Annotated in this window: 110 protein-coding genes and 3 pseudogenes (2 of these 113 cut by a window edge); 80 read left to right on the top strand and 33 right to left on the bottom strand. The window is 33.9% G+C overall.

The window, feature by feature from the left end:
- Nucleotides 1-16 carry the start of a SunI/YnzG family protein gene (locus tag MHH42_RS17395; RefSeq protein ID WP_002093492.1) on the bottom strand. The gene continues 239 nt to the left of window position 1, outside the view, so the window shows 16 of its 255 coding nt (coding positions 1-16); it begins with the start codon at nucleotides 14-16; the stop codon falls past the left edge of the window.
- Between the two features lie 257 nt (nucleotides 17-273).
- Here MHH42_RS17395 and MHH42_RS17390 point away from each other — a divergent pair, with 257 nt between their 5' ends.
- A complete protein-coding gene (locus MHH42_RS17390; RefSeq protein WP_001220647.1) occupies nucleotides 274-1,017 on the top strand; it encodes a M15 family metallopeptidase in 744 nt (247 codons plus the stop codon).
- Nucleotides 1,018-1,320: 303 nt separating this feature from the next.
- Here the strand turns inward: MHH42_RS17390 and MHH42_RS17385 are convergent, their stop codons facing one another.
- Nucleotides 1,321-1,665 (bottom strand): ATP-binding cassette domain-containing protein, encoded by a 345-nt coding sequence (locus MHH42_RS17385; protein WP_016108872.1) that lies wholly within the window; start codon nucleotides 1,663-1,665, stop codon nucleotides 1,321-1,323.
- Nucleotides 1,666-2,686: 1,021 nt separating this feature from the next.
- On the opposite strand from MHH42_RS17385, the gene MHH42_RS17380 reads away from it, so the two are divergent.
- Nucleotides 2,687-5,416, top strand: a complete 2,730-nt coding sequence (locus MHH42_RS17380) for a sensor domain-containing protein (RefSeq protein WP_340893672.1) — start codon at nucleotides 2,687-2,689, stop codon at nucleotides 5,414-5,416.
- 152 nt (nucleotides 5,417-5,568) lie between these two features.
- On the opposite strand, the gene MHH42_RS17375 is transcribed toward MHH42_RS17380, so the two are convergent.
- Nucleotides 5,569-6,213 (bottom strand): TetR/AcrR family transcriptional regulator, encoded by a 645-nt coding sequence (locus tag MHH42_RS17375; RefSeq protein WP_000255295.1) that lies wholly within the window; start codon nucleotides 6,211-6,213, stop codon nucleotides 5,569-5,571.
- A gap of 731 nt (nucleotides 6,214-6,944) precedes the next feature.
- Here MHH42_RS17375 and MHH42_RS17370 point away from each other — a divergent pair.
- Complete coding sequence (locus tag MHH42_RS17370) at nucleotides 6,945-7,982, top strand: glycosyl hydrolase family 18 protein (RefSeq protein ID WP_000769448.1); 1,038 nt, start codon at nucleotides 6,945-6,947, stop codon at nucleotides 7,980-7,982.
- Between the two features lie 372 nt (nucleotides 7,983-8,354).
- On the opposite strand, the gene MHH42_RS17365 is transcribed toward MHH42_RS17370, so the two are convergent.
- The gene (locus tag MHH42_RS17365) at nucleotides 8,355-8,858 is read right to left on the bottom strand and encodes a GNAT family N-acetyltransferase (RefSeq protein ID WP_000636222.1); all 504 of its coding nucleotides are present in this window, start codon (nucleotides 8,856-8,858) and stop codon (nucleotides 8,355-8,357) included.
- A 255-nt stretch (nucleotides 8,859-9,113) separates the two neighbouring features.
- Between MHH42_RS17365 and MHH42_RS17360 the strand changes: the two genes are divergently transcribed.
- The 5 genes from MHH42_RS17360 to MHH42_RS17340 all read left to right on the top strand — a co-directional run bounded on the left by MHH42_RS17360 (nucleotide 9,114) and on the right by MHH42_RS17340 (nucleotide 12,679).
- Nucleotides 9,114-9,512 carry a DUF2871 family protein gene (locus MHH42_RS17360; protein WP_000737892.1) on the top strand — a complete coding sequence of 133 codons (399 nt, stop codon included), beginning with the start codon at nucleotides 9,114-9,116 and terminating at the stop codon, nucleotides 9,510-9,512.
- Between the two features lie 129 nt (nucleotides 9,513-9,641).
- A complete protein-coding gene (locus MHH42_RS17355) occupies nucleotides 9,642-11,033 on the top strand; it encodes an FAD-binding oxidoreductase (RefSeq protein ID WP_340893670.1) in 1,392 nt (463 codons plus the stop codon).
- Between the two features lie 6 nt (nucleotides 11,034-11,039).
- Entirely contained in the window at nucleotides 11,040-11,387 is a 348-nt protein-coding gene (locus MHH42_RS17350; RefSeq protein ID WP_340893669.1) for a DUF4260 domain-containing protein, read from the top strand.
- Between the two features lie 23 nt (nucleotides 11,388-11,410).
- Nucleotides 11,411-11,938: a GrpB family protein gene (locus tag MHH42_RS17345; RefSeq protein ID WP_340893668.1), complete on the top strand. Its 528-nt coding sequence runs from the start codon at nucleotides 11,411-11,413 to the stop codon at nucleotides 11,936-11,938.
- Between the two features lie 141 nt (nucleotides 11,939-12,079).
- Complete coding sequence (locus MHH42_RS17340; protein WP_340893667.1) at nucleotides 12,080-12,679, top strand: FMN-binding negative transcriptional regulator; 600 nt, start codon at nucleotides 12,080-12,082, stop codon at nucleotides 12,677-12,679.
- Nucleotides 12,680-12,752: 73 nt separating this feature from the next.
- Here the strand turns inward: MHH42_RS17340 and MHH42_RS17335 are convergent, their stop codons facing one another.
- The 5 genes from MHH42_RS17335 to MHH42_RS17315 form a co-directional block, all read right to left on the bottom strand.
- Nucleotides 12,753-12,941: a Phr family secreted Rap phosphatase inhibitor gene (locus tag MHH42_RS17335; RefSeq protein ID WP_000592018.1), complete on the bottom strand. Its 189-nt coding sequence runs from the start codon at nucleotides 12,939-12,941 to the stop codon at nucleotides 12,753-12,755.
- Nucleotides 12,938-14,032 carry a response regulator aspartate phosphatase gene (locus MHH42_RS17330; RefSeq protein WP_340893666.1) on the bottom strand — a complete coding sequence of 365 codons (1,095 nt, stop codon included), beginning with the start codon at nucleotides 14,030-14,032 and terminating at the stop codon, nucleotides 12,938-12,940. The genes MHH42_RS17335 and MHH42_RS17330 overlap by 4 nt, the downstream gene beginning before the upstream one ends.
- Before the next feature lie 255 nt (nucleotides 14,033-14,287).
- The gene (locus MHH42_RS17325) at nucleotides 14,288-15,754 is read right to left on the bottom strand and encodes a protein adenylyltransferase SelO (protein WP_340893664.1); all 1,467 of its coding nucleotides are present in this window, start codon (nucleotides 15,752-15,754) and stop codon (nucleotides 14,288-14,290) included.
- 178 nt (nucleotides 15,755-15,932) lie between these two features.
- Nucleotides 15,933-16,931 carry an NADP-dependent oxidoreductase gene (locus MHH42_RS17320; protein WP_098822092.1) on the bottom strand — a complete coding sequence of 333 codons (999 nt, stop codon included), beginning with the start codon at nucleotides 16,929-16,931 and terminating at the stop codon, nucleotides 15,933-15,935.
- Nucleotides 16,932-16,962: 31 nt separating this feature from the next.
- A complete protein-coding gene (locus MHH42_RS17315; RefSeq protein WP_000571879.1) occupies nucleotides 16,963-17,307 on the bottom strand; it encodes an ArsR/SmtB family transcription factor in 345 nt (114 codons plus the stop codon).
- Nucleotides 17,308-17,817: 510 nt separating this feature from the next.
- On the opposite strand from MHH42_RS17315, the pseudogene MHH42_RS17310 reads away from it, so the two are divergent.
- Both MHH42_RS17310 and MHH42_RS17305 read left to right on the top strand, forming a co-directional pair.
- Nucleotides 17,818-19,431 (top strand): annotated as a pseudogene (locus MHH42_RS17310) (FAD-dependent oxidoreductase).
- Nucleotides 19,432-20,005: 574 nt separating this feature from the next.
- Nucleotides 20,006-20,950 (top strand): glycerophosphodiester phosphodiesterase, encoded by a 945-nt coding sequence (locus MHH42_RS17305; RefSeq protein WP_001226355.1) that lies wholly within the window; start codon nucleotides 20,006-20,008, stop codon nucleotides 20,948-20,950.
- Nucleotides 20,951-21,056: 106 nt separating this feature from the next.
- Here the strand turns inward: MHH42_RS17305 and MHH42_RS17300 are convergent, their stop codons facing one another.
- The gene (locus MHH42_RS17300; RefSeq protein WP_340893663.1) at nucleotides 21,057-21,566 is read right to left on the bottom strand and encodes a DUF3916 domain-containing protein; all 510 of its coding nucleotides are present in this window, start codon (nucleotides 21,564-21,566) and stop codon (nucleotides 21,057-21,059) included.
- Nucleotides 21,559-22,410 carry a LysR family transcriptional regulator gene (locus tag MHH42_RS17295; protein WP_097953774.1) on the bottom strand — a complete coding sequence of 284 codons (852 nt, stop codon included), beginning with the start codon at nucleotides 22,408-22,410 and terminating at the stop codon, nucleotides 21,559-21,561. The genes MHH42_RS17300 and MHH42_RS17295 overlap by 8 nt, the downstream gene beginning before the upstream one ends.
- Nucleotides 22,411-22,496: 86 nt before the next feature.
- Here MHH42_RS17295 and MHH42_RS17290 point away from each other — a divergent pair, with 86 nt between their 5' ends.
- The gene (locus MHH42_RS17290; protein ID WP_140154009.1) at nucleotides 22,497-23,729 is read left to right on the top strand and encodes an MFS transporter; all 1,233 of its coding nucleotides are present in this window, start codon (nucleotides 22,497-22,499) and stop codon (nucleotides 23,727-23,729) included.
- 111 nt (nucleotides 23,730-23,840) lie between these two features.
- Here the strand turns inward: MHH42_RS17290 and MHH42_RS17285 are convergent, their stop codons facing one another.
- A complete protein-coding gene (locus tag MHH42_RS17285) occupies nucleotides 23,841-24,071 on the bottom strand; it encodes a hypothetical protein (RefSeq protein ID WP_000798812.1) in 231 nt (76 codons plus the stop codon).
- Nucleotides 24,072-24,328: 257 nt separating this feature from the next.
- Between MHH42_RS17285 and MHH42_RS17280 the strand changes: the two genes are divergently transcribed.
- The 8 genes and pseudogenes from MHH42_RS17280 to MHH42_RS17245 all read left to right on the top strand — a co-directional run bounded on the left by MHH42_RS17280 (nucleotide 24,329) and on the right by MHH42_RS17245 (nucleotide 34,004).
- A complete protein-coding gene (locus tag MHH42_RS17280) occupies nucleotides 24,329-25,456 on the top strand; it encodes a serine hydrolase domain-containing protein (protein ID WP_098638037.1) in 1,128 nt (375 codons plus the stop codon).
- A gap of 301 nt (nucleotides 25,457-25,757) precedes the next feature.
- Nucleotides 25,758-26,915, top strand: a complete 1,158-nt coding sequence (locus tag MHH42_RS17275) for an agmatine deiminase family protein (protein ID WP_340893659.1) — start codon at nucleotides 25,758-25,760, stop codon at nucleotides 26,913-26,915.
- Nucleotides 26,916-27,237: 322 nt separating this feature from the next.
- On the top strand, nucleotides 27,238-27,654 hold the full coding sequence (gene psiE / locus MHH42_RS17270) for a phosphate-starvation-inducible protein PsiE (protein ID WP_340893657.1): 417 nt from the start codon (nucleotides 27,238-27,240) through the stop codon (nucleotides 27,652-27,654).
- Between the two features lie 182 nt (nucleotides 27,655-27,836).
- Nucleotides 27,837-28,769 (top strand): bestrophin family protein, encoded by a 933-nt coding sequence (locus MHH42_RS17265; RefSeq protein WP_340893655.1) that lies wholly within the window; start codon nucleotides 27,837-27,839, stop codon nucleotides 28,767-28,769.
- 254 nt (nucleotides 28,770-29,023) lie between these two features.
- A pseudogene (locus MHH42_RS17260) lies at nucleotides 29,024-30,000 on the top strand (agmatine deiminase family protein).
- 102 nt (nucleotides 30,001-30,102) lie between these two features.
- Nucleotides 30,103-30,924: a MerR family transcriptional regulator gene (locus MHH42_RS17255; protein ID WP_098000543.1), complete on the top strand. Its 822-nt coding sequence runs from the start codon at nucleotides 30,103-30,105 to the stop codon at nucleotides 30,922-30,924.
- A 183-nt stretch (nucleotides 30,925-31,107) separates the two neighbouring features.
- A complete protein-coding gene (locus tag MHH42_RS17250) occupies nucleotides 31,108-32,850 on the top strand; it encodes an amidohydrolase (RefSeq protein ID WP_000823348.1) in 1,743 nt (580 codons plus the stop codon).
- A 107-nt stretch (nucleotides 32,851-32,957) separates the two neighbouring features.
- Complete coding sequence (locus tag MHH42_RS17245; RefSeq protein ID WP_340893651.1) at nucleotides 32,958-34,004, top strand: agmatine deiminase family protein; 1,047 nt, start codon at nucleotides 32,958-32,960, stop codon at nucleotides 34,002-34,004.
- Nucleotides 34,005-34,054: 50 nt separating this feature from the next.
- On the opposite strand, the gene pepF is transcribed toward MHH42_RS17245, so the two are convergent.
- Together pepF and MHH42_RS17235 are read right to left on the bottom strand one after the other, a co-directional pair.
- On the bottom strand, nucleotides 34,055-35,842 hold the full coding sequence (gene pepF, locus MHH42_RS17240; protein ID WP_098637518.1) for an oligoendopeptidase F: 1,788 nt from the start codon (nucleotides 35,840-35,842) through the stop codon (nucleotides 34,055-34,057).
- A 118-nt stretch (nucleotides 35,843-35,960) separates the two neighbouring features.
- Nucleotides 35,961-36,752 (bottom strand): arylamine N-acetyltransferase family protein, encoded by a 792-nt coding sequence (locus MHH42_RS17235; protein ID WP_098637517.1) that lies wholly within the window; start codon nucleotides 36,750-36,752, stop codon nucleotides 35,961-35,963.
- A gap of 217 nt (nucleotides 36,753-36,969) precedes the next feature.
- Between MHH42_RS17235 and amyS the strand changes: the two genes are divergently transcribed.
- The 6 genes from amyS (at nucleotide 36,970) to MHH42_RS17205 (ending at nucleotide 43,715) form a co-directional block, all read left to right on the top strand.
- On the top strand, nucleotides 36,970-38,511 hold the full coding sequence (gene amyS, locus MHH42_RS17230; protein WP_087948774.1) for an alpha-amylase: 1,542 nt from the start codon (nucleotides 36,970-36,972) through the stop codon (nucleotides 38,509-38,511).
- 530 nt (nucleotides 38,512-39,041) lie between these two features.
- A complete protein-coding gene (locus MHH42_RS17225; protein ID WP_001095216.1) occupies nucleotides 39,042-40,943 on the top strand; it encodes an endonuclease MutS2 in 1,902 nt (633 codons plus the stop codon).
- A 6-nt stretch (nucleotides 40,944-40,949) separates the two neighbouring features.
- Nucleotides 40,950-41,474, top strand: coding sequence for a GNAT family N-acetyltransferase (locus tag MHH42_RS17220; protein ID WP_000256477.1), 525 nt, complete (start codon nucleotides 40,950-40,952; stop codon nucleotides 41,472-41,474).
- A gap of 160 nt (nucleotides 41,475-41,634) precedes the next feature.
- On the top strand, nucleotides 41,635-42,345 hold the full coding sequence (locus tag MHH42_RS17215; protein ID WP_070173576.1) for a histidine phosphatase family protein: 711 nt from the start codon (nucleotides 41,635-41,637) through the stop codon (nucleotides 42,343-42,345).
- A 256-nt stretch (nucleotides 42,346-42,601) separates the two neighbouring features.
- Nucleotides 42,602-43,294 carry a hypothetical protein gene (locus MHH42_RS17210; RefSeq protein WP_340893650.1) on the top strand — a complete coding sequence of 231 codons (693 nt, stop codon included), beginning with the start codon at nucleotides 42,602-42,604 and terminating at the stop codon, nucleotides 43,292-43,294.
- 163 nt (nucleotides 43,295-43,457) lie between these two features.
- Nucleotides 43,458-43,715, top strand: coding sequence for a hypothetical protein (locus MHH42_RS17205; protein ID WP_340893649.1), 258 nt, complete (start codon nucleotides 43,458-43,460; stop codon nucleotides 43,713-43,715).
- 112 nt (nucleotides 43,716-43,827) lie between these two features.
- Here MHH42_RS17205 and MHH42_RS17200 read toward each other — a convergent pair whose 3' ends face one another.
- Nucleotides 43,828-44,793, bottom strand: a complete 966-nt coding sequence (locus MHH42_RS17200) for a quinone oxidoreductase family protein (RefSeq protein WP_000645249.1) — start codon at nucleotides 44,791-44,793, stop codon at nucleotides 43,828-43,830.
- Nucleotides 44,794-44,916: 123 nt separating this feature from the next.
- On the opposite strand from MHH42_RS17200, the gene MHH42_RS17195 reads away from it, so the two are divergent.
- The 3 genes from MHH42_RS17195 (at nucleotide 44,917) to MHH42_RS17185 (ending at nucleotide 47,116) form a co-directional block, all read left to right on the top strand.
- Nucleotides 44,917-45,810: a LysR family transcriptional regulator gene (locus MHH42_RS17195; RefSeq protein WP_000403867.1), complete on the top strand. Its 894-nt coding sequence runs from the start codon at nucleotides 44,917-44,919 to the stop codon at nucleotides 45,808-45,810.
- Nucleotides 45,811-46,109: 299 nt separating this feature from the next.
- A complete protein-coding gene (locus MHH42_RS17190) occupies nucleotides 46,110-46,622 on the top strand; it encodes a DUF2690 domain-containing protein (RefSeq protein ID WP_000473739.1) in 513 nt (170 codons plus the stop codon).
- 17 nt (nucleotides 46,623-46,639) lie between these two features.
- Entirely contained in the window at nucleotides 46,640-47,116 is a 477-nt protein-coding gene (locus MHH42_RS17185; protein WP_016108851.1) for a DUF2690 domain-containing protein, read from the top strand.
- Between the two features lie 113 nt (nucleotides 47,117-47,229).
- On the opposite strand, the gene MHH42_RS17180 is transcribed toward MHH42_RS17185, so the two are convergent.
- Nucleotides 47,230-47,718 (bottom strand): DinB family protein, encoded by a 489-nt coding sequence (locus tag MHH42_RS17180; protein ID WP_000902390.1) that lies wholly within the window; start codon nucleotides 47,716-47,718, stop codon nucleotides 47,230-47,232.
- A 192-nt stretch (nucleotides 47,719-47,910) separates the two neighbouring features.
- On the opposite strand from MHH42_RS17180, the gene MHH42_RS17175 reads away from it, so the two are divergent.
- Together MHH42_RS17175 and MHH42_RS17170 are read left to right on the top strand one after the other, a co-directional pair.
- Nucleotides 47,911-48,366, top strand: a complete 456-nt coding sequence (locus MHH42_RS17175; RefSeq protein WP_001081127.1) for a DinB family protein — start codon at nucleotides 47,911-47,913, stop codon at nucleotides 48,364-48,366.
- A gap of 213 nt (nucleotides 48,367-48,579) precedes the next feature.
- Nucleotides 48,580-49,617, top strand: coding sequence for a DUF4003 domain-containing protein (locus MHH42_RS17170; RefSeq protein WP_340893648.1), 1,038 nt, complete (start codon nucleotides 48,580-48,582; stop codon nucleotides 49,615-49,617).
- 134 nt (nucleotides 49,618-49,751) lie between these two features.
- Here MHH42_RS17170 and MHH42_RS17165 read toward each other — a convergent pair whose 3' ends face one another.
- Nucleotides 49,752-50,516 (bottom strand): DUF817 domain-containing protein, encoded by a 765-nt coding sequence (locus tag MHH42_RS17165; protein ID WP_000499379.1) that lies wholly within the window; start codon nucleotides 50,514-50,516, stop codon nucleotides 49,752-49,754.
- Nucleotides 50,517-50,791: 275 nt separating this feature from the next.
- Here MHH42_RS17165 and MHH42_RS17160 point away from each other — a divergent pair, with 275 nt between their 5' ends.
- The 5 genes from MHH42_RS17160 to MHH42_RS17140 all read left to right on the top strand — a co-directional run bounded on the left by MHH42_RS17160 (nucleotide 50,792) and on the right by MHH42_RS17140 (nucleotide 55,029).
- Nucleotides 50,792-51,826 carry a FecCD family ABC transporter permease gene (locus MHH42_RS17160; protein WP_098637514.1) on the top strand — a complete coding sequence of 345 codons (1,035 nt, stop codon included), beginning with the start codon at nucleotides 50,792-50,794 and terminating at the stop codon, nucleotides 51,824-51,826.
- The gene (locus MHH42_RS17155) at nucleotides 51,827-52,843 is read left to right on the top strand and encodes a FecCD family ABC transporter permease (RefSeq protein ID WP_340893646.1); all 1,017 of its coding nucleotides are present in this window, start codon (nucleotides 51,827-51,829) and stop codon (nucleotides 52,841-52,843) included.
- Between the two features lie 21 nt (nucleotides 52,844-52,864).
- Nucleotides 52,865-53,773, top strand: a complete 909-nt coding sequence (locus tag MHH42_RS17150) for an iron-hydroxamate ABC transporter substrate-binding protein (protein ID WP_016108847.1) — start codon at nucleotides 52,865-52,867, stop codon at nucleotides 53,771-53,773.
- 224 nt (nucleotides 53,774-53,997) lie between these two features.
- Nucleotides 53,998-54,549, top strand: coding sequence for a GNAT family N-acetyltransferase (locus MHH42_RS17145; protein WP_000178484.1), 552 nt, complete (start codon nucleotides 53,998-54,000; stop codon nucleotides 54,547-54,549).
- A gap of 252 nt (nucleotides 54,550-54,801) precedes the next feature.
- Nucleotides 54,802-55,029, top strand: a complete 228-nt coding sequence (locus MHH42_RS17140; RefSeq protein ID WP_001047299.1) for a hypothetical protein — start codon at nucleotides 54,802-54,804, stop codon at nucleotides 55,027-55,029.
- A 72-nt stretch (nucleotides 55,030-55,101) separates the two neighbouring features.
- Here MHH42_RS17140 and MHH42_RS17135 read toward each other — a convergent pair whose 3' ends face one another.
- Entirely contained in the window at nucleotides 55,102-56,427 is a 1,326-nt protein-coding gene (locus tag MHH42_RS17135) for an ArsB/NhaD family transporter (RefSeq protein WP_000438005.1), read from the bottom strand.
- Nucleotides 56,428-56,687: 260 nt separating this feature from the next.
- Here MHH42_RS17135 and MHH42_RS17130 point away from each other — a divergent pair, with 260 nt between their 5' ends.
- Nucleotides 56,688-57,038, top strand: a complete 351-nt coding sequence (locus MHH42_RS17130) for a YojF family protein (RefSeq protein WP_000407039.1) — start codon at nucleotides 56,688-56,690, stop codon at nucleotides 57,036-57,038.
- A 15-nt stretch (nucleotides 57,039-57,053) separates the two neighbouring features.
- On the top strand, nucleotides 57,054-57,716 hold the full coding sequence (bshB2, locus tag MHH42_RS17125; protein WP_000439466.1) for a bacillithiol biosynthesis deacetylase BshB2: 663 nt from the start codon (nucleotides 57,054-57,056) through the stop codon (nucleotides 57,714-57,716).
- Nucleotides 57,717-57,829: 113 nt separating this feature from the next.
- On the opposite strand, the gene MHH42_RS17120 is transcribed toward bshB2, so the two are convergent.
- A complete protein-coding gene (locus tag MHH42_RS17120) occupies nucleotides 57,830-58,573 on the bottom strand; it encodes an SDR family NAD(P)-dependent oxidoreductase (protein WP_000768011.1) in 744 nt (247 codons plus the stop codon).
- Nucleotides 58,574-59,152: 579 nt separating this feature from the next.
- Here MHH42_RS17120 and MHH42_RS17115 point away from each other — a divergent pair.
- The 10 genes from MHH42_RS17115 (at nucleotide 59,153) to MHH42_RS17070 (ending at nucleotide 70,396) form a co-directional block, all read left to right on the top strand.
- Nucleotides 59,153-59,542 (top strand): hypothetical protein, encoded by a 390-nt coding sequence (locus MHH42_RS17115; RefSeq protein WP_070173569.1) that lies wholly within the window; start codon nucleotides 59,153-59,155, stop codon nucleotides 59,540-59,542.
- 669 nt (nucleotides 59,543-60,211) lie between these two features.
- On the top strand, nucleotides 60,212-60,490 hold the full coding sequence (locus tag MHH42_RS17110; RefSeq protein ID WP_000693590.1) for a hypothetical protein: 279 nt from the start codon (nucleotides 60,212-60,214) through the stop codon (nucleotides 60,488-60,490).
- 408 nt (nucleotides 60,491-60,898) lie between these two features.
- On the top strand, nucleotides 60,899-61,123 hold the full coding sequence (locus tag MHH42_RS17105) for a hemolysin XhlA family protein (RefSeq protein ID WP_000390466.1): 225 nt from the start codon (nucleotides 60,899-60,901) through the stop codon (nucleotides 61,121-61,123).
- A 581-nt stretch (nucleotides 61,124-61,704) separates the two neighbouring features.
- Complete coding sequence (locus MHH42_RS17100; RefSeq protein ID WP_001172124.1) at nucleotides 61,705-62,241, top strand: DinB family protein; 537 nt, start codon at nucleotides 61,705-61,707, stop codon at nucleotides 62,239-62,241.
- A 1,055-nt stretch (nucleotides 62,242-63,296) separates the two neighbouring features.
- A complete protein-coding gene (locus tag MHH42_RS17095; RefSeq protein ID WP_000486799.1) occupies nucleotides 63,297-63,521 on the top strand; it encodes a hypothetical protein in 225 nt (74 codons plus the stop codon).
- Nucleotides 63,522-63,708: 187 nt separating this feature from the next.
- A complete protein-coding gene (locus MHH42_RS17090) occupies nucleotides 63,709-63,894 on the top strand; it encodes a hypothetical protein (RefSeq protein ID WP_001253135.1) in 186 nt (61 codons plus the stop codon).
- A 434-nt stretch (nucleotides 63,895-64,328) separates the two neighbouring features.
- Entirely contained in the window at nucleotides 64,329-65,636 is a 1,308-nt protein-coding gene (locus MHH42_RS17085; RefSeq protein ID WP_340893645.1) for a condensation domain-containing protein, read from the top strand.
- Between the two features lie 605 nt (nucleotides 65,637-66,241).
- Entirely contained in the window at nucleotides 66,242-67,441 is a 1,200-nt protein-coding gene (locus tag MHH42_RS17080) for a multidrug effflux MFS transporter (protein WP_340893644.1), read from the top strand.
- 113 nt (nucleotides 67,442-67,554) lie between these two features.
- Nucleotides 67,555-68,487 (top strand): GNAT family N-acetyltransferase, encoded by a 933-nt coding sequence (locus MHH42_RS17075; RefSeq protein WP_098638152.1) that lies wholly within the window; start codon nucleotides 67,555-67,557, stop codon nucleotides 68,485-68,487.
- A 517-nt stretch (nucleotides 68,488-69,004) separates the two neighbouring features.
- Nucleotides 69,005-70,396 carry an amino acid permease gene (locus tag MHH42_RS17070; RefSeq protein ID WP_001284434.1) on the top strand — a complete coding sequence of 464 codons (1,392 nt, stop codon included), beginning with the start codon at nucleotides 69,005-69,007 and terminating at the stop codon, nucleotides 70,394-70,396.
- 155 nt (nucleotides 70,397-70,551) lie between these two features.
- Here MHH42_RS17070 and MHH42_RS17065 read toward each other — a convergent pair whose 3' ends face one another.
- On the bottom strand, nucleotides 70,552-71,571 hold the full coding sequence (locus MHH42_RS17065; RefSeq protein ID WP_016108842.1) for a zinc-binding alcohol dehydrogenase family protein: 1,020 nt from the start codon (nucleotides 71,569-71,571) through the stop codon (nucleotides 70,552-70,554).
- 182 nt (nucleotides 71,572-71,753) lie between these two features.
- Between MHH42_RS17065 and aiiA the strand changes: the two genes are divergently transcribed.
- The gene (gene aiiA / locus MHH42_RS17060) at nucleotides 71,754-72,506 is read left to right on the top strand and encodes a quorum-quenching N-acyl homoserine lactonase AiiA (protein ID WP_070173565.1); all 753 of its coding nucleotides are present in this window, start codon (nucleotides 71,754-71,756) and stop codon (nucleotides 72,504-72,506) included.
- A gap of 40 nt (nucleotides 72,507-72,546) precedes the next feature.
- On the opposite strand, the gene MHH42_RS17055 is transcribed toward aiiA, so the two are convergent.
- The 3 genes from MHH42_RS17055 to MHH42_RS17045 all read right to left on the bottom strand — a co-directional run bounded on the left by MHH42_RS17055 (nucleotide 72,547) and on the right by MHH42_RS17045 (nucleotide 74,055).
- Nucleotides 72,547-73,041 carry a hypothetical protein gene (locus MHH42_RS17055; protein WP_139138337.1) on the bottom strand — a complete coding sequence of 165 codons (495 nt, stop codon included), beginning with the start codon at nucleotides 73,039-73,041 and terminating at the stop codon, nucleotides 72,547-72,549.
- Nucleotides 73,042-73,130: 89 nt separating this feature from the next.
- Complete coding sequence (locus tag MHH42_RS17050) at nucleotides 73,131-73,595, bottom strand: DMT family transporter (RefSeq protein WP_070173563.1); 465 nt, start codon at nucleotides 73,593-73,595, stop codon at nucleotides 73,131-73,133.
- Between the two features lie 13 nt (nucleotides 73,596-73,608).
- On the bottom strand, nucleotides 73,609-74,055 hold the full coding sequence (locus tag MHH42_RS17045; protein WP_044793277.1) for a DMT family transporter: 447 nt from the start codon (nucleotides 74,053-74,055) through the stop codon (nucleotides 73,609-73,611).
- Between the two features lie 109 nt (nucleotides 74,056-74,164).
- On the opposite strand from MHH42_RS17045, the gene MHH42_RS17040 reads away from it, so the two are divergent.
- From MHH42_RS17040 to MHH42_RS17025, 4 genes are all read left to right on the top strand, one after another.
- Nucleotides 74,165-74,857, top strand: coding sequence for a cyclic nucleotide-binding domain-containing protein (locus tag MHH42_RS17040; RefSeq protein WP_340893643.1), 693 nt, complete (start codon nucleotides 74,165-74,167; stop codon nucleotides 74,855-74,857).
- Between the two features lie 13 nt (nucleotides 74,858-74,870).
- The gene (locus MHH42_RS17035; RefSeq protein WP_000632419.1) at nucleotides 74,871-75,224 is read left to right on the top strand and encodes a glyoxalase superfamily protein; all 354 of its coding nucleotides are present in this window, start codon (nucleotides 74,871-74,873) and stop codon (nucleotides 75,222-75,224) included.
- 205 nt (nucleotides 75,225-75,429) lie between these two features.
- Entirely contained in the window at nucleotides 75,430-76,473 is a 1,044-nt protein-coding gene (locus tag MHH42_RS17030) for a flavin-containing monooxygenase (protein WP_070173562.1), read from the top strand.
- A gap of 278 nt (nucleotides 76,474-76,751) precedes the next feature.
- On the top strand, nucleotides 76,752-77,000 hold the full coding sequence (locus MHH42_RS17025) for a hypothetical protein (RefSeq protein ID WP_000666948.1): 249 nt from the start codon (nucleotides 76,752-76,754) through the stop codon (nucleotides 76,998-77,000).
- Nucleotides 77,001-77,036: 36 nt separating this feature from the next.
- Here the strand turns inward: MHH42_RS17025 and MHH42_RS17020 are convergent, their stop codons facing one another.
- Entirely contained in the window at nucleotides 77,037-78,074 is a 1,038-nt protein-coding gene (locus tag MHH42_RS17020) for a serine hydrolase domain-containing protein (protein WP_070173561.1), read from the bottom strand.
- A 100-nt stretch (nucleotides 78,075-78,174) separates the two neighbouring features.
- Entirely contained in the window at nucleotides 78,175-78,369 is a 195-nt protein-coding gene (locus MHH42_RS17015; RefSeq protein ID WP_000819660.1) for a hypothetical protein, read from the bottom strand.
- Between the two features lie 133 nt (nucleotides 78,370-78,502).
- On the opposite strand from MHH42_RS17015, the gene MHH42_RS17010 reads away from it, so the two are divergent.
- Nucleotides 78,503-78,784 (top strand): hypothetical protein, encoded by a 282-nt coding sequence (locus tag MHH42_RS17010; protein ID WP_000397728.1) that lies wholly within the window; start codon nucleotides 78,503-78,505, stop codon nucleotides 78,782-78,784.
- 29 nt (nucleotides 78,785-78,813) lie between these two features.
- Here MHH42_RS17010 and MHH42_RS17005 read toward each other — a convergent pair whose 3' ends face one another.
- Nucleotides 78,814-79,104 carry a DUF3784 domain-containing protein gene (locus tag MHH42_RS17005; protein WP_000171769.1) on the bottom strand — a complete coding sequence of 97 codons (291 nt, stop codon included), beginning with the start codon at nucleotides 79,102-79,104 and terminating at the stop codon, nucleotides 78,814-78,816.
- A gap of 124 nt (nucleotides 79,105-79,228) precedes the next feature.
- Between MHH42_RS17005 and MHH42_RS17000 the strand changes: the two genes are divergently transcribed.
- The 5 genes from MHH42_RS17000 (at nucleotide 79,229) to MHH42_RS16980 (ending at nucleotide 84,324) form a co-directional block, all read left to right on the top strand.
- On the top strand, nucleotides 79,229-79,510 hold the full coding sequence (locus tag MHH42_RS17000) for a MazG nucleotide pyrophosphohydrolase domain-containing protein (RefSeq protein WP_001028133.1): 282 nt from the start codon (nucleotides 79,229-79,231) through the stop codon (nucleotides 79,508-79,510).
- A 34-nt stretch (nucleotides 79,511-79,544) separates the two neighbouring features.
- Nucleotides 79,545-80,282 carry a glycoside hydrolase family 25 protein gene (locus MHH42_RS16995; RefSeq protein WP_000727669.1) on the top strand — a complete coding sequence of 246 codons (738 nt, stop codon included), beginning with the start codon at nucleotides 79,545-79,547 and terminating at the stop codon, nucleotides 80,280-80,282.
- A 136-nt stretch (nucleotides 80,283-80,418) separates the two neighbouring features.
- Nucleotides 80,419-81,195 (top strand): BcII family subclass B1 metallo-beta-lactamase, encoded by a 777-nt coding sequence (gene bla2, locus MHH42_RS16990; protein ID WP_098638149.1) that lies wholly within the window; start codon nucleotides 80,419-80,421, stop codon nucleotides 81,193-81,195.
- Between the two features lie 745 nt (nucleotides 81,196-81,940).
- On the top strand, nucleotides 81,941-83,227 hold the full coding sequence (gene hcp, locus MHH42_RS16985; protein WP_087948756.1) for a hydroxylamine reductase: 1,287 nt from the start codon (nucleotides 81,941-81,943) through the stop codon (nucleotides 83,225-83,227).
- 389 nt (nucleotides 83,228-83,616) lie between these two features.
- Complete coding sequence (locus tag MHH42_RS16980; protein WP_098638148.1) at nucleotides 83,617-84,324, top strand: IS6 family transposase; 708 nt, start codon at nucleotides 83,617-83,619, stop codon at nucleotides 84,322-84,324.
- Between the two features lie 243 nt (nucleotides 84,325-84,567).
- Here the strand turns inward: MHH42_RS16980 and MHH42_RS16975 are convergent, their stop codons facing one another.
- The gene (locus MHH42_RS16975) at nucleotides 84,568-84,870 is read right to left on the bottom strand and encodes a hypothetical protein (RefSeq protein ID WP_070173558.1); all 303 of its coding nucleotides are present in this window, start codon (nucleotides 84,868-84,870) and stop codon (nucleotides 84,568-84,570) included.
- 413 nt (nucleotides 84,871-85,283) lie between these two features.
- On the opposite strand from MHH42_RS16975, the pseudogene MHH42_RS16970 reads away from it, so the two are divergent.
- From MHH42_RS16970 to MHH42_RS16940, 7 genes and pseudogenes are all read left to right on the top strand, one after another.
- A pseudogene (locus MHH42_RS16970) lies at nucleotides 85,284-86,496 on the top strand (IS110 family transposase).
- A 405-nt stretch (nucleotides 86,497-86,901) separates the two neighbouring features.
- A complete protein-coding gene (locus MHH42_RS16965; RefSeq protein ID WP_199692109.1) occupies nucleotides 86,902-88,332 on the top strand; it encodes an IS4 family transposase in 1,431 nt (476 codons plus the stop codon).
- Nucleotides 88,333-89,209: 877 nt separating this feature from the next.
- Nucleotides 89,210-90,526, top strand: coding sequence for a condensation domain-containing protein (locus tag MHH42_RS16960; RefSeq protein WP_340893640.1), 1,317 nt, complete (start codon nucleotides 89,210-89,212; stop codon nucleotides 90,524-90,526).
- Between the two features lie 534 nt (nucleotides 90,527-91,060).
- Complete coding sequence (locus tag MHH42_RS16955; RefSeq protein WP_000429487.1) at nucleotides 91,061-91,381, top strand: PadR family transcriptional regulator; 321 nt, start codon at nucleotides 91,061-91,063, stop codon at nucleotides 91,379-91,381.
- 75 nt (nucleotides 91,382-91,456) lie between these two features.
- Nucleotides 91,457-91,798, top strand: a complete 342-nt coding sequence (locus tag MHH42_RS16950) for a DUF1048 domain-containing protein (protein WP_000891986.1) — start codon at nucleotides 91,457-91,459, stop codon at nucleotides 91,796-91,798.
- Nucleotides 91,799-92,120: 322 nt separating this feature from the next.
- Nucleotides 92,121-92,882: an ABC transporter ATP-binding protein gene (locus tag MHH42_RS16945; protein WP_213744265.1), complete on the top strand. Its 762-nt coding sequence runs from the start codon at nucleotides 92,121-92,123 to the stop codon at nucleotides 92,880-92,882.
- Nucleotides 92,883-93,632, top strand: a complete 750-nt coding sequence (locus MHH42_RS16940; protein ID WP_000837814.1) for an ABC transporter permease — start codon at nucleotides 92,883-92,885, stop codon at nucleotides 93,630-93,632.
- Nucleotides 93,633-93,797: 165 nt separating this feature from the next.
- Here the strand turns inward: MHH42_RS16940 and MHH42_RS16935 are convergent, their stop codons facing one another.
- Complete coding sequence (locus tag MHH42_RS16935) at nucleotides 93,798-94,760, bottom strand: helix-turn-helix transcriptional regulator (RefSeq protein WP_000755054.1); 963 nt, start codon at nucleotides 94,758-94,760, stop codon at nucleotides 93,798-93,800.
- Nucleotides 94,761-94,868: 108 nt separating this feature from the next.
- On the opposite strand from MHH42_RS16935, the gene MHH42_RS16930 reads away from it, so the two are divergent.
- Both MHH42_RS16930 and MHH42_RS16925 read left to right on the top strand, forming a co-directional pair.
- The gene (locus tag MHH42_RS16930) at nucleotides 94,869-95,348 is read left to right on the top strand and encodes a GyrI-like domain-containing protein (protein ID WP_000801034.1); all 480 of its coding nucleotides are present in this window, start codon (nucleotides 94,869-94,871) and stop codon (nucleotides 95,346-95,348) included.
- Nucleotides 95,349-96,465: 1,117 nt separating this feature from the next.
- Nucleotides 96,466-97,158 (top strand): hypothetical protein, encoded by a 693-nt coding sequence (locus MHH42_RS16925; RefSeq protein ID WP_000033278.1) that lies wholly within the window; start codon nucleotides 96,466-96,468, stop codon nucleotides 97,156-97,158.
- Between the two features lie 435 nt (nucleotides 97,159-97,593).
- On the opposite strand, the gene MHH42_RS16920 is transcribed toward MHH42_RS16925, so the two are convergent.
- Together MHH42_RS16920 and MHH42_RS16915 are read right to left on the bottom strand one after the other, a co-directional pair.
- On the bottom strand, nucleotides 97,594-97,815 hold the full coding sequence (locus tag MHH42_RS16920; RefSeq protein WP_000265911.1) for a hypothetical protein: 222 nt from the start codon (nucleotides 97,813-97,815) through the stop codon (nucleotides 97,594-97,596).
- Between the two features lie 18 nt (nucleotides 97,816-97,833).
- Nucleotides 97,834-98,031 carry a hypothetical protein gene (locus MHH42_RS16915; RefSeq protein ID WP_002104975.1) on the bottom strand — a complete coding sequence of 66 codons (198 nt, stop codon included), beginning with the start codon at nucleotides 98,029-98,031 and terminating at the stop codon, nucleotides 97,834-97,836.
- A 418-nt stretch (nucleotides 98,032-98,449) separates the two neighbouring features.
- On the opposite strand from MHH42_RS16915, the gene MHH42_RS16910 reads away from it, so the two are divergent.
- From MHH42_RS16910 to MHH42_RS16885, 6 genes are all read left to right on the top strand, one after another.
- Nucleotides 98,450-99,082: a LysE family translocator gene (locus MHH42_RS16910; RefSeq protein WP_000254117.1), complete on the top strand. Its 633-nt coding sequence runs from the start codon at nucleotides 98,450-98,452 to the stop codon at nucleotides 99,080-99,082.
- 98 nt (nucleotides 99,083-99,180) lie between these two features.
- Nucleotides 99,181-99,942, top strand: a complete 762-nt coding sequence (locus MHH42_RS16905) for a glycosyltransferase (RefSeq protein ID WP_000140994.1) — start codon at nucleotides 99,181-99,183, stop codon at nucleotides 99,940-99,942.
- 583 nt (nucleotides 99,943-100,525) lie between these two features.
- Nucleotides 100,526-101,248 (top strand): RNA polymerase sigma factor SigI, encoded by a 723-nt coding sequence (gene sigI / locus MHH42_RS16900; protein ID WP_002093524.1) that lies wholly within the window; start codon nucleotides 100,526-100,528, stop codon nucleotides 101,246-101,248.
- On the top strand, nucleotides 101,238-102,575 hold the full coding sequence (locus tag MHH42_RS16895; protein WP_070173555.1) for an anti-sigma factor domain-containing protein: 1,338 nt from the start codon (nucleotides 101,238-101,240) through the stop codon (nucleotides 102,573-102,575). Before sigI ends, MHH42_RS16895 begins: the two co-directional genes overlap by 11 nt.
- 204 nt (nucleotides 102,576-102,779) lie before the next feature.
- Entirely contained in the window at nucleotides 102,780-106,130 is a 3,351-nt protein-coding gene (locus MHH42_RS16890; RefSeq protein WP_340894758.1) for a glycosyltransferase, read from the top strand.
- Nucleotides 106,131-106,381: 251 nt separating this feature from the next.
- A complete protein-coding gene (locus MHH42_RS16885; RefSeq protein ID WP_000660069.1) occupies nucleotides 106,382-106,657 on the top strand; it encodes an ArsR/SmtB family transcription factor in 276 nt (91 codons plus the stop codon).
- A 284-nt stretch (nucleotides 106,658-106,941) separates the two neighbouring features.
- On the opposite strand, the gene MHH42_RS16880 is transcribed toward MHH42_RS16885, so the two are convergent.
- Nucleotides 106,942-108,144 (bottom strand): ankyrin repeat domain-containing protein, encoded by a 1,203-nt coding sequence (locus MHH42_RS16880; RefSeq protein WP_070173551.1) that lies wholly within the window; start codon nucleotides 108,142-108,144, stop codon nucleotides 106,942-106,944.
- Between the two features lie 357 nt (nucleotides 108,145-108,501).
- On the opposite strand from MHH42_RS16880, the gene MHH42_RS16875 reads away from it, so the two are divergent.
- Nucleotides 108,502-109,302 carry an ABC transporter ATP-binding protein gene (locus MHH42_RS16875; protein WP_106080644.1) on the top strand — a complete coding sequence of 267 codons (801 nt, stop codon included), beginning with the start codon at nucleotides 108,502-108,504 and terminating at the stop codon, nucleotides 109,300-109,302.
- Nucleotides 109,303-109,563: 261 nt separating this feature from the next.
- Here MHH42_RS16875 and MHH42_RS16870 read toward each other — a convergent pair whose 3' ends face one another.
- Nucleotides 109,564-109,887: a winged helix-turn-helix transcriptional regulator gene (locus MHH42_RS16870; RefSeq protein WP_001072968.1), complete on the bottom strand. Its 324-nt coding sequence runs from the start codon at nucleotides 109,885-109,887 to the stop codon at nucleotides 109,564-109,566.
- Nucleotides 109,888-110,011: 124 nt separating this feature from the next.
- On the opposite strand from MHH42_RS16870, the gene MHH42_RS16865 reads away from it, so the two are divergent.
- From MHH42_RS16865 to MHH42_RS16840, 6 genes are all read left to right on the top strand, one after another.
- Entirely contained in the window at nucleotides 110,012-110,545 is a 534-nt protein-coding gene (locus tag MHH42_RS16865) for an NAD(P)H-dependent oxidoreductase (RefSeq protein WP_087948721.1), read from the top strand.
- 256 nt (nucleotides 110,546-110,801) lie between these two features.
- Nucleotides 110,802-112,304, top strand: coding sequence for a class I adenylate-forming enzyme family protein (locus MHH42_RS16860; protein ID WP_340893638.1), 1,503 nt, complete (start codon nucleotides 110,802-110,804; stop codon nucleotides 112,302-112,304).
- A gap of 166 nt (nucleotides 112,305-112,470) precedes the next feature.
- Nucleotides 112,471-113,019, top strand: coding sequence for a GNAT family N-acetyltransferase (locus tag MHH42_RS16855; protein WP_070173548.1), 549 nt, complete (start codon nucleotides 112,471-112,473; stop codon nucleotides 113,017-113,019).
- A 182-nt stretch (nucleotides 113,020-113,201) separates the two neighbouring features.
- The gene (locus tag MHH42_RS16850; protein WP_070173547.1) at nucleotides 113,202-113,765 is read left to right on the top strand and encodes a GNAT family N-acetyltransferase; all 564 of its coding nucleotides are present in this window, start codon (nucleotides 113,202-113,204) and stop codon (nucleotides 113,763-113,765) included.
- Nucleotides 113,762-114,466, top strand: a complete 705-nt coding sequence (locus MHH42_RS16845; RefSeq protein ID WP_070173546.1) for an SDR family NAD(P)-dependent oxidoreductase — start codon at nucleotides 113,762-113,764, stop codon at nucleotides 114,464-114,466. The genes MHH42_RS16850 and MHH42_RS16845 overlap by 4 nt, the downstream gene beginning before the upstream one ends.
- On the top strand, nucleotides 114,460-115,236 hold the full coding sequence (locus MHH42_RS16840) for a GNAT family N-acetyltransferase (RefSeq protein WP_070173545.1): 777 nt from the start codon (nucleotides 114,460-114,462) through the stop codon (nucleotides 115,234-115,236). The genes MHH42_RS16845 and MHH42_RS16840 overlap by 7 nt, the downstream gene beginning before the upstream one ends.
- Before the next feature lie 31 nt (nucleotides 115,237-115,267).
- On the opposite strand, the gene MHH42_RS16835 is transcribed toward MHH42_RS16840, so the two are convergent.
- On the bottom strand, nucleotides 115,268-115,343 hold the 3' end of the coding sequence (locus MHH42_RS16835) for a hypothetical protein (RefSeq protein ID WP_000801649.1). The gene runs 134 nt beyond the window's last position; 76 of the gene's 210 nt are visible here — the last part of the coding sequence; its start codon lies beyond the right edge, outside the window; it ends in the stop codon at nucleotides 115,268-115,270.

Here is a 115,343-nt window from a genome sequence, read left to right as displayed (position 1 = left end):
CATGAATACCTAGCATCATACCAAGACCTTTCTATAATAGAATGCTACACTTTTCATCTTATTATACAAATTTTCAGATTGTTTTTCTATATGTAGGAATAGAATGGATTTTATATATTGGAATCTTAAGAGTGGCAAAGAAATAGGAAGATATACTGTCATTTTAGTAAGGAATACTGTATGAAGAAAAGTTCACGTCAAATTAATATGGATTTGATATGGTTCAAGTATGATGAACGAGAAACAGTAAGCGTGTTAGGAAGGAAATGAATAATGAGAATTAAATTAGTAGGGATTTTCACTTGTATGATTGTGATACTAGGTGTCTTTATCGTTTACACCAATCAATCTATTGGTAAAGAACCAGAAAAGACAAATTATGAAACTCGTGAAAACTCCATAAATAATGAGAATAATAGTAAGCAAAATGGGACTTCAAATAAGATAGCAAGTTCTTTTGCTAGTATACAGGCTGTAGTAAATAAGGAATATGGATTGCCCGAAGACTATAAGCCAAAGGATTTAGTAGTACCGAATGTACCATTCTCATTTAGTGGAACGGTAGAAAAGAGTTATCTGCGTAAAGAAGCAGCTGAAGCGCTAGAAAAGTTATTCCTTCTAGCTAAGCAAGAGGGGATCCAGTTGAATGCTGTTTCAGGGTTTCGTTCCTATGAATATCAAAAAACTCTGTATGCCAACAATGTTAAAAAGAAAGGACAAGAGCATACGGATCGTTTCTCGGCAAAGCCTGGACATAGTGAACATCAAACAGGATTAACGATGGACGTTTCATCTAAAAGTGCAAATAATGAACTAGAGCTAGCGTTTGCGAACACGAAGGAAGGCAAATGGTTGAAAGAAAATGCGCATCGTGCAGGATTTATCATTCGTTATTCTAAGGGGAAGGAAAGTATTACAGGTTATGCATATGAACCTTGGCATATTCGCTATGTAGGACATATTGCTGAAAATATATATAAGAAAAACCTGACTTTAGAAGAATATATGAATCTGTGAAAATAGAATTGAAAAGTTAAACTGTATTTAATGTTTAAGAATCCTACTTTTCTTATTAAAAGGCCTAGTTTCTCAATGTATTATAGAGAAACTAGGCCTTTTTCATCATTTTATCAAAGTATTTTTCAGTTAATGATTCGATGTACTGATTATATTTTCAAGTGTTCGCTTTGAGCTACATAGATATAGTTTTTGTTGCAACTGTTTGTTGAAATACCTTATCATGCTCAACAATAACCATTGTGGGATTAAATTGTTGAATAAGCTCTTCAATCTGCATACGCGAATAGATATCTATAAAATTTAGTGGTTCGTCCCATATATATAAATGAGCTTTTTATAGAATATTTCACGTAGAAATTCCCAATCTTCTGCTTGGGGACAAATTTCTTCAAGGATTTCATGAGTAAGTTTGTTCTTATCTGCAACAGGATAGGGGAAGTAATTGAATTCTACCGAAGCAAGGATTTTCCCACTATACTCATAATTCCCTAACAATAAATTAAAGAATGTCGTTTTACCTCGTCCGTTTCTACCGATAAATCTCAGTTTCCAATCCGTATCTATTTGGAAGTTTACACCTTCAAAAATAGTATCAAAGCTACGTGGGTATGAAAAAGTTAAGTCTTGGACTTTTATCATTGACATAATAATTCCTCCTTTATATATCGAAACGTTTCATATAAAGGAGGAACATCCATCCGTTTTTTAATTCCTCTATATAAGTTTGATGGATATTAACGACTTATATAGAGCATTACATGTGTAATAATAGTGTCTGAAGTACTCATTTTTTTCGCTCCTTTATTTGTTAGGTGTATGTAACAATTAATAAGTTTCAACTAACATAAAACGGGAATAAAAAAATCCCCCAATTTGTAATCGGAAGGATTAGTCTTTCGTCTATAATTAATAAGTACTTATTAATTATTTGAATCATGACAAATAAAGTATGAACTGAATTTTAAAAATGGATAGACTAACCCTATATTTTGTAGTTTGAAGTTATAAAATTCAACTTAAAATATAAATTAGTTAATCATTATTCATCCATCATTCCTTTCATAATTCTATTTTTAGAGTAACATTCTTTTTTGAGATGCAATATCAGAATCAGCTTCACCTAATCCTAAATCATTTATAATTCTTTGAGTAAGGAAATAAAACATTACCTTCTTTTTATAAATATCGTATTATTGTTCAATATTTCATGCCTTTTGTCCATTAAAAGGGGAGAGATTTGAAATTGACATCAATCTTGGTTGTAACTATAATAGTTACAGTTAGTTTCGTAAATTAATTCGAATTTCCATGTTAATGATAGTATATTTTCATTTCTTTTAAGTGTGATAGTTAGCAACTAAATATAATCCAATAGAGGATTATATTCTATCTCATATTTAAAGAGTAGTTAAGTTGTACCATCCAAATTTACTATGCACAAACACTTGAAAAACTACATTTTTCAACTTATCCTTTTTGGAATCCTCGGTATTAAAAATTGTAAACATATACAAAAAATTAACAAGACTGTTGTATGTAGAAAGAAATCTTTTAAAAAGGTCATAATATGGATAATAGGTGGCACACATTTTAATTAGTAGGAGTTGTGCCACTATCAAGACATTTTTTAATAAAAGTATAGAAAAAACTCAAGAAGGTGAGTCCATTGCGTAAACATGCATATGTGCAATTTTATGTATTGATATTGGCTTTAATAGCTTATATAAGCTTTTGCTTTATATTTTTATTTGTTTTTCCGAATCATTATTTCGTATCAGATTTTAATATCCGACTATCATCTTTATTCATTGAAACTACTGTGTTTATCTCATTACTGTATTCTATATTAGCTAGAAAAATTAAGTTAGAAGTATTCTGGGTTTGCATTATTATTGCAATAGGGTGTTTCTTGATAGGGAATTTCATATCCGCTTTTCAAGTACTTAATGTGGAATTGCCAATACAAAATTTTAATATCTCTGATGTATTTTTGTTGTTTTTCTTATTCTTCTTTCTCTTTGCGTTCTTTTATAAAATCATGATGGAATGTAACAAGTGGGAGAAAGCGTATTTACTTTGTGATTTATGTATTGTTGTTACTGCTATTTTTACATTAGAGTGGTACCTATTTAATAAACCTTCTGCAAATATCTTATTTTTATCAATTGGAGATGTTTTTCTCTCATTTATTTTTCCGATTTTAGATTTATTGCTTCTATTACTTGGAGTTACCCTAATCTTTCGACCAGCTATTTTCAATACAAAAAGTAAATTGTTTATTTTTATCCTAGTATTAACCGGATTGGCTATTACGGACTACTTGTATTTTTATTTACAAGACGATTTATCAGATCGTTCAGTTATATTATTAAGGTGTTTGTATAGAGTTTTCCTATTATTTATCGCTATTGCTGCTACAATTCCAAAGAATGCATCTTCTAAAAGAAATTATTTTATTATTAATCCGACATTTGGAAAGAAAATTCTTGTCATTTTCCCTTATCTTGCAGTTACAGTTTTAATTGGCTTTACTTTGAAAGAGCAAACTTCTTCATCTACACTGATTATGGGAAATTGTATTGCTTTTGTATTTGTACTGATTCGTCATACAATCGTACGAATGCAAAACAAAGATTTAACTGAAACATTAAAAGTGTTTAATAATCAATTAGAACAAACAGTATCTCAAAGAACAATGGATTTAATAAACAAATCTAATGATTTGGTAAAAAATCAAGAGAGATTTAAGTCACTATATGAGTATCATCCGGATCCTATATTAACGATTGATTCAAATGGTACCGTATTAAATATAAACCAGGCTGGAAGTGTGTTATTAGGAAAAGACAGTGCTGTATTAATAGGGAAAGAGTGCTTCTCTATTTTTTTAGATGAGGATAAATCTGAATTGGAATCGGCTATAAAGAAAGGAAAACGATGTAGTTCATCTTCGTTACAGTTACGTGTGAAAAATAACAATGAGAAGGATATACTCTTTTGGTATGTCACTATAGTTCCTATTATGATAGAAGGACAAACCTTTGGGAGTTATGTAATGGTAAAAGACATAACGAGGATGAAACAACAGCAGGATGAGATAAATTATCTTGCATTCCATGATACGGTGACGGAGATTGGAAATCGTATATTCTTCCAGCAAGAATTAGAAAAATCTATTAAGCGTGCACAAAAAACACAGGATAAGCTTGGGCTCTTGTATATTGATTTGAATCGCTTTAAGACTATTAATGATACACTGGGTCATTCGATCGGTGACAGGGTTTTAAAAGAAGTTGCCAACCGTTTTAGGACATGTCTGTCACCGACTATTCCTCTAGCAAGAATAGGGGGAGATGAGTTTGCGATCATTATCCATAACCAAACAGAGCAACAGCTATTGGATTTGTGTGAAACTTTATTTCGTATAACTGAAGAACCATTTGTAGTAAATCAGCATAGTTTTTACTTATCTCTTAGTATAGGAATAGCAGTGTATCCGTTTGGAGGAATAAATACTACTACACTTTTACAACATGCTGATATTGCTATGTATAGTGCAAAGGAAAAAGGTAACAATGCTGTTTGTATGTATGACGAGACATTATCTCGAAAAATAACCCGTCGATTACGATTAGAACAGGATTTACCAAATGCAATTGAAAATAATGAGTTGTTTTTATTGTATCAACCACAGATTGATAGTAAGGCAGGTAAGGTTATTGGTTCAGAGGCTTTACTACGTTGGCAACATCCAGAGCTCGGGCTGATTTCTCCTTTTGAGTTTATACCTATCGCAGAAGAAACGTCGCAGATTATTTCAATTGGGAAATGGACATTACAGAAAGCGTGTCGACAGCTGAAAGAATGGCATTCTGCGGGCTATTCAAATCTAAAGATGGGGATAAATTTATCAGCTATAGAGTTTGAACAGAAAGACTTTGTCCAAATAATTATATCGACCATAGAAGAAATAGGAGTACCTGCTAGTTCTATTGATTTGGAATTAACAGAGCGAATAGCAATGGTAGATGAAAAAGAAACTTTATCGAAGTTAAAAGCATTAAAATCATATGGTGTACATTTATCAATTGACGATTTTGGTACAGGTTATTCTTCATTAGCGTATCTGCCACTGTATCCAATTGATACTTTGAAAATTCCGAGAGAATTTGTTAATAGGATCGAAACTTCTACTGATGGAGATGAAATTATACAAACCATTATTTCACTAGCGCATACTTTAAATATGAAAGTGATAGCAGAAGGGGTGGAAACGAAGGGACAGTTAACAGTGTTACAACAAAATGCATGCTATCTAATTCAGGGCTATTATTACAGTAAACCTGTAAATGAAGATGAGTTTCTCATGTTTTTAAACACGATGTGGAATGAATAAGTGAGAACTCCGTATATGTGAAGTAAAGTGAAAAGAAGTTCTATCTATATTGAGTAGAACTTCTTTTTTATACTTATTTATCAATAGATAATTAGTTAGACCTTCAACCTAAAATATAAATAGCTTTTCTAAATGTGAAGAAGCCTAGATAGTTATCTGTGAGAAACAGAAGTAATTAAAAAGTTAATTAAAGTTTGTAACAGTTCATCAGAGCAGTCAATACTTTCTTTTTCATACACATCACTTCTCGTAGCCATTCGATATAAGGTACCCAATAAGATATGGGTAATGGTTAAGGCAAGTAATCGAGGATCTATATCTTTACGGAATGAACCATCTTGTATTCCTTCTTCGATTAATTCTTGTAATGTGAATAAAGCTTGCCCTGTAATAGATGTATATTTTTCTTCTAACTCTGGTGTAGGATACGATTTAGAATACAATTGATCAAACAAGCCTATGAAGCGGAATTGGGAGGAGTTTGTTTGATATTGATGACTAATAAATTTAAACATAGATTCCATCTTTTCGAAAGCGTTAGTTCCGTTTTGTACTTCTTCTTTTTCAGCTTCTAGTAACTCTGTTAAGATTCGGATTTGAATATTAAATAAAATTTCATGAATGGATTTATAGTATTTGTAAAGGGTAACTCTACTAATTTTTGCTTTATTAACGATATCCACAATAGTGATATCCATTAATCCCTTTTCTAAGGCCAACTCCAATGCAACATCTAAAATTTGTATTCTTCTAGCATTACGCATCTGTTCTAATTCTTGTTTCCGTGTTGAGACCATTAATTTGCACTCCATATTGTAAATAGTTTTTATTTATTAATATTACTCACCATTTTAATATGAAATAAATTACAAATCAATATTAGTCATATGGTAATCAGGTTATATAAAAACATATAGTATCAGTTTATATTATTACCTTACTAAACAAATTGCTTATTTAGTAACGAGTTTGTGATTTTGGTTTTTGTGCGTATGTTCGTTTTAGTGTTCAAATTCTCAGCTGCGTCTGTATTTACTAATGTAAAAACTATACCTTCTTTTAAACTGAAAGTACTTGCTAAGTAATGTTTGTTATTTCCTGAATTTTTTCATTCAACAAGTTCCTTAGAGCTTTTGTATAGTGTACAAACTATCATTTTTAGAGAGGATAAAGGTATTAACATCGTGTAAATACCCTAGCGATTTGAATTATATATGTGTGTTAACACGTTGTAACTATCTTTTTGTGAAATTCTTAATTTTAAGCAAGATTATATATCTGGTCTAGAATTTTTAGTATTGTCTATTGCACACAATAAAAATGAGTGTTGACATTAAAAATACTTAGGGTTACTATTTGTTTGTGGTGTTTACACGGTGTAAACACTTGGAGTGATGAAGGGAGAGAATTTTTCAGTTGAGGTAATTTACTATAGAGTAATTTATATTGTATCTATATAATCTTTTTATAAAGATAATCAGATTTATATTCGTGAATATATATTACTCAAAAAAGGAGAGATAGAAAAATGAAGTTAAAACCGTACATAATCGCTTTCAGCCTATCTGCAATTCTAGCATACAATACTATGTTAGTTTCTGCCGATAGCACAGAACAACCTATTGTTCTCGGGTATACCTTATATGGTACATCCACTGATTCTCTAAAGGTAACACAACCAGCAATGAATCAAGTATCAACAGATAACTTTTTCTTTTATGCAGATGGTACTGTGCAAGGGGAAGCACCTAAAGAAGTATTGTCCTATTCGCAAAAAAATAAAATAAAAATTTATGCAGCTTTATCTAACTTTAATAATGATATTAATTACTTTGACGAGAATTTAGCTCATAACGTTCTTTCTAATTCAGGGAAAAGAACAAAATTAATAAATCAAATATATAATATAGTTGTTAAATATAAGTATGATGGCGTAAATATTGATTTAGAAAATATTAAGCCAGAAGATCGGGACTTACTTACTACTTTTGTAAAAGAGACATCAAAAAAATTCCATGGTTCAGGTCATTCTGTTATGGTATCGGTTCCTGCCAAGAATGAGGATGATCGTGAGAATACATGGACATGGCCATTTGATTATGCTCAATTAGGTGAAAATGTAGATTTTCTTCAAGTAATGACTTACGATGAACATGGTACATGGAGTCAACCAGGATCTACTATTAGTAAGCCATGGTTAGAAGAAAATCTAAATTACACTACTAGAGTGGTAGATAATAAAAAAATTATTATGGGTATCCCTGCATACGGAAATGATTGGGATTTGAGTGATAAAAGTAATAGCAAAATGCTTGCTTGGAAGGACACAAATGAACTTATTCAAAAAACAAATGCAAAACCGCGTCGTGATGGAGCGTCTGGTTCGATGGTGTTTACGTATACGGATAAAAATAATCATAAGCATGAAGTTTGGTATGAGGATGAAACAAGTATTAAACAAAAAACTCACTATACAATCACAAAGAATCTTGCAGGGGTTTCCGTTTATGCAATAGGACAGGAGAATAAACAATTCTGGACAGCAGTATCTAGTGGCTTAAAATAATTCCTGGACATAATAATAAATCATATTTATTTTATATAAATTATAGGTTATACTAAAGTTAGGTGCAAAAATGCACTGTTTGAAAAAGAGTGAAAAACAAAAAGGAATCCGTAAAGGGTTCCTTTTTGTTTTTTTCAATGAAGTAATATTCTAATTATCCCTGTCTTTTTTATATGCAAATGAACTCACTCATTATAAATTTAAAATGAATTTTGGGGAGATTTAGGAATTCTTGCAATAAAATATAGGACACCATTTTGGTTGTCTGCTCGTGGAACAAATGCCAGAAATACTTTTTAAGTAATTGGCTGTTCTTTTCCTTGCCAAAACCTTCAGTTATAGGAAGAGGTTCAATGAATTGCGTCTTAAGTATTATACGTTATACCCGAATAATTTTAAATCTTCTCCTGAGTCTGAAATTATCTTTTCGAACTGCAATCCTACTTTTTCTAAAAGCTTTCCTGAGGCGGTGTTATCTATTGAAGTAATTGCTACAATTCGTTTCAGTCCAAATTTTTGTACACCGTATTCGATTACCGCAGAAGCAGACTCGTGGCCATATCCTTTTGAACGGAATTTTTCTAAAAAGGCAAAGCCGATATCAACATCTTCTAATGAATCTCTTTTAATAAGACCGCACATGCCAAGTGGCGTGAGGTCTTCTTTTCTTTCTACTAAGTAAAGGCCAAATCCGAGTTTGTTATACATATCGACTGGTCCGTTTACGATATAATTTTTTGCGTCTTCTAAGTTTCTAACCCCTTTATCGCCAATAAACTGAATCCATGCAGGATCGTTTACTAATTCAAGAATAAACGGAGCATCTTTTATATCGAGCCAACGAAGAGTGAGTCGTTCAGTTTCAAGAACTATCAATCTATTGCACCACCTTTAAATGTTATAACAATTAGTATGGATTGCGTAATACAAAAGTGCAACATATTTTAATTACGCTCTACTTGTTCACATAAAGTTCGTTTGTTTTGTATAAAAGGATATTTTATAATTAGATTTGATTGTAAAGAGTGAGATGCTTATACAATAACTCCTAGGTGACTAGGAGTTTTTACTATATAACTATCATTATTACTAAATATGACACACTACACATTCTACTCAAGGAGGTATATAATGAAAAAATTATATAATGCATCGTTTACGTATTTAATTATCGGTTTATTGTCAGGAATATTTGCTAGGGAGTATGGGAAGTATAAAGGGATTTTAGGCTCTACTTTATTAAATCTTTTACATACACATACACTTGTACTTGGTTTTTTCTTCTTTTTAATTGCTTTAGGATTAGCAAAAGTATTCGCGTTTCATGAAGTGAAAGGATTTAATAAATGGTTTGTTTTACATAACATTGCATTAACTTTAATGTTAGGTTCGCTGGCAGCGAGAGGGCTTCTTCAATTAAATGGAGCGGATTTTAAAGGGTTAACGTATATTGTAGGTTTCTCTCATTCATTGATGGCAGTTACTTTAATTTGGTTTATGTTGTTAATAAAGAAGTCATATAAAATGTAGTTTAAAAAGAACTTGTAGCGAGTGCTGCAAGTTCTTTTTTGTATGCTTAAAGTTAAAAAATCTCATTTTTCTAATTATTTTGTATAAAAATGGTATACTTATTTTAAAATTAAAAAAGGAGAGTTAGTTATGGAAATAACAATTGAGCATTTAGTAAATGAATTAAAGGATATACTTCCTGAAGAGCGAGTAGTAATAAATGAGACAGTAAGAGAGTTACATAGTAAAGATGAATCTTACCATACTAGTAGTTTACCTGATGTAGTTGTTTTTCCAAAAACGACCGAAGAGGTTAGCGGGATAATGAAAGTAGCGAGTGAGCATAAAAGATCTGTCGTTCCATTTGGGGTAGGCTCTAGTTTAGAAGGACATGTAATTCCGTATGAAAAGGGAATCACAATGGATTTTTCTCTTATGAATAAAATACTTGAAATAAGGGAGAAAGATTTTCTTGTGAGAGTACAGCCAGGAGTGACCCGCTCTCAGCTCAATAAAGAACTGAAGAAATACGGTTTGTTTTTTAGTGTAGACCCAGGAGCCGATGCAACGTTAGGTGGAATGGCTGCTACAAATGCAAGCGGAACGACAGCGGTTAAGTATGGCGTAATGCGTGATCAAGTTCGTGATTTAGAAGTGGTTCTAGCTGATGGAGGCATAATACATACGGGGAATTTAGCAGCGAAGTCATCATCAGGTTATCATTTAAATGGTATTTTCGTAGGTTCAGAAGGGACGCTTGGATGTTTTACGGAATTAACTTTAAAAGTATATGGTATACCAGAGCATGTTATGGCTGCCAGGGCATCGTTTCCAACTATAAATGATGCAGTAGAAGCTGTAATTAACATATTACAAGCAGGTATTCCAATCGCGAGAATTGAACTCGTTGATGAATTATCTATGAAACAAGTAAATCATTACAATGAAACAAGTTACAGAGAAGAACCGACGCTGTTTTTAGAGTTTCACGGCAATGAAGCAGGGTTAAAGCAAGATATTGAATTTACGAAAGAAATCGTTCTTGATCATAAATGTATAGAAATTGCGTTTGAGACGGAAACAGCAGCGAGAAATAAACTGTGGGATGCAAGACATAACTTAGCGTACTCTTACGTGCATAGTTATCCTGGTAAAAAGCTAATGAGTACAGACGTATGTGTGCCAATTTCGGAATTAGCTGGCGCAATTCAACATGCGAAAGAGGTATTAGATAAAGTAGGCCTTATTGGCGGTATTCTCGGTCATGTTGGGGATGGGAATTTCCATGTACTCTTAATGATTGATACAAAGGATAAAGAAGAAGTGAAGAAGGCAGACGAAATAAACGAAAGTATCGTTCTATATGCTCTTAAACGAGGTGGAACGTGCACGGGAGAACATGGCGTTGGAGTCGGAAAACGAAAGTATCAAGAAGAAGAACATGGGGCGGCATTATTCGTAATGGAGAAAATAAAGAAAGCTCTTGATCCGCAAAATATTTTGAATCCGAATAAGGTGTTTCAGTTAAAGGATAAGGGATGATGCAATTTGGAGAAACGAATTATACATCTTGAAGGATTTGTCGTTTTATTAGCTGCGATATATATATACGCAGTATGTGGATTTAGTTGGTTAATATTTATCGCATTACTTTTTACGCCGGATTTAGCGATGGTAGCATACACGATAAACAATCGTATAGGTGCAAGAATTTATAATTTATTTCACACGTATATCATATCGATATTACTTATTTTAATTGGTGTTTTTTTTAAGCTAGATCCAATTTTAATGGTTGGTTTAATATGGACAGCACATATTGGAATGGATCGAATGTTTGGTTATGGATTGAAATATGAGACGGATTTTAAGGATACTCATATTCAAAGGCTATAATTGTTTTTGAGGGGAAGGATACATTGAAACAGAGAATTACTATCGAAGAATATAACATGAAATGGGAAAGTGAATTTTACAAATTACACACTCTAATTAACAATGTAATGGAAGGTAGCATTTTATCCATTGAACATGTTGGGAGTACATCTGTTAAAGGGCTTGCATCAAAACCAATATTAGATATTAATGTTGTAATAGAAGAGTACGAAATTTTTCATGAGGTAGTAAAAAAACTGGAGAAGATAGGGTACTATCATCAGTTAGAATGGAGCTTTAAAGGAAGAGAAGCGTTTGGAAGAAAGGATGCGTTCGTTCCATGGAACGAGGGAAATACAGTTTGGATGGAACATCATTTATATGTGTGTGATAAAAATAGTGAAGAGTTGAGAAGGCATATAGCGTTTCGAGATTACCTGCGTGAACATACTGAAGTAGCTAATGAGTATGGAAACTTGAAGGAAGAGTTAGCAAGAGAGTCGAAAAATCGATCGAGCTATGGCGAAGGTAAAACAGCATTTATTACAAATATATTTGGAAAAATAAACTAAGGTCGCATTAAGTACATGCGACCTATTCTTATTAAATTGAATGCTGCCACTATAAAATAATGACAAACTGGCCCTGTTGATTGATGCGATTACTAAATATAATAGGAAAGAAAATAGAAAAGAGCGGAAAAGAGGGAGCTAATGTACATACCAAAATATTTTGCAATACAAGATGAAGAGATGAAGTACGAAACAATTGAACAAAATAGCTTTGCGACATTATTTTCTCAACATAACGGGGAACCATATGCAACGCATTTACCGTTGTTGCTAAATAGGGAAACGCTCACGTTATATGGTCACTTCGCACGTCCGAATGCACAGTGGAAAGATAGTGAGAATCAGCAAGTATTAGCTATATTTCAAGGGCCGCATAGTTACATCTCTCCGTCATGGTATGAAACAAACAAAGCTGTACCAACATGGAACTATGTTGCAGTACATGTATATGGAGAGTTAGAAGTTGTTGAAGATAAACAGGAATTATTAAATTCTCTTCAAGACTTAGTACATAAATATGAAGATCCACAGAGCACCTACTCACTTGATGATGTAGACCCGGATTATATGGCAGGGTTAAGTAAGGGGATAGTTGGGTTTAAAATAAAGATAAATAAAATAGAAGGAAAAGCGAAGTTAAGTCAAAATCATTCTATAGAGAGACGGAATTTAGTTGTGGAGGAACTTGAGAAAGTTGGTAGTGAGGGGAGTAAGAGGATTGCGGAGTTGATGAGAAAATAAAACCTGCATGAAAGGGAAATATTCTAAATAAGCGTATTTAAAAAGACCTTCTTAATTGAAGGTCTTTCATTTTTTAAAGTGCTTTTTCAGTTGTTGTTGAGTTGTAGTCTGTACTTACGCCAACGGATTGAACAAGGTCAGGTCTTTGTGGTGCAGGAAGATCAGCATGACCCGCTTGGTATGTAAATGAACTATGAATACCAGTAGCCAAAATACCGAAAACAGATAGTCCTAAAAAAACAGAGCTAATTTTTTTTATCATTTCAATGCCCCTTTCTCAAACGTTTTTTCTTTTGCTTGTAACGCTTTATGAAAATATTCACTTGCCTTAATGTGGTTATTTTCACTATAAAATTTAACAGCTAATTTTTCTGAGTATTCTTGAGTGTAGTTATATAATAATTCTTTGTCGAAAAACGTAATTCCTTTAAGAATAATTGTTTCTAATTCTTCAGAACTAACATTATTATTTAGTTCGTTTAGAATTTTAAAATGATATATATATTCTTCATTATTTAATTCCGTACAAATTTTTAACCCTTTTTGGATTAATCCTTCAGCGATAATTGTTTCATCTAGTTTAGAGTGTTCTCTTGCTTGCAAGAAGAGAGCTTTGAAATGTGTAGGCTTCTTTTCAGTTACTTCTGATAGGTGACGGATTGCGAGTGTGGAGAGGTTTTGACTCGCATATAACCAACCAAAATTATTGCGCACACTTAAAATTAATTCTTTTTCATTAGATTTTTGTAAAAGGTGTATTGCTGAATTATATTGTTCTTCCGCTTGTTCATATTGTTTTAAATATACAAATGAGGCACCTAATGTATTTTTACATAATCCAACTTTAACTTCGTAGCCAGTTTGTTTATCGAAAATCTCTTTAGCTTTAGTTGCATATTCAATGGATTCAATTGGTTGGTAAAAGTGATAATGGAAAATCGCCATTCGATAATAAAATTCAGCATGCTCTAGATTATCAGTGTTATTTACTAATAATAACTTAGCCTGTTCATAATGTTCGCTAGCTATGTTATAGTCTGTGGTTAAAGTTGCATAAATGCCTTTAAAGAAGTGATAGTAGTAAGACAGTGGATGATTGGATGAGATTACGTAAGAATCTATTTTATCAAAGCTATCTTTTGAAATACTTAAACTATCTGTCAAAACTTTATGTCGAAACTCTAGTAAGGAATGATATAATGCTAAATTTTCATCTTCCTCGAAGTTTAGTTCCTTTTCCTCAATTTCATGCTTTAAGTTTGTCGCTTGGGATACATCTTGTTTTAGCATAGCCAAATACCAGTCATTAAATAATTTTGTAGTTTGTTCATTACCTTGTAGTTGAACGTTCATGAAATCCCCTCACTTTTTGAATATTCTTATAAAATATAGTATCAAAAATAAAAATATTTAGAAATGATGTTTTATATTTCTCAATATTTGTTTAACAAGCTTACGAGTAAGTCTATTGGAATAGTGTAGAATTTGTTTTGGATTAAAGAAATGGCATCGGGGGATGTGCATTTTAAAGTTTTAGTTGAGTGGGGGGATATAAAAAGGGTGCGTTCACACAATTGGTATGAACACACCTTGTTACATATTAAACAATCAAGTCCCACAAAAAGTACGATAAGGACGATTCGTAGGCACGGGTGGAACACAGTATTCTTCTTGCTCTGCAGAATAAGCATAAGGATTTGATAAAGCTTCAAGAAGTTTCTCCATTACGCTATAATCTCCATCTGTAACAGCTGCTTCTAATGCTTCTTCTACACGGTGGTTCCTTGGGATGATCGACGGGTTATTATTTTTCATCATCTCATAGGCGTTCTCTTTTGATTCTTCTTGTTTTTCTAATCGAGATTGCCATAGTCCGTACCATTCTTTAAATTCTGGACTTTCGAATAGAGGGGTATTTTCTAACGTATCGAGAGTTAAAGAACGGAAGGTATTTGTATAATCCGCTTTATATTTCTCCATCATTTTTAAAAGTTGCTCAATAAGTGATTGATCTTGTTCCTCGTTGCTAAATAGTCCTAATTTCTTTTTCATTCCAAGGAACCAATTGTTTTCATACTGTACACTAAATTTTGAAATTTCGTCTTGTGCAATCTTTAATGCTGCTTCTTCATCTTCATGTAGGATAGGTATTAAAGATTCAGCTAAACGAGCGAGATCCCAAGCAGCCATATATGGTTGGTTTCCATATCCATAACGGCCTTGTGTGTCAATAGAGCTAAATACGGTTCCTTGGTCGTAATTGTCCATAAATGCACAAGGACCGTAATCAATCGTTTCCCCACTAATCGTTATATTGTCAGTGTTCATTACACCATGGATAAATCCAACAAGTTGCCATTTAGCGATAAGACTTGCTTGTCTTTTAATGACTTCTTGTAGTAATGCAGTATATGGATTTTCATGAGATTCAATTTCTGGATAATGCCTTTTGATCGTATAGTCAGCTAGTGATTGAAGATCCTCGATAGAACCACGAGCGGCAGCATATTGAAATGTGCCAACACGTATATGGCTACTAGCAACCCTAGTTAAAATTGCTCCGGGTAACTTTGTTTCACGATATGTTGGTTCGCCAGTTGAGACAACTGCTAAACTGCGAGTAGTCGGAATATCAAGTGCATACATTGCTTCGCTAATAATATACTCACGTAGCATCGGACCGAGTGCAGCACGACCATCACCGCGGCGTGAATACGGAGTAGGGCCAGAACCTTTCAGTTGAATGTCAAAACGTTTACCGGAAGGAGTAATTTGTTCGCCAATTAAAAGGGCACGGCCGTCGCCTAACATATTAAAATGTCCGAATTGATGACCGGCATACGCTTGAGCTAATGGATGAGCTCCTTCAGGGAATGCATTACCAGCGAAAATAGCAATTTCAACTTCTTTTTTCAATTCTTCAGGATTAAAGCCGAGAGATATTGCTAGTGAATGATTTAGTTTAACTAGCTCCGGTGAACTTACGGGAGTAGGGGGGATTTCTGTATAGAATGATTGTGGTAAAGTCGTATAACTATTATCTAAATTCCAACCAGCTTCATTATTTTTAGTCATTTTATCTTCTCCTCTTTTGTAATTAGGATATGTATTTGTACGTATGTATTCTTTGTAAAGTTAACTAAAAGTATAATATAATATTTCCCCTTGCAATCTATTGTAAGGACTTCATTGCACAATGTCTATTTAACAGCAAATTTAAAACCTCCATTTTAAGAAAATGGAGGTTTTATTATTATTTCATTTTTACAATTATTTTTCCTTTTGCTCTTCCAGACTCTGAATATTCCATTGCTTTTTGAGCATCTTCAAAAGGGAAAACTCGATCGATTACAGGTTTGATTTGTCCAGCTTTAATATAGTTTGCAATAGTACGTAATTGATCCCCGCTTGGCTTCATAAATAAAAATGAATATTGAGCATTATGCTTTTTTTCAAGTGCGGTAAGTTTTTTGCTGGCTAATGAAAATAAGAGAGTTTTAAAGAATCCTGAACCAAATTCTTTACCGAAGCGAGCATTCGGCATGCCTGAAACGGAAACAATGTTTCCTCCGCTTTTTATAATATTGAATGATTTTTCAAGTGTTGCACCGCCTATTGTATCAAATACCGCATCATAATTTTTTAGTATATCTTCAAATTTCTCTGTTTTATAATTAATAATTTCATCTGCGCCAAGAGATGTTACTAAATTCGCACCAGCTTCACTAGCAGTCGTTGTAACAGTGGCACCCATTATTTTTGCTAACTGAATAGCAAAAGTACCAACACCACCGGATCCAGCGTGAATTAAAATCTTTTGTCCTTTTTGTAATTGCATGATGTCATGTAATGCTTGATATGATGTTAAGCCAACGAGTGGAATCGAAGCAGCTTCCTCAAAACTTAAATTATTAGGTTTTAAAGCTATATCATCTTCATGAATGGCTATATACTCCGCGAAAGTACCAATCTTATTTTTTCTTGGGCGTGCATATATTTCATCACCGACTTTAAAGTTAGTCACTTTTGCCCCAATCTTTACGATGACACCGGAAAAGTCATTACCAAGTATTAGGGGCATTTCATATTTCAGTAACATTTTTACTTTTCCGTCGCGTATTTTAAAATCAATTGGATTAATGCTAGCTGCATGAATTTCTGCGAGCACTTCATACTCATTTATTTCAGGAGTAGGTACCTCTGTCATACGCATTGGGACTTTTCCATATCTATCAATTATCATTGCTTTCATTTCTTATACCTCCAAATACCGTATCTTTATTTCAATAAAAGTTGTGCAACAGCTTTTCAATATCTAACACAAGATTTTTTAATAAACCTAATTTTGTACGTATATCAATATAATAAAAGTTTTTTGTGCCTTCTTTTCGCATTAAAATAATACCAGCTTCTCGTAAAATCTTAAGGTGATGTGATACTGCTGGGCGGGAAAGGTGTGTTTGCTTCGTAATTTCTCCTACACGTAATCCGGTTTGACATTCCGTTTCCATGAGAACTAACAAAATAGCTTGCCTTGTTTCATCGCCAATTGCCAATAATACTTTTTGAGAATCAATAAAATCTTTTTTTATAACATTTAATTGTTCTTGTTTATTCATTTCAATCACTTTGCCTCCAATAAATTAGTCGAAAGGTTTAAGATGATGAACCATTGCATCGATACGATAATGCTACATGATTGTTGTATGAGCTGCAATATTGGGAAAGAAAATCGAGACGAATGAATTTTTTATTGTTGAAAATTATAGAGGGATAGAAAAGGGATTGGAAGGATTACATAACTCAATAGATGAAGTTTTAAAAATGAAAAATGATTTAACAATAAAATAAGCGATCGCAACCTTATATAATCCATAAGGTTATGATCGCTTATAATTTTTGTATTATTTCTGATTTCTATAATAAAACATGGTTCAACGTAAAGTAAGTTCTTTTGTTTTACTCTTTCATACACACACAATTCAGGTGGATTATAGATGTATGAAAAGGTAAAAGGGATTTTGGGGCGTAATCTATCTATATAATAATTCAAAATGAAATATAAGTCTATATTTTAATGTTTTTTTTAATTATATTTATGATACTGAGCTCAGAACAATGATGTGGAGGATAAATATATGAAAGCAAATTATGTACCAGTTTTAATTGTTGGAGGGGGATTATCAGGATTAGCGTCTGCGTTATTTCTTGCAAAACATAATATTAGGTACTTACTTATCGAAAGACATCCGTCTACTGCAATTCATCCGAAAGCAGGCGGGCTTACTTTACGTACAATGGAGTTATTTCGAGAATTAGGTTTAGAAAATAGAATTAAATTGGCGGGGAAAGCACTAGAAAATTGCCGAGGAAGAATAGCGGTTCGTACAATAGCTGAGGCGAATAAGGAAGAATTGGAAAAAATGAGAGCCACTCAGTATGGAAACGATGAAAAGTTACTTCAAAAAATAGAAGAGATTAGCGCATCAAAACAAACTGCTTGTTATCAAATTATTTTAGAAGAAATGATGTTACAAGAAGCGAAGACATTAGGCGGAGAACTATCTTTTTATCATGAATTAATTTTATTTGAACAAAATGAGAACGGGGTAAAAGCAACGATTCGAGATCGTGAAACAGAAAAAGAGAGTGTCATACATTGTGATTATGTAATTGCAGCAGATGGGGCGAAAAGTAAAATACGTGAGCAGTTAGGGATTAAAACTGAGGGTCGTGGAACCATTGGTGGCTATTATATGAATATTTATTTTGAAGCTGATTTAAGTGAGTTTATACAAGGAGACGCATTCGGTTTTTCTATGGTACTTCATCCGGAGGTTCTTGGTGCACTCATCCCGGTTGATAACGTAAAAAAATGGATTTATCATGTAGCCTACGATCCATTAAAAGGAGAGGGGCCAGAGGATTTCAATATAGAACGTTGTAAACAAATTATTCAAACAGCAATTGGAAGTACAAATGTTGAATCAGAAATATTAAGTGTTCTACCGTGGGAAGCGAGTGAAAGTACAGCGATAAAATTTCAAGATAATCGCATTTTTTTAGTTGGTGATTCTGCACATATTATGCCGCCAACAGGAGGATTTGGTTCAAATACGTGAATACAAGATGCGCATAATTTAGCCTGGAAGTTAGCTGCTGTTATAAAAGGGAAAGCAAAACCGAAATTGTTAGAAACATACCATGATGAGAGATACCCTGTTGCAAAATTAACGACGGATTATGCGAGTAGTTTATTATTTCGTGCTGCGAATAGAGAGGAAGGCAGTTTGAATAATATGGATGGTTTAGCTGTAACTGTTGGGTATCAGTATTGTTCAGAGGCGATTATAGATGACTCCAACACTCCGCATAGAATGGATGTAGTAGAGTTGAACGGAAGACCTGGCACGCGAGCACCACATTTTTTTGGGGTGTATGAAGGGAAAGAAGCTTCTATACTAGACTTATTCGGTAACAATTTTGTATTACTTACAGGAATAGAAAATTGTTCTTGGGATGAAGCTGCACATGATGCTTCATCTAAATTAGGAATAAATATAAAAGTGTATCGAGTTGGTCTAAGTGGAGACTTTATTGCTCAAGAAGATGTTTTTAGCAAATTATATGGGATAGAGAATGGAGGTGCTGTATTGATTAGACCTGATGGCTTTATAGGGTGGCGTTCAAGGAAAGAGGTTATATCTCCAATAAACACAGTACTTGAAGAGGTTATGAACAATTTATTATGAAATTTTCAAATAAATAAGGAAGTGTGGTTGTATATAAATTATCCACTTTTTAACTAAGAATTGTAAAAAATGAAAGTTGTTATAAAAGATAATAATATTATGTAAATAAAATAGTTGATAAAAACAAAAAGACATTATAGCTAATCATTGTCCATAAAAGTCTGATCAGTGTGGACTAATACTCAATGGAGGATGCATAAAACTTGGTTGATTGAAGTTTTACTTTATTAAAAAATCATATTCACAAAATTTAATAGGTTTGGTATGATTAATTTCGACAAGTTAATAGAGGCCGGAGATATTTGAGAAAAGCCATAAATTTATTTAGGGATACAGGAGTGTCCTCTAAATAAATTATGGCTTTTTTTATTGAATGAACCGTACACAATAGGGAGTTACATGTGAAAAGGAGGCTATAGGAATGAAATAGTTTTCTTTATTAATAACATAGAGAAAATATATTTGTAAGATTGGAATTTTAATATAGGCTTATAAAAATAATGAAAGTATGTCTTCTATTTCGTGTAAATCTCATTAGCTTGTTGAAATTTGCAACGTAGGAAGGGTTAGAAGGATGAGAAAAATTATTAGCGTTTTAGTTATTTTCTTTATGACGGGAAGTATCTTTGCTGGGGGAGCTGTTCATGCGAAATCAGAAGGGAAGCATGAATGGAATACGAATAAGTTTTTAAATATTGCACATCGCGGAGCAAGTGGACATGCACCTGAGCATACTTTTACTTCTTATGATCTTGTGAAAAAAATGAAAGCGGATTATTTGGAGTTAGATATTCAATTAACAAAGGATGGCCAATTAATTGCAATGCATGATACAGCAGTTGATCGAACTACAAATGGTACAGGTGAAGTACGAGATAAAACGTTAAGTGAAATAAAGAGTTTAGATGCAGGGTCATGGTTCAATAAAGCTTATCCAGAAAAGGCTAAGCAAGAGTATATTGGTCAAAAAGTTCCGACTCTTGAAGAAATCTTTCAGAAGTACGGAAGAAGTATGAAGTATTATATTGAAACAAAATCGCCAGATGTGTATCCAGGAATGGAAGAGAAATTATTAGCGTTATTAAAAAAATATAATTTAATAGGTCAGAACATGTCTTCTAGTCGTGTTATGATTCAATCATTTAGTAAAGATAGCTTAAAAAAGATTCATAGTATGAATGAAAATATTCCGTTAGTCCAACTACTTTGGTATTATCCAAATGATAACAACGAGATTGTTGAATGGTCTGGCATTACACATGAGCCGAAAAGTGTAACGCATGATGATTTTCAAGAAATTAAAAAGTATGCAGTCGGTATTGGGCCAAACTTACGTAATGATAATGGAGAGTTAATTATTGATGAGTCATATATGAAAAAGGCTAGGGAAAATCACCTGCTTATTCATCCGTATACAATTAATGAGAAACCAGATATGAGATTGTTAATTAAATGGGGTGCTACAGGAATGTTTACAAATTATCCGGATCGGTTACATAGTGTTTTAAAAGGAAAATAAATAGGGAAAAAGGTATACCAATATTTTAGGTATACCTTTTTCTATGATGTAAAATGAGTGGTTACTGTTTCAGGGTAGATTCAAATAATAGAGTTCAGTGCATTCTTCACGCTAATTCTCCAATAAACCAAATCTCTTTTTTAGAGCATTCATCTTCGTCATGAATGATTTCTTGAAAGTGCAATGTTTTGACGGTATGCCAAATTTTAATTCCCCATTTTTCCCAAAAAACAGATTCATTTGAAAGCGGAATCCATTTTTGAAATTCACTATTTCTATGGAAAAAAGTATGAAAGTAGTCATCGTTTTTAAATATGATAATTTGAGAGCGCCATAAATCTGCAATGGAAATCATAACTACAACTCGATATGTATTTGTGTCGTTCGGTTTCATTTTCAATAATTGATTTGCTTGATTTAATAAAGTTTGAATACACAATCTCTTTACTTTCCTAGGGGTTTTTTGAGAGTTAATAAAAGCTTGTGAAACAGGTAAAGGCATATACCAATATTGATTATGATAGAAAGTAGAAGGGAATGTATTCGTATATTCTTCAATTCGTTTAATCATAGTATTTGTTTTTCGTTTCATACCACGTATTTTCTTTTCACGCATTGTGAGTCATCTCCATAAATTTTTGTAATGCAGCTGAGTGAAAAATATCTTTTCTCGTAATAAAAGTAGTAGGAACTTTTTTGAAGCTATTTGGTAAAGGGTTGAATGATACGTCATGTTTATGACCATTTAAGATAGATTTCATCATAATTGCTATGCCCATACCTGATTTTACACATGCGAGTATCGCTTCAATCGTTCCAAACTCTAAAACTCGTTTAGGTGAAATTCCTTCTTCTTGAAGCCAGTCTTCTAATAACCTTCTATAATAGCAACCGTGACTAAAGGTAAGTAAATTCATGTCTCCTATGTCTTGGAAAGAGGATAAAGGATTTTTGCTAATGAGAACTAATTCTTCTTCACGAAATACATTTGCACGAAGTTCAGCGTGCTGAGTAGTTCCAGCGATAAATGCTCCGTCTAGTTTTCGGTCTAATACGAGATGGGTTAGCTGTTCCGTCGTATTTGTTTCTAAAACTAATTCGACTTGTGGGTAATTCTCATAGTAGTTCGCTAATATGGAAGGAATCCGAACAGCTGTTGTGGATTCTGTACATCCGATTTTTAAAGTGCCTTTTGGTTCGGTTCCATTACTTTGGACCGCTTTAACAGATTGCTCCATTAAGTGGATGATTTGTTTTGCGTATGTTAATAAAATCTCGCCGTTAGAAGTTAAAGTAACACCTTTTCCATTTCGATAAAATAAAGGCACACCTAATTCGTTTTCTAGTTGTTTCATACGCATCGTTACGCCAGATTGTACATAGTTTAAATTTTTTGCAGCATGAGATATATTTCTTTCTTTTGCAACTTCGTAAAAAACAGTTAAATCTTTTATGTCCACGTATCATCCCTCCGAAAAAAGTATCAATTTTTTTGATGGATTATATGATTAATATTTATTTTATATGATATCAAAAATTTCATACAATGGAAGGGGATGGAGGGATCTTAATGCTAATGAAAGAGAATGTGAACAGTACTTATAAGTGGATGATGTTAATTTTTGCGACGATTGCTCAAACGACAGCGACACTTATAACGTATGGTGTCGGAGCTTTCGCTTTATTTTGGAAGGAAGAATACGCACTTACGAATATGGAGAGTGGGTTATTAGTAAGCGTTGTAAATATTGGACCGCTATTTTGCATGCTTTTTGTTGGGAAGCTACTGGATCAATATAATGAAAAATGGTTAATTACTATCAGTTCATTTTTACTCGGAGGTTCGCTCTTACTGACTAATATAGTAAATGGATTTAAAGGGTTACTCTTTGTCCTTTTGTTAGTAGGAATGTTTTATAGTGTTTCCCAGCCGGGAGGAAGTAAAGTGATACTAAAATGGTTCTCAAAAGAAAATCGTGGGTTAGCAATGGGGATCAGGCAAGCCGGTATACCTATTGGTGGTGTACTAGCGGGAGTATTAATTCCGTTACTTGTAATAAAATATAATTTGTCTTATGCGATACATGTAATAGGAAGCATTTGTATAATAGGTGGTCTTTTATTTTCTATATTTTATCGAGATTCATGTGTTCGGAAGGAAGGGAAAGAAGAACGTATAAAAACCTCTTTTTGGGTGCAGTTAAAATCAGTGATGCATAAAAAAGCGTTGTATCCAATTTATATAACTGGTATTTGCATGATTTCATTACAAATGGTGTTAGTTGGACATTTTATAAATTTTTTAGTAATGGAACAATCAATTACACCTATTTTAGCCGGAAAAGTATTTTCAGTTATGTTCTTTTCTGGAATGATTGGCCGTATTACATTGGCAGCTGTTAGTGATTTGTGTTATAAGGGAAACCGGCGCATCCCTTTATTTATATCGGTCTGCACTTCTATCTGTTTTATTCTTATGTTAGTAATGAATATACATACAATAAGGAGTGAGTTCTTGTATGTTGTAAGTGCATTGTTAGGGTTCTTTTCGATTGGCTGGTTCAGTCTTTTTATTATTGAAGTTGCAGAAACGGCAAGTGAAGAATCTGTAGGGATGACAGTGAGTTTTGCTCTTACATTAAATCAAATTGCTATTATTGTTGCACCTGTCTTATTTGGGTATATTGTAGATCAGAAAGGGTATACGTATGCGTGGTTGTGTATAGTTGTATTACTAAGTATTTCAGTACTCAGCTTATATAGGGAGAATAAAAAATAAAGGAAAGTTAGCAATGTGAATTTTTGGTGAAGAAAATATAAAGAAATGCCATATGAGCGACATTTCTTATTGAATATGCTGTATAATCAAAAAAGAAAATGAGATTCGTTTTCAATTACGTTCATTTCCTCTTTTGAAATTACCTGTAATTTTAGCCATAATCAGTTGTTTTTCTTTATCGTTATTTGCATGATTTATTTTGTTTAAAAATTTTTCAGCGTCATTTCCTTTTAAAATCATAATTTGTTTTCCGTAATATTCAATTAAAACTATGTTGTTCTTTGTTATCCGATAATGAAACATTCTATCATCTAAACGATTGCGTCTATCGGTATTTTTCATATTACATCTCCATTCTGTATGATGTGTAACAAATGTTACATAAGAAATTGAAATTATAGTCAGGTGCATCCGATTGTATGCTGGATATTTTTTAAGAAAGAAATACAATAGAGAGTAGTTGAAAGTTGAATGTGATAAAAAGGAATCTAATTTAAATAAAGAGAATAGCAAGTAATATTATAAAATATCTGAAAATTAAAAGGTATAGAATAGAATGGATGCACGTTAAGTGAAACTAGAAAAAGAGGGTTCCTATTATGTTAAAGAAATGGTTAATCGTTTTCTTTATTTTTGCTGTTTTTTGTGGGAGTGTCGTTGCACTAATACATGCAAAGAAAGATAAAAAATATGATATAAAGGCATTTTCGAATATAATTGATAAGCAAAAGGACGAGCAGCAAGAAGTTAGTATAAACGAGAAAAAACGCTATGAAAGTGCAGCGGGAAAACTAGATCAATATTTAAAAGATAAAGGGTTTAATGGGAGTGTTCTAGTAGCTAGCAAAGGTCATGTGATTTTACGAAAAGGTTACGGCTATGCGAATGTGAAAGATAAAATGTTAACAACGCCAAGAACGAAGTATCGTATCGGTTCCATTACGAAAACAGTCGTTGCAATATCTATTATGCAACTAAGAGAAAAAGGGAAATTAAATATTGAAGACAATGTCAATAAGTATATTCCATCGTTTCCGGCAGATAAAAACATTACGTTACGAAATTTGTTAACACATACGTCCGGGTTACCAGAACAGGGGCAAGGGAGTGTTGATGCAGCGTCACGTTTAAAGTTAGTAACGTGGATTGGTGAGCAAACGTTACAATTTCCTGCAGGGACAGGATGGAAATATACAGATTATAATTATATGGTGTTAGCGTATATTGTCGAAAAGCTTACGAATAAACCGCTTGCTGAATATGTGAAAGAAAATATTTTTAATCCTGTTGGAATGCATGAATCTGGAATGGGGGCAACTCTTCCAGAAGATATTTTCCTAGCGGAAGGTTATACGAAAAAAGATAATGAATTAATAGATGCGCCTCGCTTAAAAATGAACTGGCTATATGGTTGTGGTGAAATGTATACGACTGTTGAAGATATGAAAAAATTAGATGAGGCTATTATAGATGGGAAATTGCTTTCTAAGCAAGGCTTATCTGATATGTTTACTGTATCACCTGCAAGAAAATATGGATTTAGTTTCTATATTTACCCAGACTATTATCATAATCATGGGGTATTAGCTGGTTGGAACACATTTAATAATTTTAACTGGGATAAACGAACGTTTGTTATATTATTCTCTAACGTACAGAATGGTATGAATGATACGTTTAATCAAGAGTTTAGAAAAATGGCGAATGATTTAATAGAAGAAAAATAAATGTTTAAAAATCGGTATTGATATGAAATGATCAATACCGATTTTTTTTATTTAATAATGTTTTATTTAGTGAACAAGCAAGTATGAGAAGGGAGTAAGATTAGAATAAATTTATGAAGGAAGTTAAAAAATAGTAATGTTAAATAGAGGGGGTTACTTTGTGAATGCCCTCTATTTTTATTGGAATTTTACGATTATCACGTGGGAGGATAATTGGTAATTTTTACATCGATGAAAAAGCTTGAGCTTCACACTATGTGAAGCTTTACATTATTGAAGACAAGAACAGGAGGGGCAGAAAATGAAAAAAGTAGTGAAGTTTTGTTTGATAGCTACATTAGCTACAACGGTTATAAGTGGATGTTCTTATGAAGGTGGAAATGAAAATGCAAAAGGGAAAGAGAATGAGAAGGTAGAGGTACAGAAAAAGATTGGAAAATACACGATGCCGGATGAAACAGATAAACATGAAGGTACATGGCTACAATGGCCACATGAATACACATATGGTCAAGAGTATCAACAAGAAGTTGAACCTATTTGGGTTAAGATGGCAAGTGCTTTAACTACGGGTGAAAAAGTCCACATTGTTGCATATGACCAGGAAGAAAAAGAGAGAATCAATAAGCTTTTAACAGATGAAGGGCTAAATATGGAGAAGATTGATTTCTTTATAGCACCTACGGATGATGTATGGGCAAGAGATAGTGGACCAATTTTTGTTTATGACAATGATAAAAATCTAAAAATATTAGATCCAGCATTTAATGGTTGGGGGAATAAAACACCTTACAAAAATGATGCTCGTATTCGTGAGAACGTTAGTAAGCAATTAGGGATTGAAAGAATTGATTGGGGGAAATTTGTCCTTGAAGGTGGCGCAATTGAATTAGATAGCAATGGGACTGCTTTATTAACTCGAAGTTCTGTAACGAATAAAAATAGAAATCCTGATTTATCGGAAAAGGAAATTGAAAAATATATAAGTGACCTTGGGGTGTCAAACATTATTTGGTTAGATGGAGTACCTAATTTAGATATTACGGACTTTCATATTGATGGATTTGCTAAATTCCATAATAAATCTACTATTGTAACGATGAAAGAAGACGACCTAGCCGAATGGGGTTTGTCTAACAAAGATATGGATACATTGTTAGATGCAAAAAATGCTTCAGGAAAGAAGTATAAGTATGAATACTTACCACTTAGTAAAGACAAGGTTGCTTTAGAAAATGGGAAAACTCTTGATTATAAGGGATCATATATCAATTATTATATTGGGAATAAAGTGGTATTGGTGCCTAATTATAATGATCCAAATGATAAAATCGCAAACGACGCGATTCAGAAGTTATACCCGGATCGTAAAGTAGTAGGTATTGATGTGAGAGAACTTTATAAAAATGGCGGTATGATTCATTGTGTGACACAACAACAACCAATTCAATTGAAATAATCGTTTGGAGTTTCGTTATACTGCTGTATAGACAAAATAGATGAAATACTATCTTTACCTATTTTGTCATGCTTTATTATTCGTAAAAATAAAACGTTTTAATATAATGATAATCGGAGTATAGTGTATTGTCGCTTTTCGTTTTATCCCGCTATTTGCGGGTAGTAAGACTCTCACCTTAAAACTCGACTCGAAAAAAGAAGTTAGGTGGGAGTCGGGCTGTCCATAAACGCCCGATTAGTGTGGGCTAATAATCAGTAGGGGGTGAACAACCCCCCTACTGATTAAAGTTTCACTTTATATGGAAAAGGAGAAAATGTTTGTGTTAAAGAACTTAAAAATAGTATTTTCGTTTTTCCCTATCGTTCTACAGTACATTTTAAATGTAGCTTTGATTTGTTTAGGGGTTGTTCTAAGTGTGTTTCTTGTGAAAGAAGTCATTCAATTTATAAAAGAACTGAAATTAAATGGTGAGGAATCTAGTTATCATTTGATCGATAGTATCGTCGTATTCTTTTTATATTTTGAATTCATCGTAATGATTATAAAGTATTTTCAAATGAATTTTCATTTTCCATTACGATATTTTATATATATAGGTATAACAGCTATCGTTCGTCTCATTATTATAAATCATGATAGTCCAATAGATATATTGTTATACGCCTGCGCGATTCTTGTATTAATTAGTGCTTTATTCATTGCGAACTCTAAAATAATGCGTCGTGATTTAGAATAGTGAACATTTGTTGTTTAAATTTTAAAAGTGGTATATCTTTTGGCTCAAAAAGGAGTAAGAGTATTGAAAGAAATAATTTTCACCAGTTTCGTAATGATAGGGTTTATGATTCTACTATTTAATTGTATACTTTCGTAATTTTTAAGGATAAAAAGTTAAAAAGGGAAGAGGCTTTTGTAAATATGGTACATTACAATAATCAAAATAGTTTACATCGAATATTTACATTAAAGGGAACAGTTATAAGAGATATTTTCCCACAAATTTTATTATATATGTGCATTTCAACAGTAATCACTGTGATTAATTACTATTATGCAGAAATAAAAATTAATCAAACTCCTTGGGTAATTGTTGGAGGAGCTTTAGGTCTACTGTTAGTTTTTCGTACGAACACTGCCTATGATCGGTACTGGGAAGGTAGAAAGTTATTTGGCACGATTGGTGCTTCTACTAGAAACTTAGCAGTTAGTTTTTTATGTCATTGGGAGTCTGAAGAGAAAAAGACGGATCAGGAAAAGCTAAAATTTTTACATTTATTAATTGCTTTTCCTAAGATAGCGAAAGGGCATTTGAGAGACGATAAAGATCTAACTGAAATAAAAGCATTGCTTAATATTTGTTCCGAGAAGGAAAAGGAAATATTGGCGGAGTCTATTCATTTACCAATTAGTATAGCTTTTATGTTAAAAACTATACTATCAAAAGGTTTAAAAACGGGTCGAATTCATCCAAATGTAATAATTAATATGGAAGCTGATTTGAATAATTTGCTTACGGCTGTGGGTGGATGTGATCGTATTAAAACAACGCCTATCCCATTTGCATATTTTGCTCATATTAAAATTTTACTGCTCATATTTTGCGGGACTTTACCGATCGGGCTTGTTGATAGTCTTGGATGGTTTACAGTACTTGCAACTACGTTTATAAGTTTTGCATTTATAGGGATTGAAGCAATAGGGGTTGAAATTGAAGATCCATTTGGCCAGGACCCAAACGATCTTCCATTAGAAGGGATTTGTATAGGAGTAGAAACACATGTATTAGATTTATGTAATCAAAACGGTTTGCTCGAAGTAATGGATATGAATCTTGATAGAAAAATCAGCTAATCATTCATTGGGTATGATGATTATATTTTTAATGTTGTATGAAAAGCGTTATTTTCAAATCTTGTCAAGAGTTACTTTACGGCTTAACGACAGCTATATATTTTTTATATAAATATATAATATTTCTCCGTGCTATAATCCATTCATGAAATGTGCACGTTTCAAAAATTGTAATGAAAAGAGAAATGGATTGGGGAATAGTTGGCTGATTGAAATCAGTTATGTAATCATTATTAAAAAGCGAGGTAAATAAAATGGAACAAAAACATAGTGGCATTATTTTTACTGCAATACCAGACGAATCGAATGAATATTATCAACCATTGTATGAAGACATTATTTACTTTAATGAATACTTAAATGAAAAAAATCATTTACCGATCAACTTATATCTTTATCTGTTGAAGAGCAAGACTTTCATACAAACTTCTTTGAGTATGATGATATTTGGCTAAGAGATGTTGCGCCAGTTATAACGAATCATCTTGTTAAATTTAAATATTACCCAAACTATTTACCAGAGGATCAAGGGCGATATTTAGATCAACAATTTAATAAATGGTTGAAGAAAAATGAATTTGAGTATGTGAAATCACCATTAATATTGGATGGTGGCAATCTTATTTGGAATAAAAAAGATACTGTTATATTAACAGAACGCATATTTGATGAAAACGATGATTGGACGGAAGAGGAAATAATTGAGCAATTAGAGTGGGATTTAGATGTAAGCCGGGTTATTATTATTCCTGCTGAAGAAGGAGATGTACTTGCGCACGCGGACGGAATGGTTAAATTTATTGATGAACACACAATGTTTATTAGTGATTTTCTAGGTGATAATGAATTTAGATATCATGTGCAAGAGATTATTCAAGAGCAAATGCCAGAAGCTGAATTTATCGTTGTTCCTTCGTCATATACAGAGAAAGGGCAATATGATCAAGAAATTGCATCGGCAAAAGGTTTATATATAAATATGTTAGAAACATGTGACGCCCTTTATGTTCCTAAGTTTGGATTAGCAAAAGACGGGGAAGTTTTACGATATATTCAACAGCATACGGAAAAACAAGTCATTCAAATTCATGTAGGAGAAATATCGACTATGGGAGGTGCAATGAATTGTTTAACGTGGTATTGTCCGAGTCATTTATTGCCTTCAAAAATGAAAAGATTGAGCAATCAGGGTGAAAGTTCTTCAATTAGAAAAATTTTTGATTGGTTTTAATAAGGTGAAACTTTAATTAGAGGAGGCCATCCCCTCTAATTATTAGCCCATACCAATCGGGATGAATAAGTTTATAAGAAAATGTATTCAAGGGGTATTTATATGTATACAATTACTGAATTTTCACGAATTTGTAAAATGAGTACACGGATGCTAAGGCATTATGACAAAGAAGAGATATTAAAACCAGCATATGTGAATCCGGTAAATGGATATAGATATTATGAACAAGGGCAGCTGGAAGTAGCGTTAAAAATTAAAAAGCTGAGGGAGTACAAGTTTCCTTTACCAAAAATTAAAATCATTCTCCAGTCAGCAGATCAAGATTCGTTTGTTGAACATATGCAATCTCAAATTATGGAGTTATCTCATGAAGTGAAACAAAATTTACAGGTTATTTCAGAAATGAATGAAATAGTAAATATGAATAAAGGTCTAAATATTGCTCGCCATAGAAGTTACGATGTATTAATTGGAATGAGAAATGAAATAACAGTAATTGCTCAAAAGTTACAAATAGATATAGACGATATGGATGATTATTTTTATGACTTATATGAACAAGTACAAAAAAATAGCTTTCAAATAGTCGGTTCTCCATCTACAGTTTTTTATGATGAAGAGTATATTCCAAATCGCAGCCATATAGAATTAAGAATTCCGATTATGGATGAAGATAATAAAGGTGTATTACAAGAGTGCGACATAAAAAGGCTAAAGCAGCATCAAATTGTTACCACTTTGCATTATGGCAGCTATGACTATATAGGTTATGCTTATATGGCGTTAGAAGAGTGGGTTGAAAGGAATGGCTATATACTAGAGAGTCATCCATATGAAGTCTATATAAAGGGACCAGAATGTGATTGTTTAACAGAAGAGTATGTGACACAAATTTGTTTTTTAGTTACGAAAATAGAATGAGAATAAGGATTGACATTAACATTATGTCAATCCTTATTCTATATACGAAAGTAATTTATCCCGCTATTTTTTTGGAGTCAGGCTGTCCGTAAAAGCCTGATGGATGTGGGCAAATAATTAGTGAGGGATGGAGTCCACCACTAATTAAAGTTTCATTTTATCATAATAAAAAGGAGAAAGAATATGAAAAGAAAAATCATGATTATTTGTTTGATTCTAAGTATGGTATGGATTTCAGCGTGTACGCCTGAAGTAGGAGAAGGTGAGAATGGTAGCTCTGCTCTACCTGGTCAGTTGCCCAAAAATGTAGTGTTTAAAAATGGTACAATTTACACTTCTAATGAAAAGCAAGAAATGGCAGAAGCTATAGAGATTAAAGATGGGAAAATTACTTTTGTTGGTTCAAATAAGGATGTAGAAAAATTGATTAATAAAGATACGAAAGTGATAAATCTACAAGGACGTCAACTTCTTCCTGGTTTTGTGGATAATCATAATCATATTTTTGAAGCGAAATCACCAGCAGCAGGGAATTGCAGTGTCTCACCAGATGCTGCGTTGCAAGAACAACGCTCGTATTTAAATGCTTGTAAAAAAGATGTGAAAGATGGGGAATGGATAAGTGGAACAGGATTTAGTTTGGAAGAGCTGTTAAAAAATATGGATGAAAAGTCAGAACAACAAACGCCATTACAAGTTCTTGATGAGCTATTTCCTAATAACCCAGTATTAATTATGGAAAGAACCTCTCATTCTGTATGGGTTAACTCGAAAGCATTGGAGTTGGCTGGGATAAATAAAGATACGAAAGATCCACAAGGTGGAAGAATTATTCGGGATCCAGAAACAGGAGAACCGTTTGGTATTCTTTATGATACAGCTGGAGATATCGTAATGGAAAAAGCATGGAATGCCCAACCGAATTTGTTCGAAAAAAATTATGAAGGTTTGCTGGACGGCTTAGATGAAGTTGCGAAGAATGGTATTACTACAGTGGGGGATGGACGTCTCTATTGGAAACGAGGCTGGTTAGATGTTTGGAATAAAGTAAATGATGAGAAAAAGTTAACGTCACGAGTAGTACTTCGTCCGTGGGTGTATCCGAACTTAAATGAAGCAGAACAAATCGAGTATTTCCAAAAGATTAAGCGAGATGATTTGTCGTCACGCATGCTTATTAATCAAGTGAAGATGTATAGTGATGGAATTAGTATTAACAGTACAGCGAAAACGCTTGAAAAATATAAATTTGAGTGGTTTAAAGGAACCCCGTATGGTTTGAACTATATTCCAGAAGAAAAAATGAAATGGTGGTTAACTGAACTTAATAAACTTGGTTACGGTGCACTTATTCACACAATTGGAGATAGTGGAGTAAGAGAGAGTTTAAATGCAATTGAAGCAGCGAAAAAAGAAGGGGCAAAACAGCCGTATACGCTTACGCACGTGGAAATGGTAGAAGATAGTGATATGAATCGTTTTGCTCATTTAGGAGTTAGCGCTGATTTTCAAGTCGGTCATGATTTTGCGGAAGATCCTAAACAAAGCTGGGCAAGTACGTATTTTACAGACCAGCAAATGAAACGAATTATGCCGTTAGGACAAATTTGGAAAACAGGTGCAAATGTATCACTTAGTAGTGATTGGGATGTAAATGAATTGAATCCACTTGTGACGATTTCGAACGCATTAAGTATTGATGAGAAAGGCTTGTCTAATGTACAGGCTGCTATTGATGCTTATACAATTAAGCCAGCTAAGGCACTAGGACTTGATAAGATTACTGGCTCAATTGAAGTAGGAAAATCGGCTGATATCGTAATACTAAATGAGGATATTACTAAAATGAGTGTCGATAAGATTCCGAGTGTGAAAGTATTAATGACAGTTTTACAAGGAGAAGTAGTGTATCACAAGGGAGAATAAAGAGTAACGTTATGAAGTAGTTACAAGCAAATGAATATATTGATGTTGACCTTAACACGATGTCAAAGTATAGACTGGACTTACATTTAGAGAAGGGGTGAACATGTATGAGAAATATAGAAAATAGTTTGTTTTATATGCCTGCAGAATGGGAGAAACATGAGGGGACATGGCTCCAATGGCCTCATGATAAAACGCATAGAGGTGAAGGTTACAGAGCTAAGTTAGATGATATTTGGGTAACGATGGCGAAGGAGCTTCATTACGGAGAGAATGTGCATATTGTTGTATATGATGAAGAAGAAAAAACACATGTCCAATCGAAGCTAATTGAAGAGAACGTAAATATGGATAAAATTGATTTTTTAGTTCAAGAAACTGATGATATATGGATAAGAGATAATGGACCGATATTTGTAAAAGATAAGGAAGAAAATCTCTGCTTAACGCACTGGATTTTTAATGGTTGGGGGGATAAATATCCGTATGAAAATGATGCTGTTATTCCGGACGAAATAAGTGAAATGTATAGCATCCTAAAAGTTGCAGCAAGTGTTTGTCTAGAAGGTGGAGGAATAGAGATAAACGGAAACGGGACCTTAATGGCGGCAAAAACTTCTATTATAAATGAAAATCGAAATCCTACACTAAGTCAGGAAGAGATTGAAATGGAGTTAACGAAGTATTTAGGAGTAACGAATTTTATATGGATAACTGGTATTCGTGGTGAAGATAATTATGATGAAGATACGGATTATCATATTGATGGGGCAGCACGTTTTGTAAATGAAAATACGATTCTTTATGAATATGATCCTTTCGGGGAAGGAGAGGCATACCTTTTGGATGCGCAAGAAAAGCATTATCAAGAATTGCGACAAGCGAGAAATATAGATGGAAGTCCATTTCAACTCATCCCAGTACCAGTAACAAGAAAAGTGGTAAAAGAGGCAGACTGTAAAGGTTCGTATTTGAATTTCTATATTGGAAATGAAGTTGTATTGGTTCCTATATACGGTGATGAACATGATAAGTTAGGACTGCAAATCATTGAAGGGCAGTTTCCAGGAAGAAGAATCGTTGGTATTCATGTAAATGCACTGTATACGTATGGTGGTATGATTCATTGTGTGACGCAGCAACATGTAGAATAAAGTGATTCGAATGAAAAAAGCATGCAGAGTATATACTCTGCATGCTTTTTTTATAATGCTGAAAACTCTTCAACAAGTTGAGTAAAGCGATTTAATGCACTTTCAATCGGTTCTGGCGTAGTTAAATCAACACCAGCTTTTTTCAGTAGGTTTAATGGATAGTCAGAACTTCCACCTTTAAGGAATTCGATATAGTTTTTTTGTGCATTTGGATCACCGCTTAATAATTTATCGGCAATTTGAATGGCAGAGGCGAATCCAGTTGCGTATTTGTACACGTAAAATGGACGATAGAAATGAGGGATTCTAGACCATCCATATTTTACTTCTTCATCAAATACAAGTGCATCACCGTTATATTCTCTAAATAGCTTTTCATAAATTTCGCTAAAGACTTGGGCGTTTAATGGTTTACCTTGTTCGGCCATTTCATGTGTGATTTTTTCAAATTCTGCAAACATGATTTGTGTAAAGAAAGTACCTTTAAAGCTATCGATAAAGTAGTTAATTAAATGATTACGTACGTTCGTTTCTTTCGCTTCTTTTAATAAGTAGTGAATTAATAACACTTCATTTACTGTAGAGGCGACTTCTGCAACAAAAATGGAATAGTGTGCAGAAATTCTTGGTTGGTATCCGTGTGAATAATGCGTATGCATACCGTGACCACACTCATGAGTAAGTGTGAAAAGGCTATTTAAATCATCGTGATGATTTAAAAGAATGAAGGGGTGAACGCCGTATACACCAAAGTTATAAGCGCCAGAACGTTTTCCAGGCGTTTCTCTCACATCTATATATCGTTTATCTTTAAAACCTTTTAATGTTTCAATATACTCTTCTCCTAAAGGAGCAAGTGATGCAATCATAGTATCAAACGCTTCGTCATATGGAATGTCTTGTTTTACACCTTGTACTAAATCGACGCTTAAGTCGTATTGTCTTAGTTCGTCTACATTTAATTTTTCTTTACGAATTTCATTGTATGTATGTAATGTTTGAATGTTTTTTTTCGTTGTATCAATTAGGTTTTCATATACCTCTTTCGGAACCATATCGCCAAATAATGATTTCTCTAAAGCTGATGGATATTTTCTTAGTTTTGAAACAGTAACATTATTTTTAATAGCAGAAGATAATGTAGAAGCGATTGAGTTTTTTAACTGAACATACGGTTTGTAATATGCCTTATAAGCTTCTTTACGTTTCTCACGATTCTCATCTTCTATTAACTTCGAATACATTCCACGTGTTAAGTTCACTTTCTTTCCATCATCATTCGTCACTTCACCAAATGATATATCTGCATTATTTAGCATACCAAATGTATGTTGCGGAGAGGAAAGTGCTTCACCCATTTGGGATAAAATTTCTTCTTGACCCTTATTCAATACGTGTTTTTTATAACGGTATAATTCAAATAAGTCTTCTTTATAGTATAGTAACCCTTCCGTTTCTTCTATGTAAGAGTGTAAAGTGTTTTCTTCTACGCTAAGTAAGAATGGGGAGAAGAATGATTTCGCTGCGCTTACCTTTACATGTAATTGTGATACTTTATCGACAAGGGATTGGGCGTCAGTATCGCGTGTATCAAGATCAGATTGTAATCGCGCATAAGCGAACATTAAAGATAATATGCTAGATATTTCTTCACTCTTTGTTAAATAAGCTAATAAACGATTGCCATCGTGAATATCTCCATTAAATTCTTTTAGTTCAATTGTTAACATTTCTATTTTTTTATAATCATTTTCCCAATCATCAATCGTATCGTAAATATCTGTTAACTTCCATTTTTCATTATCGGGTACTTGTAATCGATCTTTAAGTTCTGTCATAATCATTTCCTTTCTAAACGTGTAGTCATATTCCTATATAACTATGAAATACAACAAATTGCAAAAAATCCCTGCTGAAAATTGAAAAGCCTTGCTGTAAATAGCAAGGCTTAAACAGTTATAGTGTAATTCCGAACTTCGAATGTAAAAGGTTTGTATATTGCTCGTCTGTAACTTCTTCTTTAGATTTTGTACCGTCCTTTGTTATTGTAAGACGATCTTTTGTTAAAGAAACGTGTCCGTCATGTGTAAGTTTTACAATAAGAGGTACTTTGTTAAATGGTGAGCCCTCATGTTCAACGATGATTTTTTGTGCTGTATTCGCTTTCGTTTCATCCACTTCTTCTATATAAAATGCATAGCCAAATGTCCAATCATCAGCAGAAGATTGATCCAGAAACTCATTGTTTTTACGCATTTCTAAAATGTAATTTCCTTTTTCAGTTGTTTCTTTGCGAATACGATAATCTCCTGTTACTGAGTGAACGACTTCACCTGAGAAAGGAACAGGTGCAAGAGGTAAGTATGATCCGAACCCCACTTCAATTAAATAAAGTTCATGATGATGTTTTAAAACAGTTGCGATATGTCCGGAATCGACAGCCCATATAGAGTTTGCAGCATTGTAAACTGTTCCTGAAACTAAATAAACATCCAATCCAAAGTCTTTAAGAAAGTAATACATAGTAGGATTTAGTTCATAACAAAGACCGCCACGGTTGTTTACTAAAATTTTTTCTTTTAAATTCTCTTTTGATATTTCTTTAAAGTTATTTTCGAGAACATTTAAATTTTCAAATGGAACAGTTTGCGCCATTCCATACATAAGTTGAGATAAATCTTCAAATGATATGGTTTTTTTTTCTTCTATATGTAAACGTGCGAAAAATTGTTTTTGAAAGTCTGTCATAGAAATCCCTCCGTCATACTTTTATAGATAAATTGTATACAATTTTGAATACGATGTGAATTTTAAACTATGTGGGGGTACTTGTGGAATAGTTAAATTCATATTTTGAAAAATAATGTGAGAGATTAAAAGATTGTTACTTTACTAACTGTAGAACGAATATTATAATAATTTTAATGAATTATGCAAACGTTTTCTTGAAGGGGATGGTGTAAATATGTTGAAAAGGATTACGGTAGTCTGTTTATTGTTTATTTTGCTTTTTCCTAATATATATGGGAGGAATAAGGCAGAAGCAGCAACGATAAATAATGGAACATTAATGCAGTATTTTGAGTGGTACGTTCCGAATGATGGGAATCATTGGAATCGTTTGCGTTCTGATGCTGAAAGTTTAGCTCATAAGGGAATCACATCTGTATGGATACCACCTGCATATAAAGGGACTTCGCAAAATGATGTAGGGTATGGGGCCTATGATTTATATGATTTAGGGGAGTTCAATCAAAAAGGAACGGTGCGGACGAAATATGGGACAAAGGCACAGTTGAAATCTGCAATTGACGCTTTACATAAACAAAACATCGACGTATATGGTGATGTAGTTATGAATCATAAAGGTGGGGCTGATTATACTGAAACCGTAACAGCTGTTGAGGTAGACCGTAACAATCGAAATATTGAAGTATCAGGTGATTATGAAATTAGTGCATGGACGGGTTTTAACTTTCCGGGGCGCAGAGATGCTTATTCTAATTTCAAATGGAAATGGTATCATTTTGACGGAACGGATTGGGATGAAGGAAGGAAATTAAATCGAATTTATAAATTTAGGGGCATAGGTAAAGCATGGGACTGGGAAGTGTCTAGCGAAAATGGAAACTATGATTATTTGATGTATGCAGATCTTGATTTTGATCATCCAGATGTTGCGAATGAGATGAAAAATTGGGGGAAGTGGTATGCGAATGAATTAAATTTAGATGGATTTCGTTTAGATGCTGTTAAACATATTGATCATGAATATTTACGCGATTGGGTAAATCATGTCAGGCAGCAAACGGGGAAAGAAATGTTTACGGTGGCTGAATATTGGCAAAATGATATCCAGACTTTAAACAATTATTTGGCAAAAGTCAATTATAATCAATCTGTATTTGATGCACCGCTTCATTATAATTTTCATTATGCTTCAACAGGAAATGGGAATTATGATATGAGAAATATTTTAAATGGAACAGTAATGAAAAATCACTCTGCACTCGCAGTTACTCTCGTTGAGAATCATGATTCTCAACCTGGGCAGTCATTGGAATCTGTAGTAAGTCCGTGGTTTAAGCCGCTGGCATATGCATTTATTTTAACTCGTGCAGAGGGCTATCCTTCAGTTTTCTATGGTGATTACTATGGGACAAGCGGAAATAGTAGTTATGAAATTCCAGCGTTAAAAGATAAAATTGATCCAATTTTGACGGCACGAAAAAACTTTGCATATGGTACGCAGCGTGATTATTTAGACCATCCAGATGTGATTGGCTGGACAAGAGAAGGCGATAGTGTACATGCTAAGTCTGGTTTAGCGACATTAATCTCCGATGGACCAGGAGGATCAAAGTGGATGGATGTTGGAAAGAATAACGCTGGGGAAGTATGGTACGATATTACGGGTAATCAAACAAATACTGTAACAATTAATAAAGATGGATGGGGGCAATTCCATGTAAGTGGAGGCTCTGTTTCCATATATGTTCAACAGTAAATTGGTGATGAAAAAGAAGAGGTAGACTGAAATATAAGTTTCCTCTTCTTTTTACATTCTGTATAGTTATAAAAGTATGACACCTTTACTTCTTGCAAAACATATAGTATGATGATTTCAATAAATTAGATTTCAATGACCATAAAATATAAATTAATGAGAGGTGCTTTTTGTGAGTGCGGTAGGTATTAAATAGGAAAAATTTAATGAAATAAATCGGATAAGACCAGGGGATTTTTATGTATATCATACCCCTAATTTTGTCATGCGTTTATTTCGAAACCTATGAAGATACCTACAATACTTTATAAAGCGTGTAATGAGAGGATTGCCATTCGTTTTTTATGGTTTATTTCCTCATATGTTATTACACATGCCTTGTAAATGTAAAAGCTGCGGTATCCCCGCAGCTTTTTTGTATACGTTTTAAATGTATAAAAATGGTGATTGAATAATGTAAAACTCATTGGGATCTAATGAGTAGGTATCTTCATTTATGATAAACATCAATCATAGTGAGGAGAAACAAAATGAATACGATGACTTTTGAAAAGTTACAATATAACGAATTAAAGGAAATAGTGAAATCTTATTGTGTAAGTGGATTAGGTAAGGAATTATTAAATAAATTAGAGCCGAGTACAAGTATAAAAGTAGTGAGAAATCGTTTAAATGAAACGACAGAAGCAAGGACTATATTAGATGCAGAAGGACATGTGCCTTTTTTCGGAATTTCAAATATCGCGAGTACAATTCAAAAATTAGAAAAAGGGATGATTTTAGATCCAGAGGAATTAGTAAGTGTTTCAGACTTTTTACGTGGATGTAGAAAGATTAAAAAGTTTATGTTAGATAAAGAATTTTTTGCACCAGTATTAGCTTCCTATGCAAATTCAATGACTGAATATAAAAGCATTGAAGAGGAAATTAACTTTTCAATTAAAGGAAATAGTATTGATGCAGCTGCAAGTAAAGAGTTAAAACGAATTCGAAATAATATCGATTCTGTAGATGGAAAAATAAAAGAGCGTTTAACGAAGTTTTTAAATAGTAGTGCAAATAAGAAATTTATTCAGGAATTCTTTATTAGTAAAAAGGATGACCGTTATACGATTCCAATTAAATCTTCCTATAAAAATCAAGTTGCTGGGAGTATTGTTGAAGCTTCTGCAAAAGGTTCTACTGTATTTATAGAACCACATACGGTTACAAAGCTAAATGTGGAACTAGCAAGTTTGAAAGCAGAAGAAGCAATGGAAGAGTATCAAATATTAGCGACACTATCAGGAATGGTAGTAGAAAATATTTATAGTATAAAAATTAATATGGAACTGATAAGTCAATATGACATGGTATTTGCGAAAGCGAAGTTTAGTAAATCAATCGATGGAATAGAACCGAAGCTAAACGATCACGGAAACATTCATTTAATGAATTGTAAGCATCCGCTTTTAACGGGGCAAGTTGTACCGTTAAACTTTGAAATTGGTCAAGAGTACCGTAGTTTAATTATTACAGGACCAAATGCAGGCGGCAAAACAATTGTGTTAAAAACAATCGGACTATTAACATTAGCGACAATGTCAGGCTTTCATATTGCGGGAGATAAAGAAACGGAAATTGCTATTTTCGAAAATGTATTTGTAGACATTGGTGATAATCAAAGTATCGAAAATGCACTAAGCACTTTTTCATCTCATATGAAAAATCTGTCTGAAATTATGAGGATGTCAAATAATAATACGTTACTACTATTTGACGAAATAGGGAGCGGTACAGAACCGAATGAAGGTGCGGCGCTTGCGATATCTATTTTAGAAGAATTTTACCTTGCGGGATGTATTACAATTGCGAGTACGCATTACGGTGAAATTAAACGCTTTTCAGAAATGCATGGTGATTTTATGAACGCAGCAATGCAATTTAATAGTGAAACACTAGAGCCACTTTATAAATTAGTTATCGGTAAATCAGGTGAAAGTAATGCGCTTTGGATTGCGAATAAAATGAACGTAAAAGAACATGTACTGCAAAGAGCGAAAGAGTATATGGGAAATAAAGAATACGCTATAGAAAAAGTGAATGAAAGTAAAATTAGAAAACCGAAATTTGTGCAAGCGAAAAGAGAATCTCATTATGAGTACAAAGTCGGCGACCGTGTGAATTTATTGGATTATGATGATTTTGGTATCCTTTATAAGGAAAAAGATAATTTCTATAACGTCGTTGTATATTATAACGGTGAATTCGTTGAAGTGAATGTAAAACGCATTACTTTAGAGGTAGCAGCGAAAGAATTATATCCAGAAGGGTACGATTTAAGTACACTATTTGTTGATTATAAAGAAAGAAAAATGCAACATGATATAGAGCGTGGATCGAAAAAAGCACTTCGTAAAATCCAAAAAGAAATAAGAAAGAATAGAGGATAATATAGAATGGTAACGATTAGACAAGAACAAAAAAATGATTATAGAAAGACAGAAGAAGTTGTAAAAGAGGCATTTTTAAATGAAGAATTTAGTGATAAAAAAGAGCATGAACTTGTAAAACGTATTAGAGAATGTGACGCATTTATTCCGGAGTTATCCATCGTTGCAGTAGATAAGGAAATAGTCGGTCACATTATGTTATCGAAAATTACAATAGAACAAGGTGGGACTACTGTAGATTCATTAGCACTTGCACCAGTGTCAATAGCACCAAGCCATCAGAAGAAAGGAATTGGTGGAAAACTTATCACGGCTGCTTTAGAAAAAGCGAAAGAATTAGGATACGGGTCAGTTGTAGTATTAGGGCATCCAGAGTACTACCCGAAATTCGGTTTTGAACGCGCAAGTCAGTGGAATATAAAAGCGCCATTTGAAGTGCCAGATGAAGTGTTTATGGTGATGGAGCTAAGAGAGAACACTCTTCAAGGTGTAGAAGGAATTGTACAATATTCGAGTGCTTTTGCTGAGTAGAAGTATTGGCTAAGAAATGTAATCATAAAAGATGCTATCTTTTTGTAGAGATATACAGAAAGATAGCTTTTTTTATTCAGCAGATCTACTGACGTATATTTTGCTCAATGAATAATTGAGGTGGTAAAATTGATATAGAAACGTAAAGGGAGAGAATAGAATGAATAAGCGAGAAACAAATAGCAATGAGAATGTAGTTACGTTATATGTTACAAGACATGGTAAAACAATATTAAATACGAACCATCGCGCGCAAGGTTGGGCAGACTCTCCGTTAGTAGAAAAAGGTGTGGAAGTTGCCTCAAATTTAGGAACAGGATTAAAAGATGTTCATTTTACGAATGTGTATAGTAGCGATAGCGGCCGAGCGATTGAAACTGCTAATTTAGTATTAAAATATAGTGAGCAATCAAAATTGAAACTTGAGAAAAGAAAAAATTTGCGAGAATTAAATTTTGGTATTTTTGAAGGTGAAAAACTTGAAAATATGTGGGATGCGGTTGGAAAAGCTGCGGGTGTTGCAGCACCAGAAGAACTTATGAAGCTTTCTATTCAAGAAGTAATTAATCTTATTAGAGCAGCAGACCCTACGAAACAAGCGGAAGATTGGGAATTATTTTCTGCCCGTATAAAAACAGAGATTGATAAAATTAGTGAAGAAGCTGCTGCAAATGGAGGCGGTAACGTTTTAGTTGTCGTTCATGGGCTTTTGATTACTGCCTTAATAGAAATGATAGATAGTAGTAAAACAAAACTTGGAGTAGAGAATGCAAGTGTAACGAAAATTTTATATAAAGATGGGGAATACATCGTCGAGTCGGTTGGAGATATGAGGTATGTTGCAAAAGGGAAAGAAAGTGTGGAAATATAATTAAATCTCAAATAGAGATAAGAAAAGGAGGCTAGAAAATCTAGCTTCTTTTTATTTTTCAGTATATCATTTGTTAATTTGAATCGGAATATTCTGTTAAAAATACACTATGAAAATTATTGTGGTGATATAGTAAGAGAGTAGGAACAATAAATTGTCTTGCAGCTTATTGGAGGGCTATTAGTCTAGTCTTACATTTCATCTCGAAATTTAAGTGAGTTTACGAGAAATAAAACAAAATAAGGAACGAGTAAATATGGATCGAATATATTTTGTGGACAACCCGTGGCCTAAAGGTCATCGAATTGTTAATTTTAAGTGGAGTGCACATTTTAAATATGCGGAGGAAGAAGAGTTAAATGGTGTAGCTGGTTTGTATTTTGATTTACATTTAGAGACTGCGGATTATGATGAGGAAAATTTGGAAGATGATGAAGAAGATGGAGAAGATGTTGATGACTGGCACGCGAAGATTGTATGGAACAACTTCCATAGCTGTACTTTGTCATCAGAAGAATGGGATTTTAAAGGGTTTCGTGTAGGAAGTGATGAGGTGCCTTTTGATTTGGATTTGCTAAATGGGAAGAGATTTGCAATTGATTTTTTATCCGAAGATGAGCAGAAGAACTTAGATTTAGATTTAACTGCATTTGACGTTTATTTACTTGGACATGATGCGTCAGCCTTTCATAATATTAAGTTTACTAGATTAGAAGGACAGACGTATCAAATTGAATGGAAAGGGCAATTGGCACTTGCGTATATTGGTGATTATGAATTTAAATATGATTTTCATACACTAATTTCCTCAACATCATTTAGTGGCATTAATATTCCTAATGAAATAACTGATCATGAGGCAGACGTTTTGTTAAAAAGATTTGTTAGTAATCCAGTATTGTTTGAATTGCAACATGATAATGGGGATAGGCGATTTGTATTGAAATAAAAATATATTGTTGCCTTTGCGAAAAATATGAGTAAAAGGTTACTGTATTCGACATAGCTAATAACCCCGTTGTCGGAAAACTCAAAGAAAAAGATACATAGTATGTGATTTATGCTCAGTTCTAAGAAGAAAAGGATATTAACAATTATATGGAGAAGTGATTATGTTGATTAAATTCGTTCATTTTTTATTTGGAAAACCGTGTAAAAAAGGTGATTCGTTCCAAACTAAGTTTCCACGTTTTATTTATTGGAGTGCAGTTGTATTTTATTTTTTGGGAATGCTATTCTTTGGGATTTTTTCTTTTATTGATACTGTATTTATTGGGTCGTTGATATCCGGAGGTTTGTTCTTTCCTTTAATATTTAGATTCATTTATTTTATAAACCTAAAAATGAGGGGCCTAGAAAGAGACGTATAGAAATAAAAAATATAAATAACAGGGTTATTAAAAAGAAGCAAAATGGAACATTAATAACATTTAAAAAGGAAGCAATGAAATATATTCTAGCTTCCTTTTTAAATATGAACGATTATGGAATCAATAAAATCTTCCCAGTACTTTTTCTGCTCTCTAATAATTTATGTGCAAGAGCACCATCTTGTAAGGCGAATGTAGTAGGACTCGCGATGTTTACTTTTCCACTAGTGATCCAATCGAATAATTGAGTAGAGCGCTGCTTACGTTCTTCAAAAGTAGTAAGCACGTTCCAAAGGTCTCCACCAGTTAAAGTTTTTGAAGTATCCATAAGCATACGCGGATCAACTGGCGCAGGATTACCACCAGCCATTCCGTAAAATACGACAGTACCGCCAATTTTAGTAGCGTTAAAACTTTCCTCTAATGTAGAACCTACTGATTCATATACAACATTTACTCCAGTGCCGTTTGTTATTTCAAGTACTTTTGAATGCCATTTTTCCGTATATAAAAATACATGATCAGCCCCAGCTAACGTGGCTACTTTGTTTTTTTCGGTTGATGACGTAAGACCAATTACTGTTCCGCCCTGTAGTTTAATCATTTGAATAAGAAGTTGACCAACGCCACCAGCCGCAGCGTGGACTAAAGCTGTATCACCTTGTTTTATTTGATAGCTATCTTTCGTTAAATAATGTGCCGTTAGACCTTGTAATAAGACAGAAGCGGCTGTTTCAAAAGAAATAGAATCCGGAAGTAGGATGGCTTTTTCTGATGGAACGGCAACTAATTCTGCATTTGCAAATGGGACGTCAGCAAATGCAATACGGTCCCCAGGATTGATAGTAGTAACGTCAGCTCCTACTTTTTCAACAATACCAGCCCCTTCATAACCTAATATATATGGCGGGTTACCAGCGAGATGATAATCACCGCGGCGTCTATAAATATCAGCAAAGTTTAAACCGATTGCTTTCGTGCGGACAAGAATTTCATTTGAATTTATGATTGGATCATGTATTTTTTTATATTGTAGTACATCCGGATTTCCGAACTGTTCGAAACAAAGTGCTTTCATATGGAATACCTCCATTTATATTGTTTGTCGATGCTCTTTATCATACAATATAAACATCGATAGACATAGAGGATTATTTCGATGAAATCAATCGGAAATACCGATTGAAAAGAGGGATGATAAATGGAGATAAAACAATTAATTACATTTAAAATAGCCGCGGAAACTTTGAACTTTACACAAACTGCGAAGAAATTAAACTTTGCCCAATCGAGTGTTACAGCACAAATTAAAACGTTAGAGGCTGAGCTCGGTACACCACTATTTGAGAGGTTAGGGAAACGTCTTTTCTTAACTGAAGCGGGCAGGAAGTTTCAACTATATGCGGACAAGATAATCGCACTTAGTAACGAAGCGAAGACGGCTGTGAAAGATGATGAGGAAATAGCAGGTACGTTAATAATTGGTGCACAAGAAAGTCAATGTACATATAGGCTTCCTTCTATATTAAAGAGGTTTAAAATACAATTCCCCAAAATAAAGCTTATATTTAAACCAGCGCATTCCAATAAAGATGCGAAGGAACAATTGATGGAGGGGAAAGTCGATCTTGCATTTATTTTGGACGAATGTAAAACAGAAGATGCTTTGCATGTGGATCCACTTATGAAAGAAGAATTAAAAGTAGTAGCGGCTCCAGGGCATTGTTTACTCGAACAGGCTTCCGTTTCTATAAAAGATTTAGAGAGTGAAACACTTTTGTTAACTGAACTAGGGTGCTCATATCGGACTTTATTTGAAGAGTTATTTCGTGCGGAAGACGTATATCCAGCAAATAAGATTGAGTTTGTTAGTGTCGAGGCAATTAAACAATGTGTCATTGCGGATTTAGGTATAGCAGTTTTGCCAGCAATAGTAGTAGAAAAAGATATACGGGAAGGGACGTTAAAGGAGTTAGTGTTAAAAGAAACAATACCTCCGATTTATACACAAATTGCTTGGCATAAAGATAAATGGATGACAGCGCCACTGCAGCAATTTATTGATGTAACGAGGGAGTTTTTTACAACGGATTAAGTGGAGAAATATTTATTTTATATAAAAGAAAAAATGGCAATTTTATATAAAGAACCGATGCTTGAATATAACAAGTATCGGTTCTTTTATGTTTTAAATAAAGAATGCTATAAAATGTGTATTTCTCAACTTTTTTCTTACAAGGATAAGTAAAATTCTTCGTATATTCCAATAATCATAAGGGAATTTACAACGTTTATTCGTTTCTGTAAGATGCCTCTAGGAAGCGTGAAAGGAGGGCTTACATAGGGGATAGATTGTCTTTAGTATACGTACTTATTGTGAGGGGGGAATTTAATATGTTTAAAAAGTTAATGAAAGTATGCGTGTTAAGTGCGGCAAGTATAGGTGTATTATTTAGTTTCCAAGGAAGTACATTGGCAGCTACTGATTTAAGTAGTTATTATGACGGAAAAAATCCAGCAACAACGAAAGTATACGGGGGAAGTACAACGTGTGATGCAGATGGATTTAATGCAAAGTCTACAGCAGTTTATGAAGGGAGTAAAAAAGTAGGGACAGTGTATTTACGTTACAGTAATAAATGTCATGCAGCATGGTCTAAGCTTGTTTTAGATCAACCAGCACCAGCTGTTTCGGGAGGAGTGTATGCGTACGCAGTTGTAAATAAATATAAAAATGGTGTATTCCAAAAATCAGTTACTTCTAATCAGGGGAACGGCACAATAAAAACAGGTCAAACGAGCACGTATACAGGAATGGTATTTGATTTAACTGCAGATTTCGGATATACAGCAGATGCTGAAGCGGTTACGTTTAATAACGGTTACGGTAAAACAGCACGTTATTAATAAAGGAGTGAAATTATATGAAGCTATTAAAAAAGGTGAGTGCATGTTTATTGCTATCTTTACTCGTTGTAACTAGTATGTTTAGCACGACTAATAGCGATAAAGCATACGCAGAAAATCATTCATATGATGGGAAAAGTCCTTACTATAACAGCTGTGATCAATCCGCAGTAACGAAAGAAAAGAAGTGGATTGATTCAAATTCTTATGTAGAATTAAAATTTAGCACGACTTGTAAGACAGCATGGGCAAAAGTTACTGTAACCCGCCCAGCAGTTTATAATAACGAAGCTGATGCAAGGATTGTTAGAAAAACAGATGGAAAGGCATACACTTGCGGAAGTGCTGGAGGAAATGGTGTTGTAAATAAAGGGAAAACATCATGCTATACGCCAATGGTATATGACTTAGATCCAAGAAAGGCACAAGCGCAGGGGAAACATGCCATTCCGAATAGTGATGCTTATAATTATGCGGAGACTATTTGGTATTGATGAGGATATGGAGATTGTAAGATAGCATATTTTAAGAGCATGTTTTGATTGGATTTCAAAACATGCTCGATTTGTATTCATTCTAATTTTTTCAGTAATCATGGACCATTGAATTAACTAAGATCTGTATCAGGAGGAGTATATCCAAGGTGCCTAGCCATTGATACAATTTGTCCTTTATGATGAAACTCATGTGTCTCCGTATGAGTTAAAAGCCAGAGCGGAGTTGTGCTCCAAGGTTCTTTTTGCCATTTAACTTCATTTGCTATATTTTCGAGCCATCGGTCATTATATTCATCTAAAAAACGTAGTACAACCTCATCTACTAACTTAAATCTAGTACGAACTTTTTCGACATCTGCATGCTCAACTTCATAATCGCTGGCAAATGAAAAATCTGCTCTTTTTTGCTTGAATGCGAATGATCCAAGCCAGTATCGATAGCAATCGGCTACATGAATATGCGTCTTTATTATACTACCGCTTCCGAAATTCGGAACAGTGCTATGTAATTTTTCTACTGGGATTTCTTCAAAAAACGAAAATAGAGTTTCTCTTGTAGAGCTAATCAGATTATATTGTTGTTTTAAAATATGTAACATACAAGTACACTCCTCTTTTATTTACATAGTAAGTAATTCTATATTTACGAGGAGTGAACCTTTTTATTATGTTTAATAAGCATATTAGGTGTATTTCTTAATTGTTTCTGATAGATTATACAAGGTGAAACTTTAATAAGTTGAACACTCTTAGTTCATAATAAATTGTACATAAAAAAGGGGAGCGATAAAATGAATAGACTAGTTGGTTTAAAACAATTTGAAATAACGCGTGGAGCATTACTGAAATTCATGGAAACGTTAGATGATAATACTGCGGATACGCAGCCGGATGGCTTTAACAATACAATTCGCTGGCATATTGGTCACGTGTTAACGGCAGCAGAAACTTTCATGTTTGGAAGAGAATTTAAACAATTACCAACTGAATACCCAGGTATGTTTGGATATGGTACACGACCATCTAAATGGGAAACAGAAGGGCCATCATTAGAAGTGTTAACGGCTCAATTAAAAGAACAAGCGAAGCGTATTAACGAAATGCCAGCAGAAGTATTTGAAAATAAACTTCCAGAACCATTCCTAGGATTAGAAACAGTAGGGGAGCTTTACGGTATGATGCTTTATCATGAAGCGGATCATCTTGGGCAAATGAAGGCGATGGAACGAATTATTAAAGCTCTTTAGTCTTAATTGCATATAACAAGCAATACAGGTGTAATGTTAAATAATATATACAAAAAAGGTAGATAAATTATTATCTACCTTTTTTGTATAACTTTTTGAAGGATTAGGGATTATCATCTTGATGCTGATGAAGAAAGATAAAAAAACAATATATAAGGATGAATGAATTTCATGATTTTTATGGTGTGATTATTAATTATAGTGTTCCTAAATATGGAATATACGTATAATAATAGAGAAGAACTAGAAATAGGGGTGAATACTATGATTACATTAGAACAAAAGTTGGAGCAATATAAACATACATATGTACAGTTAAAGGGAGAACTAAAATGGAAAACGAGTGATTCTCGAACAGGAATGATGATTGCTGCTATGTATGCAAGTAGTGATAAATTGTTTGATCTCGGACGTTTTTTAGAAATTAGTAGTTATATTAAAAATCAGGTAGGGATGTTTTCATACTTAAAGTCTTATCATCGTTTTGTAGTGGCCGCAACATTAGATATTCACTTTACAGATTACAAGAAAGCTTTTCGGACGTTTTTAGATTTATATGAACAATTGGTCACTGGTGGCTTTAGCCGGAGTATATTTACTTATCTCGCAGCAGCTGTGCTTTTAACAGAAGAAGATGAACAACATGGCGCGCACATTCAGCGTTCGATGCAAGTATATAAACGCATGAAAAAGGATCACCTCTTTCTTACAAGTACAAATGATTATCCGCTCGCAGTTTTATTAGCAGGACAATCAGAGCATGTAGAAACACTTATGGACCGAGTGGAACGTCTTTATCAGAAACTAGCGACAGCTGGTTTGCGTAAAGGGAATGATTTTCAATTTTTAAGTCACATTCTTTCACTAAAGAAGGATGTCCGTGAAGAGATGTTAGTTGCAACATGCACAAACATATGGAAGTTATTAAAGCAAGAAAAGGTAAAAGTGAAACAGATGCATTACCCAGCTATCGGGCTACTAGCGTTACTTGAAGATGGAGATAAAGAGATTCATTCTATTAAAGCATTTATTGAAAAATTGCAGGGGGATAAATTGTTCCGTTGGCATACAGATACAAATATCCTTATTGCTATTCAACTGTTCGTAAGTCAGAAAGGTGAGGAAAGTAAAGCTACCAACACAGGTTTACAAACAATGATAGAAGTCCTCATACAAGCACAACAGGCAGCTATGATGGCAACGATTGCCGCTTCATCTGCAGCAACCTCTTCTGCTAGTAGTAGTTCATAATGTGCAACTGCTTATGCTCTTGTAAATTATGATGAATTTATAACTCCTTTGATAGGGACGGTTTAAAAAATATTACTAAAAAAGCCCCTCACTCTCTAATGAGCGAGGGGCTAACTGTTTTTACATAATCAGTATTATCTTTTCGACTCCTTCAAATGTTTTAGCTGCGTAACAATCATAATGCTAATAACAACGAGTAAAAACCATGAGCTAATTTTGCTTAAGTGAACGAGGTTCCATGCTTCTCGTTGATTTGGATATTGCCATGCTCCGAAAAAAGTAGCGATGTTTTCTGCAATCCAAATAAAGAATCCGATAAGGAAAAATGAGAGTACGAGCGGCATTTTATATGTAACGCTTTGCAATGAAAATTCTACAAATGTCCGAAAGAAAACGATGAATAAAAGTAAAGTTAATACCCATCTAAAGTCATATAGAAAATGATGTGTAAAAAAATTGAAGTAAATTATAGCTCCTAACGGTATGGCAAAAATGGCTTTTGGCCAATGGTGCATTTGTAAATGCAATCTTCTCCACGCTTGGCATATGTAACTTGCGACACTTGCGTACATAAAACCGCTGTAAAGTGGAACTCCAAAAATTTTCGAATATGCCTCTTCAGGATAACTCCATGAACCGAAATGTACTTTATATATTTCTAGTAAAAGTCCAATTAAATGAAAGACAGTAATTACTTTTAGTTCGTCCTTTGTTTCAAGACCAGTTTTATACATAATCCACTGCATCAGAAGACATACGATGAGTATGAAATCATAGCGATATAACCCTGGGATAGAAATGATTTTTGAAAGGGCTAGTGTTAAAAAAATAGTGACTGGGAATAAACAAGATAATGCTTGTTCGTAAGTGAAATGTAGTAATTGTTTTATATAGAACATTGGGTCTCCTTTGATAAGTTTGTTAGAAAACTCGAAATAATGACTAAGTATACTACGATTTTAAAAATAAGCTAGTGGTCTATTTTGCATGTATTTGTAAGTTTTAGAAGGGAATTGTAATAAGTATTTTAATATTTTAACAAAGTAAAAAATAGTTTGCTATTTAAAAAAAGTGGGGATATAATATCTAAATGAAAATGATAATTATTATCAATATTAATTATAAATAAAAAATAATTATAAAAAACAACTGAATATAAAGGATGAAATGAAACATGTTACATAAGTCTACTGTACATGCTGGTAATAACCGCTGGATACATATTAAGTTCATATGTTTCATGAGCTTAACAATTTTATGTTTAATTGGATCTATATTTTTAGCCATTTCATTTGGTGCAAAGGATATTCATTTACAAACGGTGTGGGTAGCGGTTTTGGATTACAATCCGAAACTAACACAGCACCAAATTATTTATGAATTAAGGCTCCCGAGAGTAATTGGTGCAGCAGTTGTAGGGGCAGCTTTTGCGGTTGCTGGTGCTGTTATGCAAGGTGTAACACGAAATCCTTTAGCTGATGCAGGTGTACTCGGAATAAATGCAGGTGCGATGTTTGTAGTAGCACTTAGTTTTGCTTTTTTCCCACATATGCCGTATTCCTATTTAATGATTGTTTCCTTTATTGGAGCTGTCTTAAGTACAGTACTTATTTTTGTTATTGGATCAGCAACATCAGGCGGGTTAACACCAATGAGGTTAACGATTGCTGGAGCGGTTATGGCAGCACTTTTACATTCGTTAAGTTCAGGTGTTGCAATTTATTATGATTTAAGCCAAGATTTAGCGTTTTGGTACGCTGGTGGTGTTGCAGGCGTTAAGTGGGAACACTTGAAATTTTTAGTTCCTATTATTCTTATAACGATTGTTTTTGCGACAGTGTTAGGGCGATCGATTTCACTCATATCAATGGGAGATGATGTTGCTACAAATTTAGGAGTGAAAACGAACCGAACGAGAATACTAGGGATGATTATAGTAGTTATTCTGGCAGGTGTTTCTGTTTCAGCTGTTGGTTCTATTGGATTTGTAGGACTTGTTATCCCGCACATTGGTAGAAAATTAGTTGGTGTTAATTATAGACTCATTATTCCTATGTCAGCATTATTAGGAGCTATGTTATTAGTTGTAGCTGATTTAGGGGCAAGAACAGTAAATCCTCCTAAGGAACTTGCGATAGGGATTATGGTAGCTCTTGTTGGAGTTCCGTTCTTCCTCTATATAGCACGTAAAGTTGGGAGGGAATTATAAGTGAAGGATCTTTTTAACACGGATAAAAAGAGAGCTATTACTGTAACTACAATCTTCGGATGTATAAGTATCGCTGTAATTTTAATTAGTTTAAATACAGGGACACTGAGTATAGCGCCACTTAGAGTAATTGAAACACTTTTGGGTTATGGTGATTTTGAGAGTGCAACCGTGCTATATGATTATCGTATGCCAAGAATAATAATCACGATGTTAGCCGGTATTGGTCTTGGTATTTCCGGTGCGATTTTGCAAGGGTTATCCCGTAATGCACTTGCAGATCCTGGTATTTTAGGGTTGCATTCAGGTGCATCTTTCGGTCTTATCGTATTTGTTACTCTCTTTCATTCTATTAATGAGAGTGCATCCATTTTAATACCGTTATTTACATTTGGCGGAGGAGTATTAGCTGCATTTCTTATTACTTTACTTGCGAGTGATCGGTCAAAAGGTTTACTTCCCATTAGACTTATTCTCGTTGGTATTGCAGTTTCAGCTGGCTTTAGTGCAATTTCGCTATTTTTCTCTCTCAAGTTAAATGATGAGACGTATACATTCGCTTCTAGATGGCTAGTTGGTAACGTGTGGGGAAGAGACTGGATTCATGTGCTAGCATTATTACCTTGGATTTTCATACTAACCCCTTATGCGTGGCTAAAATCTAAAACGTTAAATGCATTGTCACTAGGTGATAGTGTAGCAGCAGGACTTGGTGTTTCTGTGCAAAAAGAACGGTTATTACTTTTAGCTACAGCGGTTGGATTATCTTGCGCAAGTGTATCGATGGCAGGGGGGATTGGCTTTATCGGCTTAGTTGCTCCGCATATCGCAAGAAAGTTAGTAGGTACTACCTATCAACACTTTCTTCCGTTAGCTGGCATAATCGGAATGATTATTTTAGTGCTCGCAGATACGATAGGACGCTCTATATTTGAGCCGAATTCTATTCCGGCTGGTGTAGTAGTAGCGGCTTTAGGAGCACCGTATTTTCTTTATTTACTTACAAAAACAAAATAACTACTTCAAAGAGGAGAACATATGAAAAAGAAACTTACTATTTTATTTAGCATTATGTGTATTTTAGTATTAGCAGCATGTGGTCAAACGAAATCTAATGAAGAGGCAACGCAAAAAACGGAAAAAAGTAATGATCCAAAAATTGCTTCCATGTCTATTCACTTAACGAACAATTTACTTGCATTAGGAATTACACCAGTAGGTTCTGTTATTGGTGGAGATTTAAAAGATTTCTTACCGCACGCAAAAGAGCAGTTGAAAGATACGAAGAAACTTGGGGTTGTAACAGATCCGAATATGGAAGCATTACTACAATTAAAGCCATCTGAAATTTATGTGGATGAAAAATATGCTGGCAAAGATTTAGCGAAATACGAAAAAATTGCAAAAACACATACTTTTAATTTAGATGAAGGTACGTGGAGAGATCATTTAAAAGAAGTAGGTAAACTTGTAAACCGTGAGAAAGAAGCAGATAAATATATTCAAGACTATGAAGAACAATCAAAACGAGTGAAAAATTTAATAGATAAAGAGCTGGGTAATAACGAAAAAGTAATGGCAATTCGCGTTACCGCAAAAGAGTTACGTGTATTTAGTACGAAAAGACCGATGGGACCAATTTTATTCCATGACTTAGGATTACAGCCTGCAAATGGTGTAGAGAAAATTGATGGAAACCGCCCCTTCGAAGTCATTTCACAAGAAGTATTACCTGACTTTGATGCAGATGCGATTTTCGTTGTTGTAAATAGAGACGATAAAGCGAAAGAAGCATTTAAACAACTTCAAGAAACACCAATTTGGAAAGACTTAAAAGCTGTTAAAGGTAAGCACGTATATACTATTAATGACCAACCATGGCTTGACTATTCTGCTTTAGGAAACAAAATGGCGATGGATGAAGCGGAGAAAATGTTTACGAAATAATACAGTTTTGCTATTAGGAAAGACCCTCTAAATTTGGAGGGTCTTTTTGTAATTCTTATTGTTAGAATAAATGAAAAATTATACAATGAAGTTAATTTAGTATAGAGGAGATGTGCCAATGTCAGCGCTTATTGTAAGTATCCCGTTTATAAAGCAGTTTATGGAACAAGGGGATAAATAGGCTAAAATAAGTATCCCCGTTACTTAAAAAGGGGGAGTTTGAAATGACAATGAATCTTTTTCAAAATAAAACGATTAAATTATCAGCTAGTAGAGAAAAAGATGTTGAAGTAATGGCTATGTGGCAAGAAGATAGTGAGTATTTAAGAAATGTAGATACAGATGTAGCATTCCCGCAATCGTTACAAGAAATAGCAAGTGATGGCCTATTAAAGGGACGGAGATCGAATAGTGTTTCTTTCATGTTAAGAACACTTCAAGATGATCGTTTAATTGGTTTTGTTGCAATTCATGGCATGGAGTGGAATAACAGAACGGGTTTATTAGCCATCGGTATAGGAGATGCAAATGATAGAGGTAAGGGATATGGAAGAGAAGCAATCCATCTTATTTTAAAGTATGCTTTCTATGAATTAAATTTACACCGGGTTGGTCTTGATGTTATTTCTTATAACAAAGCTGCTATTGAGTTGTATAAAAAGATGGGTTTTCAGATAGAAGGCTGTATGAGAGAAGCAGTGCAAAGAGATGGGAAGTGTTTTGATCGTATCATTATGGGGATATTGCGGGATGAATGGATGGAGAAGCAAGGTTAGAAAATACATTCAAAATTATATATGTAGTATGCAGGAGATATAATGAAAATTGGCGAATTTTTACAGTGTGCAGATTGAATTTATCCCGCTATTTGTGGGCAGTAAAACTCCCATCTTAAAATTCGGCTAGCGCGAAGAAGATAGGTGGGAGATCAACTGTCCATAATTGCCCGATTGATTCAATTAAGAATCAGTGGGGGATGAACAAAACCCCCACTAATTAAAGTTTCACTTTATAAGGAGTTATGCGAAATGAATTTAGAAAAAGCAAAACCAGTAAATGAAGAGGTTGCTGAATTAAAAGAATTAATTAAAGAATTGCACGGAAGTGTACATCAACTTCAAAGCGAAGTACAGCAATTAAGGCACGAAAGACCGGTTGTTGAAGTGAGAAAAGGTATTCAATTATCACCGACAATTGTCGGGCAAATTGGTGGTATGATTTTAGGTGGATTAGCAATTATCGGTATATTTTGGTGATGGAAAAAAGGTTTGCAGCACGATGCTGCAAACCTTTTGTATTTGACGATAGAATTTCATGCAGTACAACTTCTACATTAAATAACGTAAATAAATGTAAGCATGTGATAACAATAGTGCAATGATTGTTAACGGTAAACCGATTTTTAAGAAGTCCATATAAGAAAATCCATGTCCTTCACGTTTTGCAATACCAGCAACAACTACGTTTGCTGATGCTCCGATTAATGTTCCGTTTCCTCCTAAGCAAGCTCCAAGAGATAACGCCCACCATAGCACTTCGATTTGCGGCGAATCAACAGATAATCCGAGGCCAGTAGCTAAATCTTGAATAAGAGGAATCATCGTTGCGACAAATGGAATATTGTCAATTGTCGCAGATGCGATGCCAGATACCCATAAAATAAGTATCGCAGCGAAACCGATATCACCATTTGTTACGTCGATTACTTCTTTTGCGAGTGAAGAAATAAGTCCGATATCAATTAATCCGCCAACGAGAACGAATAGTCCGGCGAAGAAGAAAATGGTTACCCATTCAACGTGGGCAAATATATCTTCTATTTCATGTTCTTTTACGCCGATTAACATAAGAAGTGTAGCGCCTGTCATTGCGATAACGGCAGCATCTACATGAATAATAGAATGAAGTACAAAGCCTAAAATAGTTAGTCCTAAAATTGTAATCGATTTTAAAAGGAGGCTTTGATCTTTAATATAATCTTTTTCGTTTAACGCCATTAGTTTTTCGATTTGTTCAGGCGTTGTTTTTAGTTTGTTACGATACATGAAGTAAATAATGCCAAGTGTAACGATAGAAATAATAATTACGATTGGAGCTAAATTTAGTAAAAAGGCATTAAAGTCTAAATGCTTATTAGCTGATCCAATCATAATGTTCGGTGGATCACCGATTAAAGTTGCTGTTCCACCTATATTTGAAAACAGTACTTCTGAAATCAAATAAGGAACAGGGTTAACTTTTAAAATACGTGTAATGGATAGTGTAACAGGAACGATTAATAAAACAGTCGTTACATTATCCAAAAATGCAGAACCGACGGCGGTTAATAAGGATAGTAATAATAAAATGCGAATCGGTTTTCCGTCAGCTGCTTTTGCTGCTTTAATAGCTACAAATTCAAATACGCCTGATTGACTCGTAATATGTACGAGAATCATCATCCCGATTAAAAGGGTGATCGTTTCCCATTGAATATGTGATGTGAAAGCAGTGTGTAAATCTACAATTCCAAAAATAATCATAATAGCAGCACCGAATAGTGCAATTACAGCACGATTCAATTTTTCAGAAATAATAAAACCATACGTGACTAAAAATACGGCAATTGCAAAATAATATTGCCAATTTGCTACTTCATGTGCTGATTGTTCCAAGCGAGTCACCTTCTTTAAAATATGTATTCAATTGTCAAAACGTATCCCGATGCATTCATACGGGATAAAATATATTGTAGCAAATTCAAAAAAGAAAGAAAACTATTTAACGAAGTGAAGGAAAAGTTCTGAATTCCACATATGATAAAAAAATAACAAAACACAGTGCAAATTATTAGGAAAAGTGAGCGTTGTCCTCTAATATAGAGATAGCAATTTACATTATTTTTGCGTAAAATGGTTTAAAGAGGTGAATTCCGATGGAAATAGTAAAAGATAGTTCTCTTATTCAAAATGAAATTGAACGTTTTGTAAATAAAGATGTATATATTCATTTAGAAACAACGAACGGAGCGTATGCGTCACACTTTAATGAAAAGATGATGACAGTTGGAGCATTCATTCGAAATGCAATTATTCGCTTTGAGCGCGGGAAAATAACTGGAACAAACCCATACCGAGTTGGTTTGAAAATGGATCATGGCTGGGTATATGCAGAAGGTATTACGCACTGGGAAGTAGACGATAAAGAGCGTTTATTACTAGCAGGGCATGATAACCAAGGTCGCTTAGCGGTAGCACTTGAGTTAAGCTTAACGCCATTTAAGTAAGAAGGAGGGAAACTTATGGAGAGACATGTACTTGTTGTATTTCCGCATCCAGATGATGAAGCATTTGCTGCGGGAGGGACAATTCGCTTATTAACAGATCAAGGAGTACCTGTAACGTATGCATGTGGTACTCTTGGACAAATGGGACGTAACATGGGGAAGAATGTATTCGCTAACCGTGAAACGATTCCAAATATCCGTGAAAAAGAATTAAAAGATGCATGTGAAGCGATGGGGATTCAAGATTTAAGAATGCTCGGTTTCCATGATAAAACGTTAGAATTTGAAGATGTTGATTTCGTTGCAGATAAAATCGAAGCGATAATTCAAGAAGTAAATCCATCTCGAATTATTACATTTTATCCAGAACACGGCGTACATCCAGATCATGATGCATTTGGCCGCGCTGTCGTTCGCGCTGTATCACGTATGCCAAAAGAAGAACGTCCAGTTATTCATGCGGTTGCGATTACGAGAAATCGTGAAGCAGTGCTCGGTGAACCGGATGTTGTAAATAATATTAGTGAAGTATTTGAACATAAATTAGCTGCACTAGGCGCGCATCGTTCACAAACAGAAGCAATGCTTGAAGAAACACATGCAAAAATAAAAAACAAAGATGCAGCAACATTGAAATGGCTGCAACTTGAACAATTTTGGACTTATAAATGGGAGTAGGCTAGAAGTATATCTTCTAGTTGCTCTTACATAGAAAAAGCGCCGTCACTTGTGATGGCGCTTTTTCTTGTTAAAGACTATATTTCTTAGAGATGTGCATTGAAATTTTTTCATTAACGTGCAGTATAGCCTCCGTCAACAAGAAGTGTTGTACCATTAACAAAACTAGCATCATCACTTGCTAAAAATAAGACAGCTTTAGCCACTTCTTCTGGTGTTCCAAGTCTGCCTTGTGGATGAAGGGAAGCTAAATATTCTTTCTGTTGAGGATTAACACTACCAAGCAAAGGGGTATCAATATAGCCAGGGCACACCGCATTAATACGTATTCCATATTTAGCGTAGGCAGTACATAAATTTTGAGTTAATAGTTTTACGCCACCTTTTGCAGAGGAGTATGCTGTTGGGGTAGGTAATGAAACAAAACTATGAATCGAACCAGCGTTAACGATGACACCGCCTGTACCTTGTTTAAGGAATTGTTCAATCGAATATTTATCAGAAAGGAATACCCCAGACAAGTTAATATCAATGGTTTTCTTCCATTTTTCATAGGACAGTTCGTTTGCCGGTGCATCATCAGCAACGCCGGCATTTGCATACATAATATCTAATTTACCGTATTTACTTACTGTCTCATGGATTAGTTGTTTAATATCTGCCTCTACTGTTACATCAGTTTTAATAAATAACGTATCATATCCATTTGCGTTCAATTCATCTGATAGGTCTTTTCCACGTTCAGAAAAGTCAGCGATAACTACTTTTGCACCTTCTTCAATAAAAAGACGAACGGTGGATTCGCCAATCCCGCTTGCACCACCAGTTATGATTGCTACTTTGTCTTTTAATTTCATATAAACCTCTCCATTCATTAATGAATTTAAGTCGAATTTTTTGAGCTGGTTATGTCACTATTAACCTTAAATAGTAAGTAGATAGAAGAACAAGTTTGCGTTTATTTAACTGTGAAAGTACTGACTTTTCTTTATTGTACTTTTTTTATACAGTGATAGACAAAAATACTAATTGAGTCAATTTTAACATTAGATTGAATATTCGGTAAAGCGTTCTCGAATAAAGTGAGTGCTGAAGTTTAACGACTAACCTACATAGATATAACGAGGGGTATTTACATATAGTTTCTCTTTTTTATTTTAGTAATTAACAAATTTTTAAACTTGCTGATGATGTAGTGCAATTAAATAAATGGGTTGTTTTTAGATTAACTAAAACTAAAAAAACAGTAAAAATAAAATGTTATATAATAATTATTTATTGAAAAACAATAAATACAGTGTTAATATCAAATTGAAAATTAGTAAGAGAGGTGCTTTTTATAAAATGTAAAACGAATGTTATGTACTAAAAAGAAATTGATAGAAATTAGGAAAGTTATATATCTTAATAGCAAAAGAAGAAAAAGGAGTTAGAGCATGATTAATAAAACAGTAAAAAAAGTTATCTTGTTTGCAGGTGGTTTGTATATTACTTATTTAGTAGGTGTAGTTATTTTAGCGGAATCTATACCGTATCCTACATCTCAGCAATTAAAGGCAGCTGAAAAAGTAGTTGAACGCTATGTAGGTGAAAATAATGGAGTGGAAATGATAAATACATCTAGCAGCTTCACGGCTGAGATGTTCGATCGTACAATTCATATTGAAGGAAATTCAAAGGAGAATCCGGAACAAGTATTTCGAATGGATTTAGACCGAGTTTCTAATGAGAATGAAAAAATAACCGAAAAATCGATAAATAAAATTTGTAAATCAAATGATGCAGGAGAGAATTTTACGTGTGCTGATACTGAAAAGTTAAAATGAACATGCAGTGTTAATTATAGTATATAGCTAAAGATAGGAATGCGTAACAGCACAACTACTACTCTAGTTAAATAGGAAAAGCCTCGCAGGGGGGCGAGGCTTTAAACAGGGTATTAAAAATTATTGATTCATTAAGAATAACTTTTTCGAATAAACTAATTTTAGCATGATAACTCATGTATATGTGTTACGAATTTATGAACAAAAAATCAATCATAAAAATACGGGGAAGATGATAATTTATTTGAAATATGTATTATTACATAAGCTTCAAGTGAGAAATAAAAAAGCAGCAATGAGCAAAATAATCTAGAGCCGCATTATATTAAACATAAGTGGTACTCCTAATATTAATCTGCTTCATTATATTGTTATTACCAATGCTACAGAATGCGTGAAGTGGTTTAGTAATGTTAAAACAAGAAATTCTCAGAATCTACGGGTTTAAAATGAAAAAATTTTAGTCATTGGACACAAGGGGGATTCTAAATTAATTGGTTAAGTGGTTGAAAGAGAGACTTTGTTTATTTCGTTTCTTTTGCACTTAATTCATTAGAAATGATATTTAGTAATGATACATATGAAGCGTATATTTTGAATTAACTAATAGAATAATATATATTTATATTGATTTAATGATTTTAATTTATTAAAAATGAGGAAATCAATATGAAGATTAAATTTGATGTAGTAAAAGATGAAAATTTTGATTTTAGTTTATTAGAAAGAAAATTACTGAAAACCTTCAAAGAAGTGGATTGTGAAGCAGATATTGTAAAGGTTGAAGATAAGATTTTTGAGGGAAATAATATTCAAACGAATTTAGCTGAAATCACCATTAATGTTACTGGAAAAAATATCGGCTATAGGTCTGTTTCAGCTAGTATATTTATTGTTCTAGAAAGTTTATCATTACAGTTATTTCGAATTAATATTAGTTTACATTAAGCAGCTAAAAAAGAGAATTTCTTCAGAAAATTATACTGACTATAATGAGTTGTAAATATGAGAATGGTGATTTAAATAATAGTAATTATTGTAGGTGCTCCCGTATGTTGGATTGCACCTTGTTTGTTATTAAAGAAATAAAAAAGCCTTTAAATAAGATGAAAGTCTTTATGAAACGGCATATAAAGAGTGTTCAGGATACGTTATGAAAGTAGAATAATTCAATACTTATTCATATCGCATGTTATTTAAATACTTATTTATACAGAACATGGAAATGTGTAAATAATTCAATTAGATTGTACAAATAATTTGGTGCGCGAATATACGGAATGTATTCACGGGTAAGAGGGTTGTCTCATAATATATATAAATTTTTCTATTAAGATGAACAGAGGGTGTGAATATATGGAAGATGTTTACGCGAAAATTGACAGCCTAAAAGCAGAGCAAAAAGAAATTATGAGAGACATACGTACTTTAGAAACGCGTACCACTATTAATGAGAAAGACATAGCAACAATCAATAAGCAATTAGAGAAAATAAGTACAAACACAACTTGGATTTTGCGAATTATTATTAGTGCGATAGTAATGTCAGTTTTAGGATTGATATTAAAAGGGATGATTTAACCTTGTAAAATAGCTCAATATAAACGAAAGAGGGGCAATTCTCCCTCTTTTTATTATACGAATGGGAAATTGCTTTCCTCCAAGCGTTAAATGAAGGTGGAGGACGAACCTATTTTTTGCAAAAAAACTGAAACAATGTGCTAAACGAGTTTTATAAACTAAATCCAATTAGGAATGGATACTATGAGAACCGAGCATTATTTGTCAACGAAAAGAGTATTTAGGTCCTTCATATTATAATTGGCACAAAGCATATAGCAGTTAGATAAAACATACTATGCATGTATACGTATAGAATGTTTATTTTTAGATACAAATCAATTATAAATACTGAAAAACAGACCTACATAAATAGAGTCCTTTTTTAGTTTTAAAATTTTTAATTACTACTAGAACAATATGGATCTGTTGAAACATGTTCTAGATTGTAGCCTCATGTAGAAAACTTTGTAATAGAATCAAACCGCTTACCTTAAGTTGATGAACATATGTGGAGACCGTTTGTTTTGTAATTCAAATAATTAGATTAATGTGATAACATTTTGAGGTAGGGTGTAAATGAAATACTGAGGAGGATAAGTATGCAAAAGAGACCAGGAACAAATGAATATAACCCATACTATTCAACGTACATAAAATTAGTACCAGATGGAGATATCATACATATTCTAGAGCAACAAATGAAGGAAACGAATCTTTTATTGAAGGATATTTCTGATAGTGAGGGACATTTTCGATATGCTCCTAATAAATGGAGTATAAAAGAAGTAATCGGTCATATTGCAGATACTGAACGTATTATGGCATATCGTTTGCTGTCCATAGCAAGAGGTGAGACAGCAGAACTTCCTGGATATAATGACGATATGTATGTTCTTAGAGCAGCTTTTGATAAGCAATCTATGCAAGATCTTCTTACGAATTTAACAGTTGTTCGCCAATCTACTGTGCATTTACTTAAAAGTTTAGATAAAGATGCCTGGTTACAAAGGGGAATTGCGAACAATTCTGAAGTCACGGTTCGTGCATTAGCAAACATTATTGCTGGTCATGAGCTTCATCATCGGCAAATTATAAAAGTACGTTATTTTGGGGCTAATGCATTTACAGAATGTTAAAATACGGAAAATAAAAGATGATGATTTGTAAAAAAATTGCGATTCATTATCTTTTTATTTTTTCTCAATGACCAAATATTACTTAACAGTGGCAAGCTTAATTTATAAGAAAAGAATGACTACATTAGCAACAAGGGTTTAAAGGAAGGGGGATTGATAGTAAGTTGTTTAATTAAAATGAGAGTAACTTTTACCTTACTTTTTGTTATAAATAAAGGAGCAGTTAGCAAAAGCTAACTGCTCATCTCCAAGGGGGAGCAAGGAGAAAAATCTAATGTCATCTACAGTGTTGACGGAATATGGAGTTTTATTCAGGGGATTTACTGATTATGTAGGTTACATAAAAAGTCCTATTAACATCCAGGCTGTTCCGATTAGAATTAAAGATTCGAGTGTAATCCAAAACTTTTTTTCTGGCTTTTGAAATTTTAAAAAGCCTTTTCGTAAGAGCAGAAATAAACCCGCTTCAAGACAGAGGAAAACAACTAGACCCAGAAATTAAAAGTACAAAAGGGGTTTATTATGAGAGTAAGGAAGAAATCGAAATTACCTTTGAATACTTAAGAAAAGAAATTGATAATGATGATGATGAGAGTCAGCAAATTATTACAGATTACAAAGAGGTATCTTAAAATAAAACTAGAAAAGCATCCAAAACTATTGTTTTTTCTTTTTTAATATAGAAACTACACATTAAACATATATTTATACGTGTTGTTACTAAACGCTAAGGAATAGTAATAAAAAAATGATGCTGATAAAACTGTATAAAAATAAAAAGAATCCTAAGATGGGGAATGTTTTATGAAAGTTGATCATGATAAACCTCCTTGATATATAAAGTATTTTAATATATTGTTGGTCTATTTAGAAGGAAAAACATAATTTGGTACATGTTAAACGAAAATTTGAACAAACTAGATATTGGAATAAATGATGCCTTCCTTAAAATAACCTTAATTAAAATATAGCTTTAATAACATTCGGAAATTAAATGGTATAATTTTCTAGGATAACCTAAATAAAGTTTATTTTAGAAAAGAGGTAGAGGGGAAATGTTTCAAAAGCTTAAGTTTTATTTAATGAGCATTTTAATTAGTTCAATGTTAGGTGGAATTATTATAGGTGCTAATTTCTTGGTCCATAACATATATAATTTGGTTGCAGGTAAAGAATATCATTTTAATATGTGGTCTTCTATTATTATATTTAGTGTTGTATTTATTTCGGGCTTCTCGTACATGTTGAAGAAGGGGCCAGATATATTTGTTAATGATTAAATTAATAGCAATTATCAATAGGGGTTGCCTTGATTCGGTTGAAGTCTTTTCTAGCGTGTTAGTTATCTCAATATATATGTATCTCTTGGCACCTGGGCGAGGGTGCCCTCTTTTGTATTGAGAAAATAATAAAATTTATATAATATGATTAATAGATTTATATTTAAATCTGAGGGGTACAAATTCGATGCGACGTAAAAAGGATTTGTTGAAACAATGGAAGGTGGATTTACAAGCTATTCAAGAAGAGAAGAGGATGAAGAAGAAGGCTAAAAATAAGAAATATAGCATTCCTGGTAATACAGCTGGATTCATGAATGGAAAGAATACTTATCGTAAAGAGAATGGGGTATGGAAGCAAAGAAATAAATGACGTGAGGATAAATAGATTTCATTAAGTTTGTAGCATTATTCTAGGCGCTCCCACGATTTGGGTGGCGTCTTGTTTGTTGTTTATGAAGTAATCCATAAACGTATTATATTATTGTTTTTTATTAACAGATATAAAAAATGATTTATTTGTTTTATTGATAATTTATAAACGTTATTATATTGTGTTTGTATATGCATAGACCAAAGATATTTTTGTTTGATTTTATTAAAAGATGGGGGATATCGATAACAATAAAATAATGGGTATATCACCTACAAAGAGCTGCAAAAGGAATGGAAGCAGTATGGAAAAGGTGCTTTCGTGAAAAAATTCGAAAAATAAGCAGTATTAGCCCTTGAAGAAAAATGACTAGAAAAGTTACAACTAGATGGAGCATAAGGTTATACAAAAAATCTTAAAAGGGGGACAAAATTATGGAACAAGGAAAGTATTCAGTAACACCTCAAGATCGAATGAATTATTTATTAGGTCTTTATTCTGCAGATCAACAAATTAATGCGGTTCTTTATTTTCCTGTAGGTCTATCAAAGGAAATACTTGAACAATCAGTAAGGATAACATTACAATTGCAGCCAGTTTTGAATAGTCGATTTGTAGAAAATGATACTCCTTACTGGGAGGAACATTCATCTGGCACTAACTCATCTATTTGCTTTTTTGCAGAAGGAAATGATCAAGAACTTGAAATAATGGCAATAGATTTTATTAAGGAACCTGGTGATCGTATTCAGGGGCCTATGGTTCAAACAAAATTATTACGAGGCACTACAACAGATATGTTAGTTGTGAAATTATCTCATCTATGTTCAGATGGTGCAGGAGTCAAGGAGTATATTAATTTGCTTGGAGCAATTTATACGCACCTTTCCTTAGGAGGATCTAAGGATCAAATTATAAAGGAATTTGGTGAAGGAAATGAGAGTTTTCGAGATCAATCACATGTATTCAAATATGCTGGAATATCGGACGTAAAAAGTGCGTATCGTCCTAACCAAGAACAGCAGGCATCGTTATGGTCTTTTCCATCTCAACCCAACAAAAATAAATCCCCAAAAATGTCTGTAGGGCGGTTGAGCCGTGAGCAAACACTATGTCTAACCAAATGGACAAAAGCACAACAGGCTACCTTGAATGATGTAATCATGACTGCATACTTCCGTGCTTTATCACATTTCACTGTGTATGCAGAACCTCGCACCGCAGAAAAAATGATCGGTTTGACAATTGATTTACGTCGATATCTGCCTAATTATACGACTGGTGCTATTTGCAACTTATCCGGAATGGAAATGCCAGTGATTAAAATGGAAGATGATGAATCATTTAATCAGACTCTTGTTCGAGTTAAACAATCAATGGATAAAATAAAGGGCCAAAATCCAGGTCTTTCTTCAGCGGCAGGAATGGAGATACTGGCAGGTATGAAGCTATCTACGGTGAAGGAAATGTATAATCAGCAATACGAGCAGGCTGTACAGATGGGGATAGCGTTGCCATTAATGACAAATTTCGGGGTGATCGCTGATGAACTTATTCAGTTTGGTGAAATTCAAGCTGAGGACGGGTATATGACATCACCCATTATGTATGCACCATTCTTTTCAATGGGAGCAAGCACTTATAATGGAAGACTTACATTTACGATTGGTTATCATGCGCCGGAGACATCAAAAGAAAAGGTAGACAAATTTTTAGAATGTGTTATTAATCAGCTATCATAAATAAAATAAAAGAGAATATAGTGCAAAATTTTCTAACAGAATTGTATTTTAGGCGCTCGTCTTATGTGCGGCTAATCCCTTTTATAAACGCTATATTTAACGGAAAGGTCTTATCCCAGATAAAAGTTTATCTTCAAATGCTTCATAAATTATTTTTGTTAAATTTTCTCTGATTGCACCTATCTTTATGTTTTAGATTTATGGGGAATCGTAGTGAAAAACAATTTGCAACACGAGAAAAACAAAATAGATCAGCATAAGAGTACTAAAAAAGAGAGAAAAGAGCTGACTTAAACTATATTTTGAATCAGCTCTTTTTACTGTTTTTCGAAATGAATTAGTTTTCAGATAATATAAAAATGATAATCTTCTAACAAATAATCAAGGCATCAACACTAGAAAAGTAGAGATAATATGTAATATAATTGAAAAAGTATATTTAAAAATCAATGTTAATATTACCCTCCTATAAGTATTAACATACGTAATTGAGGTGTTTTCTTTGTTGTTTTATGATCGGATTTCTATAATGGCCCCTCCTGTTCCGTAGCTTAGGAAAGTCTTTTTATTTCTGAGATTTTCAAAGTTATAGGAGGGTATGAAAAATGAAAAAAGTCTCAGTACCATCACTTTGGTTAATGATTATTCTTGTAGCATTTCCGCAAATTAGTGAAACAATTTATACACCGTCTTTACCAGACATTTCAAAGGCGTTACATGTAAGTAATAATGAGGTGCAGTTAACGCTTAGTGTTTATTTTGCTGGATTTGCTTTAGGTGTATTTTTTATTGGATGGTTATCCGATATAATTGGTCGTCGCCCGGCGATGTTACTTGGAATTGTCATATATGGCGCGGGGAGCTTCTTATGCTTTATTGCAAGTTCCATTGAATTTTTATTGTTAAGTCGTTTTATTCAGGCGTTTGGAGCAAGTGCAGGATCAGTTGTGACGCAAACGATTCTTCGTGAAAGTGTAGAAGGGCATAAACGTCACGTTATGTTTGCTCAAATTTCGGCAGTCATTGCTTTTACACCAGCAATAGGACCGTTAATTGGTGGTTTTCTTGATCAAATGTTTGGATTTAAAATAGTATTTTTAAGTTTAGTAGTTATGAGTATCGGAATTTTGCTGTATACGTTTGTTTCTCTTCCAGAAACAAAAACGGGTGCAGTAACGGATAAGATAAATGTGTTTTCTGTTTTAAAACGGTTGATTAAAAATCCGAAAGTAGTAACATATGGGCTATTAATTGGAGGAGCGAATGGCGTGTTATTTAGCTATTATGCAGAAGCGCCGTTTATTTTTATTGAATACTTTCAGTTATCGCCTAGTATGTACGGATTTCTAGGAATTGTTGTTGCTTCCGCTTCTATTATTGGAGCGAAAGTTTCAAAGCGGTTACTTACCACTTATAAACCAGAGAAAATTATATATATCGGTTGTTTTGTAATGACAGGTGGAGCAGTCGCTTTATCTATTATTACTTCAGTTGGATCAAATCCAAACATAATATATATGATTGGATTTTTAGTAGCGATGTTTATATTGCTATTAGGAATTGGGGTAGCATTACCTAACTGTTTAAGTTTAGCATTAGTAGATTTTCAAGATGTCATTGGTACAGCTGGAGCATTGTTTAGCTTAGGGTACTATATAATAGTGACGGTGACAATTTGGGGAATGAGTCAACTTCATACGGACTCGTTACTGGTGATGCCACTTTATTTTCTAGCTATTGTAGCTATCATGTTGGTGTTTACTAAGGTGTTTATTGTTGGTAAACGAGTTGAAAAAGCAGTTTAATTATGTATTAGGAAAAGAGTCTCATTGGAAAATGAGGCTCTTTTTTATTATTTTTTAATAAATCATTAGAATAGTTTTGAAATTAAGTTAATTAAAAAGAAAGAAGGTACAATATGAACGGTCTAAATGTTAAAGCAACTACACAAGAAGATTTACAACAAATTTTAAAACTATGTACAATTTATGATCAAGCCATTTACGGTGAAGTTGATACAACGGTAGAGGATATTACGAACTCATGGAAAGGTATTGATGTTAGTAAAAGTTCTTACGTTGTTATGAAAGAAGAAGAAATAATTGCTTATGGTATTTTGATAGGGAGTGAAAGACAGTTTCCATCTGCTGTACTTATTCATTCTAATTATATGAATCAAGATATTGAACAAATAATATGGTCAAAGCTTGAAGGGTGGGCTAAGGAGCTTGTTAGTAATTCGTCTTGCTCGAATGGCACGATTGTAACACAAGCAAATAATTTCTATGAGGAAAAAATGTTAGAAGAAGCTGGTTTTATTCCAACTCGTATTTGGTGGAGGATGGGGATTGAATTGCAGGGGAATGTTCCATCACCAATATGGCCAAATGGGGTTACAGTGCGACATTACATACCGGGTGTGGATGATGGGAGATTACATCAAGCTTTTAATGAAGCCTTTGCGGAGCACTGGAATTCGCAACCTTCTACGTTAGAAGAGTTTTTGCAACGTACTGAAAGAGATGGGTTTCATCCTACATTATGGTCACTAGCAATGGCTGGGGATGAGGTAGTTGGTTTTATATTTAGTAAAAAGGGTACTGATAATAAAGCTGAAATTACGCATCTAGGTGTAAGATGTTCTAAGCGGAAACAAGGGTTAGGATTATCACTATTAAACCATGCATTTAGTCAATTGTACGAAGAAGGGACTTTAAAAGTTCAACTGAATGTAGATTCTGAAAATATTACAGGCGCACCTCGCGTATATGAAGCAGCTGGAATGGAAGTACAGAGTAAATTTGTTCGCTTTGATAAGGAGATCCTTGCTAAGGGTGTATATGGTATGTAACTTTACTAATATATTATATTCTTGTTTGAGATGTTAATAGAGTGTTTAAAAAGTATGAAAATAAATTTTGAAAATGGTAGTAGCAATAGGAATGAAATTCTTTTAAAATACGTTAGCAACTATAAATATTGAGTTATATGATATATGAAACCGAGGGAGAACTGCTCTCCTCGGTTATTTATATTGTAATAATATTCATATCGGCACCATTTTGAATAGATGTATTTTATTGCTAATTCAGTTAAAAATTAAACATCATTATGCATATTAATTTATTGAAAAAATAATTGAATTTTTCAGATAAATGAATTAATATAAAATAAGTAATTTTAAGATTTATAGAATATTGGAAGATGAAAGGTTTTGAGAATTTTGTAAGAGGCAAAAAACGATTTTAGGATAGCTTTAAAGCTAGTGTAAAATGACGTTTGCTTCATCATTTTCAGGCCAAAAGGAATTAGGGGAAAGCATCTTGTTTTAAAATGCGGCTATGAATCATCTAAGAGGGGGAAGTGAAGTGGCAAACAAAGAATTGAAAAGAGGTTTAGAAGCACGTCATATTCAAATGATTGCTTTAGGCGGAACAATTGGTGTTGGTTTGTTTATGGGTTCAGCTAGCACGATTAAGTGGACAGGTCCGTCAGTAATGCTTGCCTATGCAATTGCAGGTATTTTTATCTTCTTCATCATGCGTGCCATGGGAGAAATGTTGTATATGGAACCAAGTACAGGTTCATTTGCGACGTTCGGTCATAAGTATATTCACCCGTTAGCTGGTTATATGACAGCGTGGAGTAACTGGTTCCAGTGGGTTATCGTTGGGATGTCAGAGATTATCGCAGTTGGAGCGTATATGCAATATTGGTTCCCAGGTCTACCGGCTTGGATACCAGGTGTGATTGCAATGGTTATTCTTGGTGCAGCTAACTTAATTTCTGTTAAGTCATTTGGTGAATTTGAATTTTGGTTTGCGATGATTAAAATCGTTACAATTTTATTAATGATTATTGCTGGATTTGGCCTTATTTTCTTCGGAATTGGTAACGGCGGAGAAGCGATTGGCATATCTAATCTTTGGTCAAATGGCGGTTTCTTTACAGGTGGTTTTTCAGGATTCTTCTTTGCATTATCACTTGTAGTTGGAGCATATCAAGGCGTGGAATTAATTGGGATTACTGCTGGTGAAGCGAAAGATCCGAAGAAGACACTTACAAGAGCGATTCAAAGTACAATTTGGCGTATTTTAATATTCTATATTGGTGCTATTTTCGTTATTGTAACTGTGTATCCGTGGGATCAATTAAGTACAATTGGTAGTCCGTTCGTGGCAACTTTTGCGAAGGTTGGTATTACGGCAGCTGCTGGACTTATTAACTTCGTTGTTATTACAGCGGCGATGTCTGGTTGTAATAGTGGTATTTATAGTGCTGGACGTATGCTGTATACGTTAGGTGTAAATGGACAAGCACCGAAATACTTTACGAAAATTTCTAGTAACGGTGTTCCATTATTTGGTACAGTTGGTGTAATAATTGGTTTAGCGGTTGGTGTAGTTTTAAGTTATATTGCGCCAAAAAACTTATTCGTATATGTGTATAGTGCGAGTGTACTTCCAGGTATGGTACCATGGTTCGTCATTTTAATTAGTCAAATTCGTTTTAGAAAAGAAAAAGGGGCAGAGATGAAAGATCATCCGTTCAAAATGCCATTTGCTCCTGTTACAAACTATTTAACGATTGCCTTTTTAATTATGGTATTAATCGGAATGTGGTTTAACGATGATACTCGTATCTCACTAGTTGTAGGTATTGTTTTCTTAGCTATCGTTACAATTAGTTTCTATGCTTTCGGAATAGGGAAGCGAGCGCCATTAGATACTCAAAATGATCAAGAGATTTCAAGTAAATAAAGAAGAGGCTGTTCATCTGGAACAGCCTTTTCTTATTGTTGTTATTTGTCGATAAATCGATATATCTTGTCGAATTATTGATATAATTTGATTTGTGATAGATATATTGGAAAAATCGTTGATATAATTTCACATACTATCTGTCACTATCATGATTAAAATTTCTCTAATACGATTTTTCCAATGGTGTGCCCGCTTTCAAGTAGTCCATGTGCTTTCTTTAAGTTTTCAGCGTTAATTGGTGCTAATGTTTCATGTAAAGTGGTCTTTAACATACCTTCATCTAATAATTCGCTCACTTTATTTAATAGTTCATGCTGCGTAATCATATCACCAGTTTCATACATCGGCTTTGTGAACATAAACTCCCAAACAAAGGTCGCACTTTTACTTTTTAGAATGCCCATTTCAAGAGGATGTTCATTTTCTACGATAGAGCAAATTTTACCTTGTGGTTTAATTACTTCACCTATACCATGCCAATGCTGATCTGTATTATTTAAGCAGAAAATATAATCTACATCGTTGAATCCAAGGCTTTGTAGTTGCTCTTTTAAAGGTTTATGATGGTTAATTGTATGGTCAGCTCCAAAGTTTTTCACCCATGCTATCGTTTCATCGCGAGACGCAGTTGCGATTACATTTAATCCAGCCCATTTCGCAAGCTGAATTGCGATTGAACCGACACCACCAGCTCCGCCGATAATTAAAATGTTTTTAAATGTATTTTCGCTTTTCTTAGCGTAATTAATGCCTAAACGCTCGAATAAACCTTCCCACGCCGTAATAGCTGTTAAAGGAATTGCTGCAGATTCAGTATCACTTAAAGTTTTAGGTTTTTTACCAACGATTCTTTCATCAACTAGGTGGTATTCACTATATGTACCTTGTCTCGTAATACTTCCAGCGTAAAACACTTCATCGCCTTCTTTAAATAACGTACAACTTTCGCCAGTTTGTACGACAACACCACTAGCATCCCAGCCAAGTATTTTCGCTACATCTTCTTTTTTATCTTTCGGAGAGCGAACTTTTGCATCAACTGGATTAACGGAAATCGCGTTAATTTTAACAAGTATATCTCTTCCTACGGCAACAGGTCTTTCAACTTCAATATCAATTAAACTGTTTTCTTCTTCAATAGGTAAGTATTCATGTAAACCAATTGCTTTCATTTGTAGTCCCTCCATTAAAGTAAGAATCATTTACTCCTTTATTATAGATGGTGAAATGCTGTTATGTAAAAAGTACATTTTTTTGTATGCTGGAATGAAAGAGTAGAAGGAGTTTATTTCTAAAAAGTAGAATTTTTTACTGTATTGTTTTATTCAAAACGAAATGTAAAGGTGGATACATAATGACGGTAAAGAAGCTTTATTTCGTGCCAGCTGGTCGTTGTATGTTAGATCATTCTTCTGTTAATAGTACGCTCACACCGGGGAATTTATTAAACTTACCAGTATGGTGTTATTTATTGGAGACAGAAGAAGGGCCAATTTTAGTAGATACAGGTATGCCAGAAAGTGCGGTTAATAATGAAAATTTATTTGACGGTACATTTGTTGAAGGGCAGATTTTACCGAAAATGACTGAAGAAGATAGGATCGTAAATATTTTAAAACGCGTTGGTTATGAGCCGGAAGACCTTCTTTATATTATTAGTTCTCACTTGCATTTTGATCATGCAGGGGGAAATGGTGCTTTTACAAATACACCGATTATTGTGCAGCGTGCTGAATATGAGACGGCACAACATAGTGAAGAATATTTGAAAGAATGTATATTGCCGAATTTAAACTACAAAATCATTGAAGGGGATTATGAAGTCGTACCAGGTGTTCAATTATTGTATACACCAGGACATACACCAGGACATCAGTCACTATTCATTGAGACGGAAAACTCTGGCCCAGTGTTATTAACGATCGATGCATCGTATACGAAAGAGAATTTTGAAGATGAAGTGCCGTTCGCGGGGGGGGATTCGGAATTAGCTTTATCTTCAATTAAGCGTTTAAAAGAAATTGTTAGGAAAGAGAACCCAATTGTTTTCTTTGGACATGATATAGAGCAGGAAAAGAGCTGTAAAGTGTTCCCGGAATATATATAGTGCAAAAAGTCATGAGCTTACGTGCTCATGACTTTTTTGTTTAAATAATTTTTTTAAATAAGTTATAAACCTTTTTTGAACTACCTTCATTTAATTGATAGTACGTAAGGTTTACATCATCAGGAGTATCTTGCCGAGCAATCATCACTTCGTTACTATGATGGTCAACTACCCATATGAAATATTTTTTATAAGTTCCATCTTCGAAAGTAATCCACATATCACAATCTATTAAATCTGATCCTTCTTCATCTAATGTTAATTTTCCTTTTTTGGCGGTATCCATACTGTTAATAAACGTTTTTACTTCATCTGTTTTTGTAAGAAAGATATCCTTTTTTGTTTTAATTGACTCGACATGTATATCTTTTATTTCCTGTTTTCCTAAAAAGACAGGGGGCTCATTTGGGTCCCTTTGAGTTGAAATGATAGTAGCTTTCTTCTTTGGTTTATTTGCTGTATAGAAATCTTGAATAGATTTACCAGAGTTGAAAAACCATACGATTCCAAAAATAATCAATGCACTACCGAGCAGTAAAATGATTTTCTTAATAGAATATTCTCCTCTCTATTACTTCGTATGAAGAGCGTTTCTATTAATATATGATAGGGAAGCGTAAAGTATTATAGTTGAACTTGGTTATTCTGCACAGTTTTAACAGGGCGATCTACGAGTAAATTGTAAGTGAGACCAATTAGTACGAAAATGCCACCGATAACTTTGCCCATTGAGAGTTCGTGGGACAAGATGAAATCAATGCTAGTCCCCGCAAATAATTGTCCAATAAAGATGAGTAACGTTAAATAAAATGCTGATATTTTAGGAGTAATATAGTTCGATAATGAAATGACGATAACGCCTACTAATCCGCCTAAGTAAACAGCGATAGGAATAGATTGTAACGTCTGCATTGGAATATATAATGAATCTGAACTGAAAATTAAAAATAATGTAGAGAAAAATAATCCAGTAATATAATTAAAAAACGTGCCTTCCCAATTTCCAATTTTCGCTGCTAAATTCGCGTTAATAATTCTAGCAACAACGATAGAAACACCAGCTAAAATAGCGATTGTAATATATAACATTTTCTTGCCTCCATTAATAAATTGTCATGATTATAATTCCGGAAGAGATGAAACATAATCCAATTAGTTTTTTCTTTTCAAACTTTGCAACTTTCATTCCTAATAAGCCGAAATGATCAATAACGATGGAAGCAATGGATTGACCAAGTAAACTTAATGCGATCGTAATAGAGGCACCAAGGACGGAGAAACTTATATTATTAAAAAGAACAGTGAATACCCCAATCGCTCCAGCACTATATAGAAAAAGTGGAATGCCTTTATCGAAACGAATTTTATTTTTGTTTATGATTAAAACGAAAATAACTGCAATTAAACCGACAAGGTGAATGACAACGCTTGCTGTGTACTTGCCAATTAACTCAGATAAAATCCCGTTCAGTGGAAGCATAACGGCGATGAGCACACCAATAAAGACAGAAAGAAAGTTATACAATGTAATATCCCCTTTAATTTTCATATTTGTAATGACTGTATCATGCTGAAATTGTGTATTACTATGACATATGTCATAGTGGAAGAAGAAAATTTTGATTACAATGGGGATGAGTTGTAAAGGCGGGGGAACTATGAAGAAAGTATGTAATTCAATTAAATTAGCAGAGTATATGATACAAAATAATATTGACTCATTTTTTAGTAATGATATGAAACCGTATATGGAACTTATATTTTTTAAAAAGAATGAGTTTATTTGTAGAGAAAATGAAGAGATAGATTATTTATATTTTTTTGTTGAAGGAAAAGCGAAAGCGTTTAATACGTTAAGTAACGGGAAATCTGTATTGTTATGCTTTTATGATAGTTTGCAGCTGCTAGGGGATGTTGAGTTAATTCATTCTAAAAAGACTGCTTCAAACGTACAAGTGATGGCAGATTCATATTGTGTTGGTTTGCCTTTAGGGAAAGTGAGAAATCAACTATTTCATGATGCGAAATTTTTACGATGTATTTGCGGATCGTTAGCACATAAGTTAAATCGACTTTCAAAAAATAGTACAATTAATTTACTATATCCACTTGAAAACAGACTTGCAAGTTACATGTTAGTAGCAGGGGAACGAGCAGTGCAGCACGGAAATCGAATTGTATTTAGTGGGAATTTAACGGAAACAGCTGAATTGTTAGGAACGAGTTATCGGCATTTATTGCGCACATTAAATATTTTTTGTGATAAAGAGGTTATAAAAAAGAACAATGGTTGTTTTGAAGTAGTGAATGTGGATGTATTGAGGGAATTGGCGGCAGATGTTTATAAGTAGGAGAGGATTATAAATGATTACACCTATATTTAGAGTTTTTGATGTTGAAAAAGCAAAGCTATTTTATTTGGATTTTTTAGGATTTAAAATGGATTGGGAACATCGTTATGAGGAACATATGCCATTATATATACAAATTTCGTTACATGATGCTGTAATGCATTTATCAGAACATCATGGAGATGCTTCGCCAGGCGGTGCGATTCGCGTCAAAATAGATAATGTAGAGGATTATCATTCTATATTATTGAATAAAGAATATGCTTATTCGAAGCCAAATATAGAAAAAACACCTTGGGATACAATCGAATTAACTGTAATTGATCCGTTTTCAAATAGAATCGTATTTTATGAGGAGAGATGGTAGAACCGGAAGGGATTAATATATAAATTTTTCAGAGATTGTGCAGTGTAATTACGTATTAAATAAATGGAATGAAGAGTAGTTCATAAAGTAGTGAACTGCTCTTTTTCATTTTGTTAAACAGATTGAATTATTGAAAAATAAATCGTATGATAAAACACATGAACAAATGAGCATATATTCATGTGAAATGAGAAGGAGGAAAAGGATGTTAGATGCAATTATCGTCGGAGCTGGTCAAGCTGGATTAACAATGGGGTACTACTTGAAGCAAGAAGGATATAATTTTTTACTACTTGAGTCAGGAAACCGGATTGGTGATTCATGGAGAAATCGATATGATTCTTTGCAGCTCTTCACACCAAGGGAATATAGCAGTTTACCAGGGATGATATTAAAAGGAGAAAAGAATGAATTTCCACATAAAGATGAAATTGCAATGTATTTAGAAGAATATGCACAGTATTTTCAACTACCGGTACAATTACAAACGGAAGTTTTAAAAATAAGGAAGGAGGAAGAAATATTTGAATTACACACTCCGACAGAAGTTTTACAATCGAAAAAAGTTATTATCGCATCAGGTGGTTTTCAGCAACCGTACATCCCCTCATTTTCACAACATCTTTCATCGCATGTTTATCAAATACATTCATCACAATATAAATCACCATCACAAATTCCTAAGGGAAAAGTACTAGTAGTAGGTGGAGGGAATTCGGGAATGCAAATTGCAGTAGAACTTGCAAAGACTCATGAAGTTACAATGTCTATTAGTCATCCTTTAACGTATTTACCGTTACATCTTTTTAGAAAAAGTATTTTCAATTGGTTAGAAGAATTGGGTTTATTGTACGCCGAAGTAAATACAAAGAGGGGGAAATGGTTTCAAAAGAGAAAGGATCCTATTTTTGGATTTGAAGGTAAGGAACTCATTCGTAATGGAGCAATACAACTACAGGAAAAAGTAGTAAGTGCATCAGAAAATAACATTATGTTTCAGAACGGTGAAACATATAGTGCAGAAAGCGTTATATGGTCAACTGGTTTTGTTCAAAATTATAATTGGATTGAAATTGAACAAGCAGTGAATGAGAAAGGATTTCCTAATCATATAAAGGGAATAAGTCCAGTAAAAGGATTGTATTATATCGGATTGCCGTGGCAATCTCAAAGGGGTTCTGCACTTATTTGTGGTGTAGGAAAGGATGCAGCATATTTGCTTTCTGAAATCAAAAAAATAGATCAGTAGCAGCGACTACTGATCATCCATATGTACATGAATTAGGAGAGGTCAAACATTTATTAACTTTATTATAATTGATTTTCATAAGAATAAAAACTGAAAATTCTAATTTTATGTTGAGAAAGTTTTTTGTATCGAAATATATGAAAGAATAGGGGGTTTTTAGTAAAAGGAAATATGATATTTATATTTTACTAAAGTGTGATATAGTCAATATAGGATTTATTTCCTTAAATTGGTTTTTTGTAGTCATTACATTTTTAAAGCAGAAAGGGGAAGTAATTATGAAGTTTGATGATCAACGCTTACTAGGAGTTCGATTAGGTTCTGTACTTGTGACAGAGGAAAATCAATATTTAGTAATTAAGAAAAAAGATCATTATGCACTGTTAAATATACATAATTTAGAATGCACTCATGTTGAAGTGCAGTTAGAACATTTGGAAGAAATGTTGCGGGAAGATTTCCAAGAAAGTATAACGGAAATTATCGCACCAGAACATATAAAAATTGTTGCGAAAAATGTTATATAGATAAAGAAGCTGGAAGGAACAGCTTCTTTATTTTCATTATAAGGATAACGTTTTTACAACCTCACCAATGATCCCTTCCATTTGATGAACACCTAAATCGGAATTGGTCATAATAACAGCACCATTCCCACAGTATGGATAACAAACCATCATACATTGAAATCCGACGCCCCATCCGAGTGAATAAATCTGTAATTCTTCATTAGAATCATCTAGAAAAACACCTAATCCAGTCCATTTTGAGCAACCTTGAGGAGAAATCATGTCTAGTACAAATTTTTGAGAAAGTTTTAGTTTGCCCTTTCCTGGTAAGGAATGAATGATTTCAATGACTAAAGCTGATAAGTCAGTTGGTGTTGTCCAAATGCCTGAAGCAGCTGCGAATGGATAAAATGGAAATCTCTCATTTGCTACAGTTCCATCTTTATTATGGCCGCAAGCAAAAACATCAGTTTTATCTATGTCTTTTGGAGAGAAGAGTGTACTATTTTTCATTTGTAGTGGCTGGAAGATATGTTCTTCTAATAACTGATTAAATGATTTTCCTGTAATATCTTCTAGTAGTAGCTCGATTATACAAAAGTTTGCGTCCGAGTAATGAAATTCACTTTCTGGTTTATAAGCTACTTCTATAGGTACGGGGCAATATAGTGTTTTACCGGAAAGGAGCTCAGACATATTAGGTAATCCTTTTGCAGGTGTATAATGTTCAAAACTATTAGGTGGATCAATGAGTCCAGATTGATGGCTTAATAAGTTTCTCAAAGTGATGCTTTTTTGTGAAGTAAATAGATTGGTAGGAATGTTCCAAGATGTGAGTTTATCATTTACGTCTTCATCTAAATATACGATACCTTGCTCTGATAATGTTAGTACGAGCATTGTAGTGATGAATTTGCTGATAGAGCAAGAATTAAAGAGAGAATTTGTAGTAACAGCTCTAGTTGTTCCAGCTTCAAGTGTTCCAAAGGCAGTCGCTTCATCTAGTTTGCCATTACGTATAACAGCGAGGCTTAAACCTGCAACGGAATATTGATTCATTTTCTCGTATATATTGCTACTTTTTAAGTTCATGGTGACTCCTTTCTTTAAAGACAGAATATTATTTTTATTATACAGTAGTAAAAAAAAGAAAACACTTCGTCATTCACCAATGAAGTGTTTTCTTTTTTAGTTAGTTTGAAGTGAACTTTTGAAAAAATTTGTCTCGGTACATGTACATAACCCATGAGATTGTTATTAAAGAAATAATGATTTGTTTGTTTTTAATTGGTGCATTGAAAACAAGCCAACCAACTATATCAAATAATAAATGTAGCACGATTGAAAGAACTACAAATTGAAGTAACGTATTTAAAAATCTTTTCATAAAGTGTCCCCCTAAAATAATAGGTTTTATTAACAGTTTGATATAGTAGTATTATACATTAAATGTTTGATGTGGTAAAATTTACATAAGTTAGTGAAATAAAACAAATGAAAGTTAGTAAGGGGCAACATTCATGGAATTCTGGATGGTTATACCGATAGTAGCCTTTGGTTTCATTTATATCGCTGAAAAATTAACTACAATTGAAAAGAAAAATGATGCGCGTTTAAAGAGAATTGAAGATAGATTACAATTAATTACGAAAGAAATGGGAATTATAGAAAGAGAACCTGAAATTAATAAAGAACTACGCCAGCTTGTAGAAGAAGGCAAAAAAATTACAGCAGTTAAGAGAGTAAGAGAAGCTTTTGGTTTTTCCTTACTAGAAGCGAAGCAATATGTTGATAAATTATAAAAAAGATCATCCATTTGGGTGATCTTTTTTCACTGCACCATGCGTGTATTTACATAAGCGGCGATAATAAAGTGTCCAATTATAATGATAGGAATAACGATCGTGACATTAGGAGTAGTGAAGACACTACCGATTGTGGCAATGACACCAGCAACTAAATTATAAAGACCAACTATTTTTGATAACTTCACTTTATCAGGCACGCGGCGTTCGTTGAATCCTGATAAGAGCCAAGTGTATTGTTTTACTCCAATGAAATAAGCTAGTGCAAATGAAAGGATTGCCACTATGAATAATGATGGGGAAGCGAAGAGAGTCATTGCAAACACCTCCGTTAATGGGCTATAAATAAATTATAGTCCGAATGTTATAATTTAACAAAATATAATTTTGGTTTTAAGTGTAATAGAAAAATGGAGTATTGGTAATGAGGGAAGATTAAGTATGAATATTGTGGAGTTTCAGAGGTATGTATCAAATTTCAGTAAAGAAAAAGGATTTCAAGATACAACAATTGAAGAGCGCACCATATATACGATGGCGGAATTAGGTGAATTAGCGGAAGTCATATTAAAGCGTGATACAATACAAGATGCGAAAAGAGAGATCGGTTTAGAAATGTTTGATGTAATTTGGAATGTATGTGATTTAGCAAATAAATTAAATGTTGATTTAGAGAAGGCGTTTGAAGAAAAAATGAAAATTAATAAAAAGCGTGAATGGTAAGTAGAATTTTAATTTGTAAAGATGGGTGATATGAATGAAAAAGAAGCTTTTTATAGGAGGAATCTTTACTTTAATTAGTGTAATAAGTGTTGTCGTTTACTTAGTTTTTCAAGGCATATTCATTCCGAATCAAATAAGTGCTGATAAGTATGAAATAAAAGGTGTAGATGTCGCATCGTATCAAGGGGATATAGATTGGAGAGAGTTGGAAAAGCAAAATATGAAGTTTGCGTTTATAAAGGCGACTGAAGGAAGCTCGTTTGTGGATGAGTACTTTTCGAAAAATTGGACGAATGCGAATAAGACAGATATGCGCATCGGAGCGTATCATTTTTTTAGTTTCGATAGTAAGGGTGAAACACAAGCAGAGCAATTTATACGAACTGTTCCAAAATATAAACAAGCACTGCCACCCGTAATTGATGTTGAGTTTTACGCTAACAAAAAAGATAATCCGCCTAAGCGTGAAGATGTTACGAAAGAGTTGGCGGTCATGATTGAAATGCTGGAAAAACATTACGATAAGAAAGTAATATTATATGCAACGCAAGAGGCGTATGATTTATATATAAAGGATGCGTATCCAAAATGTGATATATGGATTCGTAGTGTTCTTACAAAACCGAGTTTATCTGATGAGAGAAAATGGACGTTTTGGCAATACACGAACCGTGGGAGATTAAGTGGTTATAATGGAAAAGAAAAGTATATTGATTTAAATGTGTTTTATGGGAATGAGGAAGAGTTTGAGAATTATGGAATGGAAGATTAAGTTTTAAAGCGTACAAAATTTTGTACGCTTTTTTGTTAATTACATAAAAGTATGCAAATGAAGATGGAACAAACATTTGAGATGAATTGTCTAATATAGGTAATAACTATTTAGCTTGAAAGAAAGGGTTGATAACATGAAAAAGAATACGTTGTTAAAAGTAGGATTATGTGTAAGTTTACTAGGAACAACTCAATTTGTTAGCACGATTTCTTCTGTACAAGCATCACAAAAGGTAGAGCAAAAAGTAATAAAAAATGAGACGGGAACCATTTCAATATCTCAGTTAAACAAGAATGTATGGGTTCATACGGAGTTAGGTTATTTTAATGGAGAAGCAGTTCCTTCGAACGGTCTAGTTCTTAATACTTCTAAAGGGTTAGTACTTGTTGATTCTTCTTGGGATGATAAATTAACGAAGGAACTAATAGAAATGGTAGAAAAGAAATTTCAGAAGTGCGTAACGGATGTCGTTATTACACATGCGCACGCTGATCATCGAATTGGCGGAATAAAAACGTTGAAAGAAAGAGGCATTAAAGCGCATGGTACAGCATTAACCGCAGAACTAGCAAAGAAAAGTGGATATGAAGAACCGCTTGGAGATTTACAAACAATTACGAGTTTGAAGTTTGGCAATACAAAAGTAGAAACGTTCTATCCAGGGAAAGGACATACAGAAGATAATATTGTTGTTTGGTTGCCACAATATCAAATTTTAGCTGGAGGCTGTTTAGTAAAATCTGCGGAAGCTAAAAATTTAGGAAATGTTGCGGATGCGTACGTAAATGAATGGTCCACATCGATTGAGAATATGCTGAAGCGATATAGAAATATAAATTTGGTAGTACCTGGTCACGGGGAAGTAGGAGACAGGGGATTACTTTTACATACATTGGATTTATTAAAATAAGAAATTGTAGAAATACAAACGAGAGGAGAAATAATTTTCTCCTCTCGTTCTTCTAACTATATTTAAATGCTGAATCTGTCGATTACGCCAGCATATATTACTGAGATTTTAATTCCAAGTATACAAATACTAGTACTGTCATAATTGCAATAACAACGTAAGTAGCATCAAGCATTATAAGTGTTTTTAAAGTTTCAGTCATCGTAATTCACCCCTGTTATAAAAATATAACATGATCTTTTTATTGATTAGATTAGAGATCATAAAGATAAAATGTATATGATATTTCTTAAGTAGCTTCTATATAAATATATCATATAAATAATGTAAGTAATGTTAAGATAGTGTAAATTTATTGTAAATAAAGAGGTTTACAATAAAGGCTTTAATAAAAAAATGATAGTTCCTTAAAATAAAAAATACGCTATTCTTTCTATTGAATGATAGAAAGAATAGCGTATTTTTATGTCTATTTTCATATGTGATGAATTGCAACTATTTGTATAAGGGATTCAAAAAAATTTTTTCATTGTATATATTTCTCCAAATTAATTATTTAGTTATTTAAAAGTATCGAAAGATGTGTGCACACTAATGTATATTTTTGGATGTCAATAAAAATATTATGTCAACAATATGAACTGTCACAAATCTTTATATATTATTGTGATTGATATCACATCACTTTTTTTCAATGGGTATTATGCTTAAGGTGTAATGAATGATTGGGAGAGGGTGGGATGATATGTTTTGTTATCAATGTGAACAAACGCCAACAGGCGGTTGTAAAGTAATGGGTGTTTGTGGCAAGAATGAAACGATTGCGAGTTTACAAGATACGATTGTGTTTGGGCTAAAAGGAATTGCAGCTTATCGCACACATGCTGCTCAGCTAGGGTATACGGATGCATTTGTAGATGCTACAACACAAGAAGCTTTATATATGACATTAACAAATTCTAATTTTAACGAACAAGAGCATATTGATATGGCTATGAAAGTTGGGAAATCAGCTTTACGGGTGATGGAGTTATTGGATGAGGCACATACGAATCATTTTGGTGTGCCAGAACCTGTACAAATTACACAAAATCGTGTAGAAGGTAAAGCAATTGTAGTTACGGGCCATAATTTATTTGCATTAGAAGAACTATTAAAGCAAACAGAAGGAAAAGACATTAATATTTATACGCATTCTGAAATGCTACCAGCACACGGATACCCGCAGCTGAAAAAATATAAACATTTAAAAGGAAACATCGGTAAGGCATGGTATGATCAAAGACGCCTTTTTGAAAAATTTACTGGTGCCATATTAGCTACAACGAACTGTGTTATGCCAATTAAAGGCTCGTACTCTGATCGATTCTTTTCATATGACATTGCAGGTTTAGAAGGTGTACAAAAAATTGAAAATGATGATTTTACACCATTAATTCAAAAAACGCTAGAACTTCCAGAAGTACATATGGAGTCGGATGAACAGTTAGTGACAGGGTTTCATCATAATACAGTATTATCATTAGCTCCAGAAATTATTGATGCAGTAAAAGAAGGGAAAATAAAGCGTTTCTTTGTTATCGCCGGTTGTGATGCACCAGGGAAAGGTGGGGAATACTATCGTGAATTAGCAACATCACTTCCACCAGAAACAGTTATTTTAACAACTTCTTGCGGGAAATTCCGCTTTAATGATGTGGATTACGGTGTTGTACCTGGCACGGAAATTCCGCGTTACATTGACTTAGGACAATGTAACAACTCCATTTCTACAGTGAAAATAGCGGCCGCTTTAGCAGATGCTTTTCAATGTGAAGTGAACGAATTGCCAGTAAGTATTGTCCTATCATGGTTTGAACAAAAAGCAGTTGCCATTTTGCTCGGGCTATTTAGTCTTGGAATTCAAGATATTCGCATCGGTCCAAAGGCTCCTGAATTTATTTCACCTGGCGTGCTTGATGTATTACAAGAAACATTTGGTTTAAAACTAATTACAAATGCAGCAGAAGACATGGCTATGATGTTATCGTAACAGAAAAGATGTTTTCATTTAATTGTGGCTTTATAAATCATTTGTATGTGCGTGAGTAAACGTACATACAAATGATTTATTTTATTAATAAAGAGAATCTGCTATATCTATAAATTTTATGATCTTATAAAGTTTTTAAAGGGTAACGCCACATCGCCATCAACTTAAGCATTTAGGCTATTTTTAAAGTTAAAAGCACGTTACTATTCTTTTATATTAACGAGAAAGAGTGACGTACTTTTTATGCATAATTTCAGTGTACACAATGACATTATTTTTTGCACCAGAACCAAAATAGGTTCTGGTGCAAAAACTCTAAAGCTCTTGCCAGTAATCTCCTAAACTTGGACATACTGATAGTATTACTCTAAAAAAGGTGTGTGATCGGTATGGAAAAGAGAAATTTGTTCAAATGGAAGCATTATCAGCCGGAACTAATCTTATTAACAGTAAGGTGGTACCTAAGGTACAATTTGAGCTTCCGTAACCTGGTGGAAATGATGGAGGAAAGAGGATTATCCATTGCTCACACAACGATTATGCGCTGGGTTCATCAATATGGACCTCAACTAGAAGAGAAAGTACGACATCATCTAAAATCAACAAATGATTCATGGAGAGTCGATGAAACCTATATTAAAGTAAAAGGGCAATGGATGTATTTATATCGTGCCGTTGATTTAGAAGGGAATACCATTGATTTTTATCTAAGTAAATCAAGAGATAAACAAGCCGCCAAGTGTTTTTTCAAGAAAGCCCTGACTTTTTCGTACGTTTCTAAACCTCGCGTGATAACAATAGATAAGAACCCTGCCTATCCTGTAGCAATTCAAGCGTTGAAAGAAGAAAAACATATGCCCGAAGGCATAAAGCTAAGACAAGTTAGATATCTCAATAATATAGTGGAACAAGATCATCGTTTTATTAAGAAACGTGTGCATCCTATGTTGGGGTTTAAGTCATTTAAAACTGCAACTTCTATATTGAGTGGTGTTGAAGCCATGCATATGATTAAAAAAGAACAGATTGATTTACGGGACCAGTCTGTCCAAAATCAGAAAGAATTCATCCATCAATTGTTTGGGCTAACAGCATAAAATACAATTCCGCTCGAAATATATGCGCTATATTCTCTTTTATTTTATCTTTGCACCAGAACCCAAAAAATAACCGTAGATAGTAGCACGAACACTGTTCTTGTTATAATTAATTTTTTTCAGAACGTCTATAATCCTCTTTTAAAAAATATATGTAAATATAATAAAAAACGAATGATTAATAGAAATATTCTACGCCACTCGTTTTTTATCGGACTTCTTTTTACTGTACTTTTATTTTCTTTATGAGCTATTAGAAAAATAATTGTCTATATAAGTCTTTATTTTTTCAAAATCCTTTTCCATAAATAAGATTGCTGGTACTTCAATTATTGGAAGATTATTTTCATTATCAAAAGGTGGACACGGTTTGGGAACTACCAAATAGTCAACTGAGTTTTTATCCCTAATATAATTAATTGAGACATCATAATACTTAGAAAAATATTCCTTCAAATCATCCTGATTCCTTAAAAATGGTAGAGAAAATATTGAACCATAATTTATACCAGCGTCGACAATTAATACAAAGCATATTTTTTTCATGATACACCCTCCTCGTATAATAAGTTTTAAGTTAATAACTGTTCCTTGAAAATTAAATAGTTTTTATCTTCAAGAGCTACATCAAAAAAATGATGTATGGGTAAAATTTAGTCTTGGATACTGGGGGATTTCCCTAGATAATGGAAGTATGGAAATGGATCCATCGGGAATATGCTTACTCCTCCTGTAGTTCGACCACGTTAAAAGACTGTGACCCAGACCAAAATGCACTGCATACGCACAAGCTGTATCGGTTTCCTTCACTTACCTCTCATAGTGGTGGGAGGGCAGCTTAGGTGAAGGCAATCATTGAATACTCATACGCGAGGTTGTGGCTATGTTTTGGACTCTAGGGAGATCCCACAGTATCCAAGCTCATTCCAAATACTATTCAAAGAAAGGAGGTCCTTTCTTTGAGATTATTCGTAGCTATTGATGTAAGCTCTGAAAAACTTGATGTATGTTTTCTTGACAGTCATGACACTGTTTTGAAAGAAATTTGTCTTTCAAACGATGTGAATGGTGCCAACGCCATTAAGGAGGATATTCTCCATTTTCACCAGTTGTACAACTATGAAAAAATTGTCATTGGCATGGAATCTACTTCCGTCTATAGTTTCCATCCTTCCATGTTCCTAACGGAAGATAAGGATGGAAACTATAGACGTGGAAGTGGTCGTACAAAATCCAAAAGCCATCCATCGGTATAAAAAACTCTTTGAAGAAGATAAGACCGATAAAATAGATGCTTTCCGTATTGCCGATTTTTTACGAATCGGGCGGTATAATAAGTTTCTTATCAAGGAGGAAAAATACGTTGCCCTTCAACGTTTAACACGATCTAGATATCAACTCGTTCACCAGCAAACAGAATGTAAGCAACACTTTCTGGAGAACCTTTACTACAAATGTAATACGTTATCGAAAGAGTTAAATACCTCTGTTTTTGGTGCGACGATGATGGAAATACTCTCAGATTCCCTTTCGTTGGATGAAATCGCAGAAATGGATCTAGAAGCACTCGCTACTCTTCTTCAGAAAAAGGGGAAAGGACGCTTTAGCGACCCGGAAGATTTAGCGAAAACCATCAAGAAAGCCATACGTGACTCCTACCGACTAGGTAAGGTCGTTCAAGACTCTGTGGACGTTGTATTAGCCACTTATGCACGATTGATTCAAACATTGAAAAAACAAATCAAAGAGATAGAAAAAAGCATTACTGCTTTATTCGAAGCCATTCCAGAAGCGAGATATTTAACAAGTGTTCCAGGCATTGGAGTCGTATACGCCGCGGGAATCATTGCGGAAGTTGGACAAATTGAACGCTTTGAGAACGAAGCACAATTGGCCAAATACACCGGTCTTTACTGGAAAAAATCGCAATCTGGAAACTTTGAATCGGAACGAACACCCATGACACGAACGGGAAACCAGTATCTTCGTTATTACATGGTTGAAGCTGCCAACTCTGTACAACTTCGTGAAGCTACTTACCGTGCTTATTATTTAAAGAAATATGATGAAGTTCCGAAATACAAACATAAAAGAGCCCTTGTCTTAACAGCGAGAAAACTAGTGCGTCTGGTGGATGTGCTACTACGCAACCACCAACTCTACATGCCATAAAGGAGCGTGTAAATCAAGAGCTAACTACTGCTTTTGATATCCTTTCAAGGCGGCTTTAGGGATATGAACAAACATTCATATTTCCCACCTAAAAATACGAACTGACGTTCTGTGTATTCCTAAGGTTTAGTTTCCTGCGCTCTTTTTTAGAAATTCTTCTCTAGCTTTTATCAATCATATACTTGACTTAATACCACAAGTCTTATTTAACTTTATGTAACCGTTACAATTTATATTGTAACAATAAATTTGCGAAAAAAACATTGAGTTTAAGATAATTTATTTAAAAAATATAGCTTATGGGGTAGCGTCACACATCCATCAACTTAAGGATTTAGACTATTTTTGAAGTTAAAAGCACGTTACTATTTTCTTATGTTAATGAGAAAGGGTGACGTGCTTTTTATGAATATGCACCAAAAACAAGAGTTATCTTTATTTGCCGAGGAGCTATATCGATATATGTCTCCCGCTACACTTAATCAACTAGCTATAGAAGCAGGCGGGATGAAACGAAAACGCAAGTGCCACGGGCACCATTTCTTATCTTTGTGTGTATGGTTAAATCAACAAATCGCTACTACCTCTCTTACTCAACTTTGTAGTCAATTAGAAACTTCAACAGGAATTTTATTAAGTCCGGAGGGACTTAATCGACGATTTAATTCGGCTTCAGTAGCCTTCTTTCGCACTGTATTTACTACACTTCTACAAGCTAAAATTGGAGGAGTATCTAAGATTTCTCATTCTCTTTCTTCTTATTTTGAACGGATTCTCGTCCTTGATTCTACAACCTTCCAAGTTCCAGATCGATTCGCAACTACTTATCCTGGTGCCGGAGGATGTAGTCATACAGCTGGTGTGAAAATTCAACTAGAGTATGACTTGTTGAGTGGAAAATTTTCTGATGTGGAAATTGAACCAGGAAAACGAAGTGATCAGGCATATAGTGCGACTCGAACAGGCATGGCACAAAAGAATGAACTATATATTCGTGACTTAGGATATTTTCGTCTACAAGATTTTAAGTCTATTCAAGATAAGCAAGGATATTATTTATCACGTCTTAAGTTACCAACTAAAATATATAGAAAAGAATTCGAAACAGTCGTATTTAAAACAAAACCCGCTCAATTGAGACCGGTATATATACAAATTCATTTGGAAGACATCATGAAACAATTACAACCTGGCCAAGTGTATGAATTACATGATGTATATGTGGGGAGTAAAGACAAACTGCCTACTCGCATTGTGGTTTATAGATGTACCGAGGAGCAAAAACAGAAACGCCTACGTGATCGAGCTATTCGCGAAAAGAAAAAAGGAATTACATATACAGAGCGTACAAAACTTTTACAAGGCATTACGGTATATATGACAAACATTCCTACGGAATGGGTACCAAAAGAGAAAATTTATGATCTATATTCACTGCGTTGGCAAATTGAACTGTTATTTAAAATATGGAAATCTTGGTTTCAAATTCATCGTTGTAAATCTATTAAACAAGAACGCTTAGAATGTCACCTTTATGGGCAACTCATTAGTATTCTATTATGTTCTTCTACTATGTTTAAAATGCGAGAACTCCTGTTACGTAAGAAACAGAAAGAGCTAAGTGAATATAAAGCGATGTACATAATTAAGGATTATTTTTTACTTTTTTACCAAGCATTACACAAAAACACCCAAGAATTATCAAAGGTTCTCCTTCGTCTGTTTAACCTCCTACAGCACAACGGACGAAAATCTCATCGATATGAGAAAAAGACAGTCTTTGATATTTTGGGTGTTGTATATGAGTATACCACTTCTACTCATCAGGTAGCATAGTAAAAAAATTGAAGCCCGTCAGGGTTTATTTGATATGCCAACTTTTATAAAATCCAGAAAAGATTATAAAAAACTCTATGGAAAGAACACATTTTGTGTAAAAACATACCTTAAGTTGATGGATGTGGGGTAGCGTCACATGCCCATCAACTTAAGATTTTTAAGTATCCCCAAAATGAAATTTCTACATGAATATCTATAATTTCAACTCTTTTTCATTTGATTTGAAAATAAGCTTTCTATTTTTAAAAATCAACGATACCATCTCAAATTATAAGAATAAAATCCAATTATTTATTTATTTATTAGGAAAATAGATTGAAAATAATACGGTAGACTAAAAAATAAAATATTATTTATGATAATCATTCTTTTATAAAATTTAAACCGGAAATAGCCCTACTCATTTTGATTGCACATTTTCAAAATGGAGGGGCTTTTTTTACTATAAAATCAATATCTGCAGCATATTTTTGTTGCAAAAATTCTCATTCTTATTTTGATAGCGATATGGGTACATATACATGCCCATCAACCTTTTATTATGAAGTGGCCCTTGAATATATTGTTTTTTATTGATAGACATAAAAATGATTTATTTGCCGTATTGATAATTCATAGACTTTATCATAAAATGTTTATGTATATGTAAACTAAATTTATTTTCGTTTAGTTTTATTGAAGTAGTTAGGCAATGGTAATAACAATAAAATAATGGATGTATCACCTGCAAAAAGAATGAAACCAATACGGAGAAGATGATTGTGTTAAAAAATTCGAAAAGTAAGCGTTGTTAGCTCTTGAAGAAAAATGGCTAGAAAAGTTACAAGCATATGGAAAATAGGGTTATACAAAAGTCCTAAAGGGGGACGGAATTATGGAGCAAAGAAAGTATTCAGTAACACCTCAAGATCGAATGAATTATGTATTAGGTCTTTATTCTGCAGATCAACAAATTAATGCAGTTCTTTATTTTCCTGTAGGTATATCAAAGGAAATACTTGAAGAAACAGTAAGGATAACGTTACAATTGCAGCCAGTTTTGAACAGCCGGTTTGTAGAAAATGATATTCCTTACTGGGAGGAACATTCATCTGACACTAACTCATCTATTTGCTTTTTTGCAGAAGGAAATAATCAAGAACTTGAAATAATGGCAATAGATTTTATTAAGGAACCTGGTGATCGTATTCAGGGGCCTATGGTTCAAACGAAGTTATTACGGGGCACTACAACAGATATGTTAGTTGTGAAATTATCTCATCTATGTTCAGATGGTACAGGAGTCAAGGAATATATTAAATTGCTTGGAACAATATATACTCACCTTTCATTGGGGCGATCTAAGAAGCAAATTATAAAGGAATTTGGTGAGGGAAATGAGAGTTGTCGAGATCAATCACATGTATTCAAATATGCTGGAGTAACGGACATAAAAAGAGCGTATCGTCCTAATCAAGAACAACAGGCATCGTTATGGTCTTTTCCATCTCAACCTAACAAAAATAAATTCCCACAAATGTCCGTACGGCGGTTGAGCCATGATCAAATTCTACGTTTAACCCAATGGACAAAAGCGCAACAGGCTACCTTGAATGATGTAATCATGACTGCATACTTCCGAGCTTTATCACATTTCACTGTGTATGCAGAACCTCGCACCGCAGAAAAAATGATCGGTTTGACAATTGATTTACGTCGATACCTGCCTAATTCTACAACTGGTGCTATTTGCAACCTATCCGGTATGGAAATGCCAGTGATTAAAATGGAAGACGATGAAACATTTAATCAGACTCTTGTTCGAGTTAAACAATCAATGGATAAAATAAAGTCTCAAAATCCAGGTCTTTCTTCAGCAGCAGGAATGGAGCTACTGGCAGAAATGAAGCTATCTACAGTGAAGAAAATGTTTAATCAGCAATATGAACAGGCTATACAGATGGGAATGGCGTTGCCATTACTGACAAATTTGGGAGTGATCGCTGATGAACCTATTCAGTTTGGTGAAATTCAAGCTGAGGACGGGTATATGACATCACCTATTATGTATGCACCATTCTTTTCAATGGGAGCAAGCTCTTTTAATGGAAGACTTACATTTACGATTGGTTATCATACGCCGGATACATCAAAAGAAAAGGTAGAAAAATTTTTAGATAGTGTTGTTAATCAACTATCACAAATAAAATAAAAGAGAATATAGAGCAAAAATTCCTAGCAGAATTTTATTTTAAGGGCTCGTATCATGTACGACTAATCTCTGGGGGGTTTCTCTAATCGCACTTGCCTTTATGCTTTATATGTATGGGAAATCGTAGTGAGAAACAATTTGCATTGTGAAAAAACAAGATATGTCGGTATAAAAACAATAAAAAAGAGAAAAAAGAGCTGATTTAAATTACACATTGAATCAGCTCTTTTTTGCTAGTTTGATGGCCCTTACAACAAAAAATGTACATGTTTTTGTTGTAGATCTTTCTGCAGCTTACTAGCTATATGGATAGTTCATCATAAAAAGTAGGTTGTATTCGGTTAGGGGAAAGCGGATTTTAAATTTTTTTGAAAATAAAGTTGACATTCACAACTACTTAGTCATACAATGTAGATGTAATAAGTGATACTGAATAGTTCGGATTCACAAAAACTATTCAGTGAAAAATTCGCCTTAGTACTCTGTGATACTGAATATAAGTCAGACAGAATAGGGGTAAAGGAGGATCAGGACATGGAAAATTTAACTGAAATGCTGAAAGGTTCACTGGAAGGGTGTGTACTGGAAATCATTAGTCGCCGTGAAACGTATGGCTATGAGATTACCCGCCACCTGAATGATCTTGGGTTTACCGAAGTTGTGGAAGGTACGGTGTATACCATCCTCGTACGATTAGAGAAGAAAAAGCTTGTGAATATTGAAAAGAAACCATCAGATATGGGACCGCCTCGTAAGTTTTATTCATTAAATGAAGAAGGCCGCCAGGAGCTTGAATTGTTTTGGGAAAAATGGGATTTTGTATCGTCAAAAATTAACGTCTTGAAGTCAAAATAGGTTCATAAGATAAAATGTTCCGGCCGATACTTTGGGAATTTCTTGCTCGGTTTTATAAAAAAGGAGGAAAATAAGATGTTAGAAATGTTTAAAAAGTTAATTGGTGATAAAAAAGAGTACAAAATGATGATGGCACGAGTTGAGGCTCTGCCAGAGGACTACCAATTTGTATTTAAGAAAATTCAAAACTACATGTGGAATTTCTCAGCGGGTAACGGGATGGATATGTTACACATACAGTATGAATTAATCGATTTGTTCGAAGCGGGTGCAGCGGAAGGAAGACAAGTGCTTGACATTACTGGGGATGACGTGGCATCCTTTGCTGACGAACTAGTGGCAAACGCTAAAACTTACGTCTCCAAGTATCGTGAAGATTTGAATGAAAGTATTATGAAGAAATTGAGAAAAAAATAAATGGAATAAGTAATACCGACTGATTAGCTGGTTACACATATGAATTGCCACCATAGCTATTCAGTTATATTTTTAACTCAGTACTAAGTAATACAGAATATCAGTGATACTAAATAGGTAGAGGTAAATAAATTATCTTCGCAAAACATTTTTATCCCGCATTAACGGGCAGTAAGACCCCCACCTCAAAATTCAGCGTAAGCAAAGAAGTTAGGTGGGGGATCAACTGCCCGTAAAAGCCCGATTGATTCAACTAATAATCAGTGGGGGATGAACAAAACCCCCACTGATTAAAGTTTCACTTTATAGGGAGGAAAAAAGTATGAGTAATGCAGCGATTTCTATAAAAGGCTTGAAAAAATCCTTTAAAGACAAGGAAGTTTTAAAAGGGGTAGATTTTGAGGTGCAGCGTGGAGAAATTTTCGCGCTGCTAGGCTCAAATGGAGCGGGAAAGACAACAACGGTCAAAATCCTTTCGACGCTAATGAAGCAAGATGGCGGTGAAGTAAGCATTTGCGGATTTGATGTACAGCGTCAACCAGATCATGTTCGTCAAAGTATCAGTTTGACAGGGCAGTTCGCAGCTTTAGACGGTATGCTTACTGGGAGGGAAAACTTGATAATGATCGCCAAGTTACGTGGTGTTTCCAATCCCGCTCAAGTTGCTGACAATCTACTTGCAAGATTTAGCCTGACTGATGCGGCAAACCAAAGGGCAGATCAGTATTCAGGCGGAATGAAGCGCCGGCTTGATATCGCGATGAGTTTGATTGGAGCGCCAGCAATTATTTTTCTTGACGAACCAACGACTGGACTTGATCCTGAAGCGCGAATCGAAGTGTGGGATACAGTTAAGGAACTTGCCGGTAGCGGTACAACTATTTTGCTTACGACTCAGTACTTGGAGGAAGCAGAACAACTGGCAGACCGTATCGCTATTTTGCATGGCGGAAAAATTATTACGACAGGTACTCTTGCTGAACTAAAAGAGATGTTCCCACCGGCAAAAGTGGAGTATATCGAAAAGCAACCGACATTGGAAGAAATCTTCCTTGCGATTATCGGTAAAAAGGAGGAGATGTAAATGAAAAGTAAAACTGGTGTATTACTAGGTCGTTTAATGCGTAACATTATGCGCAGTCCGGATACAATTATTACGGTAGCGATTACACCGATTATGATGATGCTATTATTTGTCTACGTGTTTGGCGGCGCAATAAAAACAGGAACGGAAAATTACGTCAATTATTTATTGCCGGGAATTTTGCTAATGGCTATCGCATCCGGTGTAGCTTACACTTCCGTGCGACTATTTACGGATGTAAAGAGTGGGCTGATGGCACGTTTCATTACGATGCCTATTAAGCGCTCATCTATATTGTGGGCCCACGTTTTAACCTCTCTTGTTGCTAATGTACTTACTATCGTGGTGGTTATTCTTGTTGCACTCTTAATGGGCTTTCGTTCCAGCGCTAATATTCTAGATTGGCTTGCAGTAGCTGGGATACTAGGGATGTTTACGTTGGCGCTAACATGGCTAGCTATCATTCCAGGATTGAAAGCGAAGTCTATGGAAGGGGCGACTGCTTACTCGTACCCGCTAGTTTTTCTTCCATTTATTAGTTCGGCCTTTGTCCCTACCGAAACGATGCCAAAAATTGTTCGTGCGTTCGCTGAGAACCAGCCTGTGACTTCAATTGTGAATGCGATTCGTGCTCTATTATATGAAGGAACTGTTGGAAACGATATTTGGATTGCCCTCGCTTGGTGCGTCGGAATCATGGTTATTGCTTACTTCTTTGCTAGTAAAGCATTTAAACGTCAGTTAGGGTAAGAAACGAGATAAACGAAACCTTCAGGAATAATATATACGTTTAGAAAAGCACGGGAGATTTTCCGTGCTTTTATTATTTTTCATGCTCTCATTGTAGTAAATGAAATGGTATTTAAAAATAGGATGATTGTCCAGTGATAAAGCTTAATATTTGAGGCTCACTGCTTATGGAATATATAAGCACACTCGTTTTTGTAAATCTGCTAATACTTCATCGGGTATTTCCCTGATTTTAATATCCTTCCCTAGGAAAAGTAGCCAATTTGTTATTTCCGTCACTTCATCGGGATTGTTAACATTGATAAAAGTTTTTAAAATGGCTGTAGACTGGTAAGGATTTGTATAAGATATTGATCCTTTTAAAGGATGGTATTTTTTGAACTGGGCAATCGCTTTTGGTCCAAGTTCAAGTACCAAGTTGATTATTTCGTCCTTCTTACTTAGTTTTTCTAAAATCTTTTTCTTATTTAGCCTTTTTTTCGTCGTGTATGGTTCGATATTGGTGAGGTCATCGACAGGAAACATTATCTTCTTTTCTTCTTTTAAGTCAAACCCTTCAATGATCCAATGGCTTTTTTCTTGATAAAGGTGTAGTAGATAAATTGGATAAGATTTGATTTCCTCTTCTTCTTTGATGGTAATCAATAAATGGTTATCCAAAAGAAGGAGTTGGATGAGTTTTTCTAACATAGGATGGGGGAGGTCAGAAAGCTCAAGTAGATCGGGATTATGAGGGTTAGTCCCTTCAAACAGCAAGAGTTGATTTAAAAGAACAAGGTCATCTTGCTGGGTTTCTGAAATGAGTCCTAGTAGTTTTTCTGCTAATGACTGACGACTTTTTAGATAGGGAAGTTGTTGATTCCTCGTAGCCATAAAGGCAATAAAAAGAGCTTTCACTTCATTATCAGTAAAGCGAACAACGGGCAGGATAGAGTTATGCATAACAAAATATCCTCCGGTCCTTCCAACTTCAGCGACAAGTGGCATCCCCATAGCTTCAATTTCTCTAATGTCTCTAATAGCTGTCGATCGTGAGATGTTAAATTCTCGTATGATTTCAGAAATTGTAAAGTGGGAGCGGTTGTTGATATACCGCATAATTGTATTAATCCGTTCGACTTTTTTCATTTTGGTCTCCTAAACAGTATCATTTTTTGACATGGTTTAAAGGTATTATAAACGTATCAGATGAAAAGATAAATCGTTTGATTAATAAAAAAGAGGCAGGTTTTGCAGATGAAAAATTATACTATAGAAGAAAAAGATAGCTTTATCGTGTTAGGTATTGGAACTGAAATTAAGAGTGAATACACAGACTTTGCTGGAATAAATAAAGAAAAGGAAGACTTTTGGTCGGCTGTTAAAGAAGATGGAAGGCTGGACACTTTAAAAGCTTTAGCTACAAATGAATACATTTTTTCCGTGAGCGAAGCGGTGAATAACAAAATGATGTATTATGCGGGTGTCATGACAGAAGCACAAATAGAAGAAGAATCTAGAGTGATTCAGTTTCCTAAGGGGGAATATGTAGTAGTGAAAGGTGAAGGTAAGACGGCTGAAGAGCTAAGTAATAAGCTTACTGGCATCGCCTTCGGTCAAGCTTTACCAGAAGCAAAGGATTTTGCCTATGTTGGTGGACCGAATACAACGGTTGAGATGGGGCAGAGAAATGGCTTATTATTTGGTGAAATGTGGATTCCGGTTGTTAGGAAGTAAAGTGATAAAAGGTGCGAATATGGAAAGTAGAGGCTAACGATCTTGTATTGTTGGCCTTTTTTCTGTGAACATAATATTTATAGTCAGCTACACACTATATTCTGATAAAAGGGAATTACTGTAAGATTGTGTTGGGTGAACAAAAAAGGCTAGGAGTTCTTCTAGCATAAGGGTACAACTTAAAGTCGTAAAAGATAAAATAAATTAACGTTGTAATTAAACTTTAAATGTTAATTACTGTAGCAGTTAAATTACTTTCATTAATAGTGTTAGTTGATGTACCAATTCCCGAGGCATTCAGATTTAGACTGTATATATAAGTGCCGGGGGAGGGGTATCTATCCAGACTACTGAAACATTGTGTGTTCAATTAGTTGAAACATTCGCTGGTTTTTGAATATTATCTTGAGATTCTGACTGAACCGTAATAATAAAGGCATCTCTTTTCAGAATAAGAATTGAAGATACACTAAATTCTGTGAGAGGAATTAGAGAAGTATAATTAGTTCGGAAAACCCCTTCTAACTTTACTATTTCATTAACGCCTACACTAATAGCTGGTAATACGAGGGTAGTTGGGCTAGTTGCAGTATTATCACTTTGGTTAAATGTCAGTGAAATAATGCCAGGCGGCCCAGTATCGCCCTTTAGGGCACTATTTTGGGCACTAAATCAGGTGCCTTTTTACATTGGAATCGATGATACGATATTCCTACAGTTACTCGTTCTTTGAAAAGAGCATAACGTGGGGATAACGTATCTATGCGCTCATAATCAATGATCATAGCCGCTTTATCAAAATGTTACTGGAGAACTGGCATGGGCGGTAAGAATCCGCAATAAGGACTAAAAGACCAATTACATTTAAATATTTAGCCACGGTGCGTGAGTGTCGTGGCTTTTGTGTTTCTTATTGAGTTTAGTGTTTTCTATACTAGATTCATAAGTGATATAAAGGAATTTATAAAAAAGGTTACTTCTCATTAACTTTAGATACAAGGATAGTGTAATAGTGAAGATTTTGCTATTCATTTTTTGAATATTACTTTAAAATTTAGATAAAAAGATAGTATTACTTTTGATTAATTTTAAATGTCGAAATTGAGGGTGAATGCTAGTGTCTAAATTTACACAACAGGACCAAGAGGATTTTAAAAAAAATCTGCTTTATAAAAAAGATAAGAAATTTGTTGAATTTATCGTGGATAGTTATGTACATACCAAGGAGTTTTCTAATGATACTGATAGTTTATCTAATAAGGATAAATTAATGGAGTTAGAAAAAAATGATTTAAAGTATGTGAAAGCAAGAATAGAAAGTTTATCTGAGTACCATGATCCACTTAAAATGGATTCAATGATTCTACCAGCTGTTACGGTTTTATTTTCTGTACTTGCAACTGGATTTTTCGTTAATGCAAAGATGATTAATGGATCCACTAATTCTATGCAGATTAGTGGATTTACCGTAACAGGTTTCTGGATTTTTACAATCATAACTTTTATTCTTTTCGTATTGAGACCTGGTAAAAAGAAGCATAGTAAGATTATTTTCTTTAGTAAACTGGTTGACATATGTATTGAAGAGAAAGAACAGAAAAAAGAGCAAGAAGAAAAGAGAAGAGAGCAGAAAGAGAAAGAACAGGAAGAGCAGGAAAAGAGAAGAGAGCAGAGAGAAAAAGAAGAGAAAGAAAAGCAGCGAAAAGAGAGTGATTATAAGCTAGTACGTTTATACCTTGAAAAACTAGTTATGCAAGAAGAAATGAAGGAAGTAAAAAGAAGCAGAAGAAAAAGATATAAAAAAAGATGATTCGGTGAAAAGCGCCCATTTAGGTGCTTTTTTTGTACAAAACAAACGGACTCAATAAACGAAAAAACAGTGATGTATGAGAGGTGTATTTTATTAAATTGCATTTAATTTAAAATAAAATGTGAAACTTTTCAAGAGTAGCTATTTTTATTTTGTATAATAAATTTTAGGCGAACGATTCAAAACGTTAAAACAGGGATGTTCAACAATAAATACGCTATGATAATCCAGAATGGCTAAGCGAAAATGTAGATATAAGCGAACTTAATGTGAAAGATAAAAGAGAAAACGCTAAGAATCGTTGGCAAGGAAATGCAACCGAAACAGCTTATAGTAAATATACCGATTTTAAAGATTGGAACAAGTAAAAGTAGCGAATCCGCTTCTTTTTTATTTTGCATAGAAAAAAGGAAACCATAAAGGATTCCTTTTAAATTACGCTGTCTTATAAATTTTATTTTTAATCCTATTTTTAGTATCTATAAATGCGGCGTATGTAGCTATAGCACCACCTAAATAATAGACTTGGAATTTGTGGTCAAAAGCTAATCCTGTAATGAAATTGTAGCTGTATATAAAACAAGTTATACTGAACAACCATAACATGAACTTTAAATCTTTTAAGCTCAATCTATAATTCTTAATTCTTTTCCACATATGTATCAACTCTTATTGTCATGAGGCTCTGTAGTTTTTCTTTTTAAAATCACGCATGTTGAGGAAAAAGAATAAAAGGAAGATAACAGCTGCGATGCCATTAATCCAGTAGTATGTGCGTCCTGTTGTGAATCCGTTATAGAAGGAATAGACATTCCAAATTATAAGAAGTACTGAACAAACAGTAGAGATCATTAATGAGCCAAAACTTCTCATGATTTTCACCTCGATTCAAAATGTTAAAACTTATTTATAATTTTACATTCAAATAATTAGATTTACAAGAATAGGATGTAATAAAATGATTTAAAGAAATTACCATGGAAATTATTTGAAAGAACTTGGTAAAGGGGAAGGGGGAAGATTGGATGCATTAGCGGATGAGTTAAACGGTGTAGTAAATAACCATTGGTATTCAATCAAATAAAAAGTGCTAACAAGTTTGCAAACGAACTTGCTAACACCTATACGAATTAGACATAAAATGCCGTTGATATTTCATTTAAAAAAATAGACTTATTCAAGGAGATTTTAAAGTTTTACTTAAGGGAGCGAGAAGTATGAATCTTTTCTCTCCTCAATCATGATAAAATGTACAATAGGAAATTTTATGTAACATAAAGGGGGAAGGTTTATGGTCAGCTTGAGTACCTTGGTAGCTTTTGCAATTGTTTCGCTTAGCATGGTTTGTTCACCTGGGCCTAATATGATTTACCTCATTTCCCGTTCCGTTACGCAGGGACGTATGGCGGGATTTATTTCTTTATTGGGCATCATGCTCGGATTTGTAATCTATATAATCGCAACTATGTTTGGACTTACAGTTCTATTCGTTGCTGTTCCCGCTGTATATGAAGCAGTAAAGTGGGCAGGTGCTGCTTACTTGCTCTGGCTCGCCTGGAATTCGATAAAACCGGGTGCTACATCTATTATGGAACCTCGTATGATTTCTAATGAGCCACCAAGGAAATTATTTCTGATGGGACTCATGACGAATCTTCTGAATCCAAAGATTGCTATTTTGTATGTATCACTTCTACCTCAATTTGAAGATCCAGAGAAGGGATCGTTGCTTTTTCAAGGTGCAGTTTTGGGGCTTACGCAAATCACTGTTAGCTTTATAGTTAACCTTGTAATTGTATGTACAGCAAGTAAAATTGCAAAATGGTTTGGCACACGCCCAACGTGGCTACGAGTACAGCGTTGGCTTATGGCAAGTGTTTTAACGGGGCTTGCTGTACGTCTTGCTTTTGAACGTCGACAGTAAGAGCCTCTTTATCTGCAGTTTCTATAATATAACCTAATAAATATTAATATAAGTTATGTATAGCAGATATTTACCTTATAAAATAAGGGGGGAATATTATGACTGAGACAAACGAATTTTCAGGAGTCAATTTGAAAAAAGATGTGAAATTTTCTATTATAATTCCTGCACATAATGAAGAAAAGTACATTAGAAAATGTTTAGATTCAATTGCAAAGGCATCAGAGGCATATAAAGAGCAAACGGAAGTTATAGTTGTTTTAAATCGTTGCACAGATAAAACAGAGGAAATAGCAAAATCTTATAATTGTGTTACATTGAAAAATAACGATAAAAACTTATCTAAAATTCGAAATGCAGGGGCTAAAATAGCTAATGGAGAAATAATCGTCACTATAGACGCTGATACCATAATGACAGAGTCTATGTTGTCTAATGTAGATAAATATTTAACTTCAGGTAAATACATTGGTGGTGGGGTAAATGGGAAGTTTGAAAGAATATCTTTAGGAATATTTCTCTCCGCAATGTTAATAATAATTCCCTTACTTTTTAAGTACGGAGCTATATCTGTAGGGATTTTTTGGTGCTATAGAAAAGACTTTATGGCAATCAACGGATTTAATGAAAACATGCTTATGGCAGAAGATGCAGATTTCGCTAAACGGTTAAAAGAATGGGGAAAGAAAAATAATAAGAAATTCGGTACTATTAAAAATGGAATGATAACTTCATGCAGAAGATTTGATACATATGGAGACTGGACTTTACTTAAAAATCCAAAAGTAATTTTAGCTTATCTAAAAGGAAATGATAGAAAATACGCAGATAAGACATATTATGATAACCAAGAAAGATAAAAATGGAGAAAATCGGCAGAGGATAGCTAGTACTTTTTTAGATATAATGAGAATCCAACTTAATTTAATAGATATTATAAGAAAACCATCAATTTGATTATCCTTTTTCAAATTGATGGTTTTTTATTTTTGAAATAAATATGTATTTTTTATAAAAATATTTTTTGACCCCCATAAAACTATGTATTCCTCCGAATATGTATAGTGAAGAAAATAATTAGAAGAAAAATGACTATGAAAGAATATAGAAGTATTAATAAAATTACTAGATTAGGTGGGCATCTAAAATAAAAGGATGAAATTACCAATGGTATAGAGGAGAGTTATTCAAGGATTGCAGATAAAATAGAAAAAGAATAAGCAAAACGAACGGTAGAAAATAAGAAAGTAGATAAAAATACAAACTTAACTTTAGTGCCGAGAGAAAAGGAAAATCATTAAGAAAACGTTGGAAAAAGTTAGACTCTAAAAATATAACTAACAGCAAGAAAACAAGACCGAAGAAAAGTACCAAGAAAATCTGGTTAAATGGTCACGTGTGTAGTGGCCATTTTGCTATTTGAAGGAGGCTGGGAGATTACAAGTGTTGAGTTTAGTAATGAAGATCTTAAGAAAACCGAAAATAGAAGATATCGTATGTAACATACAAAACAACGAAGCAGATAAAGAAGCATTTATCGTACAGTATCAGCCTTTTATTAGAAAATCAATTTCATCTGTCTGCCGCCGATATATTACAGAACAGGATGATGAATATAGCATTGGATTGTTTGCGTTTAACGAAGCAATTGAACAGTATTCATATACAAAAGGAAAATCCTTTTTAGCGTTTGCTGATCTTCTTATAAAAAGAGATGTAATTGACTATATACGTAAAGAGTCTAAACATAACTTTGTCTTTTTAAAAGAAGATGAGCAAGAGGAAATGTTAGAAATGCAAGTGTCGCTTACGGAGTATATGAAAGAGATGGAAAATAGTAACCGTAAGGAGGAAATTCTTCATTTTCAAAGTGTGCTAGCTGAGTTTAAAATCACATTCTCAGAGCTTGCTAAAGAATCTCCTAAGCATCGTGATACGCGTGAGCACTTAATAGAAATTGTGAAAATTATTATAAAAGAAGAGGAAATGATGGAAGAGCTGTTCCGAAAGAAAAAGTTACCGCTTAAACATATTGAACCGCGTGTTAGGGTAAGTCGTAAAACGTTGGAACGACATAGAAAATACATTATTGCAATGTGTATTATTTTTGCAAACAACTATACATATATTCTGGATTACATAAGAGGGGAAAAGCATGATGAATAAAGGAATTGTGATGGATATAAAAAAGCATAGCGTAGTTGTTTTAACACCAAATGGAGAGTTTATTACGTGTAAAAGAAAAGGGGATTCTTGCATGATCGGGGAGGAAATCTCATTTGATGAGCAAGAACAAAAAGCATCGCATTTTTCGATTCCTTCCTTTTTAAAGCCTGCATCAATACTTGTTGCTTGTTTTCTATTTGCAGTGTTGTTTTTCTACAACCAACCAGAAGAAAAAGTATTTGCTTACGTCTCAGTTGATATAAATCCAAGTTTAGAGGTGAGCGTAACAAAGGATTTTCGTGTTATAGATTTGCAGGCTTGTAATGATGATGGAAGACGTATTTTAAAAGAATTGAAGCAATGGGAAAATAAACAATTGCAAGAAGTAATACGTACTATTATAAAGCAAAGTCAAGAGGATAAGTATTTAACGAATGATAAGCAAGTTATGCTAACAGCTGTTGCAAAGGACAAGGCACTAGAACCACAGTTGGAAAAGGCAATGAAAGAATTAAAGAAAGAATATGAGCTAAAACATATTACAGTTGAATATCAAAGTAGCACGATGCAAGTACGAGAGAATGCTAGAAAAGCTGGAATTGGCACAGGTGTCTATATAAAGCAAGAGAATGAAAAGAACAAATCGCTTACTCCCCCTGCCACGCCGTCTAATCCGGTGGAAAATGAAGAAGAGGTGCAATCACAGCCGGAGTCATCTCCTAATGCATCACTGGATTTGTCTCCTGTAGACGAAAAAAAATATGAAAAGCAAGAGCAGAAAGAACAAAAGAAAACAGAGGAACAGCCATCGAAGCAAATAAAAGAAAACAATGGAAGAGGATCTCAGCAAGAAAATAGAGGGAATCAGCAGGAGAATAACAGTAGAGAATCTCAACAAGGAAATAACGGGAATCAGCAAGGGAACAACGGAAGAGGGTCACAACAAGGGAATAATGGAAATGGGCAAGGGAACAACGGAAGAGGATCACAACAAGGGAATAATGGAAATGGGCAAGGGAACAACGGAAGAGGATCACAACAAGGAAATAATGGAAATGAGCAAGGGAACAACGGAAGAGGATCCCAACAAGGGGATAATGGAAATGAGCAAGGGAACAACGGAAGAGGATCTCAACAAGAGAATAATGGAAATCAGCAAGGGAACAATGGAAGAAATCCTCAACAAGGAAATAATGGGAATCAGCAAGGGAACAATGGAAGAGGATCCCAGAAAGAAAATGATGGAAACGAGCAAGGGAACAATGGTAGGGGGTCTCAACAAGAAAATAGAGGCCACCAGCAAGGGAATGAAAAGAAGAATCAATAGAATCTGGAAGTGAGAGAGTCATTTCAAAGCTAAAAGGATGTATCTCGCTATTGTGGGCAGTAAAACTCCCATTTCAAAATTTGGCTGGGGCAAAGAAGTTAGGTGGGAGTTGGGCTGCTTGTAAATGCACAATTGGTGAGGGCTGATTAAAGTTGCACTTTATTATTTTATAGTTCTATTAAGAAGGAGTATGTGAAAAATATAATGGAGAAAAACATTCAACAAGAGAAAGATAAAGAAAAACCTGTTTTTTATGATCCGAAAGGAAGGAGAAACATAGCCTTTATTTGGTTTCTATGTATCTCAATAGTTAGTGTAAGTGTTGTATTTTATTTTTTCTTTCAAAGTATTTTTTCAACACCAGAAATTCCAAATATGAATACCGCTGTACAACAAGATACTAAACTTATACCAATTAATCAAAAACTTAGTGATCAGCAGTTAAAGAAGGAAGAATTTAAACTAAATACCGAAACGAAGGATAATAAAAATTTGGTGAATTCGCCGAAGGATAGTAAACAACCTAAAGAAGTGTATGGTTTTTATGTAAACTGGGATGAAAATAGTACCGCTTCTTTAAAAGAAAATATCGATTCATTAACTACGTTAGTACCAGAGTGGTATCATTTAAAAGCAGATTTAACGATTAGAAGTGAGATAAAACCTGAGATAGTAAAGTTGGCAGAAAAAAATCAAGTGAAGATTATGCCTTTGCTTACTAACTATACTGAGGAAGCTTCTGGTCCTGATAGTGGGCTAATTCATAAGTTACTGAATTCTTCAAACGATGTAAAGACAAAGTTTATTAATGATTTAGTAAGTCAAGTTAAAAAGAATCAGTTTTCAGGTATTAATATTGACTTTGAGGCTGTACCTGAAAGTGATAGAGAAAACTTAACAAATTTTATGAAAGAACTTACTACGGAATTTCATGAACATGATTTACTCGTTACACAAGATGTTCCAGCTAATGATAAGGCTTTTGATTATAGTGCGTTAGCAAAAATAATAGATCGAATGATTGTAATGATGTACGATGAGCACTATGGAGCTGGGGAACCAGGACCAATTGCTTCAAATAAATGGTTCCAACATACATTGAAAGAACTGAATATTCCGTCTAATAAGCTTATAGTTGCTTTCGGTAACTATGGATATGATTGGGAAGTAAATAGTAAAGTAGCTGCGAAGTCTTTAACTTTCTCAGAAGTTATGGCAATGGCTCATGATTCAAATATGAAAATACAATGGGATAAGATGAGTGGAAACCCTTATTTTAGATATAAAACAGGAGAGAAAGAACATACTGCTTGGTTCTTAGACGGTGTTACTCTCTATAATCAAGTAAAAATCGCAATGGACAACAATGCAAAGGGGTTTGCATTATGGAGACTAGGAGCAGAAGACCCTACAATATGGAAGGTTTTAAAAAATCCTATTGAGGTACAAAAAAATCCTAATGTATTACATAAAATCAATAGTTTAGATGAAGTAAATTATTCTGGACAAGGTGAAATTTTACAGATTGAGAATGAAAGAAAAAATGGATTGAGAGATTTTAAAGTAGGCAAAGATGGTTACCTTACAGATGAAGTATATCACTCCTTACCATCTGCGTATGAAGTGCAACGATATGGAAAACCAAATGGAAAACAAGTAGTATTAACATTTGATGATGGACCAGACCCGAAATATACGCCAGAAATATTAGATATATTAAAAGAGAATAAAATAAATGCTGCTTTTTTTGTACTTGGTGAAAACGCGCAACTAAATACTAATATTGTAAAAAGAATATACGATGAAGGGCATGAAATTGGCAATCATACTTTCAAGCATCCTAACATAGCTGATACGTCTTTATTACGAACGAAAGTAGAACTTAATACGACGCAACGTTTAATTCAGGAAGTAACTGGACATTCTACGGTTTTATTTAGACCACCATATGAAGCGGATGCTAACCCGGATTCATCAAATGAAATATTGCCTATTTTACGTGCACAAAATATGAACTATACAATGGTAGGGGAAAAAGTTGATCCCGAAGACTGGGCAACACCATCAACAAATGAATTAGTAAGACGTGCTCTTAATCCTATTTATAAGGGAGAGGGAAATATTATTCTTCTCCATGATGCGGGAGGGAATCGTACCCATACAGTAGAGGCGCTCCCGATTATTATTAAAGACCTAAAAAAGCATGGATATAGTTTTGTAACAATTTCAGATTTAATGAATAAAGAACGAGATGAAATTATGCCACCTGTTTCTTCTGAGGGTAAGCAATATTTACTTTACAATAAAGCTGTCTTTTCAGGAGCGGGATATGCAAAGCATATATTAACAACGATTTTTTATATTGCTATTGGATTAGGTATTTTTCGATTCCTATTTTTAATTTATTTTGCATACAAGCAGAAAAAGACAGTAAGCGCCCGCTTATTTACTAATTCTTCTTATCAACCTTTCGTTACTGTTGTCATAGCAGCATATAATGAAGAAAAGGTGATAGCTAAGACGATTCGCTCCATTTTGGATAGTGATTATAGAGAGTTTGAAGTTATTGTTGTGGATGACGGATCGAAAGATGGTACGTCAAAAGTAATGGAAGAAACATTTTATAAGCATCCTAAAGTTCGTTTAATTCAGAAAGAAAATGGCGGGAAATCATCGGCAATGAATTTAGGGTTTCAGCAATCACGAGGAGAAATCATTGTTACGTTAGATGCGGATACTATTATTGCACAAGATGCTATTTCTTTAATGATTAGACACTTTGAAGATCATAATGTAGCGGCAGTTTCAGGGAATGTTAAAGTTGGGAATAGACGGAATTTATTGACTACTTGGCAACATGTTGAGTATATTACAGGATTTAACTTAGAACGTAGAGCTTTTGAGGAGTTAAATTGTATTACAGTTGTTCCTGGAGCGATTGGAGCATGGCGTAAAAAGAATGTAGTTGAATCTGGTTATTTAAGCGAAGACACATTGGCAGAAGATACGGATCTTACTATTACATTTTTACGTCAAGGACATAGAATTGTATATGAAGAAAAAGCATATGCTTTTACGGAGTCACCTGAAGATGTGAAAAGTCTCATTAAACAACGATATCGTTGGTCATACGGTACACTCCAATGTCTTTGGAAACATCGAAAAGCGCTGTTTCATTCCAAACATAAAGCATTAGGATTTATTGCATTGCCCAATATGTGGTTATTCCAATATGTTCTGCAATTTATTGCACCTTTAGCAGATATATTAATGATTATGGGGCTTTTTGGTAGCAATCCGCTAAAAGTATTAGGATTTTATCTTGTATTCTTTGTCATAGATCTTCTCGCTTCACTATTTGCATTTAAATTAGAGAAAGAGAATCCAAAACCATTAGCATGGTTAATTTTACAACGCTTTATTTATCGTCAATTTATGACGTATGTTGTCATTAAATCTATATTCTCATCGATTCGAGGAGTAGCAGTAGGGTGGAATAAACTAAAGAGAATGGGGAGTGTTAAACATTCCACGGAACATAAGGAGGCATCATAAGAGAGCAGATTATCTGCTCTCTTTTTCATTGATTTTAGCTAGTTGAATATAGAGTAGTAACATAAAACCTTCTGCTTCCATAACGAAATTTCTATTCATTACTGATAGTGAAACGTTATGTTAAGACACTCCTTTGTTTTCGGGGTAAAGTTTTTTTATATTTTTTTAAAATGACGGACACAAAAACATATATGCTTACGAATTATATATATGGATATCATTAATATTTATATAAAAGGGGAGAAAGAAACATGAAAGAAAAAAAAGAAATGTATGTAGAAATCGCTGAAGTATTAAAGGTATTGGCACATCCTGTCCGTTTATCCTTAGTAAAAATAATGCTTGCAAAAGGCGCTACAAATGTAACAACAATGTATGGGAATCTACAAATGCCCCAAAGTACAATTAGTCAACATTTATCCAAACTAAAGGCTGCTAAAATCGTAACAGGTACTCGAAAAGGATTAGAAATTTATTATGAGGTAACGGACAATCGTACAAAATCAATATTGGCATGTTTAGTATAAATGATGACTTGCTAGACTTCGCAGTAACAAATTATATAACTATCCATAACACTATTTATTTAAATGATATAGGCATCCTGTTGGACAATTTTTTTGCTACTCTTAACGTGAAGCTAGCAAGTAGCAAAATGAAACGATTTCAAAATGAAAAACGCTATTCTTTTCTATGATTTTACAGAGAGAATAGCGTTTTTTACTTTTAAGGAGTATCTTTTTAATTAGCTTGATAGTGATATGGTATTATCTCTAAAATACAAAAATATTGATTTTACTTTCATTCTTTCTCATAATTTTGAGCTCAAAAGTTCGACTATCTCATCGTATCCAAGGCGTTCGGCTGTTTCGATGGGGGTTTCTTTTAATTTTTCATTCTTTGGCATACTGTATAATGTTGCTTTCTCATGCAAGTTCGGTTGATGTTGTAGTAACACTCGAACTACTTCAATAAAGCCTCGTTCACATGCACTATGTAACGGTGTGATTTTTCCTTGTCCTGTACTATGGATATTAGCTCCATTTTCTAACAACAGCGCTGCCATCTCTGGTTTATTGCGGCCGCAAGCAAGGCTTAATGCACCCCTTTTGTATTCTTCTAGTAATTCCATATCAATACCGTTGTCTATTAAAACCTTTGTTGCTTCAAGATTGTTATCCTCCACTGCGTAGTGGAGAGCTGAACGTTTCCTGTTTGTCACCGCATTTATATTTGTAATACGCTCTAAAATATATTGAACAATTTCTTGATTACCAGAACTACTAATTAAATGAAGAGGATTGACTTTTCCGACCATGATATCATTTGCATTTTCACCTTTAGAAATTAAATATTTAATAATTTCTACGTTACCTTTTCCGCATGCTAGGGCAAAAGGTGTTTCTCCATGATATTTAATTTTCAAATCTGCTCCTGCTTCTACTAGTAATGTAACAATCTCAATATTGCCATTTAGACAAGCAATGTGAAGTGGCGTTTTTCTATCAGGTCCTTTTTTATTTAATGTAGATAATTTAATGTTTACTAACTTTTCTTTAACTGTTTCTATGTCATTTCTCATACACGCGTAGTTTAACGTTTTCTTAAAACTTTCTGCTTTAATAGCGCTTTGTAGTTGTGATTTACCAAAATCAGAGGTTGGTTCAATATGATAATGGCTGTATGCAAGTAAAAGTAGTGCAGAACTGCACTCTAAAGTAGGATTTAAATCGTCATAATAATCAACTTCATATAAACCATTTGTTTTGACAGTTAAAACAAATGCAGTCCAGTTCGATTCCCCGGTATGACGTACTCTTTGAATATTGTCCATAATTTCATTAGATGGAAGTCCTTCTGAGCCATGTTCAAATACTTTCATAGATTCATAATGAAAGTAACTATACGTCGTGACGACCCCATTGTAAAATGCAAATAACATCGATTTCTCAGCTGCCTTGGGTATATGCTTTAACACGATTTCGACAAGTGTTGCTATATATTGATTCTTCAATGATTTCACCTCTATTAATATTTGAACTGGTAACGTTATAATTATTTGGAATCTCTAACATACTAATAATCTTAAGCAGCACTTTACGTAATTTTTAAAGAATATTTGATTTTTACATATATTATAACATTTCATCTTAGTTTGTTGGTAAAAGGCTTTCATGTTCATTAAGTTATCTGTTCTTTATGTACAAAGTTTATGAAAACTCAATTGACAGCAATAAAATTTATTAAGTTGATAATTATGAAGAGTAACAAATGACATAGGCAGTGGAACCCATATTTTTGGATAGAGGGCATTCTGTATTTTTGATATATTAATAGTCAGGGAACACAAATAAGGGGTGGAAATATAGAAATGGAATTATTTGATTACTATAAGAGAAAAGGGAAGTTTAAACTGTTAATTGGAACGGGTATTTTTATTCTTGCGTTATGCGCTGTATATGACGATTGGGGACATGTTAATTGGGGGCAGATTATCTTTTTTGTTATCGCTTCTTCTATCTTTTTTGGAATTGGATTTTGGCAGTTAAGAAAAGGGAAGCTGATACAAAAGAATACTATAAAAAGTAATGCAACATTTTGGGATGTTGATACTTTTGTCGTATTAGAATTACCTAAACGAAACAAGCAATTTGGTTTATATCATCCTGATGGTGGATATATTGCAGGAACAAAGATAGTTTCATCTAATATTCTTTTTTCAGTGATACCTTTTTTACATAATAAAGATGTTTATGGATTAGAAACAAGTAGCGGGGAAATTATAGCATATTTTCATACTGAAGTGGACGGATATGATTGGGTAACTTATGATTCGAATTATAACCAGATTGGTATGTTTAAAGAAAAAATGATACAAGGATTTACTATGATACGTGGTACTTTGATGACTGATAAAGCTACAAAATTGTCAGATGTAGAAGTTGAGTTTGATTTTATTCAAAGCACTCTCCGTACAATAGAAGGACGTACATTAGCAATCGGTAAACAAGGATATATGCCTATAGAATGGAGTGAAAGGTTTATGGGTTTAAATGTACCTACTATTACATTAGGTTCTAATGTGTCTAATAATGAAAAAATTCTTGGTTTAGGGGTGCTCCTTTATAGCTTACGTACAATTGAGATTAGAAAAAATAGAGCGAGCGTTTAATAAGGGAAATGTAGTAAGTATATACGAAACTTTATAAAATTTCATTTTCCTAATTAAATCTTCTTGGATTGATAGATGGTGGGTACGTCCCATGTCCATTAACTTAAGAAAACAAGTTACCCAAAAAAAACGATAAAAATACAAAATTACCATTTTTGGGGGACTTTTCAACCTTAGGTTAATCACATGTTACGGTACCCTATTATGAAATTTTAGAAAAATTCTTGACATAGAAGATTGAACAAAATTGATAGTGTTCTTTTAGTCATTTAATCTTTTCATCTGATGATCTTTTCCCCATTCAAATAGTTCATTCATAATATGCATTAAAGATTTTCCGTGTTCACTTAGTGTGTACTCAACCTTTGGTGGTACTTCTTGATATACGGTACGATGGATAATCCCATCAGCTTCAAGTTGCCGAAGTTGCTGTGTAAGAACCTTTTGTGTAAGGTTTGGAATTTCTCGTTTAATTTCATTTGTTCGCATTTTTCCATCCATCAAAACACATAAAATATAAACTTTCCATTTTCCGCCGATTACATCGAGTGTCGTTGCAATTGGGCAGTCATCATTTTGATTCATAAAACACCTCCAAAGGTACCTCAAGGTTCCTATAGTACCTGAAAGTACGTACTTTTCAATTATATGTGACTCATCCATACTAATACTAAAGGGTTTGAATTATTTATAAGGGGGAAGAAAATATATGAAAACACTTGTAATTGTAGCACATCCTGATATTGAAAAGTCTCGAATTAATAAAAGATGGGTAGAAGAACTTGAGAAACATTCTGATGAAATTACGGTGCATGAACTATATAAAGCGGCACCAAATTGGGAGTTTAATGTTGAAGAGGAACAAAAGCTATTAGTAGAACACGACCGATATATATTTCAATTTCCATTCTACTGGTACAGCTCACCACCACTATTAAAAAAATGGTTTGACGATGTATTAACATATGGATTTGCTTACGGATCTAAAGGGGATAAAGTGAAGGGAAAAGAGTTTGGTGTAGCTATTTCTATAGGTGGATTAGAAACAGACTATGAAAATAGCGGGATCACAATGGCTGAGTTGACGAAACCATTTCACGCTACAAGCTTATACACGGGAATGGAATTTATACCTTCGTTTTATTTATATGGTGCAGAATATAAGCTAAGTGATGAAGAGATTAATAATAGTGCGCCTGAGTATGTGCAATATGTGATGAATAAGAAGTATTCTAATATATAAGGAGAAATAGCCATTTACTTGATAAGTAGATGGCTATTTTTAAATCCCGCTATTTGTGGACAGCAGGACTCCTACCTCAAAAGTCAGCGAATACGAGGGAGTTAGGTGAGATTTGGGCTGCCTGCAAAAGCCCGATTGGTGAGGGCTGATTAAAGTTTCACTTTATTCGTTTTAAATTCACTAAGTGTAATCTTTAGTAAATTAATAGTTAATCTGATAAAATAAAAACCCTAACATATATAAAGGGGAGTTTTACTTGAGAACGATGCGACAATTATTACAAAAGAGAGCAATGCAATCACCAAATTTGGAAGCGCTTGTAGGCGGAGAGAAAAGATATTCATTTCAGCAGTATAATGAACGAGTAAATCAGTTTGCGCATTATTTGTTACATAACGGTGTGCAAAGAGGGGATCGTATAGGAATCTTATGCAAAAATAATCACCCGTTTCCAAGCGTTATGATGGCAAGCTTAAAAATTGGAGCGATATTTATCCCGCTAAATCATCAGCTTACTGTTTATGAGCTGGAAATAATTGTAAAAGAAGCAAAATTAAAAGTGCTAGTTATTGATGAAGAGTTTAGTGAAGTTTTATTAAAGGTTGATGCTGTTAAAGAAATTCCTTATGTAATTGAAACGACAAAAGAAGGCTTTGGTTCATTTGAATTAAAATTACAAGAACAGCCAATTACAGAGCCGACCGTAGACGTTCATGAAGATGATGATGCAATTTACTTATTTACTTCAGGAACGACTGGACAGGCAAAAGCATGTGTAATTGGTCATAAAAACTTACATCACTATTTTACTGAGATTGCGGGGCAAAGAGAAATTCCAGCAGGTGAACGCTTTTTATCCGTGCATCCATTGTTTCATATGAGTGGCGTGCTTTCTATTTTAAATTGCATTTATCATGGTGTTACGATGATTTTCTTAGCTGATTCGAATCCTACTCTTATTTGGGATAAGATTGAAGAAGAGAAAATTACTACGATGCTTGCATTCCCGGCTGTTTATAGCTACATGCTTGATGAACTAAATAAAAAAGAACGTAATATTTCAACCTTTAAAGTAGCACAAAGCGGTGGAACAAAAGTGCCAGAAACGCTCATTCAAAAATATTTGGAAATAGGAATCTATATGGTGCAAGGCTATGGTAGTACAGAAGGTTGGGTTGTAACTTCATGGCATCCAATGATGGGAAATGAAAAGATGTCTTCTGTAGGGAAAACACTAAAACATGTAGAGTTAAAAATTGTTCACCCAGAAACAGGACATGAACTAACAACAAATGAAGTTGGAGAGATTCACGTAAGAAGCCCGTACATGTTTAAAGGATATTGGAATAATGAAATGGCGACGAAAAAGGTAGTAAAAGATAATTGGTTTAACATGGGTGATGCTGGCATGATAGATGATGATGGATTCCTACATATTATGGGAAGATATAAAGATGTTATCGTACGCGGTGGTGACAACGTATATCCAGATCAAGTAGAAGATGTTATTCATGAAATCAATGGTGTTTTAGAAGTTGCAGTAGTTGGAGTTCTGGATGACTTTTGGGGGGAGATTCCAAGAGCTTATCTTGTAAAGGATAGCGAAACAGCATTAACAGAAGAAAATATTATTCAGTATTGTAAGGAGAAATTAGCAAGTTATAAAATACCAGAAGTTGTATTCGTAGAAGAGTTACCGAAAAACGCTTTAGGGAAAGTGTTGAAGAGAGAATTAAGAGAAAATGTACTTGTAAAATAAAAAACTATTAGATGATGAGGAATCCAGTTATGTACAACGCATAACTGGATTTTTTGTTTATGGTTCTGTTAGTAGATATTATAAATATTTAAAATTTTTTTGTGTTTTTTGGTGTAATATTGAAAATAAAGGGAGCTAACTAATTTCAGTACAAGGGGGAGAAAATATGGCTATAAAATTAGAATCTGAGCATTTATGTATAGAACCTTTTACCAATGATGATGTATTTAGAATTAAAGAATTGGCTAATGACAAGGAATTAGCCAATATTCTTGGGCTTCCACACCCATATAAATTGGAGTTCGCGCAAAATTGGGTTGATATGCAACCAGAACTTATAAAGCAAGGAATCGAATATCCCTTAGGAATCGTTTCTAAAGAATCAAGAGAAATTGTAGGTACAATTACACTAAGAATTGACAAGGGTAACAATAGAGGTGAGCTTGGTTATTGGATTGGTAAGAATTATTGGGGTAAAGGTTTTGCAACCGAGGCTGTAAACAGAATGATTCAATTTGGCTTTATCGAATTAGGTCTAAACAAAATTTGGGCATCTGCCATTTCCAGAAATAGATCGTCGATTAAAGTGTTAGAGAAGTCGGGTTTACGTAAAGAAGGCACATTGAGACAAAATAGACTTTTATTAAATACATATGAAGATGTTGATGTTTATGGAATATTAAAGACAGAATACAACGTTTTAAATCACAGATAAGTATGGTAGTGTGATGACAAAAGGAAACCTTTCAGAACCGGGTTTCCTTTTTGTATTTCTCAAAAATCAACATTCTAGTTTAACAGAGCCTTGTTTATCAAAAACATAATAATTTACTAGATTTTGTATTTTGTGTAAGATAATAAAGAATATTCAAATATTAATCAAGGGAAGAGATGTAAATGAAGATGCCGCTATTACAGGTAGAGACAGAGAGACTCCTGATCCGTCCGTTTCAAAATGATGATTATGAAAGTTGGTTAGATGGATTTAATAAGAGGTTACCATCGCAGTATAAATATGACGATGGTTATCAAGTTATGGCATCATCAACAAAAGAATGGTTCACGGAATGGATAAGAGGCTTTGATGAAGCAGCACATCGAGATGAGATGTATGTATTAGGTATTTTTCGTAAAGAAGACGGAGCTAATATTGGTAAGCTAGAGCTTATAAAAATTTCACGTATGGACTATCAGTGGGCGATGATGGGATATTCCATACATAATCAATATTGGAAAAATGGATATGGCATGGAAAGTGTGAAAGCTGCGATCTCGTTATTTTTTAATCGTCTTCATTTTCATAGAATCGAGTTACATATACGTGTTGATAATGAGCCATCTGTTCGTCTTGCGGAAAGAGCAGGTTTTTCTTTTGAATGCAAGAGAGAGGCGTTTTCTTTGGAGAAGGATAAGTGGGGGGATTTTCTTATTTGTTTTAAAAATAAGGAGATGGATATATGAGGGTTCTAATTACAGGTGGAAATCGCGGGTTAGGGTTACAGTTAGTAAAAGTATTTCATGAAAATGGGCATATTGTTTATCCGTTAGTTAGAACTAAGGTTGCGGTAACGCAATTGAAGCAAATGTTTAGTTGTAGATGTTTTCCTATATTGGCAGACTTATCGGCTGATGAGAGTACGGAGCAAATTAAGAAACAGCTTGAGGAATATACAGAGTATATTGATCTAGTTATAAATAACGCTGGAATTACTGGAAAGGAGACTGAGGTTTTACATACGAATTCAGAAGAATTAACGGACGTATTTAATATTCATTGTTTAGGTGTAATTCGAGCTGTAAAAGGTACATATGTGGCTTTAGCTAAATCGGATTATCCGAGAATCATAAATGTGTCCTCTCGATTAGGTTCATTGCATAAAATGGCGAACAAAGAGTTTCCACAAGGACAGTTTTCGTATTCTTATCGAATTGCTAAAGCTGCACAAAATATGTTAACACTCTGCTTACAACAAGAGTTTGAGGATAAAGGAATTCGTGTAACTGCCATTCACCCTGGAAAATTAAAGACTGACATTGGTGCTTTTGATGCGAATATGACTTCGGCTGAAGGGGCAAAAAATATATATGATTGGGTAATAGGTTCAAATGAGGATGTTTCAGGGAAGTTTATTGAGCCAGGTGTGGGTGAATTAAAGTGGTGATATACGATCTTACAATCATTCAGAATCTATTTGGTCCCTCTAAAAAATTATTAAATGGCTTACCAAATGCAGTGACAATTGAAGAAATAGAAGAGGATGTTCTTTATGATGTACAAACTTATACAGAGAAGATATGTAGATTTGAAGAGGTTTGTTTTAACTGGGAGTTAAAAAGAGCGAGTATTGTATTAAACAAAAGGTTTAATGGTTATAACTCAAGTGCGAGAGTGTTACTTGATGCAGGTTTTTCTTTGCACGCAGCAAAAATAGAAGTGTGTAGAGGGTTAAACAATGTAGAGGCGCTTGAAAAACAATATACATATTGTTCAATAGAAGAAACATTATCAGAAAAAGAATTTAAATACATTTGGAAGCAATGTATGTTGAATTCAGGAAATCAAACTTCAATTTTAACTATCGATGAGCATTTTTATTCAGTGCAAACAGAGTTAGGTAAGGGCTGGGAAAAGTCATGTATTGTTTTTTATGATAAAAATGAGCCAATTGGTATGTCCATACCGCATATAGAATCTGGAACAGAAAGTGAAGGACGGTTATTTTATTTTGGGGTAATGCCTTATTGTCGCGGGAAAGGAATTGCTTCCCAACTACATCTTCAATCTCTACATATGTTAAAGGAAATGGGTGCTACTTATTATATTGGGAGCACACATACCTCGAATGAAAAGATGCAGAGGATATTTTGGAGAAATAATTGTTTGTTGAAAACGGAGATAGAGCTTTATTATAAAATTTTTAATGAGGGTTAGAAAAAGCCCGGCATATAACCGGGACTTCTCCTTATCTATTCAACACTTCAATATATGAAGCATTTCCCGTTGTTCTTAAAGCGGAGCGAAAATTATTATTTTCTAAA

The organism is Bacillus sp. FSL L8-0099, from assembly GCF_038006385.1.
Lineage (GTDB): Bacteria > Bacillota > Bacilli > Bacillales > Bacillaceae_G > Bacillus_A > Bacillus_A toyonensis.
Note: the sequence above shows the minus strand (reverse complement) of the source record. Positions and strands in the feature narration are given on the sequence as shown.

What these genes read in the sequence shown, in the direction of transcription:
- MHH42_RS17390 (WP_001220647.1), top strand. Translation starts at nt 274, where the DNA reads ATGAGAATTAAATTAGTAGGGATTTTCACTTGTATGATTGTGATACTA.
- MHH42_RS17385 (WP_016108872.1), bottom strand. Translation starts at nt 1,665, where the DNA reads ATGTCAATGATAAAAGTCCAAGACTTAACTTTTTCATACCCACGTAGC.
- MHH42_RS17375 (WP_000255295.1), bottom strand. Translation starts at nt 6,213, where the DNA reads ATGGTCTCAACACGGAAACAAGAATTAGAACAGATGCGTAATGCTAGA.
- MHH42_RS17370 (WP_000769448.1), top strand. Translation starts at nt 6,945, where the DNA reads ATGAAGTTAAAACCGTACATAATCGCTTTCAGCCTATCTGCAATTCTA.
- MHH42_RS17360 (WP_000737892.1), top strand. Translation starts at nt 9,114, where the DNA reads ATGAAAAAATTATATAATGCATCGTTTACGTATTTAATTATCGGTTTA.
- MHH42_RS17355 (WP_340893670.1), top strand. Translation starts at nt 9,642, where the DNA reads ATGGAAATAACAATTGAGCATTTAGTAAATGAATTAAAGGATATACTT.
- MHH42_RS17340 (WP_340893667.1), top strand. Translation starts at nt 12,080, where the DNA reads ATGTACATACCAAAATATTTTGCAATACAAGATGAAGAGATGAAGTAC.
- MHH42_RS17335 (WP_000592018.1), bottom strand. Translation starts at nt 12,941, where the DNA reads ATGATAAAAAAAATTAGCTCTGTTTTTTTAGGACTATCTGTTTTCGGT.
- MHH42_RS17330 (WP_340893666.1), bottom strand. Translation starts at nt 14,032, where the DNA reads ATGAACGTTCAACTACAAGGTAATGAACAAACTACAAAATTATTTAAT.
- MHH42_RS17325 (WP_340893664.1), bottom strand. Translation starts at nt 15,754, where the DNA reads ATGACTAAAAATAATGAAGCTGGTTGGAATTTAGATAATAGTTATACG.
- MHH42_RS17320 (WP_098822092.1), bottom strand. Translation starts at nt 16,931, where the DNA reads ATGAAAGCAATGATAATTGATAGATATGGAAAAGTCCCAATGCGTATG.
- MHH42_RS17305 (WP_001226355.1), top strand. Translation starts at nt 20,006, where the DNA reads ATGAGAAAAATTATTAGCGTTTTAGTTATTTTCTTTATGACGGGAAGT.
- MHH42_RS17300 (WP_340893663.1), bottom strand. Translation starts at nt 21,566, where the DNA reads ATGCGTGAAAAGAAAATACGTGGTATGAAACGAAAAACAAATACTATG.
- MHH42_RS17290 (WP_140154009.1), top strand. Translation starts at nt 22,497, where the DNA reads ATGGAAGGGGATGGAGGGATCTTAATGCTAATGAAAGAGAATGTGAAC.
- MHH42_RS17285 (WP_000798812.1), bottom strand. Translation starts at nt 24,071, where the DNA reads ATGAAAAATACCGATAGACGCAATCGTTTAGATGATAGAATGTTTCAT.
- MHH42_RS17280 (WP_098638037.1), top strand. Translation starts at nt 24,329, where the DNA reads ATGTTAAAGAAATGGTTAATCGTTTTCTTTATTTTTGCTGTTTTTTGT.
- MHH42_RS17275 (WP_340893659.1), top strand. Translation starts at nt 25,758, where the DNA reads ATGAAAAAAGTAGTGAAGTTTTGTTTGATAGCTACATTAGCTACAACG.
- MHH42_RS17265 (WP_340893655.1), top strand. Translation starts at nt 27,837, where the DNA reads ATGGTACATTACAATAATCAAAATAGTTTACATCGAATATTTACATTA.
- MHH42_RS17255 (WP_098000543.1), top strand. Translation starts at nt 30,103, where the DNA reads ATGTATACAATTACTGAATTTTCACGAATTTGTAAAATGAGTACACGG.
- MHH42_RS17250 (WP_000823348.1), top strand. Translation starts at nt 31,108, where the DNA reads ATGAAAAGAAAAATCATGATTATTTGTTTGATTCTAAGTATGGTATGG.
- MHH42_RS17245 (WP_340893651.1), top strand. Translation starts at nt 32,958, where the DNA reads ATGAGAAATATAGAAAATAGTTTGTTTTATATGCCTGCAGAATGGGAG.
- pepF (WP_098637518.1), bottom strand. Translation starts at nt 35,842, where the DNA reads ATGACAGAACTTAAAGATCGATTACAAGTACCCGATAATGAAAAATGG.
- MHH42_RS17235 (WP_098637517.1), bottom strand. Translation starts at nt 36,752, where the DNA reads ATGACAGACTTTCAAAAACAATTTTTCGCACGTTTACATATAGAAGAA.
- amyS (WP_087948774.1), top strand. Translation starts at nt 36,970, where the DNA reads ATGTTGAAAAGGATTACGGTAGTCTGTTTATTGTTTATTTTGCTTTTT.
- MHH42_RS17225 (WP_001095216.1), top strand. Translation starts at nt 39,042, where the DNA reads ATGAATACGATGACTTTTGAAAAGTTACAATATAACGAATTAAAGGAA.
- MHH42_RS17220 (WP_000256477.1), top strand. Translation starts at nt 40,950, where the DNA reads ATGGTAACGATTAGACAAGAACAAAAAAATGATTATAGAAAGACAGAA.
- MHH42_RS17215 (WP_070173576.1), top strand. Translation starts at nt 41,635, where the DNA reads ATGAATAAGCGAGAAACAAATAGCAATGAGAATGTAGTTACGTTATAT.
- MHH42_RS17210 (WP_340893650.1), top strand. Translation starts at nt 42,602, where the DNA reads ATGGATCGAATATATTTTGTGGACAACCCGTGGCCTAAAGGTCATCGA.
- MHH42_RS17205 (WP_340893649.1), top strand. Translation starts at nt 43,458, where the DNA reads ATGTTGATTAAATTCGTTCATTTTTTATTTGGAAAACCGTGTAAAAAA.
- MHH42_RS17200 (WP_000645249.1), bottom strand. Translation starts at nt 44,793, where the DNA reads ATGAAAGCACTTTGTTTCGAACAGTTCGGAAATCCGGATGTACTACAA.
- MHH42_RS17195 (WP_000403867.1), top strand. Translation starts at nt 44,917, where the DNA reads ATGGAGATAAAACAATTAATTACATTTAAAATAGCCGCGGAAACTTTG.
- MHH42_RS17190 (WP_000473739.1), top strand. Translation starts at nt 46,110, where the DNA reads ATGTTTAAAAAGTTAATGAAAGTATGCGTGTTAAGTGCGGCAAGTATA.
- MHH42_RS17185 (WP_016108851.1), top strand. Translation starts at nt 46,640, where the DNA reads ATGAAGCTATTAAAAAAGGTGAGTGCATGTTTATTGCTATCTTTACTC.
- MHH42_RS17180 (WP_000902390.1), bottom strand. Translation starts at nt 47,718, where the DNA reads ATGTTACATATTTTAAAACAACAATATAATCTGATTAGCTCTACAAGA.
- MHH42_RS17175 (WP_001081127.1), top strand. Translation starts at nt 47,911, where the DNA reads ATGAATAGACTAGTTGGTTTAAAACAATTTGAAATAACGCGTGGAGCA.
- MHH42_RS17170 (WP_340893648.1), top strand. Translation starts at nt 48,580, where the DNA reads ATGGAATATACGTATAATAATAGAGAAGAACTAGAAATAGGGGTGAAT.
- MHH42_RS17165 (WP_000499379.1), bottom strand. Translation starts at nt 50,516, where the DNA reads ATGTTCTATATAAAACAATTACTACATTTCACTTACGAACAAGCATTA.
- MHH42_RS17160 (WP_098637514.1), top strand. Translation starts at nt 50,792, where the DNA reads ATGTTACATAAGTCTACTGTACATGCTGGTAATAACCGCTGGATACAT.
- MHH42_RS17150 (WP_016108847.1), top strand. Translation starts at nt 52,865, where the DNA reads ATGAAAAAGAAACTTACTATTTTATTTAGCATTATGTGTATTTTAGTA.
- MHH42_RS17145 (WP_000178484.1), top strand. Translation starts at nt 53,998, where the DNA reads ATGACAATGAATCTTTTTCAAAATAAAACGATTAAATTATCAGCTAGT.
- MHH42_RS17140 (WP_001047299.1), top strand. Translation starts at nt 54,802, where the DNA reads ATGAATTTAGAAAAAGCAAAACCAGTAAATGAAGAGGTTGCTGAATTA.
- MHH42_RS17130 (WP_000407039.1), top strand. Translation starts at nt 56,688, where the DNA reads ATGGAAATAGTAAAAGATAGTTCTCTTATTCAAAATGAAATTGAACGT.
- bshB2 (WP_000439466.1), top strand. Translation starts at nt 57,054, where the DNA reads ATGGAGAGACATGTACTTGTTGTATTTCCGCATCCAGATGATGAAGCA.
- MHH42_RS17120 (WP_000768011.1), bottom strand. Translation starts at nt 58,573, where the DNA reads ATGAAATTAAAAGACAAAGTAGCAATCATAACTGGTGGTGCAAGCGGG.
- MHH42_RS17115 (WP_070173569.1), top strand. Translation starts at nt 59,153, where the DNA reads ATGATTAATAAAACAGTAAAAAAAGTTATCTTGTTTGCAGGTGGTTTG.
- MHH42_RS17110 (WP_000693590.1), top strand. Translation starts at nt 60,212, where the DNA reads ATGAAGATTAAATTTGATGTAGTAAAAGATGAAAATTTTGATTTTAGT.
- MHH42_RS17105 (WP_000390466.1), top strand. Translation starts at nt 60,899, where the DNA reads ATGGAAGATGTTTACGCGAAAATTGACAGCCTAAAAGCAGAGCAAAAA.
- MHH42_RS17100 (WP_001172124.1), top strand. Translation starts at nt 61,705, where the DNA reads ATGCAAAAGAGACCAGGAACAAATGAATATAACCCATACTATTCAACG.
- MHH42_RS17095 (WP_000486799.1), top strand. Translation starts at nt 63,297, where the DNA reads ATGTTTCAAAAGCTTAAGTTTTATTTAATGAGCATTTTAATTAGTTCA.
- MHH42_RS17090 (WP_001253135.1), top strand. Translation starts at nt 63,709, where the DNA reads ATGCGACGTAAAAAGGATTTGTTGAAACAATGGAAGGTGGATTTACAA.
- MHH42_RS17085 (WP_340893645.1), top strand. Translation starts at nt 64,329, where the DNA reads ATGGAACAAGGAAAGTATTCAGTAACACCTCAAGATCGAATGAATTAT.
- MHH42_RS17080 (WP_340893644.1), top strand. Translation starts at nt 66,242, where the DNA reads ATGAAAAAAGTCTCAGTACCATCACTTTGGTTAATGATTATTCTTGTA.
- MHH42_RS17075 (WP_098638152.1), top strand. Translation starts at nt 67,555, where the DNA reads ATGAACGGTCTAAATGTTAAAGCAACTACACAAGAAGATTTACAACAA.
- MHH42_RS17065 (WP_016108842.1), bottom strand. Translation starts at nt 71,571, where the DNA reads ATGAAAGCAATTGGTTTACATGAATACTTACCTATTGAAGAAGAAAAC.
- aiiA (WP_070173565.1), top strand. Translation starts at nt 71,754, where the DNA reads ATGACGGTAAAGAAGCTTTATTTCGTGCCAGCTGGTCGTTGTATGTTA.
- MHH42_RS17050 (WP_070173563.1), bottom strand. Translation starts at nt 73,595, where the DNA reads ATGTTATATATTACAATCGCTATTTTAGCTGGTGTTTCTATCGTTGTT.
- MHH42_RS17045 (WP_044793277.1), bottom strand. Translation starts at nt 74,055, where the DNA reads ATGAAAATTAAAGGGGATATTACATTGTATAACTTTCTTTCTGTCTTT.
- MHH42_RS17040 (WP_340893643.1), top strand. Translation starts at nt 74,165, where the DNA reads ATGAAGAAAGTATGTAATTCAATTAAATTAGCAGAGTATATGATACAA.
- MHH42_RS17035 (WP_000632419.1), top strand. Translation starts at nt 74,871, where the DNA reads ATGATTACACCTATATTTAGAGTTTTTGATGTTGAAAAAGCAAAGCTA.
- MHH42_RS17030 (WP_070173562.1), top strand. Translation starts at nt 75,430, where the DNA reads ATGTTAGATGCAATTATCGTCGGAGCTGGTCAAGCTGGATTAACAATG.
- MHH42_RS17025 (WP_000666948.1), top strand. Translation starts at nt 76,752, where the DNA reads ATGAAGTTTGATGATCAACGCTTACTAGGAGTTCGATTAGGTTCTGTA.
- MHH42_RS17020 (WP_070173561.1), bottom strand. Translation starts at nt 78,074, where the DNA reads ATGAACTTAAAAAGTAGCAATATATACGAGAAAATGAATCAATATTCC.
- MHH42_RS17015 (WP_000819660.1), bottom strand. Translation starts at nt 78,369, where the DNA reads ATGAAAAGATTTTTAAATACGTTACTTCAATTTGTAGTTCTTTCAATC.
- MHH42_RS17010 (WP_000397728.1), top strand. Translation starts at nt 78,503, where the DNA reads ATGGAATTCTGGATGGTTATACCGATAGTAGCCTTTGGTTTCATTTAT.
- MHH42_RS17005 (WP_000171769.1), bottom strand. Translation starts at nt 79,104, where the DNA reads ATGACTCTCTTCGCTTCCCCATCATTATTCATAGTGGCAATCCTTTCA.
- MHH42_RS17000 (WP_001028133.1), top strand. Translation starts at nt 79,229, where the DNA reads ATGAATATTGTGGAGTTTCAGAGGTATGTATCAAATTTCAGTAAAGAA.
- MHH42_RS16995 (WP_000727669.1), top strand. Translation starts at nt 79,545, where the DNA reads ATGAAAAAGAAGCTTTTTATAGGAGGAATCTTTACTTTAATTAGTGTA.
- bla2 (WP_098638149.1), top strand. Translation starts at nt 80,419, where the DNA reads ATGAAAAAGAATACGTTGTTAAAAGTAGGATTATGTGTAAGTTTACTA.
- hcp (WP_087948756.1), top strand. Translation starts at nt 81,941, where the DNA reads ATGTTTTGTTATCAATGTGAACAAACGCCAACAGGCGGTTGTAAAGTA.
- MHH42_RS16980 (WP_098638148.1), top strand. Translation starts at nt 83,617, where the DNA reads ATGGAAAAGAGAAATTTGTTCAAATGGAAGCATTATCAGCCGGAACTA.
- MHH42_RS16975 (WP_070173558.1), bottom strand. Translation starts at nt 84,870, where the DNA reads ATGAAAAAAATATGCTTTGTATTAATTGTCGACGCTGGTATAAATTAT.
- MHH42_RS16965 (WP_199692109.1), top strand. Translation starts at nt 86,902, where the DNA reads ATGAATATGCACCAAAAACAAGAGTTATCTTTATTTGCCGAGGAGCTA.
- MHH42_RS16960 (WP_340893640.1), top strand. Translation starts at nt 89,210, where the DNA reads ATGGAGCAAAGAAAGTATTCAGTAACACCTCAAGATCGAATGAATTAT.
- MHH42_RS16955 (WP_000429487.1), top strand. Translation starts at nt 91,061, where the DNA reads ATGGAAAATTTAACTGAAATGCTGAAAGGTTCACTGGAAGGGTGTGTA.
- MHH42_RS16950 (WP_000891986.1), top strand. Translation starts at nt 91,457, where the DNA reads ATGTTAGAAATGTTTAAAAAGTTAATTGGTGATAAAAAAGAGTACAAA.
- MHH42_RS16945 (WP_213744265.1), top strand. Translation starts at nt 92,121, where the DNA reads ATGAGTAATGCAGCGATTTCTATAAAAGGCTTGAAAAAATCCTTTAAA.
- MHH42_RS16940 (WP_000837814.1), top strand. Translation starts at nt 92,883, where the DNA reads ATGAAAAGTAAAACTGGTGTATTACTAGGTCGTTTAATGCGTAACATT.
- MHH42_RS16935 (WP_000755054.1), bottom strand. Translation starts at nt 94,760, where the DNA reads ATGAAAAAAGTCGAACGGATTAATACAATTATGCGGTATATCAACAAC.
- MHH42_RS16930 (WP_000801034.1), top strand. Translation starts at nt 94,869, where the DNA reads ATGAAAAATTATACTATAGAAGAAAAAGATAGCTTTATCGTGTTAGGT.
- MHH42_RS16920 (WP_000265911.1), bottom strand. Translation starts at nt 97,815, where the DNA reads ATGTGGAAAAGAATTAAGAATTATAGATTGAGCTTAAAAGATTTAAAG.
- MHH42_RS16915 (WP_002104975.1), bottom strand. Translation starts at nt 98,031, where the DNA reads ATGAGAAGTTTTGGCTCATTAATGATCTCTACTGTTTGTTCAGTACTT.
- MHH42_RS16910 (WP_000254117.1), top strand. Translation starts at nt 98,450, where the DNA reads ATGGTCAGCTTGAGTACCTTGGTAGCTTTTGCAATTGTTTCGCTTAGC.
- MHH42_RS16905 (WP_000140994.1), top strand. Translation starts at nt 99,181, where the DNA reads ATGACTGAGACAAACGAATTTTCAGGAGTCAATTTGAAAAAAGATGTG.
- MHH42_RS16895 (WP_070173555.1), top strand. Translation starts at nt 101,238, where the DNA reads ATGATGAATAAAGGAATTGTGATGGATATAAAAAAGCATAGCGTAGTT.
- MHH42_RS16890 (WP_340894758.1), top strand. Translation starts at nt 102,780, where the DNA reads ATGGAGAAAAACATTCAACAAGAGAAAGATAAAGAAAAACCTGTTTTT.
- MHH42_RS16885 (WP_000660069.1), top strand. Translation starts at nt 106,382, where the DNA reads ATGAAAGAAAAAAAAGAAATGTATGTAGAAATCGCTGAAGTATTAAAG.
- MHH42_RS16875 (WP_106080644.1), top strand. Translation starts at nt 108,502, where the DNA reads ATGGAATTATTTGATTACTATAAGAGAAAAGGGAAGTTTAAACTGTTA.
- MHH42_RS16870 (WP_001072968.1), bottom strand. Translation starts at nt 109,887, where the DNA reads ATGAATCAAAATGATGACTGCCCAATTGCAACGACACTCGATGTAATC.
- MHH42_RS16865 (WP_087948721.1), top strand. Translation starts at nt 110,012, where the DNA reads ATGAAAACACTTGTAATTGTAGCACATCCTGATATTGAAAAGTCTCGA.
- MHH42_RS16855 (WP_070173548.1), top strand. Translation starts at nt 112,471, where the DNA reads ATGGCTATAAAATTAGAATCTGAGCATTTATGTATAGAACCTTTTACC.
- MHH42_RS16850 (WP_070173547.1), top strand. Translation starts at nt 113,202, where the DNA reads ATGAAGATGCCGCTATTACAGGTAGAGACAGAGAGACTCCTGATCCGT.
- MHH42_RS16845 (WP_070173546.1), top strand. Translation starts at nt 113,762, where the DNA reads ATGAGGGTTCTAATTACAGGTGGAAATCGCGGGTTAGGGTTACAGTTA.